At 71.3% G+C, this 112,956-nt stretch carries 102 protein-coding genes, 2 tRNA genes and 19 pseudogenes (1 of these 123 only partly in view); 48 read left to right on the top strand and 75 right to left on the bottom strand.

Going from position 1 to position 112,956, the window contains the following annotated elements; all coding sequences use genetic code 11:
- Positions 1-582, bottom strand: partial view of an adenosine deaminase gene (locus Prum_RS23050; protein ID WP_173078387.1) — the 5' portion only. Its footprint begins 483 nt before the window's first position; 582 of the gene's 1,065 nt are visible here — the first part of the coding sequence; the start codon lies at positions 580-582; the stop codon falls past the left edge of the window.
- 9 nt (positions 583-591) lie between these two features.
- On the opposite strand from Prum_RS23050, the gene Prum_RS23045 reads away from it, so the two are divergent.
- Positions 592-1,401, top strand: coding sequence for a putative RNA methyltransferase (locus Prum_RS23045; RefSeq protein WP_173078386.1), 810 nt, complete (start codon positions 592-594; stop codon positions 1,399-1,401).
- Here Prum_RS23045 and Prum_RS23040 read toward each other — a convergent pair whose 3' ends face one another.
- From Prum_RS23040 to Prum_RS23000, 9 genes and pseudogenes are all read right to left on the bottom strand, one after another.
- Positions 1,402-2,100 (bottom strand): DUF4272 domain-containing protein, encoded by a 699-nt coding sequence (locus Prum_RS23040; RefSeq protein ID WP_173078385.1) that lies wholly within the window; start codon positions 2,098-2,100, stop codon positions 1,402-1,404.
- Between the two features lie 638 nt (positions 2,101-2,738).
- The gene (locus tag Prum_RS23035) at positions 2,739-4,013 is read right to left on the bottom strand and encodes a thymidine phosphorylase (RefSeq protein WP_173078384.1); all 1,275 of its coding nucleotides are present in this window, start codon (positions 4,011-4,013) and stop codon (positions 2,739-2,741) included.
- Positions 4,010-4,698 (bottom strand): annotated as a pseudogene (locus tag Prum_RS23030) (cytidine deaminase). Before Prum_RS23030 ends, Prum_RS23035 begins: the two are co-directional and overlap by 4 nt.
- A 9-nt stretch (positions 4,699-4,707) precedes the next feature.
- Positions 4,708-5,988, bottom strand: coding sequence for an ABC transporter permease (locus Prum_RS23025; RefSeq protein ID WP_173078383.1), 1,281 nt, complete (start codon positions 5,986-5,988; stop codon positions 4,708-4,710).
- A 5-nt stretch (positions 5,989-5,993) separates the two neighbouring features.
- Entirely contained in the window at positions 5,994-7,271 is a 1,278-nt protein-coding gene (locus Prum_RS23020; RefSeq protein ID WP_173078382.1) for an ABC transporter permease, read from the bottom strand.
- Positions 7,268-8,782: an ABC transporter ATP-binding protein gene (locus Prum_RS23015; RefSeq protein WP_308785370.1), complete on the bottom strand. Its 1,515-nt coding sequence runs from the start codon at positions 8,780-8,782 to the stop codon at positions 7,268-7,270. The genes Prum_RS23020 and Prum_RS23015 overlap by 4 nt, the downstream gene beginning before the upstream one ends.
- 73 nt (positions 8,783-8,855) lie before the next feature.
- Positions 8,856-9,929, bottom strand: coding sequence for a BMP family lipoprotein (locus Prum_RS23010; protein ID WP_173084063.1), 1,074 nt, complete (start codon positions 9,927-9,929; stop codon positions 8,856-8,858).
- Between the two features lie 266 nt (positions 9,930-10,195).
- Complete coding sequence (locus tag Prum_RS23005) at positions 10,196-10,543, bottom strand: hypothetical protein (protein WP_173078380.1); 348 nt, start codon at positions 10,541-10,543, stop codon at positions 10,196-10,198.
- Positions 10,544-10,673: 130 nt separating this feature from the next.
- A complete protein-coding gene (locus tag Prum_RS23000; RefSeq protein ID WP_178132660.1) occupies positions 10,674-11,681 on the bottom strand; it encodes an ABC transporter permease in 1,008 nt (335 codons plus the stop codon).
- A 69-nt stretch (positions 11,682-11,750) separates the two neighbouring features.
- Here Prum_RS23000 and Prum_RS55130 point away from each other — a divergent pair.
- The 3 genes and pseudogenes from Prum_RS55130 to Prum_RS22990 all read left to right on the top strand — a co-directional run.
- Positions 11,751-11,903 (top strand): annotated as a pseudogene (locus Prum_RS55130) (helix-turn-helix domain-containing protein); the annotation flags it as partial.
- Positions 11,904-11,971: 68 nt separating this feature from the next.
- The gene (locus Prum_RS22995; protein WP_371871254.1) at positions 11,972-12,367 is read left to right on the top strand and encodes a TetR family transcriptional regulator C-terminal domain-containing protein; all 396 of its coding nucleotides are present in this window, start codon (positions 11,972-11,974) and stop codon (positions 12,365-12,367) included.
- Between the two features lie 34 nt (positions 12,368-12,401).
- Entirely contained in the window at positions 12,402-13,313 is a 912-nt protein-coding gene (locus tag Prum_RS22990) for a MerR family transcriptional regulator (RefSeq protein ID WP_173078379.1), read from the top strand.
- On the opposite strand, the gene Prum_RS22985 is transcribed toward Prum_RS22990, so the two are convergent.
- From Prum_RS22985 to Prum_RS22965, 6 genes and pseudogenes are all read right to left on the bottom strand, one after another.
- The gene (locus Prum_RS22985; protein WP_173078378.1) at positions 13,310-14,302 is read right to left on the bottom strand and encodes a hypothetical protein; all 993 of its coding nucleotides are present in this window, start codon (positions 14,300-14,302) and stop codon (positions 13,310-13,312) included. The genes Prum_RS22990 and Prum_RS22985 overlap by 4 nt on opposite strands.
- Before the next feature lie 93 nt (positions 14,303-14,395).
- Positions 14,396-14,935, bottom strand: a complete 540-nt coding sequence (locus Prum_RS55790; RefSeq protein WP_443094367.1) for an alpha-amylase family glycosyl hydrolase — start codon at positions 14,933-14,935, stop codon at positions 14,396-14,398.
- Positions 14,936-15,247: 312 nt separating this feature from the next.
- A pseudogene (locus Prum_RS55785) lies at positions 15,248-16,107 on the bottom strand (alpha-amylase family glycosyl hydrolase); the annotation flags it as partial.
- Positions 16,104-16,934: a sugar ABC transporter permease gene (locus Prum_RS22975; RefSeq protein ID WP_173078377.1), complete on the bottom strand. Its 831-nt coding sequence runs from the start codon at positions 16,932-16,934 to the stop codon at positions 16,104-16,106. The gene Prum_RS22975 and the pseudogene Prum_RS55785, both read right to left, overlap by 4 nt.
- The gene (locus Prum_RS22970; protein ID WP_173078376.1) at positions 16,931-18,397 is read right to left on the bottom strand and encodes an ABC transporter permease subunit; all 1,467 of its coding nucleotides are present in this window, start codon (positions 18,395-18,397) and stop codon (positions 16,931-16,933) included. Before Prum_RS22970 ends, Prum_RS22975 begins: the two co-directional genes overlap by 4 nt.
- Positions 18,397-19,643 (bottom strand): annotated as a pseudogene (locus Prum_RS22965) (sugar ABC transporter substrate-binding protein). Before Prum_RS22965 ends, Prum_RS22970 begins: the two are co-directional and overlap by 1 nt.
- Before the next feature lie 138 nt (positions 19,644-19,781).
- Between Prum_RS22965 and Prum_RS22960 the strand changes: the two are divergent.
- A complete protein-coding gene (locus Prum_RS22960) occupies positions 19,782-20,816 on the top strand; it encodes a LacI family DNA-binding transcriptional regulator (protein WP_173078375.1) in 1,035 nt (344 codons plus the stop codon).
- 56 nt (positions 20,817-20,872) lie between these two features.
- Positions 20,873-22,408, top strand: coding sequence for a glycoside hydrolase family 13 protein (locus Prum_RS22955; protein ID WP_371871253.1), 1,536 nt, complete (start codon positions 20,873-20,875; stop codon positions 22,406-22,408).
- Positions 22,409-22,637: 229 nt separating this feature from the next.
- On the opposite strand, the pseudogene Prum_RS22950 reads toward Prum_RS22955, so the two are convergent.
- Positions 22,638-23,059, bottom strand: a pseudogene (locus Prum_RS22950) (hypothetical protein).
- Positions 23,060-23,134: 75 nt separating this feature from the next.
- Here Prum_RS22950 and Prum_RS22945 point away from each other — a divergent pair.
- A complete protein-coding gene (locus Prum_RS22945; protein WP_173078374.1) occupies positions 23,135-24,187 on the top strand; it encodes a class I SAM-dependent methyltransferase in 1,053 nt (350 codons plus the stop codon).
- On the opposite strand, the gene Prum_RS22940 is transcribed toward Prum_RS22945, so the two are convergent.
- The 3 genes from Prum_RS22940 to trpS are packed head-to-tail and all read right to left on the bottom strand — an operon-like array spanning position 24,177 to position 26,657.
- A complete protein-coding gene (locus Prum_RS22940) occupies positions 24,177-25,046 on the bottom strand; it encodes a YihY/virulence factor BrkB family protein (protein WP_173078373.1) in 870 nt (289 codons plus the stop codon). The two genes, Prum_RS22945 and Prum_RS22940, sit on opposite strands and share 11 nt — an antisense overlap.
- A gap of 36 nt (positions 25,047-25,082) precedes the next feature.
- Positions 25,083-25,616, bottom strand: coding sequence for a 2'-5' RNA ligase family protein (locus Prum_RS22935; RefSeq protein WP_173078372.1), 534 nt, complete (start codon positions 25,614-25,616; stop codon positions 25,083-25,085).
- Between the two features lie 3 nt (positions 25,617-25,619).
- The gene (trpS, locus tag Prum_RS22930; protein ID WP_173078371.1) at positions 25,620-26,657 is read right to left on the bottom strand and encodes a tryptophan--tRNA ligase; all 1,038 of its coding nucleotides are present in this window, start codon (positions 26,655-26,657) and stop codon (positions 25,620-25,622) included.
- A 76-nt stretch (positions 26,658-26,733) separates the two neighbouring features.
- Between trpS and Prum_RS22925 the strand changes: the two genes are divergently transcribed.
- Both Prum_RS22925 and Prum_RS22920 read left to right on the top strand, forming a co-directional pair.
- Positions 26,734-27,270, top strand: coding sequence for an RNA polymerase sigma factor (locus Prum_RS22925; protein ID WP_246278038.1), 537 nt, complete (start codon positions 26,734-26,736; stop codon positions 27,268-27,270).
- A complete protein-coding gene (locus tag Prum_RS22920) occupies positions 27,257-28,441 on the top strand; it encodes a WD40/YVTN/BNR-like repeat-containing protein (RefSeq protein ID WP_173078369.1) in 1,185 nt (394 codons plus the stop codon). The genes Prum_RS22925 and Prum_RS22920 overlap by 14 nt, the downstream gene beginning before the upstream one ends.
- Before the next feature lie 68 nt (positions 28,442-28,509).
- Here Prum_RS22920 and Prum_RS22915 read toward each other — a convergent pair whose 3' ends face one another.
- On the bottom strand, positions 28,510-29,427 hold the full coding sequence (locus Prum_RS22915) for a hemolysin family protein (RefSeq protein ID WP_173078368.1): 918 nt from the start codon (positions 29,425-29,427) through the stop codon (positions 28,510-28,512).
- A gap of 121 nt (positions 29,428-29,548) precedes the next feature.
- On the opposite strand from Prum_RS22915, the pseudogene galE reads away from it, so the two are divergent.
- Both galE and galK read left to right on the top strand, forming a co-directional pair.
- Positions 29,549-30,522, top strand: a pseudogene (gene galE, locus Prum_RS22910) (UDP-glucose 4-epimerase GalE).
- Entirely contained in the window at positions 30,519-31,622 is a 1,104-nt protein-coding gene (gene galK, locus Prum_RS22905; RefSeq protein ID WP_173078367.1) for a galactokinase, read from the top strand. Before galE ends, galK begins: the two are co-directional and overlap by 4 nt.
- A gap of 655 nt (positions 31,623-32,277) precedes the next feature.
- On the opposite strand, the gene Prum_RS22900 is transcribed toward galK, so the two are convergent.
- From Prum_RS22900 to Prum_RS22860, 9 genes are all read right to left on the bottom strand, one after another.
- Positions 32,278-33,561, bottom strand: a complete 1,284-nt coding sequence (locus Prum_RS22900) for a sulfate adenylyltransferase subunit 1 (RefSeq protein ID WP_173078366.1) — start codon at positions 33,559-33,561, stop codon at positions 32,278-32,280.
- Positions 33,561-34,472, bottom strand: a complete 912-nt coding sequence (cysD, locus tag Prum_RS22895; RefSeq protein WP_173078365.1) for a sulfate adenylyltransferase subunit CysD — start codon at positions 34,470-34,472, stop codon at positions 33,561-33,563. The genes Prum_RS22900 and cysD overlap by 1 nt, the downstream gene beginning before the upstream one ends.
- Positions 34,473-34,505: 33 nt before the next feature.
- A complete protein-coding gene (locus Prum_RS22890) occupies positions 34,506-35,345 on the bottom strand; it encodes a 3'(2'),5'-bisphosphate nucleotidase CysQ (RefSeq protein WP_173078364.1) in 840 nt (279 codons plus the stop codon).
- Positions 35,345-36,766, bottom strand: coding sequence for a sugar transferase (locus Prum_RS22885; RefSeq protein ID WP_246278605.1), 1,422 nt, complete (start codon positions 36,764-36,766; stop codon positions 35,345-35,347). Before Prum_RS22885 ends, Prum_RS22890 begins: the two co-directional genes overlap by 1 nt.
- 136 nt (positions 36,767-36,902) lie before the next feature.
- Positions 36,903-37,484, bottom strand: a complete 582-nt coding sequence (gene pth, locus Prum_RS22880) for an aminoacyl-tRNA hydrolase (RefSeq protein ID WP_173078362.1) — start codon at positions 37,482-37,484, stop codon at positions 36,903-36,905.
- Between the two features lie 58 nt (positions 37,485-37,542).
- The gene (locus tag Prum_RS22875; protein WP_173078361.1) at positions 37,543-38,172 is read right to left on the bottom strand and encodes a 50S ribosomal protein L25/general stress protein Ctc; all 630 of its coding nucleotides are present in this window, start codon (positions 38,170-38,172) and stop codon (positions 37,543-37,545) included.
- A gap of 194 nt (positions 38,173-38,366) precedes the next feature.
- The gene (locus Prum_RS22870) at positions 38,367-39,341 is read right to left on the bottom strand and encodes a ribose-phosphate diphosphokinase (RefSeq protein ID WP_173078360.1); all 975 of its coding nucleotides are present in this window, start codon (positions 39,339-39,341) and stop codon (positions 38,367-38,369) included.
- A 107-nt stretch (positions 39,342-39,448) separates the two neighbouring features.
- The gene (gene glmU / locus Prum_RS22865; protein ID WP_308785369.1) at positions 39,449-40,879 is read right to left on the bottom strand and encodes a bifunctional UDP-N-acetylglucosamine diphosphorylase/glucosamine-1-phosphate N-acetyltransferase GlmU; all 1,431 of its coding nucleotides are present in this window, start codon (positions 40,877-40,879) and stop codon (positions 39,449-39,451) included.
- A gap of 101 nt (positions 40,880-40,980) precedes the next feature.
- A tRNA-Gln gene (locus Prum_RS22860) sits at positions 40,981-41,055 on the bottom strand.
- A gap of 706 nt (positions 41,056-41,761) precedes the next feature.
- On the opposite strand from Prum_RS22860, the gene Prum_RS22855 reads away from it, so the two are divergent.
- The 8 genes from Prum_RS22855 (at position 41,762) to Prum_RS22820 (ending at position 48,285) form a co-directional block, all read left to right on the top strand.
- Positions 41,762-42,043, top strand: a complete 282-nt coding sequence (locus tag Prum_RS22855) for an SDR family oxidoreductase (RefSeq protein ID WP_173078358.1) — start codon at positions 41,762-41,764, stop codon at positions 42,041-42,043.
- Positions 42,044-42,168: 125 nt separating this feature from the next.
- Positions 42,169-43,065, top strand: coding sequence for a hypothetical protein (locus tag Prum_RS22850; protein WP_173078357.1), 897 nt, complete (start codon positions 42,169-42,171; stop codon positions 43,063-43,065).
- Positions 43,065-44,426 (top strand): peptidoglycan-binding protein, encoded by a 1,362-nt coding sequence (locus Prum_RS22845; protein ID WP_173078356.1) that lies wholly within the window; start codon positions 43,065-43,067, stop codon positions 44,424-44,426. Before Prum_RS22850 ends, Prum_RS22845 begins: the two co-directional genes overlap by 1 nt.
- Entirely contained in the window at positions 44,423-45,112 is a 690-nt protein-coding gene (locus Prum_RS22840; RefSeq protein ID WP_246278037.1) for an ABC transporter ATP-binding protein, read from the top strand. The genes Prum_RS22845 and Prum_RS22840 overlap by 4 nt, the downstream gene beginning before the upstream one ends.
- Positions 45,106-46,341 carry an ABC transporter permease gene (locus Prum_RS22835; RefSeq protein WP_218577308.1) on the top strand — a complete coding sequence of 412 codons (1,236 nt, stop codon included), beginning with the start codon at positions 45,106-45,108 and terminating at the stop codon, positions 46,339-46,341. The genes Prum_RS22840 and Prum_RS22835 overlap by 7 nt, the downstream gene beginning before the upstream one ends.
- A 7-nt stretch (positions 46,342-46,348) precedes the next feature.
- The gene (locus tag Prum_RS22830) at positions 46,349-46,531 is read left to right on the top strand and encodes a hypothetical protein (protein WP_173078355.1); all 183 of its coding nucleotides are present in this window, start codon (positions 46,349-46,351) and stop codon (positions 46,529-46,531) included.
- A 219-nt stretch (positions 46,532-46,750) separates the two neighbouring features.
- Positions 46,751-47,626 (top strand): acyl-CoA desaturase, encoded by an 876-nt coding sequence (locus Prum_RS22825; RefSeq protein WP_308785368.1) that lies wholly within the window; start codon positions 46,751-46,753, stop codon positions 47,624-47,626.
- Positions 47,627-47,682: 56 nt separating this feature from the next.
- A complete protein-coding gene (locus Prum_RS22820; RefSeq protein WP_246278036.1) occupies positions 47,683-48,285 on the top strand; it encodes a TetR/AcrR family transcriptional regulator in 603 nt (200 codons plus the stop codon).
- Here Prum_RS22820 and Prum_RS22815 read toward each other — a convergent pair.
- The 7 genes and pseudogenes from Prum_RS22815 to Prum_RS22790 all read right to left on the bottom strand — a co-directional run bounded on the left by Prum_RS22815 (position 48,266) and on the right by Prum_RS22790 (position 53,844).
- The gene (locus Prum_RS22815; RefSeq protein WP_173078353.1) at positions 48,266-48,760 is read right to left on the bottom strand and encodes a DUF4383 domain-containing protein; all 495 of its coding nucleotides are present in this window, start codon (positions 48,758-48,760) and stop codon (positions 48,266-48,268) included. The genes Prum_RS22820 and Prum_RS22815 overlap by 20 nt on opposite strands.
- 39 nt (positions 48,761-48,799) lie before the next feature.
- Positions 48,800-49,267, bottom strand: coding sequence for a DUF4383 domain-containing protein (locus tag Prum_RS22810; RefSeq protein ID WP_173078352.1), 468 nt, complete (start codon positions 49,265-49,267; stop codon positions 48,800-48,802).
- Positions 49,268-49,318: 51 nt separating this feature from the next.
- Positions 49,319-49,528: pseudogene (locus Prum_RS55125) on the bottom strand (ABC transporter C-terminal domain-containing protein); the annotation flags it as partial.
- A gap of 80 nt (positions 49,529-49,608) precedes the next feature.
- Positions 49,609-51,109, bottom strand: a pseudogene (locus Prum_RS22805) (ABC-F family ATP-binding cassette domain-containing protein); the annotation flags it as partial.
- Entirely contained in the window at positions 51,109-52,089 is a 981-nt protein-coding gene (locus tag Prum_RS22800) for a 4-(cytidine 5'-diphospho)-2-C-methyl-D-erythritol kinase (protein WP_173078350.1), read from the bottom strand. The gene Prum_RS22800 and the pseudogene Prum_RS22805, both read right to left, overlap by 1 nt.
- 38 nt (positions 52,090-52,127) lie before the next feature.
- Positions 52,128-52,990, bottom strand: a pseudogene (gene rsmA, locus Prum_RS22795) (16S rRNA (adenine(1518)-N(6)/adenine(1519)-N(6))-dimethyltransferase RsmA).
- Positions 52,984-53,844: a TatD family hydrolase gene (locus Prum_RS22790; RefSeq protein ID WP_173078349.1), complete on the bottom strand. Its 861-nt coding sequence runs from the start codon at positions 53,842-53,844 to the stop codon at positions 52,984-52,986. Before Prum_RS22790 ends, rsmA begins: the two are co-directional and overlap by 7 nt.
- Before the next feature lie 97 nt (positions 53,845-53,941).
- Between Prum_RS22790 and Prum_RS22785 the strand changes: the two genes are divergently transcribed.
- The gene (locus Prum_RS22785; protein WP_173078348.1) at positions 53,942-55,195 is read left to right on the top strand and encodes a hypothetical protein; all 1,254 of its coding nucleotides are present in this window, start codon (positions 53,942-53,944) and stop codon (positions 55,193-55,195) included.
- Here Prum_RS22785 and Prum_RS22780 read toward each other — a convergent pair.
- A complete protein-coding gene (locus Prum_RS22780; protein WP_173078347.1) occupies positions 55,188-56,954 on the bottom strand; it encodes an MFS transporter in 1,767 nt (588 codons plus the stop codon). The genes Prum_RS22785 and Prum_RS22780 overlap by 8 nt on opposite strands.
- A 36-nt stretch (positions 56,955-56,990) precedes the next feature.
- Positions 56,991-58,781: a methionine--tRNA ligase gene (gene metG / locus Prum_RS22775; protein ID WP_173078346.1), complete on the bottom strand. Its 1,791-nt coding sequence runs from the start codon at positions 58,779-58,781 to the stop codon at positions 56,991-56,993.
- Positions 58,782-59,142: 361 nt separating this feature from the next.
- On the opposite strand from metG, the gene Prum_RS22770 reads away from it, so the two are divergent.
- Complete coding sequence (locus tag Prum_RS22770) at positions 59,143-60,075, top strand: hypothetical protein (protein ID WP_173078345.1); 933 nt, start codon at positions 59,143-59,145, stop codon at positions 60,073-60,075.
- A 109-nt stretch (positions 60,076-60,184) separates the two neighbouring features.
- On the opposite strand, the gene rsmI is transcribed toward Prum_RS22770, so the two are convergent.
- Entirely contained in the window at positions 60,185-61,039 is an 855-nt protein-coding gene (gene rsmI / locus Prum_RS22765; protein WP_173078344.1) for a 16S rRNA (cytidine(1402)-2'-O)-methyltransferase, read from the bottom strand.
- Between the two features lie 24 nt (positions 61,040-61,063).
- Between rsmI and Prum_RS22760 the strand changes: the two genes are divergently transcribed.
- Complete coding sequence (locus Prum_RS22760; protein ID WP_173078343.1) at positions 61,064-62,791, top strand: phospholipid carrier-dependent glycosyltransferase; 1,728 nt, start codon at positions 61,064-61,066, stop codon at positions 62,789-62,791.
- On the opposite strand, the gene Prum_RS22755 is transcribed toward Prum_RS22760, so the two are convergent.
- From Prum_RS22755 to Prum_RS22740, 4 genes are all read right to left on the bottom strand, one after another.
- A complete protein-coding gene (locus tag Prum_RS22755) occupies positions 62,788-63,867 on the bottom strand; it encodes a cytochrome P450 family protein (RefSeq protein WP_218577307.1) in 1,080 nt (359 codons plus the stop codon). The two genes, Prum_RS22760 and Prum_RS22755, sit on opposite strands and share 4 nt — an antisense overlap.
- A gap of 83 nt (positions 63,868-63,950) precedes the next feature.
- Positions 63,951-65,171: an MAB_1171c family putative transporter gene (locus Prum_RS22750; RefSeq protein WP_173078341.1), complete on the bottom strand. Its 1,221-nt coding sequence runs from the start codon at positions 65,169-65,171 to the stop codon at positions 63,951-63,953.
- A gap of 4 nt (positions 65,172-65,175) precedes the next feature.
- Positions 65,176-65,727 carry an ImmA/IrrE family metallo-endopeptidase gene (locus Prum_RS22745; protein WP_173078340.1) on the bottom strand — a complete coding sequence of 184 codons (552 nt, stop codon included), beginning with the start codon at positions 65,725-65,727 and terminating at the stop codon, positions 65,176-65,178.
- Positions 65,724-66,170, bottom strand: a complete 447-nt coding sequence (locus Prum_RS22740) for an XRE family transcriptional regulator (RefSeq protein ID WP_173078339.1) — start codon at positions 66,168-66,170, stop codon at positions 65,724-65,726. The genes Prum_RS22745 and Prum_RS22740 overlap by 4 nt, the downstream gene beginning before the upstream one ends.
- 694 nt (positions 66,171-66,864) lie before the next feature.
- Between Prum_RS22740 and Prum_RS22735 the strand changes: the two genes are divergently transcribed.
- The 3 genes from Prum_RS22735 to Prum_RS22725 are packed head-to-tail and all read left to right on the top strand — an operon-like array spanning position 66,865 to position 70,524.
- A complete protein-coding gene (locus Prum_RS22735) occupies positions 66,865-67,449 on the top strand; it encodes a hypothetical protein (protein WP_173078338.1) in 585 nt (194 codons plus the stop codon).
- The gene (locus tag Prum_RS22730; RefSeq protein ID WP_173078337.1) at positions 67,446-69,548 is read left to right on the top strand and encodes a bifunctional polysaccharide deacetylase/glycosyltransferase family 2 protein; all 2,103 of its coding nucleotides are present in this window, start codon (positions 67,446-67,448) and stop codon (positions 69,546-69,548) included. Before Prum_RS22735 ends, Prum_RS22730 begins: the two co-directional genes overlap by 4 nt.
- On the top strand, positions 69,541-70,524 hold the full coding sequence (locus tag Prum_RS22725) for an acyltransferase family protein (protein WP_173078336.1): 984 nt from the start codon (positions 69,541-69,543) through the stop codon (positions 70,522-70,524). Before Prum_RS22730 ends, Prum_RS22725 begins: the two co-directional genes overlap by 8 nt.
- A gap of 9 nt (positions 70,525-70,533) precedes the next feature.
- Here Prum_RS22725 and Prum_RS22720 read toward each other — a convergent pair whose 3' ends face one another.
- Together Prum_RS22720 and Prum_RS22715 are read right to left on the bottom strand one after the other, a co-directional pair.
- Positions 70,534-71,385, bottom strand: a complete 852-nt coding sequence (locus Prum_RS22720) for an NAD-dependent epimerase/dehydratase family protein (RefSeq protein ID WP_173078335.1) — start codon at positions 71,383-71,385, stop codon at positions 70,534-70,536.
- The gene (locus Prum_RS22715; RefSeq protein ID WP_173078334.1) at positions 71,382-72,020 is read right to left on the bottom strand and encodes a hemerythrin domain-containing protein; all 639 of its coding nucleotides are present in this window, start codon (positions 72,018-72,020) and stop codon (positions 71,382-71,384) included. The genes Prum_RS22720 and Prum_RS22715 overlap by 4 nt, the downstream gene beginning before the upstream one ends.
- Before the next feature lie 76 nt (positions 72,021-72,096).
- Between Prum_RS22715 and Prum_RS22710 the strand changes: the two genes are divergently transcribed.
- Positions 72,097-72,543 (top strand): MarR family winged helix-turn-helix transcriptional regulator, encoded by a 447-nt coding sequence (locus Prum_RS22710; protein ID WP_173078333.1) that lies wholly within the window; start codon positions 72,097-72,099, stop codon positions 72,541-72,543.
- Between the two features lie 23 nt (positions 72,544-72,566).
- Complete coding sequence (locus Prum_RS22705) at positions 72,567-74,117, top strand: GH25 family lysozyme (RefSeq protein ID WP_173078332.1); 1,551 nt, start codon at positions 72,567-72,569, stop codon at positions 74,115-74,117.
- A gap of 419 nt (positions 74,118-74,536) precedes the next feature.
- Here the strand turns inward: Prum_RS22705 and Prum_RS22695 are convergent.
- The 6 genes and pseudogenes from Prum_RS22695 to Prum_RS22670 form a co-directional block, all read right to left on the bottom strand.
- Positions 74,537-74,610, bottom strand: a tRNA-Ala gene (locus Prum_RS22695).
- Between the two features lie 361 nt (positions 74,611-74,971).
- Positions 74,972-75,726 (bottom strand): annotated as a pseudogene (gene sepX, locus Prum_RS22690) (divisome protein SepX/GlpR).
- An 84-nt stretch (positions 75,727-75,810) separates the two neighbouring features.
- Positions 75,811-76,440: a GNAT family N-acetyltransferase gene (locus Prum_RS22685; RefSeq protein WP_173078330.1), complete on the bottom strand. Its 630-nt coding sequence runs from the start codon at positions 76,438-76,440 to the stop codon at positions 75,811-75,813.
- Positions 76,437-77,720 (bottom strand): molybdopterin molybdotransferase MoeA, encoded by a 1,284-nt coding sequence (locus Prum_RS22680; RefSeq protein WP_173078329.1) that lies wholly within the window; start codon positions 77,718-77,720, stop codon positions 76,437-76,439. The genes Prum_RS22685 and Prum_RS22680 overlap by 4 nt, the downstream gene beginning before the upstream one ends.
- On the bottom strand, positions 77,717-78,631 hold the full coding sequence (locus Prum_RS22675; RefSeq protein WP_173078328.1) for a UTP--glucose-1-phosphate uridylyltransferase: 915 nt from the start codon (positions 78,629-78,631) through the stop codon (positions 77,717-77,719). Before Prum_RS22675 ends, Prum_RS22680 begins: the two co-directional genes overlap by 4 nt.
- Before the next feature lie 10 nt (positions 78,632-78,641).
- Positions 78,642-80,693: a diguanylate cyclase gene (locus tag Prum_RS22670; protein ID WP_173078327.1), complete on the bottom strand. Its 2,052-nt coding sequence runs from the start codon at positions 80,691-80,693 to the stop codon at positions 78,642-78,644.
- Positions 80,694-80,749: 56 nt separating this feature from the next.
- On the opposite strand from Prum_RS22670, the pseudogene Prum_RS22665 reads away from it, so the two are divergent.
- Both Prum_RS22665 and Prum_RS51755 read left to right on the top strand, forming a co-directional pair.
- Positions 80,750-81,351, top strand: a pseudogene (locus tag Prum_RS22665) (5-formyltetrahydrofolate cyclo-ligase).
- Positions 81,352-81,371: 20 nt separating this feature from the next.
- Positions 81,372-81,533, top strand: a pseudogene (locus tag Prum_RS51755) (FmdB family zinc ribbon protein); the annotation flags it as partial.
- 62 nt (positions 81,534-81,595) lie between these two features.
- Here Prum_RS51755 and Prum_RS51750 read toward each other — a convergent pair.
- A complete protein-coding gene (locus Prum_RS51750) occupies positions 81,596-81,850 on the bottom strand; it encodes a hypothetical protein (protein ID WP_246278719.1) in 255 nt (84 codons plus the stop codon).
- Between the two features lie 67 nt (positions 81,851-81,917).
- Between Prum_RS51750 and Prum_RS22655 the strand changes: the two genes are divergently transcribed.
- Positions 81,918-82,346 carry a flagellar biosynthesis protein FlgA gene (locus tag Prum_RS22655; protein ID WP_173078325.1) on the top strand — a complete coding sequence of 143 codons (429 nt, stop codon included), beginning with the start codon at positions 81,918-81,920 and terminating at the stop codon, positions 82,344-82,346.
- A gap of 172 nt (positions 82,347-82,518) precedes the next feature.
- Here Prum_RS22655 and Prum_RS22650 read toward each other — a convergent pair whose 3' ends face one another.
- Positions 82,519-82,692: a hypothetical protein gene (locus tag Prum_RS22650; RefSeq protein WP_173072758.1), complete on the bottom strand. Its 174-nt coding sequence runs from the start codon at positions 82,690-82,692 to the stop codon at positions 82,519-82,521.
- Between the two features lie 66 nt (positions 82,693-82,758).
- On the opposite strand from Prum_RS22650, the gene Prum_RS22645 reads away from it, so the two are divergent.
- Complete coding sequence (locus tag Prum_RS22645; RefSeq protein ID WP_173078324.1) at positions 82,759-83,124, top strand: translation initiation factor 2; 366 nt, start codon at positions 82,759-82,761, stop codon at positions 83,122-83,124.
- Between the two features lie 27 nt (positions 83,125-83,151).
- Here Prum_RS22645 and Prum_RS22640 read toward each other — a convergent pair whose 3' ends face one another.
- The gene (locus Prum_RS22640) at positions 83,152-83,643 is read right to left on the bottom strand and encodes a DUF2231 domain-containing protein (protein ID WP_173078323.1); all 492 of its coding nucleotides are present in this window, start codon (positions 83,641-83,643) and stop codon (positions 83,152-83,154) included.
- Positions 83,644-83,808: 165 nt separating this feature from the next.
- Between Prum_RS22640 and Prum_RS22635 the strand changes: the two genes are divergently transcribed.
- Both Prum_RS22635 and Prum_RS22630 read left to right on the top strand, forming a co-directional pair.
- The gene (locus Prum_RS22635; protein WP_173078322.1) at positions 83,809-84,234 is read left to right on the top strand and encodes a Fur family transcriptional regulator; all 426 of its coding nucleotides are present in this window, start codon (positions 83,809-83,811) and stop codon (positions 84,232-84,234) included.
- 5 nt (positions 84,235-84,239) lie between these two features.
- Positions 84,240-85,064 carry an oxygenase MpaB family protein gene (locus tag Prum_RS22630; protein WP_173078321.1) on the top strand — a complete coding sequence of 275 codons (825 nt, stop codon included), beginning with the start codon at positions 84,240-84,242 and terminating at the stop codon, positions 85,062-85,064.
- 1 nt (position 85,065) lies between these two features.
- Here Prum_RS22630 and Prum_RS22625 read toward each other — a convergent pair whose 3' ends face one another.
- From Prum_RS22625 to Prum_RS22615, 4 genes and pseudogenes are all read right to left on the bottom strand, one after another.
- Positions 85,066-85,422, bottom strand: a complete 357-nt coding sequence (locus Prum_RS22625) for a PIN-like domain-containing protein (RefSeq protein WP_173078320.1) — start codon at positions 85,420-85,422, stop codon at positions 85,066-85,068.
- A gap of 71 nt (positions 85,423-85,493) precedes the next feature.
- Positions 85,494-85,829, bottom strand: coding sequence for a DUF433 domain-containing protein (locus tag Prum_RS22620; RefSeq protein ID WP_173078319.1), 336 nt, complete (start codon positions 85,827-85,829; stop codon positions 85,494-85,496).
- A gap of 73 nt (positions 85,830-85,902) precedes the next feature.
- Positions 85,903-86,184, bottom strand: a pseudogene (locus Prum_RS55120) (MerR family transcriptional regulator); the annotation flags it as partial.
- Positions 86,185-86,227: 43 nt separating this feature from the next.
- On the bottom strand, positions 86,228-87,070 hold the full coding sequence (locus tag Prum_RS22615) for a RecB family exonuclease (RefSeq protein ID WP_173084054.1): 843 nt from the start codon (positions 87,068-87,070) through the stop codon (positions 86,228-86,230).
- Between the two features lie 411 nt (positions 87,071-87,481).
- On the opposite strand from Prum_RS22615, the gene Prum_RS22610 reads away from it, so the two are divergent.
- Together Prum_RS22610 and Prum_RS22605 are read left to right on the top strand one after the other, a co-directional pair.
- Positions 87,482-87,766 (top strand): SemiSWEET family sugar transporter, encoded by a 285-nt coding sequence (locus Prum_RS22610; protein ID WP_246278035.1) that lies wholly within the window; start codon positions 87,482-87,484, stop codon positions 87,764-87,766.
- A gap of 4 nt (positions 87,767-87,770) precedes the next feature.
- Positions 87,771-88,385, top strand: a complete 615-nt coding sequence (locus Prum_RS22605; RefSeq protein WP_173078318.1) for a MarC family protein — start codon at positions 87,771-87,773, stop codon at positions 88,383-88,385.
- 133 nt (positions 88,386-88,518) lie between these two features.
- Here the strand turns inward: Prum_RS22605 and Prum_RS22600 are convergent.
- The 9 genes and pseudogenes from Prum_RS22600 to Prum_RS22560 all read right to left on the bottom strand — a co-directional run bounded on the left by Prum_RS22600 (position 88,519) and on the right by Prum_RS22560 (position 95,048).
- Positions 88,519-89,375: pseudogene (locus tag Prum_RS22600) on the bottom strand (PHP domain-containing protein).
- Complete coding sequence (locus Prum_RS22595; protein WP_173078317.1) at positions 89,372-90,673, bottom strand: TolB-like translocation protein; 1,302 nt, start codon at positions 90,671-90,673, stop codon at positions 89,372-89,374. The pseudogene Prum_RS22600 and the gene Prum_RS22595 overlap by 4 nt, the downstream one beginning before the upstream one ends.
- A 2-nt stretch (positions 90,674-90,675) precedes the next feature.
- Positions 90,676-91,314 carry a SigE family RNA polymerase sigma factor gene (locus Prum_RS22590; protein WP_246278034.1) on the bottom strand — a complete coding sequence of 213 codons (639 nt, stop codon included), beginning with the start codon at positions 91,312-91,314 and terminating at the stop codon, positions 90,676-90,678.
- 100 nt (positions 91,315-91,414) lie between these two features.
- Positions 91,415-92,265 (bottom strand): annotated as a pseudogene (locus Prum_RS22585) (PH domain-containing protein).
- A gap of 6 nt (positions 92,266-92,271) precedes the next feature.
- Positions 92,272-92,430 carry a hypothetical protein gene (locus tag Prum_RS22580; protein ID WP_173078316.1) on the bottom strand — a complete coding sequence of 53 codons (159 nt, stop codon included), beginning with the start codon at positions 92,428-92,430 and terminating at the stop codon, positions 92,272-92,274.
- A gap of 88 nt (positions 92,431-92,518) precedes the next feature.
- The gene (locus tag Prum_RS22575) at positions 92,519-93,208 is read right to left on the bottom strand and encodes a DUF6758 family protein (RefSeq protein ID WP_371871252.1); all 690 of its coding nucleotides are present in this window, start codon (positions 93,206-93,208) and stop codon (positions 92,519-92,521) included.
- 17 nt (positions 93,209-93,225) lie between these two features.
- The gene (locus Prum_RS22570) at positions 93,226-93,882 is read right to left on the bottom strand and encodes a TrmH family RNA methyltransferase (RefSeq protein WP_173078315.1); all 657 of its coding nucleotides are present in this window, start codon (positions 93,880-93,882) and stop codon (positions 93,226-93,228) included.
- Positions 93,883-93,950: 68 nt separating this feature from the next.
- Positions 93,951-94,472 carry a hypothetical protein gene (locus Prum_RS22565; RefSeq protein ID WP_173078314.1) on the bottom strand — a complete coding sequence of 174 codons (522 nt, stop codon included), beginning with the start codon at positions 94,470-94,472 and terminating at the stop codon, positions 93,951-93,953.
- Between the two features lie 57 nt (positions 94,473-94,529).
- On the bottom strand, positions 94,530-95,048 hold the full coding sequence (locus Prum_RS22560; RefSeq protein ID WP_173078313.1) for a MaoC family dehydratase: 519 nt from the start codon (positions 95,046-95,048) through the stop codon (positions 94,530-94,532).
- A gap of 451 nt (positions 95,049-95,499) precedes the next feature.
- Here Prum_RS22560 and trxA point away from each other — a divergent pair, with 451 nt between their 5' ends.
- Positions 95,500-95,862 (top strand): thioredoxin, encoded by a 363-nt coding sequence (trxA, locus tag Prum_RS22555; protein ID WP_173078312.1) that lies wholly within the window; start codon positions 95,500-95,502, stop codon positions 95,860-95,862.
- A gap of 55 nt (positions 95,863-95,917) precedes the next feature.
- Here trxA and Prum_RS22550 read toward each other — a convergent pair whose 3' ends face one another.
- Both Prum_RS22550 and Prum_RS22545 read right to left on the bottom strand, forming a co-directional pair.
- Positions 95,918-96,676, bottom strand: coding sequence for a sugar phosphate isomerase/epimerase family protein (locus Prum_RS22550; RefSeq protein WP_308785436.1), 759 nt, complete (start codon positions 96,674-96,676; stop codon positions 95,918-95,920).
- Positions 96,677-96,717: 41 nt separating this feature from the next.
- Positions 96,718-97,862: pseudogene (locus Prum_RS22545) on the bottom strand (Gfo/Idh/MocA family protein).
- 269 nt (positions 97,863-98,131) lie between these two features.
- Between Prum_RS22545 and Prum_RS22540 the strand changes: the two are divergent.
- The 5 genes and pseudogenes from Prum_RS22540 to Prum_RS22520 all read left to right on the top strand — a co-directional run bounded on the left by Prum_RS22540 (position 98,132) and on the right by Prum_RS22520 (position 102,214).
- Positions 98,132-99,154, top strand: a complete 1,023-nt coding sequence (locus Prum_RS22540) for a LacI family DNA-binding transcriptional regulator (protein ID WP_173078310.1) — start codon at positions 98,132-98,134, stop codon at positions 99,152-99,154.
- A 39-nt stretch (positions 99,155-99,193) separates the two neighbouring features.
- Positions 99,194-100,234 (top strand): Rv2578c family radical SAM protein, encoded by a 1,041-nt coding sequence (locus Prum_RS22535; RefSeq protein WP_173078309.1) that lies wholly within the window; start codon positions 99,194-99,196, stop codon positions 100,232-100,234.
- Positions 100,235-100,265: 31 nt separating this feature from the next.
- Positions 100,266-100,664: pseudogene (locus tag Prum_RS22530) on the top strand (CoA-binding protein); the annotation flags it as partial.
- 185 nt (positions 100,665-100,849) lie between these two features.
- Complete coding sequence (locus Prum_RS22525) at positions 100,850-101,590, top strand: hypothetical protein (protein WP_173078307.1); 741 nt, start codon at positions 100,850-100,852, stop codon at positions 101,588-101,590.
- Positions 101,591-101,668: 78 nt separating this feature from the next.
- Positions 101,669-102,214, top strand: coding sequence for an excalibur calcium-binding domain-containing protein (locus Prum_RS22520; protein ID WP_218577306.1), 546 nt, complete (start codon positions 101,669-101,671; stop codon positions 102,212-102,214).
- Here Prum_RS22520 and Prum_RS22515 read toward each other — a convergent pair whose 3' ends face one another.
- Positions 102,215-103,411, bottom strand: coding sequence for an acyl-CoA dehydrogenase family protein (locus Prum_RS22515; protein ID WP_173078306.1), 1,197 nt, complete (start codon positions 103,409-103,411; stop codon positions 102,215-102,217).
- 191 nt (positions 103,412-103,602) lie between these two features.
- Between Prum_RS22515 and Prum_RS22510 the strand changes: the two genes are divergently transcribed.
- A complete protein-coding gene (locus Prum_RS22510; protein WP_173078305.1) occupies positions 103,603-104,106 on the top strand; it encodes a DUF4190 domain-containing protein in 504 nt (167 codons plus the stop codon).
- A gap of 30 nt (positions 104,107-104,136) precedes the next feature.
- Here Prum_RS22510 and Prum_RS22505 read toward each other — a convergent pair whose 3' ends face one another.
- The gene (locus Prum_RS22505) at positions 104,137-104,934 is read right to left on the bottom strand and encodes an SDR family NAD(P)-dependent oxidoreductase (RefSeq protein ID WP_173078304.1); all 798 of its coding nucleotides are present in this window, start codon (positions 104,932-104,934) and stop codon (positions 104,137-104,139) included.
- A gap of 107 nt (positions 104,935-105,041) precedes the next feature.
- Between Prum_RS22505 and Prum_RS22500 the strand changes: the two genes are divergently transcribed.
- Positions 105,042-105,425 (top strand): DUF4190 domain-containing protein, encoded by a 384-nt coding sequence (locus Prum_RS22500; RefSeq protein WP_173078303.1) that lies wholly within the window; start codon positions 105,042-105,044, stop codon positions 105,423-105,425.
- Positions 105,426-105,478: 53 nt separating this feature from the next.
- On the opposite strand, the gene Prum_RS22495 is transcribed toward Prum_RS22500, so the two are convergent.
- Both Prum_RS22495 and Prum_RS22490 read right to left on the bottom strand, forming a co-directional pair.
- Positions 105,479-106,432, bottom strand: a complete 954-nt coding sequence (locus tag Prum_RS22495) for an HpcH/HpaI aldolase/citrate lyase family protein (protein WP_173078302.1) — start codon at positions 106,430-106,432, stop codon at positions 105,479-105,481.
- A gap of 108 nt (positions 106,433-106,540) precedes the next feature.
- A complete protein-coding gene (locus tag Prum_RS22490) occupies positions 106,541-107,434 on the bottom strand; it encodes a DMT family transporter (protein WP_173078301.1) in 894 nt (297 codons plus the stop codon).
- Between the two features lie 139 nt (positions 107,435-107,573).
- Between Prum_RS22490 and Prum_RS22485 the strand changes: the two genes are divergently transcribed.
- Positions 107,574-108,275, top strand: coding sequence for an HAD family hydrolase (locus tag Prum_RS22485; protein ID WP_173078300.1), 702 nt, complete (start codon positions 107,574-107,576; stop codon positions 108,273-108,275).
- Between the two features lie 14 nt (positions 108,276-108,289).
- A pseudogene (locus tag Prum_RS22480) lies at positions 108,290-108,804 on the top strand (hypothetical protein).
- A 153-nt stretch (positions 108,805-108,957) separates the two neighbouring features.
- Here the strand turns inward: Prum_RS22480 and Prum_RS22475 are convergent.
- A pseudogene (locus tag Prum_RS22475) lies at positions 108,958-109,191 on the bottom strand (PhzF family phenazine biosynthesis protein); the annotation flags it as partial.
- 20 nt (positions 109,192-109,211) lie between these two features.
- Between Prum_RS22475 and Prum_RS22470 the strand changes: the two are divergent.
- The 3 genes from Prum_RS22470 (at position 109,212) to Prum_RS22460 (ending at position 112,905) form a co-directional block, all read left to right on the top strand.
- Complete coding sequence (locus tag Prum_RS22470) at positions 109,212-110,462, top strand: magnesium transporter MgtE N-terminal domain-containing protein (RefSeq protein ID WP_173078298.1); 1,251 nt, start codon at positions 109,212-109,214, stop codon at positions 110,460-110,462.
- Complete coding sequence (locus tag Prum_RS22465; protein WP_173078297.1) at positions 110,455-110,991, top strand: DUF1003 domain-containing protein; 537 nt, start codon at positions 110,455-110,457, stop codon at positions 110,989-110,991. Before Prum_RS22470 ends, Prum_RS22465 begins: the two co-directional genes overlap by 8 nt.
- Before the next feature lie 768 nt (positions 110,992-111,759).
- Positions 111,760-112,905: an Mrp/NBP35 family ATP-binding protein gene (locus Prum_RS22460; protein ID WP_173078296.1), complete on the top strand. Its 1,146-nt coding sequence runs from the start codon at positions 111,760-111,762 to the stop codon at positions 112,903-112,905.
- Positions 112,906-112,956: the final 51 nt, after the last annotated feature.

The following is a 112,956-nucleotide window of genomic DNA, read 5'->3' as shown; positions in this document are numbered from 1 at the left end:
CTCGAACGCGTCCAGGTGCCGGGTGGGCGGGAACCCGGCCTCGGCGCCGGCGATGTCGAACCCCACCACGCCGGTGTCCCGATAGCGCACGGCCAGCTCGGCGATCTCCTGCGAGCGGGCCGCGTGCCGCATCGCGGTGAGCAGCGTGCCGATCCGGACCGGCCGGCCCGTACCGGCCGCCAGCTCGGCGCCCTCGGCGAAGCCCTCCAGCACCGCCTCGACGACCTGCTCCAGGGTCAGCCCGCGGGACAGGTGCTGCTCGGGCGCGAAACGCACCTCGGCGTACACCACGCCGTCGGCGGCCAGGTCCAGCGCGCACTCCGCGGCGACACGGCGCAGCGCCGGCTCCGTCTGCATCACGGCCACGGTGTGCGCGAATGTCTCCAGGTAGCGTTCCAACGACCCCGAGTCAGCAGCCGCCACGAACCACCGGCCGAGCTCGTCCGGATCGGAATGCGGCAGCTCATGGCCCACCTCGGCCGCGAGCTCCACGATCGTCGCCGGGCGCAGGCCGCCGTCGAGGTGGTCGTGCAGCAGCGCCTTCGGGGCCTTGACGATGTCCTCGTAAGCGATTGGGACCATGAAGAGAGTATGGACCTTGATGTCGTCTCCACACTGCGTTGCCCGCTGTGCCGCGAGCCGCTGGCGGCCGCCGCGCAGGCCCTGCGCTGCCCGCGCGGGCACAGCTTCGACCTGGCCAAGCAGGGGTACGTCAACCTGAGCCCCGGCCGGGCCCCGCACTCCGGCGACACGCCCGAGATGGTGGCGGCGCGCGCCGAGTTCCTGGCCGCCGGGCACTACGACTTCATTTCCTCTGCGCTCGACCGGGTCGCGCGCACGGCGTACCAAAGCGGTTTGGTGGTGGACGCCGGAGCCGGCACCGGCCGGCACCTGGCCGCGGTGCTCGATGCTCTGCCCGGTGCCCACGGCCTGGCGCTGGATGTCTCGAAGCCCGCGCTGCGCCGCGCGGCGCGGGCCCACCCGCGCGCCGGCGCCGTGTTATGCGACACCTGGGGCCGGCTGCCGCTGGCCGATCGGGCGGCCGGGCTGCTGCTGAACGTGTTCGCGCCGCGCAACGGCGCGGAGTTTCGCCGCGTGCTGCGGCCCGGCGGGGCGCTGCTCGTCGTGACGCCCGCCGCCGACCACCTCGCCGAACTGGTCGACCGGCTCGGCCTGCTACACGTCGACCCGGACAAGGCCGACCGGGTCGCGGCGAGCCTCGGCGACCACTTCGCGCTCGCCGAGGAGCATCAGCTGCGCCGGACCCTGACCCTTAGCGGCGCGGCGGCGCGGACGGTGGTGGCCATGGGCCCGAGCGCGTGGCACACCGCCCCGGTGTCGCTCGACGGCCCGGTCACCGTGACCGCGTCCGTGCGGCTCGGCGTCTACGTCGTCCCGTGATCATGTAGAGAGGTCGACTTCTTCCCAGCCCGCCGGCGGGTCGTGATACGGCCCACGGAACATGACCGCCCACTCCAGCGCCCACCGCCGCTGCCCGATCGCGTTGGCGTCGATCAGGCCGGGCAGCGGCGCTCCGATCCGCTCCGCCTCCAGATATCCCCAGTCCAGGCAGTAATAGAAGTCCAGCACGGCCGCGGCCTCGACCGGCGAGCGCGGAGCCGCCAGCGAGCGCGAGCGCCACTGCAGGAACGTCTCGCCCGCGGGCAGGTTGGGCAGCAGCTCGATCAGGCGGTCGTCGGCGGGCTGCTCCGGATCGAGGTGCTTGGACAGCCCCAGCAGCCAGGCCAGCGCATACACCGCGTCGTGGTGCAGCACGAACGACCGATGGTCGCCGCGCCCACCCATCACGAACTGCCACTCCGGCGGTGTCACCAAATCAACCAGGTGCGAACCCAGCAACCAGCTCATCGCGGCCTGCGCCGGCATGCCGAAACACCGGGCCAGCACCACATGCAGGATCGCCGCGCGGGCCTCGATCTCCGCGGTCGGCCGGAGCTCCACCTCGTCGCCCGGCTCCCAGACCAGCGGAAAGTGTGACGGCGGCAGCGGCAACCGCAGCCGGCGCATCTCCTCGACGCTGGCCGTGCGCACTTCGCGGGGGTCGGGAGCCGAAACAGCCACTGGTCCTCGTCCTGCCATTCGATGCTGTGCCCCCTGGCCAGCGAGAATAACCCCTTCGCCCGCGCCGCACCACGCCCGCCGCCACACCCTCCCCACGCGTTCCCCCGCAAGCTCCTTCGCACACTTCTCCGCACGCTGCTCACGCTGTCTCCGCACGCTGCTCTGCGCGGTGTTCGCGCGGTGCGCGCGGTCGTCGCGCGGTGTGCGCGGTCGTCGCGCGGTGTGCGCGCGGATCAAGGCTTTCGCCGTCGATCAAGGGCAAACGGCCGTGCTTCGATCTCCAAACCACGACCATTCGCCCTTGATCGACGCACAATCCCTTGATCGACGCAGCGCCAAGCGCCGCGCGAAGCGGCGCGCAAGGCCACGCGACGCAGGGGCGCGAGGCCACGCGACGCGGCACGCGAAAGCGCGCGAAGCGGCACCGCCGCGCGGCACGCGCGGTCCCCGCGCCGATCAAGGCCCTCCCCGCCGATCAAGGGCAAACGGCCGCGCTTCGATCTCCAAACCACGACCATTCGCCCTTGATCGACGCACAATCCCTTGATCGACGCAGCGCCAGGCCCGCGACGCAGCGCCAAGCGCCGCGCGAAGCGGCGCGCGAGCACGCGAGGTCGCGCGAAAGCGCGAAGTCGCCGCCAAGAGGACTGCGACGGTCAGGCGATACGCTCGATCACCAGCTCGCGCTGCGCCGGCGCGGCGTCGGCCACTACGATCGCGCCGTCGGCCGCTGACAGCGCCGCGGGGATCCGGCTGGCTTCGTCGGTACGCAGTTCGAATAGTGTTTCTCCCGCGCGCACCGGGTCGCCCGGCTTCTTGTGCAGGATCACTCCGGCGGCCGCGCTGACCGGGTCTTCCTTGCGGGCCCGCCCGGCGCCGAGTCGCCATGCGGCCAGCCCGATCGCCAACGCATCCACTGTGGAGACGAAGCCGTCGCGGTCGGCGCGTACCGTTTCGGTCTCTGGTGCGACCGGCAGCGGGGCGTCCGGGTCGCCGCCCTGCGCGCGTACCATCGCGCGCCAGGAATCCATTGCGCGGCCGTCCTTCAGGGCGTCCGACGGGTCAATGTGGAGCCCGGCGGCGGCGACCATCTCGCGGGCCAGAGCCAGCGTCAATTCGACCACATCGGACGGTCCGCCGCCGGCCAGCACCTCGACGGACTCCGTCACCTCGACGGCGTTGCCCACCGCGAGGCCGAGCGGGGTCGACATGTCGGTGAGCAGAGCCACCGTCGTGACGCCGTGCGCCTTGCCCAGATCCACCATCGTGCCGGCCAGTTCGCGGGCGCTGGCGACGGTCTTCATGAACGCCCCGGAGCCGACCTTGACGTCCAGGACGAGCGCGCCGGTGCCCTCGGCGATCTTCTTGCTCATGATCGAACTGGCGATGAGCGGGATCGCCTCCACGGTTCCGGTGACGTCGCGCAGGGCGTACAGCTTGCGGTCGGCGGGGGCCAGGCCCGCACCGGCGGCGCACACCACCGCGCCCACGTCCCGGAGCTGGGCGATGAATTCGTCGTTGGTCAGCGCGGCCCGCCAGCCCGGGATGGACTCCAGCTTGTCCAGGGTGCCGCCGGTGTGGCCGAGGCCGCGCCCGGACAGTTGGGGCACGGCCGCCCCGCACGCCGCGACCAGGGGCGTGAGCGGCAGCGTGATCTTGTCGCCGACGCCCCCGGTGGAGTGCTTGTCGACGGTTGGCCGGGACACGCCCGACAGGTCAAGCCGCTCGCCGCTGGCGATCATCGCGGCGGTCCACCGGGCGATCTCGCCGGGCGTCATGCCGTTGAGCAGGATGGCCATGGCAAGCGCGGCCATCTGCTCGTCCGCCACCACGCCCTTGGTGTACGCGTCGACCACCCAGTCGATCTCGGCGTCGGACAGCGCACCCCGGTCCCGCTTGGTGCGGATCACGTCTACGGCAGCGAAGCTCATGGTGCCTCCGTACGTCCCGGCGGGTCGCCCTCGCCCACCCAGCGCATCTCGCCGTCCTCCTGGACCAGGATCACCCGGGATGTGCGGGCCCGCCCCCAGGCGATCGCGGCGTCGACGTCCGACCAGGTCGGCGCCTCCTCCAGGATGCCGGTCTCCTTGCCTTCCTCACCCGTGGAACGGTCCCAGTAGCCGGTCCAGACCTTCTGCCCGCCGGCCAGGTCACGGTGCACGAAGACGGTGCCGTGCCCGCGCCAGCGCAGCAGCCGGCTGGGCACCCGGGGCGCCGTCGAGGCGGCAGCGGCCACCAGGTCGTCCGGGCCGAACGCGTACGGCAGCAGCTCGGCCACCCGCAGCGGCCGCGGCACCGCCTCGACCAGGCAGTCCGGGCCGCCGTGCTCGTACAGCAGCTGGCGGCAGCGCCCGCACGGCATCAGCGGCTCGCCGTCTCCGCCGACGCACGAAATCGCGACCAGCCGCCCGCCGCCGGAGGCGTGCAGCGACGACACCAGCCCGCACTCGGCGCAGAGCGTCACGCCGTACGACGCGTTCTCCACGTTGCAGCCGACGACCACGCGGCCGTCGTCGACCAGTCCGGCCACCCCGACCGGAAAGTCCGAGTATGGGCGTACGCGCTGCGCATCGCCTCGACGGCCGCGTTCCGCAGCCGCTCCCAATCGATCTCCACGTGTCTTTCTTACCCCTTGATGTACGGCTTGCCATCGGCCGCGGGTGCCCGCACCCGGCCGACCAGCCCGGCCACGGCCAGGATCGTCGCCAGGTACGGCAGCATCGCCAGGAACTGGCTGGGAATGACGCTGTTGATCGCGCCCAGGTAGACGCCGAGTTGGTCGGCGAAGCCGAAGAAGAGCGCGGCCAGCAGCGCACCGGTGGGGCTCCACCGCCCGAAGATCAACGCGGCGAGCGCGATGAAGCCCTTGCCACCGATCATGTTCTTGGTGAACGAGTAGAGCAGCAGCGTGTACGACGCCCCGCCGATGCCGGCCACCACCCCGGCCAGCAGCACGTTGCGGTAGCGCAGCCCGAGCACCCGTACGCCCAGCGTGTCGGCGGCCGTGGGGTGCTCGCCGACCGACCGGGTACGCAGGCCCCAGCGGGTGCGGAAGAGCGCGATGTGGATCACGACCACCAGGATCAGCGCCAGGTACAGGAAGATGTTGCTCTCGAAGAGCGCCGGCCCGAGTACCGGGATCTCCTTGAGCAGCGGGATGTCCCAGTTGCCGAAGTGCGGCGGCTGGTTGTACTTGGCCTGGTCGGTCTGCATCAGCCGCTCGTAGAGGAAGCCGGTCAGGCCGACCGCGAGCAGGTTGAGCACGATGCCCATGACCACCTGGTCGACCAGGTAGCGGATGCTGAAGATGGCCAGCAGCAGCGAGATGAACGCGCCGCCCACCATGGCGGCGATCAGGCCGACCCAGACGCTGTCCGCCATCGTGCCGACCAGCGCGCCGGAGAACGCGCCCATCAACAACTGCCCCTCGATCGCGACGTTGACCACGCCGGACCGTTCGCACAGCACGCCCGCCAGCGCCCCGAAGATCAGCGGTACGGCCAGCAGGAACGTGCCGCGCACGATGTTGACCAGCGGCATGAAGTTCTGCCCGGCCGGGGCGTCGGAGATCTGCCAGCACAGGAACGACAGCACGAACCCGACGATGCCGACGCCGAGCAGCGCGGTGAACCAGCGCGCGCCGCGCTCCAGGAAGAGGGCAGCTCCGGCCGCGGCGGCGATGAGCCCGAAGAGGATCGCGCCGACCGTGCCGTCGATCTCCAGCGCGGCGCCCTGGGCGTCGTCGCTCAGCGTGAACCGTACGGTCTGCGAGGTGGCTATCGAGCCGAACAGGACGGCCGCGACCAGGCCGAACCCGACGAGGCCCGCGCCGACCTTGCGGGCCCGGGTCCAGTAGCCGGTCTCGACGGGCGCGACCACGGTCTCTTCCGTGGTAGTCGTGGACACCCGGCTCACCAGCCCTTCGCCAAGCTCGTCTGCAACCGCGCGGCCCGAGCGGCGCGCAGCCGGAAGATCGCCTTCACCAGCGCCGGCGCGGCGATGAAGATGACGATCAGCGCCTGGAGCACGGTCACCAGCTCCAGCGAGATGCCCGACACCGACTGCATCGTGTTGCCGCCCGCGCGCAGTGCCCCGAAGAGGAGCGCGGCCAGCGCGACCCCCCACGGTTTGACCCGGCCGAGCAGGGCCACCAGGATCCCGTCGAAGCCGATCTGTGCCACGACCAGCGGCGTCAGTGCGTTGGCCGTGGTGCCGACCACCATGTTGGCGCCGCCCAGGCCGGCCAGCGCACCGGAGATCACCATCACCGCCACGTATGTGCGGGTGACGCTGATGCCCGCCGTACGGGAGGCGTCCGGGTTGGCGCCCACCGCGCGCAGCTCGAAGCCGAGCGTTGACCGGTTGAGCAGCCAGGCCACGCCCCAGGTGGCCGCGACGGCGAGCAGGATCCCGCCGTGTACGCGCAGATCGCCGCCCAGCAGCCGGGGTAGCTGCGCCGACGAGTCGACCGGTTTGCTGATCGCGTCGGTGCGGTCCGGGTTCTGCACGCCGCTCTGGATGATGACCCAGCTCAGGAAGTAGATCGCGATGTAGTTGAGCATGATCGTGTTGATGACCTCATGGGCGCCGGTACGCGCCTTGAGGATGCCCGGGATGAACCCCCACAGCGCGCCGCCCAGCGCCCCGGCCAGCAGCGCCACGATCAGGTGGATGACCGGCGGCAGCGGGAGCACGAAGCCGGCCAGCGCGGCCAGGATCACGCCGATGATCGCCTGACCCTGCGCACCGATGTTGAAGAGGCCGCCGCGGAAGGCGAGCGCGACCGACAGGCCGGTGAAGACCAGCGGCGTCGTGTACGTCAGCGTCTCCGAGATCGGCGCGAACACGGGCTTCCAGGAGCCGTCGCCGCTGACCCACGCCTCGACCGCCGCCGGGTCCACGATGGCGCCCTTGAAGAGGTTCGAGTACGCCTCGCTGACCACGTCCCAGCTGCCACTGAGCGCGTCGCTCGGCCGCGAGGTGATGTAGCCGTACATCGCCAGGACGTCGGGGTCGGAGACGATGATCAGGATGCCGCCGACGACCAGCGCGAGGACCACCGCCAGGATGGTGACGGTGACCGTGTTGGCCGCCCAGAGCGACTGCACGAACGCCTGCCCGAACGACTCCCGGCGTTCCCCGGTCGTCGTTTCTGTCTTTTCGGCCTTCTCCTCGGTCGGGGAGCTCATGCTTCCTCCCGGAGGATGCCGGCCATCAGCAGGCCGATCTCTTCCCGCGGGGTGTCCGGCGGGACAACGGCCAGGATCCGGCCGCGGTAAATAACCGCGATCCGGTCGGCCAGGCCGATCACCTCGTCCAGCTCGCTCGAGACCAGGAGTACGGCGGTGCCGACGTCCCGCTCGTGCACGATCCGGCTGTGGATGAACTCGATCGAGCCGACGTCCACGCCCCGGGTGGGCTGGGACGCGATGAAGACCTTGAGCGGCCGGGACATCTCCCGCGCCACGATCACCTTCTGCTGGTTGCCGCCGGACAGCGTGCCGACCGTCGCCTCGTGTGACGACGTACGCACGTCGAACTGGGCGATGCGCTCCTTGGCCGATTCGGCGATCGCGTCCGGCTTGAGCACCATGCGGGACCCGAACGGCGGCTGGTCGTAGATGTCCAGCACCAGGTTCTCCGCGACGGTGAACTCCTTGACCAGCCCGTCGACGCTGCGGTCCTCCGGCACGTATCCGACGCCGGCGCGCAGCACCTTCTTGGCCGACCAGCCGTCGATCCGCTGGCCTTCGAGGGTGACCGTGCCGGCCAGCGCCGGGCGCAGGCCCATGATGGCCTCGACCAGCTCGGTCTGACCGTTGCCCTGGACGCCGGCGATGCCCAGCACCTCGCCCGCGTGGACGGTCAGGTCGACGCCCGCGACCGCCTGATATCCCCGCTCGTCGGCGACCACCAGGCCCTCGACCTGCAGCACCGGCGCGCCGGGCTCGGCGGCGCCCTTCTCCACGGTCAGGCTCACGCTGCGGCCCACCATCAGGGAGGCGAGCTCGTCGCGGCTCGCGTCCGGCGTGGCGGTGCCGACCGTACGGCCGCGGCGGATCACCGTGATCCGGTCGGCGATCGCCTTGACCTCACCGAGCTTGTGGGTGATGAACACGATCGACTTGCCGGACTCCTTCAGCGACCGCATGACCGTGAGCAGCTCGTCGGTCTCCTGCGGGGTCAGCACGGCGGTCGGCTCGTCGAGGATGAGCAGGTCGACCTCGCGGGTCAGGGCCTTGACGATCTCGACCCGCTGTTGGATGCCCACCGGCAGGTCCTCGATGACCGCGTCCGGGTCGACGCGCAGGCCGTACCGGGTGGAGACCTCTTCCACCTCGCGGCGGGCCCGGCGGTGGTCCAGGAAGCCGGCGATGCCGCCGCGCACCTTCTCCGCGCCCAGCATCACGTTTTCCGCCACGGTGAACACCGGGACGAGCATGAAGTGCTGGTGCACCATCCCGATGCCCGCACCGATCGCGTCGCGCGGGCTGCGGATCTGTACCGGCTTGTCGTCGACGAGGACCTCGCCCTCGTCCGGCTGGAGGAGCCCGTACAGCACGTTCATCAGCGTCGACTTGCCGGCGCCGTTCTCGCCCAGCAGGGCGTGGATCTCTCCCGGCTCCACCGTCAGGTCGATGTGGTCGTTGGCGACCAGGTCACCGAACCGCTTGGTGATGCCCCGCAGCTCCAGTTTCAAGCGGATTTCTCCCTGGTATGCCACCGTCCCCCGAGCCGCGATGGCGGCTCGGGGACGCCTGATCATGGGGACTTTACTTCGGCTGGGCCGCCGAGGTGACCTTGACGGTGCCCGCGATGATGTCCTGCTTCAGCTTGTCGACCTCGGCCTTCAGGTCGGCCGGGACCTTGCTGTCGAACTCGTGGTACGGCGCGATCGAGACACCGTTGTTCTCCAGGGTGCCGAGGAAGCCCGGCGTGCTGGCCAGAGTCTCGCCCTTGGAGCCCTTGAGCACGGCCTCCTTGACGGCGTCCGGGATGTTCTTGACGACGGTGGTCAGGAACTGCGCGCAGTACTGCTGAGCGCTCTCGCAACCGTCGACGTCGACCCAGATCACCGAGAACGCCCCGTTCGCCGCCTGCGCGGCCGCGGCCGTGCCGAGACCGGCGCCACCGGCGACCGGCATGATCACGTCAGCGCCCTGGGCGACCAGCGTGTCGCTGACCTTCTTGCCCTCGTCCTGCTTGACGAAGTCGTTGGTGAACGACCCCTTCTGGGTGCCCTTGTTCCACCCCAGCACCTGGACGTTCTTGCTCTTGGCCTGGTTGTAGTACGCCACGCCGTCCGCAAACCCGTCCATGAAGATCGTCACCGGCGGGATCGGCAGGCCACCGTACGTGCCGACCTTGCCCGACTTCGAGTAGCCCGCGGCCAGGTAGCCGGCGAGGAACGCCGCCTGAGCCGTGTCGAACTGCATCGGGTAGACGTTGGACTGGCCCGTGTTGGAGTCGACGATGCCGAACTGCTGGCTCGTGTTGGCCGTGGCCACCTTCTTCGTGGCGTCGGACATCAACCCGCCGACCGCCAGGATGAAGTTGCACTTCTGGGTCACGTACTGGGACAGGTTCGACTCGTAGTCGGCCTCGGCGCTCGACGCCACGTACTTCGGGTCAATGGCCTTATTTTCGGCGGCGGCGGCCTGCACGCCCTTCCATGCGGACGCGTTGAACGAACGGTCGTCGATGCCACCGACGTCGGTCACCATGCAAGCGGTGTACTTTTCGGCAGCGGTGGTGCTATCGCCACTGCCACTCTCCTCGGGCGCGTCTCCACAGGCGGCGGCGCTCAGCGCGAGCCCGCCCACCGCGAACAACGAGACGACCCGCATCCCACGCGCAGAGCGCAAGACGGTCTCCTTCCCAACGCACACCGCAGGTCCTGCGGTGCTTCACGGACCGGAGCGTACGCGCCCGTACGCCCGACGGCTGAGAATCGTGCACTGTTGTTGAGCCCCTGTTACCCGCCTGTGACCGGCGGGTACAGAAGATCAACGGTAGTAGAACAGCCGGCCGGGCGACCGGGTATGGCGCCGGAGTCCAAAGGAGAATGCCCGCCGGCGAGGCGGGCTTGTAGCTTCCTCCAACCCGCCGGCGCTCAGCGCCAGAAGACCGCCACCGCCGCGTTGGCGAGCGTGAGGCCGATGATCCCCATGAAGTGGCCCGGGTTGACCGCCTCGCGCTTGCGGGAGAAGAAGACCATCACGAAGATCATCAGGGCCACGACCAGCTTGACCGCGAGCTTGGCCGGGGCGGGCTCGTCGTCGTCATCGCCGCGCAGTGGCGCCGAAAGCGCGAGCCCGGTGACCACCTGGGTCACCGAGCCCCACAACATCGGTGCGTTGATCCGCACCTTCCCCGAGACGTACTGGACGACGGCGCCACCGAGCAGCAGCGCGAAACCGATCAGGTGTGCGTACAGCAGCACTAGCCGCAGAGCCTCCACGCCGGGAGACGATACCGCGCCAGCCGGCGCTCGCTCCGCTCGCGCGGGCCCAGGGGCCTTTGAGGCGACATCTTCCCTCGTCGCTTCGCTCCTCAGTCCAGACGCCGCCGCCCCAGGGGCGGCTTGGCGCTCAGCCGACGGGCACGGCTTCGCGCTCGACCGGCATGGGGGTCACGCGCTCGGGCCTACCGGTCCGGCTCAGGGCGACCAGCGCGAGGCCGACCACGGCGTACCCGGCGAGCACCCAGAGCGCCATGCCACCGCCGGCGCCGTCGAAGTAGGCCGTCGACCGCAGCAGCGTGCTGCCGGCACCGACGGGCAGCCACTGGCCGACCGCACCCCACGGCTCGGGCAGCAGCTCCGGAGCGGCGCTGACCGCCGATAGCGGGTTGCTGACCAGGAAGACCACCAGCGCGCCGAGGCCGACGCCGGCCTTGCCGAGGGCGCTGCCGAGCCCGGCCACCGTGGCGCTCGCGGCGAGCGCGAACAGGCTCATCGCGGCGGCGTTGAGCAGGTAGTTGTCCGGCAGGATGCCCAGCCAGAACTGGAGCACCGCGGACACCACCAGGCCGGCGAGCGTGGCGAACGTACCCAGCGCGAGCAGTCGCTGCCCGCGCGACCGCAGCACCAGGGCGGCCAGCGCGCCGGCGGCCAGCGCGGTCATCGCGAGCGGCAGGAAGCCGGCGGCGAAGCCCGCACCGCGCGGGTCGTCCACGTCGGTCGGCACCACGTCCACCACGCGGACCTGCTGGCCGCCGGAGAGCTGCTGGGTGGCCTGGGTGAGCAGGGTGGCGACGGTTGGGCTGGCCCCGGAGGCCGTGTGCAGGGTCACGCCGTCCGCCCCGACGACGAACGCGGCGTACGCCTCGTGGTCGCGCAGCGCGGCGTCGGCGCTGGCCGCGTCGGGCTCGGTGCTGATGTCGAAGGCGCCCGGCCGGGCGCGCTCCAGGTTTGCGGCGAGGCCGTCGGCCGCGGGCGCCGGGCCAGCGACGATCACCGGCAGGTCGCGCGGCTCCAGGTTCGCCGCGGGAGCGGCGAACAGGGGTACGAGCAGCGCCTGGAACGCCACCACGGCGAGGGCGATCAGCGCCGCGACAGCGAGGGCCGGCGGCTGACGACGGGTCTGCGGCTGGGCCATCTCGATCTCCTTAAAACGAACCTTCGTTCTCTTTACCGAGGATCCTCCGGACGGCGGACGGTGTCAAGAATGAGCATTCGTTTTAGGATGGGATGCATGCCCCGTGTCTCGGACGCCCACCTCGCCGCCCGCCGGCAGCAGATCCTCGACGCCGCGTTTCGCTGCTTCAGCCGGAACGGCTTCCACGCCACTTCGATGCAGGACGTGATCGCCGAGGCCAACCTCTCGGTCGGCGCGGTGTACCGCTACTTCAAGAGCAAGCAGGACCTGGTCACCGCGATCGCCGAGGGGTGCTCGGCAAGGCCAACGAGATGTTCGCGGAGATCGCGGAGGAGGAGCCCCCGCTGTCGGTCGCGGACGCGATGGAGCGCGCGTTCGAGTTCGTCGACGGCGAGAGCGGGCCGGACGGGGCGCTGCGCATCGCCCTGCAGGTGTGGGCCGAGTCACTGCGCGATCCCGTGCTGCACGAGTTCGTCAAGGAGAAGTACGTCCAGTTCCGCACGCACTTCGCGGCGATCGCACGCCGTGCCCAGCAGGCCGGTGACCTGCCCCCCGACGCGGACGTCGAGGCCATCGGCGCCGCCCTGTACGGCATGGTCCCCGGGTTCGCGCTCCAGCGCATGCTCGCCGACGGGCCGGACCACAAGGCGTACGCGGCCGCGGTCCGGTTGTTGATAACCCCTTGAACCTCCAGTGGCGGGAGAACCCACGATCGACCTCATGCACATCGGTGAGCTCGCTCGACGCACCGGTCTGTCGGTGAAGACCGTCCGGTACTACTCCGATCTCGGGTTGGTGCCCGAGGCGGCCCGTACGTACTCGGGACACCGGCGGTACGACGCGGAGAGCGCGCTGCGACTCGACTTCGTGCGGACGCTGCGCGAGCTCGGCCTCGACCTCGCGACGATCCGGCGGGTGCTCGACAGCGAGGCGGACCTGCGTGGCGTGGCCGCGCGGCACGCCGACGCGATCGGGGCGCAGATCCGAGTGCTGCGCGTGCAGCGAGCCGTGCTGCGCGCGCTGGCCCGACGTGAACCCACACCACAGGAGGTGGACCGGATGAACCGGATCGCACAAGCCACGGCCGGCGAGCGCCGCCGCATCATCGCCGAGTTCCTGGACAGCATCTTCGCCGGCATACCGGTGGACCCGGAGTTCGAGGCACGGATGCGGTCGGTCACGCCCGAACTGCCCGACGAACCCACGGACGAGCAGGTCGACGCCTGGCTCGAACTGTCCGAACTGGTCAGTGACCCGGACTTCCGGGCGCTGCTACGCCGCATGGGCGAAGGGTCCTTCGGCGAGGGGTCGGCGCCGGCGGTGGACGGGCGTACCCATGAACTGGTCAGCGAGAAGGCGGGAGCGGCGGTCGCCGCGGGCGTCGACCCGGCGTCCGCGGCGGCGGGCCCGATCCTCGACGAGTTGGTCGCCGGGATGGCAACGGCCACCGGACGCGCCGCCGACGCCGCCTACCGGGGCGAGGTGCTCGCCGCGCTGGAGGTCGGCACCGACCCGCGTCCGGAGCGGTACTGGCAGCTCATGGCGGTGATCAACGGCTGGCCGCCGATCCCGGCGCAGACGCCGAACTATGTGTGGCTGCGCGACGCCCTCCGGGCCCGGGGCACCGCCTAGTCGTGCTGTGCGGGGGCCGGGATCGGCTTGCCGTTGGCGGCGAAGACGTTGCCGGAGTTCGTGGTCAGCCGCGTCTGGGTGCTGATCAGGATCGGGCAGTCGAACCCCGAGCTGCCGAACCGGTTCCCCACCACGTGGATCCCCGTCATCGGGGTGGGACCGCCCTTGTGGGCGAAGTTCAACGTGCAGCCGCCGCCGTCGAGCCAGTTGTTCTCCACCCGCAGGTTGGTGGCGGTGCCTCCGTCGTCCTGGGTCACCTGCCAGGCGGCATTGCCCTGCGACCCGACGGACAGCGTGTTGTGTCGCAGGGTGATGTTGCGGTCCCCGAACGACTGCACCGCGTCGTTGTGCGTCTCGCCGCCGCCCTGGTTCGGATCGCTGGCGAAAAAGCTCAGGTCGTGGATGTACGAGTCCTGGATCAGCACGTTGGCGCCGGCCTTCACGCCGTCGACCACGCCGTGGATGTTGACGCCGACCATGGTGATGTTGCCGCCGCGGACGCCGTCCAGGCAGGCGTTGGGGTTGGTCGGCCGGATCTCGGTCCGCTCGATGCGGGCGGATCCGGAGACCGAGATCACCGAGGACGAGTTACACCGCTTGGCGCCGCCCCGCACGATCGAGTTGCGGAGCGTGACGTTCTTGCCGGTGATCCTGACGTAGCCGCGGATGTCCAGGCCGCTGATCACCTGGTTGCTCGTGGCGTACGTCTGGTCGCCGGTGACCACCTTCAGCTTGGTGCCGGCCGGTACGCCGGTGTTGCTGGCGCCGGGCTTGCCGCCGGTCGAACCAGACGTACCGGACTTGGGCGTCGGCGTCGCGGTCGCCGGCGCGCGGCCCATCTTGGCCGTCCCGCTCGGCTCGGCCGAGGGCGCCGCGCTGGTCGCGGTCGGCGCCGAGGGGCTCACTCCGGGGGCGGTGGTGCCGGTCGCTTCCGGTGGTGGGTCGGATCCGCCGCACCCGCCGGCCACCCCGAGGACGATGGCAAGCACGACCGCTCCGACGACCCTGACCTGCACCATCCTCCTCGTGACCGGCTCTGCGGCTCCCCAGGCAACCGCCGCAGCCTCGCAGCGATGCCCAGATCAAGTCAAGAGCCGCCAGACCTGGAAGGTGGGCCCGTCCGCGGGCAGGGCATCGCCCGAACGCAGGTCAGGGGCGCCGCCGTACACGTTCTCGCCGCCGGGCAGGCCGGCGAGCCGCACCGGTGCGCCGGACGCCCGGCGGGCCAGCACCAGCACCGCCTCGCCGGGTGTCTCCCGCGCGAAGACCAGCGCGTCGGCGTCCGCGTACAGCCAGCGCAGGCCGCCGTGGCGCAGCGCCGTGGTGCCTCGGCGCAGGGCGATCAGGTCCCGGTAGCGGCCGAACGTCGCTTCGTCCTGTTCGCCTGGTCGGTCCCAGGGCATGGGGGTACGGGAATCTTCGCCGTTCACGCCGCGTAGACCCCATTCGTCACCGGCGAAGACCATCGGCGTACCGGGCAGGGTCAGCAGCAACCCGGCGGCCACCTCCTGCCGGTCCGCGTCGCCCACGACGGTACGGATGCGGGCCGTGTCGTGCGAGCTCAGCAGCTGCCACGAGTGCACCAGCGTCCGCCAGGACAGGCGCGCCGCGAACTCCCGCATGGTGGCCAGCACCGCCCGCCCGTCCCGGCGCGGCACGCCGCCCGGCACGCCGAGGAAGTCCGGCAGGTCAAGCTCGTCGGCGCGCAACCAGCTCCAGAGTGGACGCAGGAAGCCGGCGTAGTTCATCGTGCCCTGCCAGCCGTCCCGGTCCAGTTCGCCGGTGAAGTCGTGCGCGTGCTCGGCCACGAAGAGGGCATCGCCGGCCGCCGCGCGCAACAGCGCCGCCACCTCATGGGTGTACGCGTCGGCGCCGCACCGGCCGGTCATGTTGGCCACGTCCACCCGCCAGCCGTCCAGCCCGTACGGCGGGCCCAGCCAGCGGCGTACCACAGTGGACATCCGGCGGCGCAGCTCCGCCGAGCCCCAGTTGAGCTTCGGCAGCGACTTGACGCCCTTCCACGACTCGTAGTCGCCGTCCGCGTCGAAGTAGTAGAGGTCCCGCTCCCCCGCCGTGAACCACTCGTGCCCGTCCCCGGTGTGGTTCGCCGTGATGTCGCCGATCAGCCGCCAACCCCGGGCGTGTACGGCGTCCGCCAGCCGGGCCAGCGCTTCGTCCCCGCCGAGCAACGGGTCGACCCGGTCGAACGAGGAGGCGTCGTACCGGTGGTTGGAGGGGCCGGGAAGATCGGCGTGAGGTAGACGGTGTTGACGCCGAGGCGTTCCAGGTGGTCGAGGCGGCCGGCGATGCCGTCCAGGTCGCCGCCGTAGAACTGCCGTGGCGTTTCCGGCCCGCGCCCGATCACCGGGGTGTCCCAGTCGCACGGGATGGCCCAGTCGGGGGCCGCACGCGGGATCGATCGCGCGAACCGGTCCGGGAAGATCTGGTACACCACCGCGTCGCGGGCCCACGCCGGCGGCGGGTCGTACGTCACGAGCCGGAAGTCGTACGCGTCCGGCACGTCGTGGTCGACCGTGCCGAGGGCGTTCACCCACCGCCCGTCCACCAGGAAGCGGTACGTGGTGACCGGGTTGCGGACCTCGACGCCGGCCCGCCACCAGGTGGTGTCACCGTCGACCCGGTCGACGACCGCCTCGGTGAAGTGCGGCTCACCGTCCGGTGTGGACCGCACGAAGACACGGTTGGCGCGGGCCCGCAGAAACACCGTCACGGTGTCGCCCAGAGCGGGGGTCTGCGTGGACACGAGCGTCCCGTCGTGATGATGCACGGTCATCCCTTCACTGCTCCCGAGGTCAGGCCGGACACGATGTAGCGCTGGAGAAACTGGAACACGAGCACGGTCGGCACGGCGGTGAGCAGGGTGCCGGCGCAGAAGACACCGAAGTTGTTGTTGCGCTCGCTGGCGATGAGGCCGAACATGCCGACCGCCAGCGTCTTGGACCCGCCGCCGGTGAGGAAGACGTTGGCCATCAGGAACTCGTTGATGGTGCCGATGAAGACCAGCAGCCCGGTGACGGCGAGGATCGGCGCCACGAGCGGCAGCATGATCTGGAAGAAGACCTGGGCGTGCGTGGCACCGTCCATTGTGGCCGATTCGTCCAGCTCCTTCGGCACGGTGTCCAGGAAGCCCTTCATGAGCCAGGTGTTCACACCGAGCGCCCCGCCGAGGTAGAGCAGGATCAGTCCCCACGGCGTGTTGAAGCCGATGGCCGGCCACAGGTCCGTGATGGTGCTGAACATCAGGAAGATCGTCACGATCGCCAGGAACTGCGGAAACATCTGGATCAGCAGCAGGGACAGCAGTCCGACCCGGCGGCCGCGAAAGCGCATCCGGCTGAACGCGTACGCGGCGAGCGCCCCGACCAGGACCGCGGCGGCCGCCGACAGCCCGGCGATCAGCAGGGAGTTGGCGAACCAGCGGGCGAACTGGGTGTCGCCGAAGAGCTTGCCGAAGTTCTCGCCGGACAGGCCGGTCGGCACCAACTCGGTCGACGACAGTGTGCCCTGCGGGTTGAGGGCCGCCGAGAGCACGAACAGGATCGGGAAGAGCGCGAACGCCACCGCCACCACGGCGACGGCGTGCCGCCAGGCGAGCCTCACGAGTACACCTCCTCCTGCCTGCGGGTCCGCCGGAAGCTGACCGCGGAGATGAGCGCGACGATGGCGAAGATGAGGAGCGAGACGGCCGCCGCGAAGCCGTACTGGGCGCCGGCCGCGCCGAACGCGAGCCGGAACGTGTACGTGATGAGCAGGTCGGTCGCGCCCACGGTTGGGTTGTCGGCCGGAAACGGCCCGCCCTCGGTGGTCAGGTACACGGCGTTGAAGTTGTTGAAGTTGTACGCGAACGACGAGATGAGCAACGGCGTCAACGCGACCAGCAGCAGCGGCAGGGTGATCCGCCGGAACGCCTGCCACGGCCGCGCCCCGTCCACACTGGACGCCTCGGTCAGTTCGCGCGGGATCGCCTGGAGCGCGCCGGTGGCGACCAGGAACATGTACGGGAAGCCGAGCCACATCTGCACCAGGATCACCGCCAGCCGGGCCGACCACACCTCGCCGAACCAGTCCACATCCAGCCCGAACATGCGGTTGACCAGGCCGAAGTCGGTGTTGAAGAGGTCCCGCCAGACCAGCAGCATCGCGAACGAGGGCATCGCGTACGGCAGGATCAGCAGCACCCGGTAGAGCGACCGGCCGCGCATCCGGGGCGAGTGCAGGGCGAGCGCGCACGCCAGGCCGAGCACGAACGTGGCCGCCACCGAGCCGACCGCGAACGTGACGTTCCACGCGAGCGTGCGCAGGAACGGTCCGGAGATGGTGCCGTCGGTGACCATCCGGGTGAAGTTCCGGAAGCCGACGTCGACCTTCCAGCCCTGCGCCAACCGCTCCCCGTCACCGGCCACAAAGGACCCCGTCGTGGCGTCGGCGACCCACGTCTTTCCCGTTTCCCTATCGCTGATGCAGTCGCACCCTTCGTCGTACCCGTGAAGGGCCTTGCCCTCGTAGGCGCGCGACAGGCCCGACGAGCGGATCGCACCCCCGGACGTCGGCACCGCGAAAGCGGTGATCTCCTGGCTGCGGGCGCTGGCCTGACCAATGGTGAGGACGGTGTAGCGGGCCGGCGGCTCGCGGAGGCCGGAGGCGTCGCCGGCGCGCACTGCGCCGGTCGCCGGGTCCGTGAGCAGGAAGATCAGCGGCCCGGTCGCCGGGTCGCCGGTGGTGGCGACCTTGAGGGCATACTCGGGTGAGCCGGGCACCTGGGTGACGGACGCGGTCTGGATGGCGGCGATCGCGTCCGCCTTGCTGCCCCGGTGGCCGTCGCCGAAGTTGGTGAACGCGGTGCTGGCCGTGTAGAGGACCGGAAAGACCTGGAACGCGATGAGCAGGAGCGTGCCCGGCACCAGGTACTTGGCCGGGATGTGCCGGCGGGTCAGGTACAGGTAGAAGACGCCGGCCGTGGTCGCGACGAGAATGGCGAGGCCCGCCCAGGAGCGGGCCTCGACGAGGGGGAACGCCGCCCAGATCGCGATCGCGGCGGCGAGCCCCAGGGATACGACCTTCATTACTTGATCTGGCTGGAGATCGTCTTGGCGGCGGCGTTGACGGTGGTGGTGACGTCGGCGCCCCCAATGATCGCGGCCTCGGCCTTGCCGAACGGGTCCCAGATCGCGGCCATCTCCGGGATCGCGGGCAGGACCGCGCCGCTCTTGCCGGCCTCCTGGAACTTGGCGAGGTCCGGGTCGGTGCCCTTGATCTGGTCGAGCGCGGCGGTCAGCGCCGGCGGCCGGGGCTCGGCCTGGTAGAGCGCGACGGCCAGGTCGGGCGTGGTCAGGTAGTTGGCGACGAACTCCTGGGCGAGCGCCTTGTTCTTGCCCTTGGCCGCGACGTAGAACGCCTGCACGCCGACGAACGGGGTGGCCGGCTGCCCGCCAGCGAACCCGGGCATGGGCGAGATGTCGTACTTCAGGCCGGCCTTCTTGATGTCGGTGATCGCCCACGGGCCGGAGACGAGGTAGGCGCACTTCTTGCCGGTGAACGTGGCGATCGAGTTCTCGCCGCCGATCGAGCGCTTCAGGGCGCCGGTGCCCTTCTCGCCCAGTGCCTTGATCTTGTTGAACGCGGCGATCGAGGCGGGCTTGCCGACGCCGAGGTCCTTGGGTCGTAGTCGCCGGTGGACGTGGTGCCGAAGAGGTAGCCGCCGGCCGAGGTGTAGAGCGGGTAGAGGTGGTACGCGTCGCCGTTCTGGCCGACCTGGAGGCAGAGGATCTCGGTGGCCTTCTTCTCCGCCTTCAGCCTCTTGCCGGTCGCGACGAGCTCTTCCACGCTGGCCGGCGCGGTCGGGGCCAGGTCGGTGTTGCGGATCAGGGCCAGGTTCTCCATCGCGTACGGCACGCCGTACACCTGGCCGTTGAACGTGACCGCCTTGAGCGCGATCTCGGCGAACGCGCCCTTCTGCGCGGCCGAGAGCTGCACGGGGTCGATGGCGCCGTTCTGGACCAGGTTGCCGATCCAGTCGTGCGCGCCGACCATCACGTCCGGGCCGCTGCCCTGCTGGGACGCCGTGACGAAGGTGGTCTGCTGCTCGTCGGCGATCTCCTGGACCTCGACCGTGACGCCGTTCTCCTGGCCGAACTTGTCGGCGAATGGCTTGAGGGCGACGGTGCGCTTGGGGTCGGCCCAGATGACGAGCTTGCCGCCGGTTTTCGCTGCTGGGGAGTCGGTCGCCGCCGGCTCATCTGCGCCGCCGCAGCCAGCGGCGGCAAGCGCGAGGGTCATGGCGACGACCACACCCGCGTTACGGATGCGCATGGGGATCTCCTGAAAGGTCTGCCGGGGTTTAGCAGGCGAATGGGGGGTTCGTTGCCGGGACGTTAGCAAGTCGTTGCAGTTTCTGGAAGACCTTGCAGCAAGATGCGCAAGATCTTGCCGGTGCGCTAGCGTGATGCCATGCGCGCACGACTGTCCGACATCGCTCAGCAGGCCGACGTCAGCGAGGCCACGGTGTCGCGCGTGCTCAACGACCGGCCCGGCGTGTCCGCCGAGACCCGGCAGGCCGTGCTGACCGCTCTCGACGTGCTCGGATACGAGCGCCCGGCGCGGTTGCGCAAGCGCAGCGCCGGCCTCGTCGGCCTGGTCGTGCCCGAGCTGGACAACCCGATCTTTCCGGCGTTCGCCCAGGTCATCGAGTCCAACCTGGCGCAGGGCGGCTACACGCCGGTGCTGTGCACGCAGACCGCCGGCGGCGTCACCGAGGACGAGTACGTCGAGATGCTGCTCGACCGGCAGGTGTCCGGCATCGTCTTCGTCTCCGGGCTGCACGCCGACACCGCCGCCGACCACGAGCGCTACCGCAAGCTGCTCGCCCGCCCGCTGCCGATCGTCCTGGTCAACGGGTACGTGGCGGGCATCGACGCGCCGTTCGTCTCGTGCGACGACCGGGAGGCCGGCGAGCTGGCCGTGGCCCACCTGGTCGCGCTGGGGCACCGGCGGATCGGCCTGATCTCCGGACCCAACCGGTTCATGCCGGTCCAACGCAAGATCGCCGGCTACCGAGCGGCGATGAAGCGCCTGGTCGGCCTGGCGGATGACGAGATCGACGAGCTGATCTCGCTGTCCCTCTTCGGCGTCGAGGGCGGCCAGGCCGCCGCCGGTCGCCTCCTCGACCGGGGCGTCACCGGCATCGCCTGCGGCTCCGACCTGATGGCGCTCGGCGCGATCCGGGCCGCCCGGCAGCGCGGCCTGTCGGTGCCGGGCGAGGTGTCGGTGGTCGGGTACGACGACTCGCCGCTGATCGCGTTCACCGACCCGCCGCTGACCACGCTGCGCCAGCCCGTGATCGCGATGGCCGTGGCCGCCGTCCGGGCGCTCATCGACGAGATCCACGGGCATGCGACACACCGATCCGAGTACGTATTCCGCCCCGAGCTGGTAGCGCGGTCCTCGACGGGCGTGGCGCCGCTTTCGGTGCCCGAGGCCGCGTGATCTTTGCGCAAGATTTGCTTGACTCTTTCAGGATCCGTCAGGGATCCTCGGAAACCATGAGCGACTCGTGGTGGCGATCGGCCGCCGTCTATCAGGTGTACGTCCGCAGCTTCGCCGACTCGGACGGCGACGGCATCGGAGACCTGCGGGGCGTGCGCAACCGGCTGCCGTACCTGCGGGACCTCGGCGTGGACGCGCTGTGGCTGACACCGTTCTACCGGTCCCCGATGATCGACGGCGGGTACGACGTGGCCGACTACCGCGACGTCGACCCGATGTTCGGCACGCTCGCCGACTTCGACGCGATGATCGCCGACGCGCACGCGCTGGGCCTGCGCGTGATCGTCGACATCGTGCCGAACCACACGTCCGATGCTCATCCGTGGTTCGTCAGCGCACTCGCGGGTGTCGACCGGGACCGCTACATCTTCCGCGACCGCCCCAACGACTGGGAGTCGATCTTCGGCGGCCCCGCCTGGACCCAGGTGGCCGACGGGCAGTGGTACCTGCACCTGTTCGACCCCAGCCAGCCCGACCTGAACTGGGAGCACCCCGACGTGCGGGCCGAGTTCGAGGACGTCCTGCGGTTCTGGCTGGACCGGGGCGTCGACGGGTTCCGCGTCGACGTGGCCCACGGGATGATCAAGGCGGCCGGGCTGCCCGACGTCGGCTTCATGCCCGGCCGGCAGGTGGAGTTGCTCGGGCGTGGCCGGCTGCCGTACTTCGACCAGGACGAGGTGCACGAGATCTACCGCGCGTGGCGGCCCATCCTGGACAGCTACCCGGGCGAGCGGATCGCCGTCGCCGAGGCGTGGGCCGAGACCCCGCAGCGCCTCGCCCGGTACGTCGGCCCCGACGAGCTGCACCAGGCGTTCAACTTCGACTTCCTCGACGCCACCTGGTCGGCCGACTCCTTCCGGAAGGTCATCGACAGCTCCCTGGCCGAGGCCGCGATCGTCGGGGCGCCCACCACCTGGGTGCTGTCCAACCACGACAAGCCTCGACACGTCACCCGGTACGGCGACGGCGACGTCGGGCTCCGCCGGGCCCGGGCGGCCACGCTGCTGATGCTCGCGCTGCCCGGCTCCGCGTACCTCTACCAGGGCGAGGAGCTGGGCCTGCCCGAGGTGCTCGACCTGCCCGACGAGGTACGCCAGGACCCGGCCTTCCTGCGTACCGGCCTGAGCCGGGACGGCTGCCGCGTGCCGCTGCCCTGGGACGGCACCGCCCCGCCGTACGGCTTCGGGCCGGGCGGCTCGTGGCTGCCCGCGCCGCCGTCCTGGGCCGGCCTGTCCGTGGCGGCCCAGACGGGTGCTCCCGGGTCTACTTTGGAGCTGTACCGGGCGGCCCTGCGCCTGCGCCGTACGACCGCCGGCGACCTCACCTGGCTGCAGACCGAACCCGACGTACTGGCCTTCCGCCGCGCGTCCGGCCTGGTGTGCGCCGTCAACCTGACCTCCTCCCCGTCCACGTCCCCGCCTGGGGCCCCGTCCTCCTGGCCTCCTCCCCCGCGCCCTTGCCGCCCCTTTCTGCCGTCGATCAAGGGCAAACGGCCGTGGATGGATCTCTTTTCCGCGACCGTATGCCCTTGATCGGCGAGGAAATCCTTGATCGGCGCGGCGGGGTCGTGCTTCCGGCGGACACCGCGATGTGGTTTGACGGCGCGGCGACGGGGTAGGAGCGAGGGAGCCCGGTCGTTCGTTGTGCCAAGCGCCGACGGGCGACTGGGAGGTGGCCCCGGGCTGTCACGGGCCCTCGGGGCCGCCGGTCCTCCCGCCCAGCGGGCCGGCCCTCGTTGGCCGGCCCGCCCTCACGCGCGGCTCAGGCGAGGCGGGAGGTTACGCGGACCATGCCGGCGCGGATCTCTTCCGGGCTCGGGGTGGGGTCGGCTCGACGACTGCATGGTCGTCGTGGCCGGCGACGTCGATGTCGTCGTCGTAGTCACCGAACTCGGCGGCGTCCGCGGCCTCGGCCTGCTCGTCCTCGGCCACGATCCGGGCCGCGGCTATCTCCCCCCGGATCTCCTCCACCGTGACGTGCGGGAGCAGCGGCTCCACCACCGCCATCAGGTCCTCGTCGGCGACCACCGACTCGGCGAGGGCGAGGGCGTGCGGGCGTTCGTACGGGCCGCACACCACCGGCTCCCACTCCTCTTCCTCGTCGAGCGGTCCGAACGTGACAATCCACGGAAGGTCGCGTGCCGGCGAGTCGTCCGGCAGCTCCAGAGTGACCAGTGCGCCCATTCCAGTCATCATGAGCCGTTCCGCCAGCCCATATGGGGTGAAAGCGACAAAAAGTTGCTGCCGTACCGTGGGGCCATGAGCCAGCAAACGGCTGAACAATTCGCGGAACGACTATTTCAGGCGTCGCTGGGCACCGTGGAGGTGCTCTCGGCGTACCTCGGAGATCGGTTGGGGTGGTATCGCGCGCTCGCCGACGGCGGGCCGGCGACCCCGGCGGAGCTCGTGGCCCGCGCCGGCGGGGCGGAGCGGTACGCGCGGGAGTGGCTGGAGCAGCAGGCGTCCTTCGGGATCCTGACCGTCGAGGATGGACGGTTCACGCTGCCGGCGGGGGCGGCCGAGGTGCTCACCGACGAGCGGAGCCTGTCGTACCTGGCGCCGCTGGCCCGGATGTTCGGCGCGGCGGCGATCCAGTTGCCGGGTCTGCTGGAGGCGTACCGCACCGGTGGCGGGGTCGGCTGGGCGGCGTACGGCACGGACATGCGCGAGTCGCAGGCGGACATGAACCGGCCCTGGTTCTCCACGATGCTGCCGGACGCCCTCGCCGGGGTCGCCGACCTGCACGCGATGCTGGGCCGGCCGGGTGCGCGCATCGCCGACATCGGCTGCGGGGGCGGCTGGTCGACGATCGCGCTGGCGAAGGCGTACCCGCTGGCTCGGCTCGAAGGGGTCGACATCGACGCGCCCTCGGTGGAGCTGGCCCGCCGCAACGCGGCGGAGGCCGGCGTGGCCGACCGGGTGACCTTCCACCACGGCGACGCCGCCGGGCTCGAAGCGGGCGGGTACGACGCGGGGTTCGCGTTCGAGTGCGTGCACGACATGCCGCGGCCGGTGGAGGTGCTCGCGGCGATCCGCCGGGCGGTGGCACCGGGCGCGCCGGTCGTCATCATGGACGAGGCCGTTCAGGACGCGTTCCAGGCGCCCGGCGACGAGGTGGAGCGGCTGATGTACGGGTTCAGTCTGCTGATCTGCCTGCCCGACGGGATGGCGCACCAGCCCTCGGCCGGCACCGGCACGGTGATGCGGCCCGCGACCCTCAAGGGGTACGCCCAGGACGCCGGCTTTGCCGACCTGGAGATCCTGCCGATCGAGGACTTCGGCTTCTGGCGCTTCTACCGGCTCACTCACTAGCGGCCAGGTCGGTCACCTTCCCGTGCGTGCTGGTGGCGGCCAGTGCGGCGCCGAAGAGGAGGAGCTGGTTGAGCAGGTACAGGTAGATCAGCAGGCCGACCGCGCCGGTCACCACGGTGTACGCCGGGTTGCGGTCGATCCGCACGATGTACTCCCGGCCGAGCGTGTTGAGCACGGTGATGCCGATCGCGACCACCAGCACGGCGGGCAGCAGGCGGCGTGGATGCATGCGCAGCCGGGGCACGGCGACCAGCAGGGCGGTCGCCAGCACCACGTTGAACGCCACCGCCAGCGCCCAGCTCACCACCGTCAGGAAGGTCGAGCCGCCGTCGCCGATGAGCCACCGCAGCAGCGCCTCCAGCCCGTCCACGGCGGCCACCGACAGCGCCAGCAGCAGAAACACGCCGAGCAGCACGGCCAGGTCGACCACCCGCCTGATGATCAGGTTGCCCGGCTGCTGCGGCACCCCGTAGATGGCCCGCTGCGACGAACGGATCGCCTCTACCCAGCCGATGCCGGTGAGCACCAGGGTGGCGAGGCCGACGATGCCGACCGTGCCGCTGCTCTCCTGGATCTGCTCCAGCTGCAGAAACGGCAGGTTCTGGTTGAGGAACTTGTCGACCGCCTCGCGCAGCGCCTCGTTGCGGTTCAGCACGAACCCGAACGCCCAGTACGCGACCAGGCCGAGCGCGAAGACCGCGAAGAACCCGTAGTACGCGATCGCCGCCGCGAGCCGGCCGGCCAGCACCTCGCCGTACCGGTCAAGGGCCCGCCACAGGTGGTCGAAGGCCGCGGAGCGCCGCCGAAACGCGGTGAGCCCACCGGAGATGCCGGTGACCGTCCGGGCGACGATATTCACGCCGACATCCTGACGGATGGCGGGCGGTCGCGCGCGTCAGCCGCCCAGATCGAAATCGCGGCGCGGCTGCCACCGGGCCTCGCCGGTGTGCGAGAACAGGGTGAACGCGGCCACCTCGAAGAGCGCCTCGAAGCCGGCCAGGTCGTCGTACACCTGGTCCAGCGCGTCCGACGGCACGTCCTGCGCGACCGTGACGTGCGGGTGGTACGGGAACCGGGTCTCCCGCCGCAGCTCCTCGGCCGTGCCGATGGCCGCCGCGAGCTGCTCGCACTCGCTGATCCCGGCCGCCACGACCACGAAGACCACCTCGGTGAGCGGCCGGAACGTGCCGGTGCCGCGCAGGTGCAGGGAGAACGGCGGCTGCCCCGCCGCCACCGCGGCCAGGTGCTTTTCGATGTCCGGCAGGCGCTCCGGGTCGATCTCCGTCGGGCCGAGGAGGGTCAGATGCGCGGGTACGTAGGCCGCCTGCGGATCGCCGGCCTCGGCGCGCCGGCGGGTCAGCGCGCTACCCCACGGCTCGGGGATGTCGATCGCCACCCCGATCCGGGTGAGCTGGTCGGTGCCGGCCACGTCCTACGCGTTCCGCGCCGGCGACAAGAACCCGACCCGGTCGTACGCGGTGCGCAGCGTCGCCGCCGCGACCGAGCGCGCCTTCTCCGCGCCGATCGCGAGCAGCTTGTCCAGCTGCGCCGGGTCGTCCAGGTACGCGCGGGTGCGCTCCTGGATCGGCCGCACGAACTCGACCACCACCTCGGCGAGGTCCTTCTTCAGGTCGCCGTACCCCTTGCCGTCGTACGCCGCGACCAGGTCGTCGATCGTGCGGCTGGACAGCGCGGAGTAGATGGTGAGCAGGTTGGACACGCCCGGCTTCTGCTCCGGATCGAAGATGATCTCGCGGCCGGTGTCGGTGACCGCCGAGCGGATCTTCTTCGCCGACTTGGCCGGGTCGTCCAGCAGCTCGATGATGCCGGCCGGCGACGAGGCCGACTTGGACATCTTCGCGTTCGGCTCCTGCAGGTCGGTGATCTTCGCGGTGTCCCGCACGATGTACGGCGCCGGCACCGTGAACGTCTTCCCGAAGAGCGTGTTGAACCGCTGCGCCAGGTCGCGGGTCAGCTCCAGGTGCTGGCGCTGGTCCTCACCCACCGGCACCGCGTCGGCCTGGTAGAGCAGGATGTCGGCGGCCTGCAGGATCGGGTACGTGAACAGGCCCACGCTGGACCGGTCTGCCCCCTGCTTCGCCGACTTGTCCTTGAACTGGGTCATCCGGCTCGCCTCGCCGAACCCGGTGATGCAGCTCAGCACCCAGGACAGCTGGGGGTGCTCGGGCACCTGCGACTGCACGAAGAGCGTGCACCGCTCCGGGTCCAGGCCGGCCGCGAGCAGTTGGGCGGCGGAGAGCCGGGTGCGCTGGCGCAGCTGGGCCGGATCGTGGCCGGCGGTGATCGCGTGCAGGTCGACCACGCAGTAGAAGGTGTCGTGCGTTTCCTGCATCGCCACCCAGTTGCGGACCGCTCCAAGGTAGTTGCCCAGATGGAACGAGTCGGCGGTCGGCTGGATACCGGACAGCACCCGGGGCGGGGGCGAGATCTGACACCGACATTCGGCCATTCTGACAGCACCGTTGGGAACCATGGACGCCGGCCGGGGCTCGTACGCTGAGAAATCTAGGCGAGGGCGGTGGTCGGTGCCGGGACGGGACACGCGGGCCGCGGCGGAGCAGGCGATCGGTGACCTTTACCAAGCCTGCTACCGGCGCTTGGTCGCGCAGGTCTACGCGTTCACGACTGACCTGACGGAGGCACAAGACGTGGTCCAGGAGGCGTTCGCGCGGGCCCTGGCCCGGCCGGGCGGGCTGGGCGACGTGGACAACCCGGAGGCGTGGCTGCGCACGGTCGCGGTCAACGTCGTACGCCGGCGCTGGCGGCGCCGCAAGCTGCTCGACACGATCCTGCTGCGGGACCGCCCGGTGACCCGTACGGTCGAGGCGCCGCCCGGCCCGGAGCGCGCCGACCTCCGCGACGCGCTCGCCGCGATCCCGGTGAACTACCGCGAGGTGATCGTCCTGCACTACTTCGCTGACCTGCCGGTCGAGGAGGTCGCGACCGTCCTCGACATACCGGTGGGCACGGTCAAGTCCCGGCTGGCGCGCGGCCGCGCGGCGCTGGCGGAGCGGCTCGGCGACTACCGTTCCGGGGAGGTGACGGCCCGTGCCGGATCTTGACTCTCGGCTGGCGCGGGAGCGGGCCGAACTGCTCGACACCATCGCGCAGCCACCGCTCGCCAAGATCGGCGAGCGGGCCGCGGCCCACCGCCGGCGCCGCCGCGCCCGCCGCACCGGGATCGCGCTCGCCGTGCTGGCGGTGACGGCCACCGTGGGCCTGCGACCGTGGGCGGACCACGAGCGGCCCCCGCCACCCGCCGAAGACCGCGATCCGCCCGGCGTCGTCTACACCGACGCCGGCATCACCATCAACGGCCTGACCGGCGACCGCGTCCTCGACCCGGTCGGTCACATCAGCGACGTCGAGTTCACCGACCCCGACCACGGGTACGTCGTGGTCCAGTGCCCCGTCCGCACCCCGTGCGCGCCGAGCCTGGCCCGCACCACCGACGGCGGCCTCACCTGGTCGCTGGCCACGATGCCGCCCGCGACGGACGACCTCGATCTGGTCGCATTCCCGGACGGCCGGCTGGTCCTTTCCGGATACGTCTCCGCCGACGAGGGGCAGACCTGGCAGGCCACGCCGCGCTCCGCCGGCCGCCCGGCCGCCGCCGAGCAAGGTCAACTACTCCGGTTGGGCGCCGGCGCCGTCGAGGTCTGGAGTCCCGAGTACGGCAACCGTGGTGAACTGCAAACCCAGCCTTCCGGGCTGGCGGTGTCCTGGGTGGCGGCCACCGCCACGGCGGACGGTGCCTGGTGGGCCGGGGGCCTGCTGGACGGCGCGCCCGCGGTGGCGGTCACCCGCGACCAGGGCCGGACCTGGACGGTCACCCCGCTCGGCGCCGCGGGCGCGCGGGTGCAGGTGGCCGTGCTCGGCGCGTACGCGTACGCGACGGTGCTCGGGGAGAACGGGTCGATCCAGGCCATCTTCCAGTCCACCGACTCCGGCCGGCACCTGCGCCGTACGACGACCGGGCGGGTCGGCACCCCCGCCGCGCTGTCCGGCGAGGCGGTGCCGCTGCTCGACGGCCGGCTGCTGGTGGCCGGCGACGATCACAAGTGGTACGTCAGCGCGGACGGCCGGACCTTCACCCAGGCGGTCGGCACCCTCCCCGCCGTCGGCCGCCTCGCCCGCACGCCGGCCGGCTACGTCGCGTACGACCTGTTCAACGCCGGGTGGGCGGCGTACTCGGCGGACGGCTCAACCTGGCGGAAGCTCCAAATCAACTAGCGCTCCCCAAGTGCAAGGAAGGGCACCTTGTTATCGCTTTTTGCATAACAAGGTGCCCTTCCTTGCACTCAGGCTCGCTCGGTTACGGGGGTGTCGACGGCGACCCGGGTGGCCGGTACCGCGGGGGCCGGCGGTGGGACGGCCGCGATGCCCACGCGGGCGACCCGGCGGCCGTCCAGCTCCAGGACGCGCAGCCGCCAGCTGCCCTCGGTCACCTCGTCGCCCACCCGTGGCAGCCGGCCCAGCCGGGCCATCACGAAGCCGCCCACCGTCTCGTACGGCCCGGTGGGCAGCGCGAACCCGGCGCGCTCAGCGAAGTCGGCGAGGTTGAGCCGGCCGTCCACCTCGGCCGGGACGCCGGCGTGCACCGGGTCGGGCGCCGCGTCGTACTCGTCGTGGATCTCGCCGACCAGCTCCTCGATGAGGTCTTCGAGGGTGACGATGCCGGCGGTGCCGCCGTACTCGTCGACGACGACCGCCAGGTGGTGCCGTTCGCGGCGCATCTCGGACAGCGCCGCCAGCACGCGTTTGCTGCCCGGCAGCCGCTTGACCTCGCGGGTCAGCTCGCGGATGGTGGCACGCCCGTCGCCGGGCGGCCGGATGAGCAGGTCACGCAGGTGCACGAAGCCCACCACGTCGTCGTGCGTACCGTCGATCACTGGATAGCGGGTGTGCGTCTCCGCCCGTACCATCTGGGCCGCCTCGTCAAGGGTGAGCCCGGCGTCGAGAAAGGTCACGTCGGTCCGCGGCATCATCACCTCGCGGACCAGGCTGGCGCCGGCGGTGAGCACCTCGTCGATGATCCTGCGTTCCACGGGATCGAGCAGCGTGTTGGCGGCGATCAGCTCGCGCAGCTCGGCCTCGCTGATGCGCTCGCGACCGGCGGTGCGGTCGGCGCCGAGCAGCGCCGCGATCGCGGCGGCCAGCCGTACCGTGAAACGGGCGATGGTATGTCGAACAGCTCCGGCATTGCCGGTTTCTGGCATGGGGAAATGGTAGTATGTGCGAACGTGTTGATTCCTGGTTGATAGTGTTGCATAGTTAGCCCACAGCCGGCGCCCGTAGGCTGTCCGCGAGTCGTCGCGCAGACCCGAGGAAGGTCACCACGTGAAATTGCTCGTCACCGGCGGGGCCGGATACATCGGCAGCGTCGTCACCCGCTTGCTGCTCGACGCCGGCCATGAGGTGGTCGTCCTGGACGACCTGCGCACCGGCCACGCGGAGGCGCTCGCCCCGGAGGCGACGTTCGTCCGGGCACCCATCCACGACGCGGCACAGGTGCTGACGCGCGGCGCCGGCTTCGACGGTGTGCTGCACTTCGCCAGCCTCATCGCGGCCGGCGAGTCGATGATCAGGCCCGAGCTGTACTGGGACAGCAACGTGGTCGGGTCGCTCGCGCTGCTCGACGCGGTCCGCGCCGCGGGGGTACGCACGTTCGTCTTCTCCTCCACCGCCGCGGTCTACGGCAACCCCACCGAGCTGCCCATCAGGGAGTCCGCGGTGAAGGCCCCCACCAGCACGTACGGGGCCACCAAGCTGTCGTTCGACATGGCGCTGACCTCGGAGGCGTTCGCGCACGAGCTGGCCCCGGTGTCGCTGCGCTACTTCAACGTGGCGGGGGCCCTGCTGCGCCCGCCGGTCGCGATCGGCGAGCGCCACGACCCGGAGACGCACCTGATCCCGATCGCCCTGCAGGTGGCCGCCGGCAAGCGCGACAAGCTGCAGCTCTTCGGCGACGACTACCCCACCGTCGACGGCACCTGCGTGCGCGACTACATCCACGTCGAAGATCTGGCCCGCGCCCACCTGCTGGCGCTGGACGCCGCCACCCCGGCGATCACCGGATTTACAACCTGGGCAACGGCAACGGGTTCTCCAACCGCCAGGTCGTCGAGGTGGTACGCGAGGTCACCGGCCACCCCGTACCGGTGGAGATGGCACCGCGGCGCTCGGGCGACCCGGCCGCGCTGGTCGCCTCGTCCGACCTGGCCCGCTCGGAACTGGGCTGGACCCCGGCCAAGCCGACGCTGCACGACATGGTCTCGGACGCGTGGGCGTTTTACCAGGAGCACGTCTCATGAAGCAGTTCGTCGCGGTTTACGGCGCCGAGCCCGATGGCGTCTGGGCGGCTCCCGGGCGGGTCAACCTGATCGGCGAGCACACCGACTACAACGACGGCTTCGTGCTGCCGTTCGCCCTGCCCCACCGCACGGTGGTCGGGGCCACCAGGCTGGACACCCCACAGTGGACGGTGTGGTCCGAGCAGGCCGACGAGCAGATCACCTTCGACCTGTCGACCCGCGTCCCCGGCTGGGGCGCGTACGTCGCCGGCGTCGTCTGGGTGCTCCGCGAGGCCGGCTTCGACGTCCCGGGCGCCAACCTGGCCATCACCTCCGACGTGCCCCTGGGCGCCGGCCTGTCCTCCTCGGCGGCCCTGGAGTCCGCGGTGCTCACCGCGCTGGTCGACCTCGGCGGGCTGGACCTGCCCGTCGACCAGCGGCCCCGGCTGGCCCAGCAGGCGGAGAACGAGTACGCCGGCATGCCCTGCGGCATCATGGACCAGTCGGCCTCGATCCGCTGCCGGGCCGGGCACGCGCTCTTCCTCGACTGCCGCACGCTGGAGGTCGAACACATCCCGTTCGACGTCGCCTCCGCCGGGCTCGCCGTCCTGGTCATCGACACGCGCGCGCCGCACCGGCACGTCACCGGCGAGTACGCCGCCCGCCGCGCCAGCTGCGAAGAGGCGGCCCGGGCGCTGGGCGTACCGGCCCTGCGCGACACGACACTCAGCGCGGTGGCCGACCTTCCCGACGAGGTCCTGCGGCGCCGGGCCCGGCACATCGTGACGGAAAACCAGCGCGTCCTCGACACCGTCGACCTGCTGCGCTCCGGCCAGGTACGCGAGATCGGCCCGCTGATGACCGCCTCGCACGGCTCCATGCGCGACGACTTCGAGATCACCGTGCCCGAGGTGGACACGGCGGTGGAGGCCGCCCTGTCCGCCGGGGCGTACGGCGCCCGGATGACCGGCGGTGGCTTCGGCGGCTGCGTCCTGGCGCTCGTCGACGCGACAGCCACCGACCAGGTGGCGGCCGCGGTGGCCGAGGCGTTCGCCGCGCGCGGCTACGCCCCACCCGAGCCCTTCGTGGCGGTCCCCAGCGCCGGCGCCACCCGCCTGTAGGGGTTGCCCACCCGCCACCGACCCGCCGCGGTGATCATGAAGTTATCGCCCGCAGGGAGCGCTCTCATGGGCGATAACTTCATGATCACCCGAGGGCGTTGAATGCTCTTGGCGTCGCTGAGGGCTTTGGGCGCTCGCACGGGAGTAGGGCGCCCCCGTTGGGGTTTGGGCGTGAGTAGGGCGCCCGGGACCTACCGGCCGCGAGGTTGCGGTCCGCTCGCCATGTCGGTGGTGGGTTCGACGGCTGAGCCGACGTGCGCCGTGATCGTGGCGAATGGTTTCCCCTGGGCGGGCAACTAGTCGACACGGTCGCCGGAACTGTGTGCGATGGCGACGGTGGGGCGCCAAGACCTGTCCGATCAGGCGTCGTCAGTGCTTGACATGGATCGGCTTTCCTTGAACTTCCCGGCCTTGGGGCGCCCCACTCCCGCCACAGTCACGCCAACGCCGCGACCACCAAGAAAAGACGCGCCAGTCCTCCGAACGCGCGTACACCGGACAGGCGCAGCGTGGACCGCGTCGATCAAGGGATTTCGCGTCGATCAAGGGCAAATGGCCGTGGTTTGGAGATCAAAGCACGACCGTTTGCCCTTGATCGACGGGGAAGCCCTTGATCGACGGGGAAGACGTTGATCGACGGGGAAGACGGGATCCGTTAGGAGGTTTCGATGATCATGGCGGCGCCTACGGTGCGGTTGGTGGACTCGTCGATCAGGATGAGGCCGCCCGTCGTGCGGTTTCTGCGGTACTCGTCGGCGAGGAGCGGGACGGTGGTACGCAGGCGGATGCGGCCGATCTCGTTCAGGCCGAGCCCCGTCGCGCTCTCGTCGCGGTGCAGGGTGTTGACGTCGAGGCGGTACTGCAGGCCGCGCACCACGGCTCGGGCGGCCCGGGTGGTGTGCTTCACGGCGTACTTGGCGCCGACCGTGAGCGGGCGGGTCTCGTCCATCCAGCAGACCATCGCCTCGATGTCCTGGGTGACCGCCGGCGCGTTGTGCGGGCGGCAGATCAGGTCGCCGCGCGAGATGTCGATCTCGTCTTCCAGCCGCACGGTCACCGACATCGGCGGGAACGCCTCGGTGACCGGCCCGTCCGCGGTCTCGATCGCCGAGATCCGGCTGGTGAAGCCGGACGGGAGCACCATCACCTCGTCGCCGGGCTTGAGCACGCCGGACGCGACCTGCCCGGCGTACCCCCGGTAGTCGGTCACGGTGGTGGACTGGGGGCGGATGACGTACTGCACGGGGAAGCGCACGTCGACCAGGTTGCGGTCGGAGGCGATGTGCACGCGCTCCAGGTGGTGCAGCAGCGACGGCCCCTCGTACCAGGGCGTCTTCTCCGACCGGGTGACGATGTTGTCGCCCTGCAGCGCGGAGATCGGGATGATCGTCAGGTCGGGCGCCTCAAGCTTGGCCGCGAACGAGGTGAACTCGTCGGCGATCCGCTCGAACACCTCCTGCGACCAGTCGACGAGGTCCATCTTGTTGACGCACAGGACGACGTGCGGCACCCGCAGCAGCGAGCACAGGAACGCGTGCCGGCGGGACTGCTCGACCAGGCCCTTGCGGGCGTCGACCAGGATCAGCGCGAGGTCGGCGGTGGAGGCGCCGGTGACCATGTTGCGCGTGTACTGGATGTGCCCCGGGGTGTCCGCGATGATGAACTTTCGCCGCGGGGTGGCGAAGTACCGGTACGCCACGTCGATCGTGATGCCCTGCTCCCGCTCGGCGCGCAGGCCGTCGGTGAGCAGCGCCAGGTTGGTGTACTCGTCGCCGCGCGCCGCGCTGACCGCCTCCACGGCGGCGAGCTGGTCGGTGAAAAGCGACTTGGTGTCGTAGAGTAGCCGCCCGATCAGCGTGGACTTACCGTCGTCGACCGAGCCGGCGGTGGCGAACCTGAGCAGGTCCATCGCGCGGGTCTCCAGCACGGGAGCGGTCATCAGAAGTATCCCTCCCGCTTGCGGTCTTCCATCGCGGCCTCGCTCACCCGGTCGTCGCCGCGGGTCGCGCCGCGCTCGGTGATCCGGGTGGCGCCGACCTCGTCGATCACCTTCTGGACGGTGTCCGCGTCGGAGCGGACCGCCGCGGTGCAGGAGGCGTCGCCGACCGTGCGGTAGCGCACAGTCTCGGTGAACGGGGTCTCGTCAGCGCGCGGGGTGAAGAACTCGTTCACCGCGTACAGCATGCCGTCGCGCTCGACCACCTCGCGCTGGTGCGCGTAGTAGATCTCCGGCAGCGACAGCCCTTCGCGGGCGATGTAGTGCCAGACGTCCAGCTCGGTCCAGTTGGACAGCGGGAAGATCCGGATCGACTCGCCCTGGTGGTGCCGTCCGTTGTAGAGCCCCCACAGTTCGGGACGCTGGTTTTTCGGGTCCCACTGGCCGAAGTCGTCGCGGAAGCTGAACACCCGCTCCTTGGCCCGGGCCTTTTCCTCGTCGCGGCGCGCGCCGCCGAAGAGCGCGTCAAACCGGTACTTTTCGACCGCAGCGAGCAGCACCGGGGTCTGGATCCGGTTGCGCGACCCGTCGGCCGGCTCGCGCACCAGGCCGGCCTGAAGCGCCTCGGGGACGCTGGCCACCAGGAGCTGCAGGCCCAACTCGGCCACCCGCCCGTCCCGGTATTCGAGAACCTCGGGGAAGTTGTGCCCGGTGTCGATGTGCATGACCGGGAACGGGATTCGCGCCGGCGCGAACGCCTTCTCCGCCAGGCGGAGCATCACGATCGAGTCCTTGCCACCGGAGAAGAGCAGCACGGGCCGCTCCAGCTCGGCGACGACCTCGCGCATGATGAAGACGCTCTCGGCTTCGAGAGCATCTAGATGGGAGACTCGATACGTCTGTGTCTGGCTCACGAATTCCAGACCTTTCCGGTTGGTTAAGCTCAGTCACTCTACCCGGAGCTGGCGCTGCAACGCTGCAAGCAACCGGGGAGCCAGGTCCTTCCGGCAGACCACGAGGTCGGGCAGGCGTGGATCGGCCTCATTGTATTTCAGCGCTGATCCGTCGATTCGGGAAGCGTGCAGGCCCGTGGCAGTCGCCACAGCCACCGGCGCGGCCGAGTCCCACTCGTACTGGCCGCCGGCGTGGATGTAGCCGTCGACCTCGCCGCCGATCACCGCGGCGATCTTCGCGCCGGCCGAGCCCATCGGGACCAGTTCGGCGCCCACCTCCTGCGCCACCGCCGTCAGGAACGCCGGTGGGCGGCTGCGGCTCGCGGCCAGCCGCAGCGGGCCACCGGTCGCGGCCGACAAGGTCATCGGGGGGTACGCCGGCGGGTAGTCCGTGCCGAGCACCCGGTGCTGGGCGGGCAGCGCCACCGCACCGGCGGCCAGCTTCAGCGGCCCACCCGCGTTGCGGGCCCACAGGGCGACGTGGACCGCCCAGTCGGACCGGCCCTCCTCGGCGAACTCCCGGGTGCCGTCCAGCGGATCGATGATCCACACGCGCTCGGCGTCCAGCCGGGCGGGCGGCGTCGGGCCGGCCCCCTCCACCCACGCCTTGCGGGCGTGGTCGTCCTCCTCGGACAGCACCGCGTCGGCCGGGCGCCACCGGGCCAGCTCGGTACGGATGAGGTCGTGCGACAGCTTGTCGCCGGCGGACTTGAGTGCGGCCGGGTCGTCGTGTCCCCGCTCGGCGCGTACCTCGAGCAGGAGCTGCCCGGCCCGCGCGGCGAGCCACCGGGCGAACGCGCCGTCGACCACGGGCGGGCTGACCGGGGGCGCCATCAGTAGGCCCCGGACGAGCGGGTGACCGCCGAAACGGTCCGCATCAAGATCACCAGGTCGAGCGAAAGCGACCAGTTCTCCACATATCGCAGATCCAACCGGATCGACTCCTCCCAGGGCAGGTCCGAACGGCCGGAAACCTGCCATAGCCCGGTCATTCCGGGCTTAACCGCCAGCCTGCGCCGGACGTCGTCCGGATAGGCCGCCACCTCTTCCGGCAATGGTGGGCGCGGGCCCACCAGCGACATCTGCCCCCGCAGCACGTTGAACAGCTGCGGCAGCTCGTCGAGCGACAACCGTCGCAGCCACCGACCGACAGGGGTCACCCGCGGGTCGTTTCGGACCTTGAACAACACCCCGTCGTGCTCGTTGAGGTGCCGGATCTCCGCGAGCCGCGCCTCGGCGTCGAGGTACATACTGCGGAACTTGAACATCAGGAACCGCCGGCCATCCCGCCCGACGCGAACCTGACGGAAGAATACCGGCCCGGACGAGTCCCGACGGATACAGACGGCGAGCGTCAGCAACAGCGGGGACAGCACCAGGAGCAGCAGTGCGGCCCCGACCCGATCGACGATCTCCTTGACCACCCTCGATCCACCGTCCAGCCGGGGATGGTCGACGTGCAGCATCGGCAGCCCGTCGACGGGACGGATCGTCGTGCGGTCGCCGGCCACGTCGACCAGCGCGCTGGCCACGATCAGGTCGATCTCGTCGCGTTCCAGCCGCCAGGCCAGCCGGCGCAACGCGTGCCCGTCCAGCTCCGGGCAGGACAGCACGATCGCGGTGTCGGCGGCCGCCGCGTCCACCGCCTCGGCCACGTCGTCGAACGTGCCGTACACCGGCAGCCCGACGTTGCCGTCGCCGCCGGGGGGCAGGCACGCGCCGACCACCTCCAGGCCGTGGTAGTGCTCGCGGCGCAGCTGCCGCGTGATGTGCACGACGGCGAGTTCGTGGCCGACGACGATCACCCGGCGCAGGCACTCGCCGCGCTCCCGCGCCCGGTGCAGGCGCTTGCGCGCCGCGAACCGGACCACCAGCGCCGTCGCGGTCGCCGCGGGCAGCGCGACCAGGACGTAGGAGCGGGCCAAGGGCAGATTCAGCGCGTACGACACGATGGCCGCCGCGGCGATCAGGCTGAGCCCGGACCGGATGACCCGCTGGTACTCCTCGGTGCCGACGAACAGGAACCGCGCCTCGTACGTCCGGTGCAGCGCGAGCATGCCGACCAGCGCCAGCGGCAGCAGCACCGACAGCACGAGGTAGATCCGGTTGTACGACGTGACCGTCTGCCCGAAGCGCAGCTCGAACGCCAGCGCACCGGCGCCCAACCCGACGAACAGGTCGCCGAGCAGGAGCGTGCCGACGTACCGGGATTCCCAGGCGGCGCGGCGGGAGCGCGCGGCGTGCCGGCCCGGCACCCGGCGCAGCGGCCAGCCCTCGGTACGGACCGGGCCGGTCGACCGGGCCCGCAGCGGGGTAGGGAAGAGCTCCAGCTCCTCCACGTCCCCGCTCAGCTCCGTCACATCGTGACCAACGCGCCGACCGGCCTAGGCGTTACACCCCGTTGTACGTATTTTGTGCAACTTCCACACCACGGGTGACAACCGTCTCCACCACGTCGGCCGCCCGGTCCACCAGGAACTCCAGTTCCTTGCGCTCGGTCGCGGAAAAGTCCGACAGCACGAAGTCGGCCGGGTCCTGCCGACCCGGCGGCCGCCCGATCCCGAAGCGCACCCGCACGTAGTCCTTGCCGCCCAACGACTTCGACATGGAACGCAGACCGTTGTGCCCGCCCTCGCCACCGCCGATTTTGGCGCGCACCTGGCCGTACCCGAGATCGAGCTCGTCGTGGACGGCGATGACCTGGCCGACGGAGATCTTGTAGAACTGAGCCAGCGCCGCCACCGGCCCGCCGGAGAGATTCATGTACGTCAACGGCTTCGCCAGCACGACCCTGGGCCCACCCGGCGACAGCCGGCCCTCGGCGACCTCAGCCACCGCGCGCTTGTGCCGGCCGAACTTGACCCCGATGCGGGCGGCCACCAGGTCGGCCACCATGAACCCGGCGTTGTGCCGGTTGCGCGCGTACTCCTTGCCGGGGTTGCCCAGCCCCACCACGAGCCAGGTCTCGTCCATCCCGCTGCCCCTTTACAAGCCAAAGGGGGCCCGCCCGGGCCCCTTTGTTAGCAGGTGATTAGCCCTGCGCGGCAGCCTCGGCCGGCTGCTCCTCGGCGCCCTCGGCCTCGGTCGGCGCCTCGGCGCCCTCGAGCTGCTCGGCGCTCGGCGAAACCGAGATCGCCACGATGACCAGCTCCGGGTCGGCGGCCAGCTCGGTGCCGCGCGGCAGCGTCACATCGGCGGCGGTCACCCGCGAGCCCGCCTCCAGGCCCTCGATGGAGACCTCGAGGTGGTCGGGCAGGTGCAGCGCCTCGGCGGTGATCGACAGGGTGTTGTTTTCGGTGACCACCAGCGTGCCGCGGGCGGCGTCGCCGATCAGCTGCACCCGAACGTCGACGGTCACCTTCTCGCCGCGCTTCACGATCAGCAGGTCGACGTGCTCGAAGGTGTCCTTGATCGGGTCCCGCTGGATCGCCTTCGCCAGCGCCAGCGTCGTGGCGCCGCCGACGATGTCGATCGCGAAGATCTGGTTGAGGCCGCCGTGCCGGATCGCGGCGGCGAACTCGCGCGCGGGCAGGGCGATGTGCTGGGGCTTCTCGCCATGGCCGTACAGCACGGCGGGCACCTTGCCGGCCCGACGGGTACGACGGGCACCACCCTTGCCGAACTCGGTACGGGTCTCGGCGCTGATCTTTACCTCGGACACGGGAGTACTCCTGATGTTTCGTCTTGCTGCATGAGGTCGGCGGCGGTGCCGGGCGAGGAGGCGCGCGGGGCAGGGCCCGGAGCACCGCGTCGATCACGGTGCTCATGCGGTAGGTGCTGTGTCAGCAGCGGCCCGCGGGGCACCCTCGCCGTGGCAACCGCTCCAGTCTACCCGAGTTCCTTACCCTCGCTAACTCAGGCCCCGAACAGCGTCGTCACCGACCCGTCGTCGAACACCTCGCGAATCGCCCGCGCCAGCAACGGCGCGATCGACAGCACGGTTATCTTGTCGAGCCGCTTCTCCGCCGGCAGCGGCAGCGTGTTCGTCACCACGAGTTCGCTGATCCGGCTGTTCTTCAGCTTCTCCGTCGCGGGGTCGGACAGCAGCGCGTGCGTGGACGCCACCACCACGTCGGCCGCCCCCGAGTCGTACAGGATGTCGGACGCCCGGGTGATCGTGCCACCGGTGTCGATCATGTCGTCGACGATCAGGCAGACGCGACCTTCCACGTCGCCGACCACCCTGTTCGCCACCACCTGGTTGGGCTTGAGCGGGTCGCGGGTCTTGTGGATGAACGCCAGCGGGCAGCCGCCCAGCCGGTCTGTCCACCGCTCGGCGACGCGCACCCGGCCGGAGTCCGGCGCGACCACCGAGAGCGGGCGGCCGGCGTACTTCCGCTCGACGTACCCGGCGAGCGTGTCCATCGCGAAGAGGTGGTCCACCGGGCCGTCGAAGAAGCCCTGGATCTGCGCGGTGTGCAGGTCGACCGTGAGGATCCGGTTGGCGCCCGCCGTCTTGAGCAGGTCGGCCACCAGGCGCGCGGAGATCGGCTCGCGTCCGCGGTGCTTCTTGTCCTGCCGGGAGTACGGGTAGAACGGCAGCACCACGGTGATCCGCTTGGCCGAGCCCCGCTTCAGCGCGTCGACCATGATGAGGGTCTCCATGACCCACTTGTTGACGCCCTGCGAGATCGACTGGACCACGAAGGCGTCCGAGCCGCGGACCGACTCCCGGTACCGCACGAAGATCTCGCCATTCGCGAATTCGTACGCGTCGGTGGGCGTCGGCGCCACACCCAGCGCCTCGCCGATCTCGTCAGCCAGCTCGGGGAACCCCCGGCCCGAGAAGAGCATCAGGCTCTTGCGGTTTTCCGCGACGATGCTGCCCATCGGCAATCCGCTCCCGTGGGTCGGTAGGTCGAAAGGATTCCTCGGTTGCAGTATCTCCCGAGGTCAGCCCCTGTCGACCCGCATCCCCCGGGCGTGCGCTGGCTCACTTAAGACTTTTCTCGCGCGCGCCGTGCCGCATCGGCCATCGGGGTGCCCGGCCGCTTACGCTCCGTCCACCCGTCGATCGTGCGCTGCGGGCCGCCGGACACCGCCAGGGCACCGGGCGGGACGTCCTCGCGGACCACCGCGCCCGCCCCGGTGGTGGCGCCGTCGCCCACCTCGACCGGCGCGACGTACATGGTGTCGACGCCGCCGCGCACGTAGCTGCCGATCACCGTGCGGTTCTTGTGTACGCCGTCGTAGTTGGCGAACACCGACGCCGCCCCGATGTTGGTCTGCTCGCCGATCGTCGCGTCCCCCACGTACGACAGGTGCGGCACCTTCGTACCCGCGCCGAGCTCGGAGTTCTTGACCTCCACGAACGTGCCGACCTTCGCCTTGCGGGCCAGCCGCGTGCCCGGCCGCAGATACGCGTACGGCCCGACGCTGGTCTCCGGCCCGATCTCGGCGCCGATCGCGTGCGCCCGCAGCACCGCCGCGCCGGTGCCCACCGTCGTGTCCACCAGCGTCACGTCCGGCCCCACCGTCGCGAACGACGCCACCGCCGTGCCGCCGCGCAGCTGCGTGTTCTGGTCGATCACGGCGTCCCGCTCCAGCACCACCGTGACGTCGATCCAGGTGGTCGCCGGGTCGAGGATCGTCACGCCGTCGCGCATCCACGCCCGGTTGACCCGGTCCCGCAGCAGCGCCCGCAGCCCCGCCAGCTCCGCCCGGTCGTTGCAGCCCAGCGTCTCCGTCGCGTCCGCGGCGACGTGCACGCCCACCGGCCGGCCGTCGGTCGCCAGCAGCGCGAAGACGTCCGTCAGGTACTCCTCGCCCTGGTCGTTGTCCGTCGACAGCTTGCTCAGCGCGGCCCGCAACAGCACCGCGTCGAACGCGTAGATGCCCGCGTTGATCTCGCGGATGGCCCGCTGCTCCGCGGTCGCGTCGCGCTCCTCGACGATCCGCTCCAACCCGCCCGACGCGTCCCGCACGATCCGCCCGAGCCCGGTCGGGTCGGCGACCTCGGCCGCGAGCACGGTCGCCGCCATGCCGCCCGCCTCGTGCGCGTCGACCAGCGCGGCCACGGTCTCGGGGCGCAGCAGCGGCACGTCGCCGTTGAGCACCACCACGCTGCCCCGCACGTCGCCGGCCGCCTCGATGGCGATCCGGACCGCGTGGCCGGTGCCGTTCTGCACCGCCTGCAGGACCGGCTGGGCGCCCGGCGCGATCTCGGCGAGGTGGGTGGAGACCTGGTCGGCGCCGTGGCCGACCACGACCAGCGTCCGCTCCGCCGCCAGCTCGCCGGCCGCGGCCAGCACGTGGCCGACGAGGGTACGGCCGAGCAGCGGGTGCAGGACCTTGGGTAACGCCGACTTCATCCGCTTGCCTTCGCCGGCGGCGAGGACGATGACGGTACGGGACTGGGAGGAAGTCACGGGAGCTCCCGTCGGGGGTGGCTGTCGGTTCGGCCTCATGCTAATCCCGGCCCGGCCGGGAAGGGCCGCTGACCCACTGTCCCAAATCGGACATTCACGGATGGCTCGGCCGCCAGGACTCGAACCTGGAAAACGGGGACCAAAACCCCGGGTGTTGCCAATTACACCACGGCCGACTGTTGCGCCTGCCAGCGTAGCGCCTGCCCGACCTCTCCCGCCCGCCTCCCGCCCCTCTCGCCCGCCTCTCCCCCGCCCCGATCAAGGCCGGCCGCGTCGATCAAGGTCCTGCGCGTCGATCAAGGGCATACGGCCGTGCTTTGATCTCCGATCCACGACCGTTTGCCCTTGATCGACGCGGAAACCCTTGATCGACGCGGAAAGCCTTGATCGACGCGGAAAGCCTTGATCGACGCGGCCGGCCTTGATCGACGGACCCCTCGGTTACCACGATCTGTCCACAAGGCGACCGTATCAAATTGCGCTCTCGATGATCACGACGTGTCGACAATCGCCATTTCCTGGGCTTTCATTGATCGATTCCACTAGATAGGATTGTTTCCTGAGACTTAACATTTTGGAATGCCATTGACGCGGACGGTAACCGCGTAAACACTTATCCGCATCGCACTGGTGCGGTATCCGCGGATAGCCGGGTACCCAGCGTACGGGGTTTCACTCGGCAGGCTCATCAGAGAGCCAACTCGGCGACGGCCGAGTATTGATCACTGCCCACGTTCTCACGGGGAGGAAAATCATGAGAACCAGGCGCGCGATCGCCGCTTTCGCAGCGGTTGCTGGCATTCTCACCGCTACGATGGCGACCGCGGCACCCGCTTCGGCGGCGTCCCGCAACGGCGTCATCGAGTCCGGCGAGTTCGTCCTGTGGCTCCACTCGAACTACACCGGGGCGCTCTTCGACGACTACGGCAACGAGGACAACTACTCGGGCACTACTTCATCAACTCGACGGCGGGGCTCAACGACAACGCGAGCAGCATCGCCAACTACGACTCGGGCTACAGCCTTCGCACCTACTACCACTCCAACTACACCTACCCGTACATCTCTGTTCTGCCGTACGGGCAGGCGAGCGGTGGTACGAGCTACGCGTACTACAGCCTCGGCAGCTTCAACGACGAACTCAGCTCGCATCTGTGGTTCTGACCCGGCGCTGACCAGCCGGCAGAAAATGCACAGATTCGAACCGTGAAAAGCGGGCCCGTCTGCGCCATGGCCAGGCCGGACGGGCCCGTCCGGGACGTATTCGAGTCCGAGGAGAAGCCACGGAAATGTCCAGATCACTACGCGCCGGAGCGATCGGCCTCGCGCTCGCCGCGACGCTGGCCGCCTGCACCGAGCCGGCGGCGGAGGCGAGCGAGCCCACCATCGGCGAGATCCGCGTCGTCCGCTCAGCGGCCGACGTGACCCTGCCGCTGGACAGCTACGCGCTCACCGCCGAGCAGCAGCGCATGGTCACCAACGCCATCATCATCCTGGGCCGTGAGTGCCTGCGCGGCTTCGGGCTGGACTGGCCCGCCAGCCAACCCGCCCCGCCGGCTGACACCGAGCCGAACGCGCAGCGGTATCCGCTCATGGATCCCCAGAAGGCGGCCACCGGCGGTTACCACGCCCTTGACCTGATCGAGGGCCAGAAGGAAATCGCGGAGCGGAAGAAGGACGCCGAGGCGCCGTCCCAGGACGCCATGAACGTCTGGGCCGGGCGGGGCCAGACGACGTACAACGGCAAGGCCGTGCCGCGTGGCGGCTGCGCCGGGGAGGCCCAGCGGCAGCTCTATGGCGGGAAGGACCCCGTCGACATCGAGGTGGTGCAGCGGCTGGGGCTCGACGCGCACGCCCGGATGCGTCAGGACAGCCGGGTGGTCAAGGTCTTCGCCGACTGGAGCGCCTGCGTGAAGGAGCAGGGCTTCGACTACCGCGACCCGTACGCCGCCAACGACGACCAGCGGTGGCAGACCGAGCAGGTCACCGAGACCGAGATCGCGACGGCCGTGGCCGACGTGGGCTGCAAGACCAAGCACAACGTGATCGGCACCCTGCTCACGGTGGAGACCGCGTACCAGAACACGGCGATCGAGGAGCACGCGCCCGAGCTCGCCGCCGTGAAGACCTACCTGGCGGATCAGCAGACGGCCGCCGCGCGCGTGGTCGCCGGCGGGGGAATTTGATGGTGCGGTCGGAACTGGCCCGCCGCCGGCGGGTGCTGGTGCTCGGCGCGGGGACCACCGCCGTGCTCTGCTCCGCCGTGCTGGCGCTCTCGTCCGCCGTGAAGTCCCCCGCTCAGGTGGCCGCCGAGACCGAGGCCCCGGGCCGTACGGTGCTCACCGCCCCGGTCGAGCGGCGGGTGCTCAACGACACCGTCGTCCTGCGCGGGACCGTGGTGCAGGCGCACACCATCGCGGTCGAGCCGGCCGCGGTGTTCGAGTCCGAGCGCATGGTCGTGACCGCCGTCCGGGTCAAGGCCCGGCAGGCGGTCAAGGCCGGCCAGATCCTCGTCGAGGTGTCGGGCCGTCCGGTCGTCGTGCTTCCGGGCGCGTTCCCGGCGTACCGGGACATCCGGCCCGGCGCCCGAGGCAAGGACGTCGCCCAGTTGCAGGCGGCACTGCGCAAGCTCGGCTACCGGGTGGCCCGCGAGTCGGTCTTCGGCCCGTCCACCAAGGCGGCGCTGACCCGCCTGTACGACTCGCTCGGCTACCCGGTGCCGCACACCGGCACCGCCGACCAGCAGGCCGTCGAGCAGGCCGAGTTGCGCGTACGCGACGCGCAGCGGGCGCTCGACGAGGCTCGGGACGCGGCCGGCGGCAGCGGACCGGCCGTGCCCGGTGCGCCGGACGTCGACGACATGCGGGCCGCGCTCGACCAGGCCCGCCGTGACCTCGCCGACCTGGTCGCCCGCACCGGCCCGATGCTGCCGATGGGTGAGGTCGTCTTCGTGCCGGCGTTCCCGGTACGCGTCGTGAAGGTCACCGCCGTCGTCGGGCGCGCGGCGCAGGGCGCCCTGCTCACCCTCGCCACCGGCGATGTCGTCGCCGCCGGAACGCTGCCCGGCTCGGACCCGCAGGGGATCGAGGTGGGCATGCCGGCGGAGATCCTGCACAGCGCCGATGGCCGCACCCAGCCGGGCCGGGTCACCGCAGTGGGCGAGGCCGCGACCGCGCTGCTGGCGACCGGCTCGGGCCAGACCTCCGGCGAGGAGGACACCGCGGGCCAGGGGCAGTCGTCAGGCGGCCTGCAACAGGGGTACCCCGTCGTGATCACCGCGACCAAGCCGCTCGATCCCAAGCTCGTCGGCCAGAGCGTGCGGCTGAGCGTGGTCGTTGCCAGCTCCGGCGAGCCGACACTCGTCGTACCGGTCGCCGCGGTGTCCGCCGGCGGCGACGGCGCGGTCTCCGTACGGGTCGTGGGCGCGGACGACGAACCCCGGACCGTGCGGGTGACGGTGGGCAGTTCCGGCGACGGGTACGTCGAGGTCATCCCCGTCGACGGCGCCCTGCGCGAAGGCGACCGGGTGGTGGTGGGCGTCTCGTGACGACAGCGACCATCTCGTTCGACGGGGTGGGGCGCACCTACCCCGGCCGGCCGCCGGTGCAGGCGCTGCACCCGGGCGACCTGACCATCACCAGCGGCCAGTACGTCGCGGTCGTCGGCCCGTCCGGCTCCGGCAAGTCGACCTTCCTGAACGTCGTGGGCTTGCTCGACACGCCGACGGCGGGACGGTACCTGCTCGACGACATCGACGTCGCGCAGCTGAACGAGCGGCAGCGGGGAGCGTTGCGGGGCCGCCGGATCGGCTTCGTCTTCCAGGCGTTCCACCTGCTGCCGCATCGCAGCGCGGTGGAGAACGTCGCGCTCGCGATGCTCTACAACGCCGTGCCGCCGGCGCAGCGCCGGGAGCGGGCGACCGAGGCGCTGCTGCGGGTCGGGCTCGGACCGCGGCTGCACGCCGCGCCGACCACCATGTCGGGCGGTGAACGCCAGCGCGTGGCCGTGGCTCGCGCGGTCGTGAACAAGCCCAGCCTCCTGCTGTGTGACGAGCCGACCGGAAACCTCGACTCGCGTACCGCCGAGTCGGTCCTGGACGTCTTCGACGAGCTGCACCGGGCCGGCATGACGATCATCGTGGTGACGCACAACGACCAGGTCGCCGAGCGGGCGGAGCGGGTGGTCACCATCCGCGACGGCGTGCTGGACGCCGGCCCGGAGCCGTCGTGTTGAGGCGCTGGCGCCGCCCGGCCGACCCGGTGCCGCGGGCCCGGCTGTCAACGCGCGACCTGCTGTCCGAGGCGCTGTCCGGGGTGCTGCAGCGACCGGGTCGATCGGCGCTGACCTCGCTGGGCACCGTCGTCGGGGTGGGCACGTTCGTCGCCGTACTCGGCCTGACGGCGACCGCCGGCAGCCAGATCGACCAGCGGTTCACCGCCCTGTCCGCGACCGAGGTGATCGTCGAGGACGCGGCCGCCGACGCCGAGCTGGCCGGCGCGCCGTTCCCGGCCGACGCCGAGTCCCGCGCCCTGGCCATCGACGGCGTGGTGCGCGCCGGCGTCTACTGGTCGGCGGCCCAGCGGCCGGTGAGCCGGCTCCCGGACGCCGACCGGGCGGCGGTCGACGAGTACCAGGTCACCGCGATAGGCCCGGAGGCGGTCCTGGCGATGCACCCGACCGTTGCCACCGGCCGCATCTACGACGACCTGCACGACTCTCGCCGCGAACGCGTCGCGGTGCTCGGCGCGGCCGTGGCCCAGCGCCTCGGCGTCACGAGCCTCGAACACGGGCCCGCGGTCTTCGTGGACGGCGTCCTGCTCACCGTCGTGGGCGTCATCTCCGACGTCGAACGCCACGCCGACCTCCTGCTGTCCGTGCTCGTGCCGCCGGGCACCGCCGAGGACCTGTGGGGGCCGCCCGCGAGTGGCGAGCCGATGCGCATGATCGTGGAGACCCGGCTCGGCGCGGCCCAGGTCGTGGCGGCGCAGCTTGCCGTCGCGCTGCGCCCGGACGACGTGGACCGGCTGCGGGTGGCCGGCCCACCAGACCCGCGCACACTGCGCGAAGGCGTCGCCGCCGACCTCAACGCGCTCTTCCTCGTGCTCGCCTTGATCTGTCTCGCGGTCGGCGCGGTCGGCATCGGCAACACCACCTTCGTGGCGGTGCTGGAACGCGTGCCCGAGATCGGCCTGCGCCGCTGCCTGGGCGCCCGCGGGCGGCACATCGCACTCCAGTTCCTCACCGAGAGCGCCGTACTCGGGACCCTCGGTGGCCTGCTCGGCACCTGCCTGGCCGCCGGCGCGGTGCTCGCCGTGGCGGTCCTCCGCGACTGGACCGCCGTCCTGGAGCCGTGGGCGGTGCTGCCGGCGCCGCTGCTCGGCACGCTCACCGGCGTGGTCGCCGGCCTCTATCCCGCGCTCCGCGCATCGCGGATCCAACCGATCCAAGCCCTGCAACGTTAGGAGTGACATGCTGCGTACCCCTGCGGCCCGGCTCCGGTCCGCGGCCCTGGCGGCTGCCGGCCTGGCGCTGGCCGCCGCCCTGACCGGCTGCCCCAACGGCGAGTCGAGCACGCCCGAGCCGTCCGTCTCCCCGCAACCGGCCGACAGCGAGCACCTGCCGCCACCACCGAGCCCAGCCTCACCTAGCTAGTCACAGGAAATTGGTGGATCCTTGCCCCTGTCAGTCTACGGTTGCGTAAGTTACGGTAACGTAGGCGTAACTACGCTCTGCGGAGACGCCCCGGAACCGCTCCCGAACTGCTCAGCGAGGTGCCATGACATCCGCCACCCTCGATGCCGCCACCAAGACCCCAAGCCGCTCACCGACGGCGCCCAGTCCAAGGGCATCCTGATCGGGCTGTGGGCGTTCGTGGTGATCCCGTTCCTCGCGGTCTTCGCCGCCGTGCCGATCGCCTGGGGTGGCTGGCTCTCCTGGACCGACGTGGCCATCTTCGCGGTCTGGTACTCGGTCGCCGGCGTCGGCATCACCGTTGGCTTCCACCGGTACTTCACGCACGGGTCGTTCAAGGCCAAGCGCTGGCTGCGGGTGACGCTGGCGGTGGCCGGGTCGTTCGCGGTGGAGGGCAACGTCACGCAGTGGGTGGCGGACCACCGCCGGCACCACATGTTCTCCGATCTGGAGGGCGACCCGCACTCGCCGTGGCGGTTCGGCACCGGGTTCTGGGCGTTGACCAAGGGGCTCTGGTTCGCGCACATGGGCTGGCTGTTCCACCGCGAGCTGTCCAACCGCGAGCGCTTCGCGCCCGACCTGATCGCGGACAAGGACGTCGACAAGGTCGACCGGCTCTTCCCGCTGCTCGTGGCGATCTCGCTGGTCGCTCCGGCGGCCGCCGGCGGGCTGGTGACCTGGTCGTGGCAGGGCGCGCTGACCGCGTTCTTCTGGGCGGGCCTGGTGCGGATCGGGCTGCTCCACCACGTGACCTGGTCGATCAACTCGATCTGCCACGTGTACGGCGAGCGCCCGTTCGAGATGCGCCAGGGTGACCGGGCCGCCAACTTCTGGCCGCTGGCTATCCTGTCGTTCGGCGAGAGCTGGCACAACCTGCACCACGCCGACCCCACCTGCGCCCGGCACGGCGTGCTGCGCGGCCAGGTCGACATCTCGGCCCGGACCATCTGGGTGTTCGAGAAGCTGGGGTGGGCGTACGACGTCCGCTGGCCGAAGCCGGAGCGCATCGCCGCGAAGCTGGTAAACCGCGGCGAAGGTGGTAAACCTACGTCGTGAATGACAGCCCGAGCGCCAACGGGGCGGCGCCGGCAAAACCAGCTTCCCGTGTCCGGATGTCCGCGGCGCAACGCCGCGAGCAGTTGATCACCATCGGCCGCCAACTCTTCGCCGAGCGTGGGTTCGACGCGACCTCCATCGAGGAGGTCGCGGCCCGCGCCAAGGTGTCAAAACCCGTCGTGTACGAGCATTTCGGCGGCAAGGAGGGCCTGTACGCCGTGGTGGTGGACCGCGAGGTCCGGTCGCTGCTGGACCGCATCACCAACGCGCTGACCGCGGGCCATCCGCGTGAGCTGCTGGAGCAGGCGGCGCTGGCGCTGCTGGACTACATCGAGGCCGAGACGGACGGGTTTCGCGTGCTGGTACGCGAGTCGCCGCTCATGTCGGCGACCGGCAACTTCAGCAGCGTGCTGAACGACGTGGCCCACCAGGTGGAGCACATCCTGGGCGCGGAGTTCAAGACCCGCGGGTACGACCCGAAGCTGGCCGAGCTCTACTCGCAGGCGCTGGTGGGCATGGTCGCGTTGACCGGCCGCTGGTGGTTGGAGGTGCGCAAGCCCCGCAAGGACACGGTGGCCGCGCACCTGGTCAACCTCGCCTGGAACGGCCTGTCACATCTGGAGGCCAAGCCGTCGCTGCTCACCCGCCGGATGAAGTAGCGCCGCTCGGCGCCGCCGTGGCATGCCGCCGCCGGAACGCTTCTTCGGCCGCGACGTCCTCCGGGCTGCCGACCTTGTCGTACAGGCCGGCGGTGAGGACGAGCAGCCCGAAGACGAACGAGACGACGACGTTCGACATCGAGAAGTTGAGGAAGTTGGCGTCGGTCTGCATCACCGTCATCATGGCCATCCCGACGACGATGAAGACCAGGCCGGCGCCCAGGTTGATCATGTGACCGAGGTTGCCGTCCACGATCGCGCCGCCCAGGAGCACGGCACCGTAGATGACCGACAGGACGGCGAACGCCAGGTTGGTACGCAGGCCGAGCACCCACACGTCGCCACGGTCGAAGAACGGGTCGCCTGCGGTCTGGATGACCCCGATGATGCCGAAGACCAGGACGTAGGCGCCGATCAGGCCGGCGAGCGTGCGGTACAGCGGTCGGAGCGGATGGTTGATCGGGATGTGCGCCATAGCTGGATTGTCACCCAGCTATGGCGCCGGCGCAGCCGCTCAGTGAGTCTCGAGCAGGAGCGTGGCCTCCCGGGCCGCCCGGGACTGCTCGTCGGTGCCCACCTTGCCGTACATGGCGGCCGTCGTGAGCACCAGCCCGACCACCATGGCCACGATGACCGTGGGGATGGTGAAGTTCAGGTAGTTGGCGTCGGTACGCAGCACGGCCAGCGCGGCCAGGCTGAGCGCCATGAACCCGTACCCGAAGAGCTTGTTGATCGCGATGTCGACGTTGCGGCCGATCGCGGCGCCGATCAGCAGGATCAGCCCGGCGACGACGGCGATGACCGAATAGCCCAGGTTGGTCCCCTGCCAGAGGGCGGTGGCGTCGTTCTGGGCGAAGAACTCCTGGCCGCTGGTGTCGGCGACGCCGAGGACGCCGAACGCGGTCAGGTAGATGCCGGTCAGCCCGCCGAGCGCCCGGTAGGTCGGCCGCAGCGGGTGATTGACGGGAAATGCGTGCGCCATGGGCGCTGATTCTGGACCATGCGGCCGGCCAGCCGGCCGCCGCCCCCTCGATCAGTGATCTGGCACCTGTTCGGCGAGCGTCAGCCACGCCTCCTCGGCCTCGGCCCGCTCCGCCTGAACCCCCTTGAGCTGCGCATCCAACTCGGCCACACGCGTGTAGTCGGTGGCGTGCCGGGCCATCTCGTCGTGCAGGGCCGCTTCGCGCTGCTCCAGCTTCGCGACCGCACGCTCCAGCCGCGCCAACTCCTTGCGCGCCGCCCGTGGATCAACCCGCTGATCAGGGATCCGCTCTCTCGACGCGCCGGCGACACGCCGAGTTACTCCCTGATCATCCGGGGAGACGGACGCCAGGTACTCCTCGACGCCGCCGACCAGGTGGCGCAGAGCGCCGTCGCCCACGGCGTAGACGGTGTCGGTGACGCGCTCTACCAGGTAGCGGTCGTGGCTTGCCACTATCAGGGTGCCGGGCCAGGAGTCCAGGAGGTCTTCCAGGCTGGCCAGGGTGTCGGTGTCCAGGTCGTTGGTGGGCTCGTCCAGGAGGAGGACGTTGGGCTCGGTGGCCAGGAGGCGGAGCAGTTGCAGGCGCCGCCGCTCGCCGCCGGACAGGTCGCCCACCGGTGTCCACACCCGACGGTCGGCGAAGCCGAACACCTCGGCGAGCTGGGCGGCGGACAGCTCGCGGTCGCCCAACTGGACGCGCTTGGCCACCTCTTCGACGGCTTCGAGCAGGCGCAGCTGGTTGGGCAGCTCGGCCAGCTCCTGGGACAGGAACGCGGTGCGCACGGTCGCACCGGTCCGGAACGTACCGGCGTCCGGCGCCAGGCGCCCGGCCAGCAGCCGCAGCAGCGTGGTCTTGCCGGCCCCGTTGGCGCCCAGGATCGCGATCCGGTCACCCGGCCCGACCTGCCACGTGACGTCGTCCAGGATCCGCTTCGGTCCAGCGTGGAGGGTGACCCGCTCAAGGTCGTACACCTGCTTGCCGAGGCGTGCGGTGGCGAGCCTGCGCAGCGAGACCGAGTCGCGCGGCGGCGGCACATCCGCGATCAGCGCGTTGGCGGCGTCGATGCGGAAGCGCGGCTTGGAGGTGCGGGCCGGCGGCCCGCGGCGCAGCCAGGCGATCTCCTTACGGAGCAGGTTCTGCCGGCGGGCCTCGGTGGCGGCGGCGATCCGCTCGCGCTCGACGCGGGCGAGCGTCCAGGCCGCGAAGCCGCCCTCGTACGCGCGGACCTGCTGGTCGCCGACCTCCCACGTGGCGGTGCAGACCGCGTCGAGGAACCAGCGGTCGTGGGTGACGACGACGAGCGCACCGCGCTTGGTCACCAGGTGCCTGGCCAGCCAGTCGATGCCGGCGACGTCGAGGTGGTTGGTGGGCTCGTCGAGGACGATCAGGTCGGCGGTGCGCACCAGCAGCGCGGCCAGCGCGACCCGACGGCGCTCGCCGCCGGACATCGGCCCGACCGGCTGGTCGAGGCCGAGGTGGGGCATGCCGAGACCGTCCAGGATGGACCGTACGCCGGCGTCGCCCGCCCACTCGTGCTCGGCGCCGAAACCCTCGTCCAGCCAGGCGGTGCCCAGCACGACGTCCTTGACGGTGGCGTCGGCGGCCAGTTCCAGCGACTGCGGCAGCCAGGCAATCCGCAGGTCCCGGCGGTGCGTGACGCGCCCGGAGTCCGGCTCTTCCAGCTTGGTGAGCAGGCGCAGCAGGGTGGACTTGCCGGCGCCGTTGAGCCCGACGACGCCGACCCGGTCGGCGTCGTCCAGGCCCAGGGACACGTCGGTGAGCAGTTGCCCGGCAGCGCCGTACCCCTTGGACACGCGGTCCAGGTTGACGATATTTGCCATTAGACGACTCGGGCTCCCGCCACCGGGCCGTGTGCGGTGCGGGCGACCCGGCAGACCTCGGCGGCGGTCAGCTCGTCGGCGATGCGGGTGGCGTGCTGGCCGTCGGCGGCGAGGAAGACGCAGGTCGGCCCGGACCCGGAGACCAGGCCGGCGAGGGCGCCCGCCGCCTGCCCGGCCTTGAGCACGTCGGCCAGCCCCGGCCGCAGCGACAGCGCCGCCGCCTGCAGGTCGTTGTCGAGCGCCGCGCCAAGGACGGCCGGGTCCCGCTGGCGCAGCGCGGCGAGCAGCCGGTCGGCGCCGCCGAGCAGCGGGTTGCTGGCGGGCCCGGCGTGCTGCGGCAGCTGGCCGGCGTACCGCAGCCGATCCAGCTCGCGGTAGACGTCGGGGGTGGACAGGCCGCCGTCGGCAATCGCCACCACCCAGTGCCAGGTGCTCGGCCGGGCCAGGACCGGGCTGACCGCCTCGCCGCGGCCGGTGCCGAGCGCGGTGCCGCCGTACACCAGGAAGGGCACGTCGGAGCCCACGTCGGCGGCGATCGACGCCAGGTCGTCCCGGGACAGCCCGATGCCCCAGAGCGCGTCGCAGGCGACGAGCGCGGCGGCCGCGTCGGCGCTGCCGCCCGCGAGGCCGGCGGAGAGCGGGATCTGCTTGCGCAGGTGCAGCCGGGCGTGGGCGGGCACCTTGGCGTGCGCGGCCAGCGTACGGGCGGCGCGGATCACCAGGTTGGACTCGTCGAGGGCCAGCTCACCCGCGCCCTCGCCCTCCATGGTCAACGTCAGCGTGTCGCCCCGGCGGGCGGTCAGCTCGTCGTACAGGGAGATCGCGTGGTAGACGGTGCTGAGCTCGTGATACCCGTCACCGCGCATCGGACCCACGCCGAGGTGGAGATTGATCTTCGCGGGCACGCGGACCTTGACCGGCCCGGACGCCGCGAGGCGCGGCCGGTCCAGATCCTCGTCCGGCCGCCAAGCCTCGGTCACGGAGTGATGTCCTGCGCTCGCGCTAGCACGCCGTCAGACTACTCGGGCGCGTGCGTTGGCACGGGCGCGGCAACGGCAATCGCGGCGAACTGGGCCACGGTCAGGGCCTCACCACGGGCGCCGGGGTCGACGCCAGCCGCCGCGACGGCCGCCGCGGCCCGGTCCGGACCCCCGCCCAGCCGGCCAGCGCCGCCCGCAGCGTCTTGCGCCGCTGGGCGAACGCCGCGTCCACCACCGCGAATACCCGCTCCCGGGGTACGTCGGCGCGGGGCGGCTCGCGGCGGGTGAAGGCGACCAGGCCGGAGTCGACGTTCGGCACCGGCCAGAACACGCTCGGCGGCACCCGCCCGGCGGTACGCGCCGAGGCGTACCAGGCGAGCTTGACGGACGGGATGCCGTACACCTTGGAGCCGGGACCGGCGACGAGCCGGTCGGCGACCTCCTTCTGCACCATGACCAGCCCGTGCCGCAGCGTGGGCAGGTTGGCGAGCAGCTGCAGGACGACCGGCACCGCGACGTTGTACGGCAGGTTCGCCACCAGGGCGGTCGGCGCCGGGTCGAGATCGCGGGCGGCGATCCGCAGCGCGTCGGCGTGGTGCACGGTGATCGCTCCGGGCGGACCGCCGTGCGCCGCCACCGTCGAAGCCAGCGCCCCGGCGAGCACCGGGTCGATCTCCACCGCGTGCACATGCCGGGCGGCCGGCAGCAGGCCGAGGGTGAGCGAGCCGAGACCGGGGCCGACCTCGACCACGACGTCGTCCGGGCGCAGGTCGGCGGCGGCGACGATGCGGCGCACGGTGTTGGGGTCGTGGACGAAGTTCTGCCCCAGCTTCTTCGTCGGCGCGACGCCCAGCCGGGCCGCCAGTTCGCGGATCTCGGCCGGGCCGAGCAGGCTCACCACGGCCCGAAGACGCGGTCGCCCGTCGCGGAGATCGCGGCGCAGAGTTCGTCCAGGTCGGCCCCCGTAGCCTCGGCCAGGCCGCGGACGGTCAGCGGGATCAGGTACGACGCGTTCGGCCGCCCCCGGTACGGCATGGGCGTCAGGTACGGCGCGTCGGTTTCGACCAGTATCTGCTTGATCGGGGTGATCTGGGCGGCCGCGCGCAACGCGGTCGCGCTGGTGAACGTCACCGTCCCGGCGAAGCTCAGCAGGTAGCCGCGCCGGACGCACTCGGCGGCGAACTCCGCGTCGCCGGAGAAGCAGTGCAGCACCACGGTCTGCGGGGCGCCCTCCTCGTCGAGGATCCGCAGGACGTCGGCGTGCGCGTCACGGTCGTGGATCACCAGCGGCTTGGCGTACCGCTTGGCGATCGCGATGTGCGCCCGGAAGCTCTCCTCCTGCGCGGCCCGGCCCGCGTCGCCGGTGCGGAACGTGTCCATCCCGGTCTCGCCGATGCCGCGTACCCGGTCCTGGCCGGCCAGCGCCTCGATCTCCCGCAGCGCCTCGTCCAGGTCGGCCAGCCTGGGCGCCTCGTTGGGGTGCAGCGCGACGGTGGCGACGACCGCGCCGTGCTCGGCGGCCAGCGCGGCGCTCCAGCGGGAGGACTCGACGTCGGTGCCGACCTGGACGAGCCGGTCCACGCCCGCTGCGGCGGCCAGCGCGACGAACTCGGCCACGTCGCCGGGCGCGCCCGGCTCGGTGACCGTGATGTCCAGGTGGGTGTGGCTGTCGACCACCGGAATCGGCAGCGGCTCCGCGGGTGGCGGAAACTCACCGGCCCGGCGGGCCGCGTGCTGGCGTCGCATCTCAGTCATCGCCGCCCAGCATCGCACGCGCGCCGTGCGAGGTGTCACAGCCAGGTGTAACCCTGCGTTCACCCGCGAGCACGCGGCGCGGCCTATTGTCAGGCGGGTGACGGTCACACCCTCGGCATCGGTGGCGCCCAGCGCCGCCGACACGGGGCTGCAGGTGACCCACGACGGCGTGGTGTACGCCGCCGAGGAGGTCGCCCACGGGGCCGCCTACGAGCTGTTCAGCACCGAAGAGGTGGACGGCTTCCAGCGCAACCCGCGGCCCGGCTCGGCCTTCGCGTGGCACCGGTTCGTCCACGTCACCGAGGTCACCGCGGTGCAGGGCGCGCGCGACTCGGCCGAGGTGCTCGAAGCGCCGCTGATGATCCCGCTCAACCGGGCCCGTGGCTGGCACGACATCCACGCGCTGAGCCAGACCCCGGCGTACGCGCACGACCCGACCGTCGCGGGGATCCGGCGCACCGCGGCGATCCGGCGTGGCACCCGCATGATCAAGGTGCTGTCGGCCCGCCAACTCTCCGGCTACCTGCGCGGCTGGCTGCCGTACGGCTTCTGCTATCGCGAGCACGACGTCGCCCACCTGCGTACGCCGGCCGACCTGGCGCTGCTGCGCACCGACGCCGACGCCGGTCGCGACAACCCGGATGTGATCTACGCGCTGCGCTGGCGGGCCGCCGACCTGTACGACTTCGAGATCCCGCTCGGCGACAACCACCGCGGGCTGGGCGGCATGCCGGCGCACGACCGCGTCGGGCCGCCGGTGCTGGGCACCGGGTTCACCCCGAGCGGGCGGCACATCATCCCCGAGTTCGTCACCACCGACCTCGCCGACCTGCCGCTGCCGGCCAACGCCACGCTGCTGGCGTACACGCCGGACGGCACCGAGGTGGTGCTGTACACGTACCAGCCGGAGCAGCGGGGCTGGCTGCGCATGGTCGGGCCGCAGTGGCGCCACCTGCTGGCCGGCGTGCCCGACATCGCCCCCGACCAGGAGTACGTGCCGAGCGACGAGAAGAACAAGTCGACCCGGTTGGTCGGCCGCTACCGGGGCCAGGAGTACGAGGCGGTCGCCGACCCGCCCGGCGAGTTCCGGGTGCTGGCGATGACCCGGGCGGCCCGCTACCCGGTCGAGGCGCTCAGCCGGCGCGGCGCGTACGCCCGCTGGCGCGGCGTCGACTGCATGGTGCTGCGGCAGGAGTCCGGCTGGACCCGGCTGCGGATGTGCCGCCCCGACTCCGACGGCGTGGCCGCGCTCGGCGCGCAGTGCTACGAGCGCGGCATCTACGAGGCGTGGGCCCCCGCCGCCGAGATCACCGACCACCGCATGGTCGACATCGAGTACGTCCTCACCTGAGCCCGACGAGCTTCAGGATCTCCTCCAGCGGCATCCGGCGCACCGCCTCGCGCACCAGGGTGATCGTCAAGGCCGGCGCGTCGCCGCGCTCCTCCACGTCGTCCAGCGCCCGGTCGATGCCGGCCCGCACGGCCTTCTCCACCTTGACCGGATCCCACTCCACGTCGTCGACGAACCCGGGCTGGCCGGTGAGCGCCAGCAGGAACCGCTCCCGGGACATGCCCAGGTCGCACGCGGCGCCGTGCAGCGCCCCGTACGCCACCCGCTGCACGAGCGCGTCCACGCCGTCGCCGGGGTACGGGTCGGCGGGCGCCGCGCACGGATCGGTCTCCGCGAACCGGCCGTAGTCGCGCGCGCCGGCGGCGGCTTCCGCGCCGAGGACCACCGGGCCGAGCAGCACCAACGCCGCGATCGCCGCGAACGGAGTGGCGCGCGCCCTGGCGTACCCCCGTGGGCGCCCCCGCACCGCGAAGGCGGCCAGGACCGTGAGGATGGCCAGGCCCGCGGCGGCCGCGAAGGCCGGGCGGAACGCCCGGGTGAGTACCGCGGTGAGCCGGCGCTCGACCTCCTCGACCACGGCGGTGGCCGCGGCGCTGCGGTCCGTCTGGCCGACCGCCGCGGCCAGGTCCGGCACGGAGCCGCGCGACGCGCTGTTGAACGTGTCCCGCACGCTCAGCGCGAGCCGCAGCTTGTCGTCCACCGGCATGCGCGCGTCGAGCAGCACGCCGGTGCCGGTGACCACCGCATCGCGCGAACTGTCGGTCAGCGAGCCGGCGAGCAGCGGCGCGATGACCACCAGGCCCAGCACCAGTCCGGCGTGCTTGGCCGCCACCACCGCGCCGCCCGCGCGCACGCTGGGCAGGGCCGCGGACGACAGCGCCCGCGCGACGACGCCCGACCCGGCGCCGCACAGGAAGAGCGCGACCGCCGCCCACGCGGCGCTGACCGCCGGCAGGAACGCCAGCCCGAGCAGCCCGGCGCTCAGCCCGACCGTCCCCGCGACGACGCGCAGGGCCGGGCCCGCGCCGGCGGTCAGCCGCCCGGCCAGCACCGTCCCGGCCGGCAGGGCCATCACCACCAGCGCGGCCACCACCGGGCTGTAGCGCCAGATCTCCACCAGCAGGAGTACGCCGAGGAAGAGCGCGCCGACCAGGCCGGCGAAGAGCGTCACGTACCCCGTGGTGGCCCAGATCGCCCGGCGGTCGACGGGCTTGTCCGGCTCGGCCTCGACCGCGGCCCGCGGGCGGCGGACCGCCAGCAGCGCGAGCACCACCAGCGCCACCGGCACCTGGGCCAGGAAGATGACCCGCCAGTCGAACGCCTGGGTCAGCACCCCGCCGAGGGCCGGCCCGACGGCGAGGCCCGCGGTCGCCGCGCCGCTCCACAGGGCTCGGCCGCGCTCGCCGCCCAGCTCGGCGCAGAGCAGCTCCAGCGCGCCGGCCAGCAGGGCCGCCGCCCCGATGCCCTGCGCCACCCGGCTGACCAGCAGCTCGGCCAGCGAGCCGGACAGGCCGCACCACGTGGAGCCGGCGGCGAAGAGCCCCAGGCCCGTCATGGTCAGCGGCACCGGCCGCAGCCACCGGCGGCCCGCCAAGACCGCCAGCGCCGCCACGGTGACCGCGATGGCGTACCCGGTCAGCACCCACGACACGCCGACGATGGTGGTGTCGAAACGCGCGTAGATCGCGGGCAGCGCCAGCGCGACGATGGAGGCGTCCGCGAACGCCAGAGCGACGATCCCCGTCAGCGGCACCTTCACGCGTGCCAGTCTCGGGCAGCGACGACGCGTTGGCTACTACTCCCCCGCGCCGAGACGGGCCAGTTCCTCATCAACGATCGACGGATCCAGCTTGCGAAACACCGGCTTCGGCGGTGCCAGCGGCCGTCCGGCCTCCACCGGCACCGACTCCCAGCGCGTTCCGGTCGCGTAGTCGCCGGTCAAGATGGGGTACGCCGGGCCGCCGTCCAGATCCTCGACGTCGACGATGGACGGCATCGGGGCGTGCACCCCGGTCCCGCCGAGCAGCTCGTGCACCTTCTGCGCGCTGTGCGGCAGGAACGGCGTAAGCAGCGTGTTGCAGTCGCTGACCGCCTGCAGCGCCACGTGCAGCACCGTGCCCATCCGCTCCAGGTCGTCCTTCATCTTCCAGGGCGCCTGGTCGGACAGGTACTTGTTGGCGTCGGCCACCACCCGCATCGCCTCGCCGATGGCCTGCTTCTGCCGGTGCCTTTCGATCAGGCCGCCCACGGTGGCGAAGCCGGCCCTGGCCGAGTCGAGCAGCGCTTGATCCGCCTCGGTCAGCTCGCCCGCCGCCGGGATCGCGCCGAAGTTCTTCGCCGCCATCGAAATCGACCGGTTGACCAGGTTGCCCCAGCCGGCGACCAACTCGTCGTTGTTGCGCCGCAGGAACTCCGCCCAGGTGAAGTCGGTGTCCTGGCTCTCCGGGCCGGCCACCGCGATGAAGTAGCGCAGCGCGTCCGCGTCGTACCGGGCCAGGAAGTCGCGCACGTAGATGACGACCTGCCGGGACGAGGAGAACTTGCGCCCCTCCATGGTCAGGAACTCGCTGGAGACCACCTCGGTCGGCAGGTTGAGCCGGCCCAGCCGCCCCGGCTCGCCGCCCCGGTCACCCTCGCCGGAGTACCCGAGCAGCAGCGCCGGCCAGATCACCGAGTGGAAGACAATGTTGTCCTTGCCCATGAAGTAGTAGGCGCGCTCGTCGGCGTCGTCCTGCGACCACCACTTGCGCCACGCCTCCGGGTCGCCGGACCGCCGGGCCCACTCGATCGAGGCGGACAGGTAGCCGATCACCGCGTCGAACCAGACGTAGATCCGCTTGTCGTTGCGGTCGCGCCAGCCGTCGAGCGGGATCGGCACGCCCCACTCCAGGTCCCGGGTGATCGCCCGGGGCTGCAGGTCGTCGAGCAGGTTCTTGGAGAAGCGCAGCACGTTGGGGCGCCAGCCGTCGCGGCTGTCCAGCCACTTGCCGAGCGCCTGCGCGAACGCCGGCAGGTCCAGGAAGAAGTGCTCGGTCTCGACGAACTTGGGCGTCTCGCCGTTGATCTTCGAACGCGGATTGATCAGGTCGACCGGGTCGAGCTGGTTGCCGCAGTTGTCGCACTGGTCGCCGCGCGCGCTGTCGTACCCGCAGATCGGGCAGGTGCCCTCGATGTAGCGGTCGGGCAGCGTACGGCCGGTCGACGGGGAGATCGCGCCCATGGTGACCTTCGGCACGATGTATCCGTTGTGGTGCAGCCCCTCGAAGAGCTCCTGCACCACCTGGTAGTGGTTGCCGGTCGTCGTACGCGTGAACAGGTCGTACGACAGGCCCAGCCCGTGCAGGTCCTCGACGATCACCCGGTTGTAGCGGTCGGCCAGCTCGCGCGGCGTCACGCCCTCCTTGTCCGCCTGCACCTGGATCGGCGTGCCATGCTCGTCGGTGCCCGACACCATGAGTACGTCGTGGCCCGCCATCCGCATGTACCGGCTGAAGACGTCGGAGGGCACCCCGAAACCGGAGACGTGGCCGATGTGGCGCGGGCCGTTGGCGTACGGCCAGGCGACCGCCGCGAGAACGTGACTCATGGTGGACAAGCGTAGTGACCGGTTAATGGGCCGACACGCGCGGAGCGCTACATGGTCATCACGCCTTTACGTTGTCCAATGAAGGTTGTGACCGGTTCAACGCCGCAACCAGGCGATATTCACGTGCCCGACGGCCCGCCGGCGGGTGGTCCGTGGGCCACGGACGGGCCCGACGGCGCCTGGTGGCGGGGTGACCCGGCAGCAGCCGCGGCCCGGTTCGCCGCAGTCAACCCCCTCGCCCCCGTCCCCGCACCCCCGCCGCGCCCCCCGCGCCCCCGCCGCGGGCGCGCCCGCGCCCGACTTCCCCGTCGATCAAGGGCAAACGGTCGTGGTTCGATCTCCAATCCACGACCCTTTGCCCTTGATCGACGCAGAAATCCTTGATCGACGCGACGACTCGCCGTCGTCCGAAGCCGAGCCCGAGCCCGAGACCGAGCCAGTGTCCGAGACCGAGCCAGTGTCCGAGACCGCGTCGGCGTCCGAGGCCGCACCCGCGCCGCCCACCCCCGAGTCCGAGACCGCCGTCGAGCCCGAGCCCGCCGTCGAGCCCACGCCCGAGGCGCCGGCCGAGCCCGTTGCCACCACGCCCGAGCCGGCGGCCGACGCCGAGCCCGTCGCCGAGCCCCACGCTGAGCCGGTTACCGCCGCGCTTGAGGTACGCGAGACGGTTCGGCTGGCCGTACCCGAGCGGGTCGTGGCGATCGTCGACGACGAGCGGCCGTTCTGGATGCCCGTCCAGGAGATGCCGCGCGGCTCCGCCCGACCGCCGCAGCGCGTACGGCCCGGCCGGCCGCCCAAGCCGCCCCGCCGGCCGGCGACGGGGTTGATAGCGCTGCTCGTGTTCGGCTTGCTGGCGACGTTCTTCGCGTGGGTGAGCGCCGAGCCGCTGTGGCTGGCCGTCGGGCACGGCAAGACCGGCACCGCCACGGTGACCGAGTGCACCGGTGCCGGCGTGGGTCAGCGGTGCCTGGGCGAGTTCACGGCGACGAGCGGGGCGTTCACCGCCGAGCGGGTGCGCCTGCTCGGCGTGGGCGAGCAGCGCGATGCCGGCACCACGGTGGCCGCCCGCATGGTCGCCGCCGACAGCGCTCGGGCGTACGTCGACGCGGCCACCAGCGTCCTGCACCTCCGCTGGGGCCTGGGCATGGCGCTGGTCCTCCTGTGCGGGGCCGGCATCGCCTGGTCCACCGGCGCCCTCCGGCTGGAAACCCGCCGAGCCCGCCGCCAGGCCGCCGCCCTCTCGGTAGCCGCCCCCGTTCTGGTGGCGGTCGCCTTCCTAGCCGCCACCTTCTAACCCGCTAACCCGCCCCGCCCCGCCCCGTCCCGCCCCGTTGATCAGGGAACCGCTCGGGCGTGTCGCGGCGCGCCGAGGGAGCTACTCCCTGATCACCGCGATCTTGGGGCTACTCCCCGCCTACCGCGAGCTTGTACACGTCGCGGCGGCGTAGGCCGTACTCGGTCGCCACCGCCGTGATGGCGTCGCGCCGTGACATGCCGGCGGCCTCGCGCTCGGCCACCGCGGACCGCAACTCGGCATCCGGCGGAGCCTCCCGCGGCACCGCCTGCGCGCCCGCCACCACCAGGGTGATCTCGCCGCGCGGTGGCTGGGCCGCCGCCCACGCCGCCAGCTCACCCAGCGGGCGGCGCACGATCTCCTCGTACGTCTTCGTCAGCTCGCGGCACAGCGCCGCCGGCCGGTCGAGGCCGAACGCGTCCGCCAGGTCGGCCAGGCTGTCCGCCACCCGGTGCGGCGCCTCGAAGAAGACCAGCGTGCGCTCCTCGGCGGCCAGCGCGCGCAGCCGGCCCCGGCGGGCGCCACCGGCCCGCGGCAGGAACCCCTCGAAGCAGAACCGGTCCGCCGGCAGCCCGGAGACCGCGAGCGCGGTGGTAACGGCGCTGGGTCCCGGAGCGGCGGTCACCGGTACGCCGGCGTCGAGCGCGGCCCGTACCAGCCGGTAGCCCGGGTCCGACACGCTCGGCATGCCGCCGTCGGTGATCAGCGCGACCGTGTCGCCGGCCAGGAGTGCGTCGACCAGATCCGGGGTACGCCGTTCCTCGTTGCCCTCGAAGTAGGAGACGATCCGACCGGCGACGGTGACGTCGAGGTCGCGGGCGAGCCGGGTCAGCCGGCGGGTGTCCTCGGCCGCCACCACGTCGGCGGTCGTCAGGATGTCACGCAAACGGAGGGAGGCATCAGCGATGTTGCCGAGCGGCGCGCCGACCAGCACTAGCATCCCTGTATCGGACTTTTCGCCCACCACACCGGCCTTTCATCGATACTCATGACACCACCAGATGGGCAGTGGGCGCCGGAACGCGCCTCCGCAGCCTACGATCGCGGGGTGACCCCCGCGGCGACAGCGCAGACAGCGAGCCCCGAGGCACCGGAGATCGCGCCCCAGCGGGCCGCTGATCAGGATGGTGCCGACCGTAACCCGGCCGACACGCCTGGCAGCGCGTCGAAACTTGGCGGCGTCGCGGACGTGGTGCGACGCCGGCTGCTGCCGTTCGAGGCGCGCCTCGACCCGTACTCGTGGCTGGCCACCGCCGTCATCGTCGCGATCGCCGGCATCCTGCGCCTGGTCAACCTCAACAAGCCCAAGGGCTTGATCTTCGACGAGGTTTACTACCCGACCGACGCCTGGGACCTGCTCCAGCACGGTGTCGAGTGGGACGAGAAAAGCAACGGCCCGGCGTACGTGGTGCATCCGCCCCTCGGCAAGTGGATGATCGCGCTCGGCGAGCAGGTGCTCGGGTACAACGAGTGGGGCTGGCGGATCTCCGGTGCCGTGATCGGCACGCTGTCCGTGCTGATCCTGGTGCGGGTCGCCCGCCGGATGTTCCACTCGACGGTGCTGGGCTGCGCGGCCGGCTTGTTGATGGCGCTGGACGGGTTCCACCTGGTGCTGTCCCGGATCGCGCTGCTCGACATCTTCCTGATGTTCTTCATCCTGGCCGCGTTCGGCGCGCTGGTCATGGACCGCGACCACCGCCGCAACCGCTGGCTGCAGGCCCTGGAGAACGGGCTCGATCCCAACGTGCCCGGCCGCGCCGGCCGCCTGCCGGTAGGCGTGCCGTGGTGGCGCCTGTTCGCGGCGGTGCTCCTCGGCTGCGCGCTCGCCGTCAAGTGGAGCGCGCTCTGGTTCGTCCCGGTGTTCGGCCTGCTGATCGTGCTGTGGGAGGTCGGCGCCCGGCGCTCGGCCGGCGTACGGCGCCCGTGGCGGGACACGTTCATCGGCGAGATCGGCTGGCTGGTGCTGTGCGGGGTCCTCGTCGTGGTCACCTACCTCGCGAGCTGGACCGGCTGGTTCGTCACCGACGACGGGTACTTCCGGCACTGGCTGGCCGACACCGGGCACAGCGAGCCGCCGTTCATCGGGGCGTTGCGAAACCTGTGGCACTACCACGTCGAGGCGTTCCGATTCCACGAAGGTTTGGACGACAAGCACCAGTACCAGTCCTGGCCTTGGCAGTGGCTGCTGCTCGGCCGGCCGATCGCCTTCTACTGGTCCACCGACGGCACCTGCGGGGCGTCGAGCTGCGCGTCGCACATCCTGCTGCTCGGTACGCCGCTGCTGTGGTGGTCGTTCATCCCGGCGCTGGGCGCGCTGGCCTGGTTCGGCATCGCCCGGCGCGACTGGCGGGCCGCCGCGATCCTGCTCAGCGTGGCGGCCGGGCTGCTGCCCTGGTTCTACTTCGCTACTCAGGGCCGCACGATGTTCGCGTTCTACGCACTGCCGGCCGAGCCGTTCCTGATACTCGCGGTGGTCTACGTGCTCGGCGCGATCATGACGCCGGCCCGGTCGGCGGTCACCTCGGACGAGGCGGTGGCCAGCGGTCCACCAGGCGACACGGCCGTCGACCGGCGGTTGATAGGTGCGGTGATCGCCGGGGCGTACGTGCTGCTCGTGGCCGTCTGCTTCGCGTACTTCTATCCGATCTACGTCGGCCAGGTCATCCCGTACGAGGACTGGTCCGCCCGGATGTGGCTCGGCGGCCGCTGGATCTAGAGGTTCACGGGCAGCTCGACCAGGCCGTGGGTGCGGAACGTCGGCCGCCAGCGCAGCTCGTCGTACGGCACGGCCAGCGCCAGGTCGGGACAGCGGCGCAGCAGCGTGCCGATCGCGACCTGCCCCTCCAGCCGGGCCAGCGGTGCACCGAGGCAGTAGTGCACCCCGTGCCCGAACGTCAGGTGCGGGTTGTCGGCGCGCGCGAGGTCGAGCGCGTCCGGGTCGGCGAACCGCTCCGGATCGCGGTTGGCTGCGGCCAGCTCCAGCAGCACGGTTTCGCCCTTCGGCACGGTGACCCCGTCGATCGTCAGGTCCTCGGTCGGGAAGCGCCGCATCGACACCGGCGCGGACGGGTCGTACCGGAGAAACTCGTCGATCGCGGACGGCAGCAGCCCCGGGTCGGCCCGGAGCGCGGCGAGCTGTTCGGGCGCGCGCAGCAGCGCGAGGACGCCGTTGCCGATCAGGTTGACCGTGTTCTCGTACCCGGCGAAGAGCACCAGGAACGCGAGCGACGTCAGCTCGTCCTCGGACAGCCGGTCGCCCTCGTCCCGGGCCGCGACCATCGCGGAGAGGAGGTCGTCGCCGGGCGCCGCGCGCCGGCGCGCGATCAGCTCGACGAAGAACGCCTGGATGGCCTGCACCGCCGCGCCGGCCTCCTCCCGGCCGCCCAGGAGCAGCGCGTTGGTCCAGCCGCGCAGCCGCACTCGGTCATCGGCCGGTACGTCGAACAGCTCCCCGATCACCGCGATGGGCAGCGGCTCGGCGAAGGTGGCGATCAGGTCCACCGGACCGCCCGGCGGAAGCGCGTCGAGCAGCCCGTCCGCGATCCGCTGCACCCGCGGCCGCATCGCCTGCACCCGCTTCGGCGTGAACGCCTGGCTGACCAGCGCCCGGATCCGGGTGTGCTCCGGCGGATCCATGTTGAGCAGGTTGGCGTCGAGCGCCGGCGGCAACCGGAACCCCACCCACCCGGTGGCGTACCGCTTGTCCAACGAGAGCCGCGGATCGGCGAGCGCGAGGCGCACGGAGCCGTACCCGCTGACAACCCACGCCGCCGCCCCGTCCGGCAAGATCACTTTCTCCGGCGATCTTGGACTTGTCAGGTCCGGTTGTCCGGAATGGAACATGACAACTCCAAGATCGACGGGGATGCCCTCGCTCACATTGCCACCTCGGTCTCTTCGGCGGGTAGGACCTCCCGGCCGGCCACCGCCGCGGCGACCACCGGCGAGCCGGCGTACGCGCGCGACACGCGTACCAGTCTCGCGACCTCTTCGGAGAGGTCGGCGCCCTCGTCGGGGCGGGCCGGCGTGGCCTCGTCGGCACCGGGGGCGACCGGCTCCCCGTGGGCGTAGGCGCGGACGGCGCCGCGCAGCCGGGCCGCCTCCATCACCGCGGACAACTCGTCGGGGCGCAGGCCGAGCCGCGCGCCGATCCGCTCGGCCCGCCCGGCCGCCGCCTCGTCCAGGTACGGGCGCAGCGCCAGCGAGCCGTCGTACAGCTCGATGACCCGGCGGTAGAGCCGGCGGTCCAGCGTGCGCAGGGGCGTGGCTACCGGCGGCTCCAGGGCGATCTGGGGCATCAGCCGGTGCAGGTCCGACCACAGTGGCTGGAGCTGGCGGTACTGCCTGCGGCGGCGCAACCAGCCGCGGATGTGGGACAGGCGCGGCCCCCACGCCGGCATGGTGAGCCCGAGGATGACCAGCAACGCGCCGAGGCTGGCCGCGATCGGGGCGAGCCACTCCCAGCGGCGGATGTCGACGTCGAGCTGCGCACCGATCACGTCGGCGACCCGTACGGCGCAGTACACCAACCCGACGACCGAACCGGCCGCGGTGGTGCGCAGCCCGCGGCGCAGCCACGAACGGCCCGCCATGTTGGCGTACGGCCAGCACAGGCGCACCACGTCGACCAGGCCGAGCCCGAACGCGGCGAGGTACACCAGCAGGTACGCGGCGAAGTGCGGCCGGTGGACGTACGTGGCGACGAAGTCGGTGGCGTGCGGTTCGGTCGGCCCGGCGGCGAGGAAGAGCACCACCATCGTCGCCGCGGCCACCGCGAGGAAGGCGAGCCGGGCCCGGGTACGCCGGCGGGCCAGGTCGGTGGGGTTGACCCACCACAGGACGAGGAGCTGTACGGTCGCCGAGAATCCCACCACGCTCAGGTGGGCCCAGAGCGCGGCCAGGTTGGCCACGCCGGTGGTCCGGTCCAGCCAGGACCACACCGCGGGCGTCGACACGGTGAACGTCGACCCGAGGAGCGCGAGCGCGCCGCACACCGCGTACCGGGCGGGGTTGGGGCCGCGCCGCAGATCGCGGAGCTTCACTGCGAAGCCCGCCCAGGCCACCGCCGCCAGCGCCGGATAGAGCACGTGGGTCACCGGTTCACCCCAGCGAACGCTCGATCCGCGCGACCACGTCCGCCGCGTCCACGGGCACGTGCCAGGTGCGCTCCGGCGACCACGAGTGGGCCCGGCGCAGCAACAGGTCCGCGATGATCTCCGCCTCGCACTCCTCACGACGGTCGTACCCGGCATCCCGGGCCAATGCCCGCCGCACCACCTCGGGGTCCAGTGTGGACAGCAGTCCAAACCCGGTGGGGTCGGCGTCCTCGGCCTGCCCGGAGGTGTGACCGGCGATCAGGTGCCCCAACTCGTGGGCGATGATGTGCTGCTGGTGCAGCGGCCGCGTGCCGCTGTCGTAACACAGGTAGTGCGCCCGCGTACCGCTGATCACCAGGCCGGACGGGCCGTCCGCCGGCATCGCGAGGGCCAGCAGGTGGATGGGATGGCCGATCCGGTCGCCGACCACCCGGCACAGGGCCTCGGCGTCGAACGGCACCGGCACCTTGATGTCGCGCACGAGCCGGGAGCAGCGGCGGCGCAGCCGCCGCAGGTCGGTGTCGCCGCCGGCGTCCCAGCCCAGCCGCGGGGTCACTGCCGGGCCTCCTGCTCGGCCTCCGCGCTCAGCCCTTCCAGCTCCAGGCATCGGTCCACGACCTGCTGCACGAGCCGCTGGCTGGCCTCGGAGAGCCCGGCGCTCTCCAGCACGGTACGCAGTGCGACCCGCTTGGCGCCCAGTTGCCGCAGGCTGGACAGCAACTCCAGGTCGCGGTCGGTCCGGCGGGTCACCGCGTCGTCGAAGAAGTACGCCGGCGCGACGCCGAAGAATCCGGCCAGCGCCTGCAGATGGCGCATCGTCGGATTGGTGCGCTCGCCGCGGCGCAGCATCCAGAGGTACGTCGCGGACATGCTCTCGCCACCGTCCCGGATGGCGGAGGCGACCTCCTCGTTGCTGTACGGCCCCCGGTCGCGCGGATGGACCGTGCGGAAGAGCTGGTTGAGCTTGTCAGCCAGGGTGCGCGGCTCGCCTGCGGTCATCACGGCGGATCCCCCTTGAGAACCTGCGGTGTCAACCGGTGTGGATCGGATGCGCGCCCCGATCCACACCGGCGACCGCCACCGACACGCGCCCTCGGCGCCCATGCGTGACGAGAGCGCCCCCCGTTTACGCCAGCGGTCGGGACAAGCCTCGCGACCAAGGGGGCGCAATGTCAACTCGCGTGAAAAAATGGCCTTGAGAACGTTCATGTTAGTTGACGCGGGGAATATTGGGCCTGGTGAGGCGCATTGTGATCTTGCGCCCGACTATGTCGGACATAGTCGGGCAGCAGAAGAGGGGTAGACACAAAGAGGCGCGCCCCGATCGCCTGCCACGGGGGAAGCGGGCGATAGGGGCGCGCACCGGTCAGCTTAGTCACCCAGGATCAACCGCACAACGGGTCGCGGCAGGTCAGATTTCTGACGCACGGCCCAGAGCATCGACCGCGGTCCCTTGAGATGATCGCCTTCCGTATCCTATACCGGACATATCCGACATGATGCTGCCATCCGCCGGCTGCGAACCTCGACGGCGCGTCGCCATCCGGACAGTAACCATTTCGAGAATGCGCCATCACGGCTGCTCAGGAACGCGACGTCGGTGTTTCGGGTAATTCTTTTGCGCAATTCCGCTGTCCCCTTTGGGAGGACCAAGAAAAGCGCCGGAGAACGCCCCGCTCTTTACGCTCCCCCGGTGACCCACACACAGGATTCCGCCCCGGTGTTCGTCGACGCCACCGGCCGGCGTCGCCGCCAGGTGCGCCGCATCGCGTACGCCGTTGGCGCGGCCTGCCTGACGTACACCGGCCTGGTCGGCGCCAGCGTGATCGGCGACCCGGTACGCCCGACCGCGCTCGCGCCATTTCCGATGCTCTCCAAGAGCCCGGTTCCGGATATCCGCCCGATTCAGACGCACGCCCCGGCGCACCCGCCAGCGGTGCTGGAGGCGCCCGAGGAAGACACGGATTTCGTCGCGCTCCCGGTGCGGCAACCCCGCGAGGCCCCGCGGAGCCGTACGGCCCCGAAGCCGCCCCGCCGTCACCCCGTACGGAGTCCACCCCCGCGCCGACCACGTCGCCCAAGCCCACCAGTCCGGCAGCATCTCCCGACCCGACCAAGTCCCCGAGCCGACCAAGTCTCCCGAGCCCCCGAGCCGACTGGGTCTCCAGAACCGCCCGAGCCGGAGCCGACGCCCTCCCCGACAGAGGCGCCGCGGCAGGCGCCCAGCGACTCGCCGTCCGTCATCGGTGGCATCCTCGACCTGCTGGCGGGCGGATGAGAGCGCGGCTGCCGCGTCCGCGCCGGGTCGTCACGGTGACCCTGCTCCTGGTCCTCCTCAGCGTGCTGTTCGTCGAGGCGTACACGAACGCGGAGTTCACGCCGGACGCCAAGGGCGTGGCCGGCGCGGGCGGCGTGGACGACGGCGACTCGGTGCCGGACTCGGTCAGCGAAGGCGGCCCGATCATCCACGCCCCCAACGGGCGGGCCCACTCGTACCGGCTCCCACCGAAGACGATCGCGCTGACCTTCGACGACGGCCCGGATCCGCGGTGGACCCCGCGGGTCAAGAGCGTGCTCGACCGGCACGGGGTGGACGCCACGTTCTTCGTCGTGGGCTCCCAGGTGGCCCGCCACCCCTACCTGGTGCGGGACCTCGTCGCCGATGGACACGAAGTGGGCGTGCACACGTTCACCCACCCGCATCTGTCCACACTGGCCGGTTGGCGCCGGCGCGCCGAGTACTCGCAGACCCAGCTCGCGATCGCCCAGGCGGCCGGCGTACGCACCTCGCTGCTGCGATTCCCGTACTCGTCACAGCCGGACGCCATCGACGACGGCGAGTGGGCGCTGATCCGCGAGGCAGGACGGCTCGGCTACCTCGTCGTGGTCAACGACCGGGACAGCCGCGACTGGGCCCGGCCCGGGGTGCCGGCCATCCTCCGCGACGCCACGCCGGCGGATGGCGCTGGGGCGATCGTGCTGATGCACGACTCAGGCGGCGACCGGTCCCAGACGGTGGCCGCGCTCGACGCCTTCATCCCGCAGATGAAGGCGCGGGGCTACCGCTTCACCACCGTGACGCGCGGGCTCAACCTCGCGCCGGATCACCGGGCGACGGCCGCCGACCGGTGGCGCGGCGCCGCCCTGGTGTGGGCGGTACGGATCGCGGACGGCATGCTGAGCGGCCTCGAATGGCTCTTCGTCGTGGTGGGCGTGCTCGCGATCGGGCGCACCGTCATGCTCCTCGCTCTCGCCGGCCGGCACGCCCGCCGGCGCCGTTCTCCCGAGTGGTCCTGGGGCCCGCCGGTCACCGAGCCGGTCTCCGTCGTCGTGCCGGCGTACAACGAGAAGGAGGGCATCGCCGCCGCGGTGCGCTCCCTGGCCGCCGGCGACCACCCGGGCATCGAGGTCATCGTGGTCGACGACGGCTCGACCGACGGCACCGCGGACATCGTCGACGCCCTGGCACTGTCCAATGTGCGCGTCATCCGCAAACCCAACGGCGGCAAGCCCGGCGCGCTCAACGCCGGCATCGCCGCCGCCCGCCACGACCTCGTCGTCATGGTCGACGGCGACACCGTCTTCGAGGCCGACTCGCTGCGCCGGCTGGTCCAGGCGTTCGCCGACCCGGGCGTCGGGGCGGTCGCCGGCAACGTCAAGGTCGGCAACCGGCACAGCCTCGTCGCCCGCTGGCAGCACATCGAGTACGTCATCGGCTTCAACCTCGACCGCCGCCTCTACGAGACCCTGCGCTGCATGCCCACCGTCCCCGGCGCGATCGGCGCCTTCCGCAAGCGGGCGCTGCTCGACGTGGGCGGCATGAGCGACGACACCCTCGCCGAGGACACGGACGTCACCATGGCCCTGTGTCGCGCCGGCTGGAAGGTCGTCTACGAGGAGAACGCCCGCGCCTGGACCGAAGCCCCGGCCACGCTGAGCCAGCTGTGGAAGCAGCGTTACCGGTGGAGCTACGGCACCATGCAGGCGATGTGGAAGCACCGGCGGGCGCTCTTCGAGAAGGGCCCCTTCGGCCGCGTCGGGCTTCCGTTCCTGGCCCTCTTCGGCGTGGCCCTGCCGCTGCTGGCGCCGGTCATCGACCTGCTCGCCGTGTACGGGCTCTTCTTCCTCGGCTGGACCGGTACGGCCGCGGCGTGGCTCGCGATGCTGGCCGTCCAGTTGCTCACCGCCGCCGTGGCGTTCCGGCTCGACCGGGAAAGCCATCGTCCACTGTGGGTACTGCCGCTGCAGCAGATCGCGTACCGGCAGCTGATGTATCTGGTGCTCTTCCAGTCGGCGGTGACCGCGCTGACCGGCGCCCGGCTGCGCTGGCACAAGCTGCACCGTACCGGTGAGGCGGCGGTGTCCGGCCATGCGTGACAGATACTTCGACGCCCTGCGCGCGGCCGCGATCGGGCGGGTGATGCTGTACCACATGTTCCCGGCCGCGTGGCTGGGCTTTGTGTTCCCCGCGATGGGCGTGATGTTCGCGCTGGGCGGGTCGCTGATGGCGCTTTCGCTGGACCGGTCCGGCGGGGCACCGGACCGCGTCCTGGTGCAGCGGCTGCGCCGGCTGCTGCCCGCGGTGTGGGCGTTCGGCGCGATCATGGTGCCGGCCATGTTCTGGTTCGGCTGGCCGGACCCGCCCACCTGGTCACGGCTTCTACTGTGGATAGTGCCGGTCGCCGAGCCGCCCGGCAGTGCGTGGGCCGCACCGGCGACCGAGGTGCTGTGGTACCTGGTGACGTACCTGTGGCTGGTGTTGCTCTCGCCGGTTCTCCTGTGGACGTACCGGCGCTGGCCGCTGCGGACGGCGCTGCTGCCGCTGGCGTTGGTCTTCGTCGTCGGCGACTCGAGCGTGCTGACCGACCTCGCGACCTTCGGCGCCTGCTGGATCGTGGGATTCGCGCACCGCGACGGCGCGTTGCGCCGCATGGCGGCGCCGCTTCTGTTCGCCATCGCCGCCGCGTGCCTGGTGTCCGGCGGCGGCTGGGCGCTGACCCACCCCGGCGACGACGGGTACGACCTGAGCACGATCCCGATCGCCCAGGCCCTGTACTCGCTCGGCTTCGTGCTCATCGCCTTGCGACTGTCCCCGCGGATGGACTGGCTGGCCCGGCTGCGGCCGCTGGACCGGCTAGTGTCCATCGTGAACGCCCGCGCGGTCACCATCTACCTGTGGCACAACCCGGCCATCGCCGCCTGTTTCGTGGTCGGCGACGTGTTCGGCGCGTGGCGGCTGGGCACCGTGGGCTACCTGTTGGTGGCCGTGGCGCTGGTGACCGCGCCGGTGGCGGTGCTGGGCTGGGTCGAGGATGTGGCCGCCCGGCGCCCGACGCGCCTGCGGCCGGGCTGAGGTACGCCGCTACCCGCGCCAGGAGTGGCGGGGCTCGTAGCCGAGCACCCGGCGGGCCTTGTCGATGGACAGCAGCGTCTCGTTGCCGGTCACCGGCCGGGTCAGCGGCACCTTGGGAAATACCTCCGCGACCAGTTCGGCCGACGGCTTGGTCATGACGGTGTCCGCGTTCGCGATGACGAAGACGTCCACGCCGGTGGCGTCGTATTCGAGCGCCAGGCGTACGGCCTGCGCGCCGTCGCGGGCGTCGATGTAGCCCCACGCGTTCCAGGCGCGCAGCATCGGGTCCGCGTCGAACGAACCGAAGCGCTCGTAGTCGGCGGGCTCCATCACGTTGGAGAAGCGCAGCCCGATCATCTTCAGCCCCGGCTCCCACCGGCAGAACTGCGCCGCCATCTGCTCTTCCAGGTGCTTCACCAGCGCGTACGTCGACTCGGGCCGGGCCGGATACTCCTCGTCCACCGGCAGGTACGGCGGCGGCGTGACGGTGAACGGCAGCCCGAGCAGCGTCTCGCTGGAAGCCCACACGACGTTCGTGATGCCGGCGACCCGGGCGGCCGAGAAGACGTTGTACGTCGCGGTCGCGTTGTTGGCGAACGTGGCCGAGTTGGCGGTCAGCCCGGGCGCCGGGATCGCCGCGAGGTGCACGACCGCGTCCACACCGCGATAGCGGTCGTCGATCGCGGTCAGCGCCTCCACCGTCTGCCCGAAGTCGGTCAGGTCGATCCTGGTGAACGGCGACCGCGGTTGCGGCGACGGGACCGTGTCCAGGTTGTGCACGTCGTACCCGTGCTCGACCAGATCGGCGACGACGGCGCGGCCGAGCTTGCCGCTTCCACCGGTGACCACTACCCGAGTCATGTGTGGCTCCTCGCCTTCCAGAGATCCAATTCGGCGTACGCCTTCCGCCACTCATTCTCGTACGCCGTCCGGATGGGCTCCGGCATCCGGCCGACGATGATCGCGATCCGCTCGGCGTTCATGCCGTCCAGCACCCACGGCAGGTACCGGGAAGCGTCGGCGCCGACCCGGGTCCCGTGTAGTTGACCGAAGCGCTGCCACTGCTGCTCGGTGAGCGTCGCGTCGATCAGCTTCAGCCCTTCGTCCTCCTCGTGCCGCAGATGCCCGGAGAGCCCGGTGTGCAGGGCGTCGACCAGGTCACCGAGCCGCTCCGGCCCGGACTCGCGGTCGGCGAGCGCCGCGTCGATGCCGGCGAGCAGCGGATCGATGGCCGCGTGCTCGGCCTCCATCGCGTCGAGCAGGGCCAGGTCGGCCGGACGGTCGGCCAGGGCCTGGTGCATCTCCGGCCACAGTGCGTCGTCCTCGGACGTGTGGTGCACCCGCAGGTACGTCTTGAACATCTCCCAGCCGGCGGCGGTGCGCAGGATCCGCCGGGGATCGTCGTTCGGGCGGGCGGTGATCCGGGCGATCCGCTGCAGCTCGCGCCGGAGGGCGTCGTGTATCGCGTACATCATCGTGGTGTCGAGCTTCGACATGGCTCCCCCTGGGTTCAATCGTTGGTGCCACTAACGTTAGGGCGACCAACGATTTTGCACAAGTTAGGCTGCTCACATGGAAGAGTCGGCGGCCCCAGCTCGGCTGCGCGCCCTACCCAGCTGGCTGATCACCCGGACCGCCATGCACGCCGGACGGCTGGTGAGCGAGGGACTGGCGGTGGCCGACGCGCGCGGCTACCACTACCGCCTGCTGGCGACCCTGGAGGACTTCGGGCCGGCGAGCCAGGCCACGCTCGGCCGCCGCACCGGCATCCACTTCAGCGACGTGGTGGCCACCCTCAACGAGCTCGCCGAGCGGGAGTACATCCAGCGCGAACCCGATCCCGCCGACCGGCGCCGCAACATCATCTCCCTGACGCCGGCCGGGCGGCGCCAGCTCCGCCGGCTCGACAAGCAGGTCGCCAAGATCCAGGACGAGCTGGTAGCCCCGCTCTCGGCGGAGGAGCGTAACGAACTCGTACGGCTGTTGACGCGGGTGCTTGAGCATCACAACCTGGCGTAGCACTCTGTACGTGGAGGCGCGCCATGGTACGCAAAGCTCTTTCGGCCCTGCTCGGTACGGCTTTGGCATCGGTGGGACTCGTCGGGGTCGCGGCCCCTGCCCAGGCGCTCCCGCCCCCGCCCGGCTACGCGATCCGCGGCGTGGACGTCTCCTACTTCCAGGGCCCGTCGCTTGACTGGGCCGCGCTGGCCCAGGGCGGAGCCAAGTTCGCGTACATCCGGGTCAGCGAGCAGGACGGCCGGACCGTGCCCAACAACAACCCGGACCCGTTCTACGCGGGCAACACCACCCGCGCCCGGGCCAACGGCCTGTACACCGGGGCGTACCACCGGGCCCGCCCCGACCAGAGCAGCGGCAAGCAGCAGGCGGAGACCCTGCTCAGGTTCGCTCCCTACGCCGCCGACGGGCGCACCCTGCCGCCGATGCTGGACATCGAGTGGCCCAGGGCCGACTGGGGCCTGAACGACTGCTACAACATGACCCCGGCCCAGATCGTGGCGTGGGTACGGGACTTCGTCACCGAGATCGCCGCCCGCACCGGCCGCCAAGCCATGATCTACACCAACACCAACTGGTGGAACCCCTGCACCGGCAGCAGCACCCGCTTCGCGGCCAACCCGCTCTTCATCGCCAACTACTCGCAAAACCCACCGCCGCTGCCGGCCGGCTGGCCGTCGTTCACGATGTGGCAGCACGCGGCGGGCACCCAGCTCCCCGACGGCTGGGCCTCGCCCGACCTGGACGTCTTCCGGGGCGACTACGCGGCCCTGGCCAGCCTGGTCGCCGGGCGGGCGACCAGCCTGCTGGCGACCGTCAACAACCGCTACGTGACCGCCGAACGCGCCGGGGCCGGCCCGCTCATCGCCAACCGCACCGCCATCGGCCCCTGGGAGCAGTTCGACCAGCTCGACGCCGGCGGCGGGCTGGTGGCCTTCCGCTCCCGCATCAACGGCCGCTACGTCACCGCCGAGGACCGGGGCGCATCACCCCTGATCGCCAACCGCACCGCCATCGGCACCTGGGAGAAGTTCCAGATCATCACCAACACCGACGGCACCAGCAGCCTCCGCGCCACCATCAACAACCGGTACGTCACCGCCGAGAACGCCGGCGCCGCGCCCCTGATCGCGAACCGCACCGCCATCGGCCGCTGGGAGAAGTTCCGCTTCGTCACGCCGCCGCCCCTGGTCAGCCTGCTGGCCGGCGCCAACCTCCGCTACGTGAGCGCGGCCAACGCGGGCGCCGACCCCTTGATCGCCAACCGCGCCGTGGTCACCTCGTGGGAGCAGTACGACCAGGTCAACGCCGGCGGCGGGCTGGTCGCGTTCCGGTCCCGGGTGAACGGCCTGTACGTCACCGCGGAGGACCGGGGCGCCTCGCCCTTGATCGCGAACCGCACCGCCATCGGCACCTGGGAGAGATTCCAGATCATCACCAACACCGACGGCACCATCAGCCTCCGCGCCACCATCAACAACCGGTACGTCACCGCCGAGAGTGGTGGCGCCGCACCCCTGATCGCCAACCGGACCGCGATCGGCCCCTGGGAGAAGTTCTACCGCCTGGTCACCTGACGCAAGTCGTCACTATTCAGTCCAGAACGGGACTATCCTGACGGCAGTAACCAAGATCGAAACGGGGGATCGCGATGCCGGTCGTACTTGTTCATGAGGGGCCAACTCTCACGCAGGAGCGATACGAGGAGGCTGTCCGCAGGCTCAATGGCGGCAGGAGCCGCATGGAGACGCCTGCCGACTGGCCCGTTGAGGGCCTGCTGGTACACGCCGCTGGCCAGGGTGCACATGGCTTCCGGGTGGTCGACGTGTGGGAATCCGAGGATGCTTGCCGCCGATTCGGCGACCAACTCCGGCCAGTCCTTGAGGAAGTCGGCATCAAGGAGGAGCCAGAGCTGTACGCGGCACACACGTTCGTATCGGCCTGAGCTCAAAATTGACCTGGGTCCGACTCGGGCCCAGGTCAATCCCTGTACGGGTGGAGCTGAGGGGATTTGAACCCCTGACCCCCTCGATGCGAACGAGGTGCGCTACCGGTCTGCGCCACAGCCCCGCCGCTGGGACGTGCCCAGCGAGCCGGCGCCAAGGCTAACAGGTGGCATACCCCGTTCGCGAATCAGATCCCGGCGCGCCGCCCCACATTCCACGGCCCCGCCCCGCCCGCCCCGCCCCGCCCCGGTGATCAGGGAGTAACTCTGGCGTGTTGCGGTGCGCCGAGGGAGCCAATCCCTGATCACCGCGATCTTGCCCGCCGCCGCCCGCCCCACGGGCCAGACGCGTCGATCAAGGCCTTTCCTGCCGATCAAGGGCATACGGTCGTGGATCGGAGATCAAAGCACGACCATTTGCCCTTGATCGACGGGAAAGCCCTTGATCGACGCGAGAGCGCGAGAGGGCCGCGCGGGGTGGGGTGGTTAGGCGGTGTGGGCGGCGGTGCCGGGGCGGCCGGCCTCGTAGGCGCGGCCGCGGAGGCCGCCCGCCCGGCGGTACGACACCGAGGCGGCCGGCAGGGAGCTGTCGACCCCCATCGCGGCCCGGCGTACGGCTTCGCGCTGTGCCGCCAGCCGGCGCTGCTGCTCCCGGCGCTGCGCGGCCCGGCGGGCCTGCTCACGGCGTACCTCCGCCTGGCGGGCGGCCAACCAGGCGGCCTCGCGGGCCTCCAGACGGCGGCGCCGGCGCTCCTGCAGGGCCCGGTTGCGCAGGTGGAAGACGTACACCACCAGCAGGGTGCCGGTGACCGAGACGCTGATCCAGAAGCCGGGGCCGACCACCACCACGCCGACCAGCTCGACCGTGTTCAGCAGGACCAGCGCGGCCAGCACCCGGCGCCGCCGGTACACCGCGGGGGTGTGCCGGCGCGTGGGGGACGCCGGCGCGCCCGGGGGAAGGATCGGGGAGCGCCGGAGACAGGAGCATCCGGCACGGAAGCCGCGGGCAGCGAGGGCCGCAGGCGGACGGACACCACGCGGGACGGCTTGACCGGCCGGCGTCCGGGCACGCTGCGGCGCCGGCGGCGGCGCTCCAGCACCCGAGCCGTCGACTGCGCCCGCTCCGCCACCAGCCGCTCGGTGGCGTCGTACCGACGGACGAGCGCCGGTGCCAGTGCAAGCAGACCAGCAGCGGCGAGGACGGCGAGGAGCACCGATGTCGGCACCCTCGTCCCTCCCATCACCCCAACCGCTGTCCCAGTTCACTGAGGTTACGGGCGGCTGACCAGGAAGATTGTGCGGCGCGCCGACCGAAAACGTAAAGATCATCCGGTAGCTGCACGAAGCCGGTGCCAGCGGGCCAGCAGCCCGCCGTCGGTGGCGACTTCCTCACTGGTCAGGGCGTATCCGATGTGATCACGCCAAGCTCCGTCGATATGCATGTACCGCGGGTGGTACGCCTCCTCGCGGAATCCCAGCTTTTCCACGACGCGGCGGGACGGCTTGTTTTCCGGCCGGATGTTGACCTCGACGCGATGCAGGCCGCCGGGGCCGAACGCGTGGTCGACGGCGAGCGCCAGCGCGGTCGGGATGACACCCTTCCCGGCGACGCGGGAGTCGACCCAGTAGCCGACGTACGCGGAGCAGAAGGCGCGCCGCACGATGTTGCCCAGGTTCAGGTGGCCGACGAGTTGCCCGTTCAGGCACACCGCGAACGGCATGCTCTCACCGCGCCGGGCGGAGCGCCGCTGGTCGCGGTGGACGTACCGGTAGGCGGCCGGCGAGTTGAGGTCGGCCCACGGGCCGGGCGGGGAGGACTCCCACGGGCCCAGCCATGCCTGGTTGGCGCGGCGCACCTCGGACCAGGCAGCGGCGTCGGAACGGCGGTACGGCCGCAGCAGCACGGGCCCGTCGACCAGGACGACAGGCCACCCCGGCGCGGCCCCCAGCATCATCGGCGCCGGTCCAGCAGCAAGACGTCCACAGTGGAGCCGGCGGCGGCGGAGGTGACCCGTTCGCCAAGGACCAGCAGGCCGTTGGCGTCGGCGAGCCCGGACATCGTGTACGGCCCGCCGGACAGCGGCTGCACCGTGTAGCCCCCGCCGCGCCGCTCCGCCACGTGCGCCGGGCGGAACTCGCGCAGCCCCACCGGCGACGACACGGTCTCCAGCAGGTGGGCGCGCACGCTCGGCCGGAAGACCGGCTCGGCTCCGGCGAGCAGCTGGATGGCGGGACGGGCCAGCACTTCGAAGCCGATCAGTGCGGCGGCGGGTTCACCGGGTAGACACACGATCGGCACCTCCTCACCACCGACCGTACCGAATCCGAGGGTGGTTCCGGGATACAGCGCAACGTCTTTAAAGGTCACCGCTCCGTCCCGGCGGGACAGCACCCGGCGGACCATGTCGCCCGGCCCGGTGCCGGTGCCGCCGGTGGTGACGATCAGATCGGCCCGCAGCGTCTGGTCTTCGAGGAGCCCGCGCAGCCCTTCCGGGTCGTCGTCGCAGATGCCCACCCGGTACGCCATCGCGCCCGCCTCCACCGCGGCGGCGGTCAACGCGTGCGAGTTGGCGTCGACCACCTGACCCGGCTGGCTGGCCCGCCCGACGTCGACGAGCTCGTCGCCGGTGGCCACGACGACCACGCGAGGGCTGGAGCGCACCACGACGTGGCCGATGCCGGTGGCCGCGAACACCGCGACGAGCGCCGGGTTGATCGCCGTACCGGCTCGGGCCAGCACCGTGCCGGCGGGCAGTTCCTCGCCGGCGCGGCGCAGGCCGTACCCGCGCTTGGGGGCCCGGAAGATCTCGACGGCGGCCATGCCCTGGTCGGTCCATTCGACCGGGACCACGACGTCGGCGGTGGCCGGAAGCGGCGCCCCGGCGGCGACGGAGAAGCACGTGCCGGGCGTGAGCCGCACCGGCCGCCAGCTCGCCGCGCCGAGGTCGCCGACCACATTGAGCCGTACGCCGCCGGCCGGCGCGGCCCCGTCCAGCGAGGCCGACGCCGCGGCGATGTCTTCCCAGCGGGCCGCGTAGCCGTCGATCGCGGCCTGGTCGAAGGCCGGGTACGCGTGCGGCGCGACGACGTCCTGGGCGAGGACGTTGCCGTACGCCTGGGTCAGGTCGAGGTCGAGCGGCGGCAGCGGCCGTAACCTGCGCAGCACGCTGCCCAGGTAGTCGGCGAGCGGCGTCAGCTCGTTGGCGGCCGCCTCGGCGTCGGCCGTCGAGGTCATGTACGCGACCCCACAAACGACGTGAGCCAGTCGCGGAACGCCGGGCCGAGGTCGTCACGCGCGCACGCGATCTGCACGACCGCCTGCAGGTAGCCCAGCGGCATGCCGGTGTCGTAGCGGGTGCCGCGGTAGACGATGCCGTGCACCGGGGTGCCCTCTTCGAGCAGCAGGGCCATCGCGTCGGTGAGCTGGATCTCGCCGCCGCTGCCCGGCTTGGTGCGCTTGATGGCGTCGAAGATGCTTCCGGGCAGCACGTACCGGCCGAGCACCGCGAGGTTGCTGGGCGCGTCCTCGGGGGACGGCTTTTCCACCAGCCCGGTCACGCCGACCACCTCGCCGAACTCGTCCAGGCCCTCCTCGGCGGTGGCGACGGAGGCGATGCCGTACCGCGTGGTCTCCTCGTCCGGCACCTCCATGAAGGCGAGGACGATGCCGCCGGTGCGCGCCTGCAGGTCCAGCATGGACGGCAGCAGCGGCTCGGCCAGGTCGACGAACTCGTCGCCCAGCATCACCGCGAACGGCTCGCCGCCGACGTGCGACTCGCCACACCCGACGGCGTGGCCGAGGCCGAGCGGCTCGTGCTGGCGGCAGGTGTAAATCTCGGCGAGCTCGCTGGGCCGGCGCACGGCGGCCAGCCGCGCGGCATCGCCCTTCTCCTCCAGCCGCGACTCCAGGTAGGGCTGGCGGTCGAAGTGGTCGACCATCGAGGTCTTGCCCCGCCCGGTGATGAGCAGGACGTCGCTGATCCCGGCGGCGGCGGCCTCCTCCACGATGTACTGCAGGACCGGGCGATCGACCACCGGCAGTAGTTCCTTGGGCACCGCCTTGGTCGCGGGCAGGAACCGGGTGGCCAGGCCGGCGGCGGGGATCACGGCCTTGACGGCCCGCGGCCCGGAAGAAAGGGTGGTCATGCCCGCGAGACTATCGGCCACGGCTCTGTCGCGGCGGGTGAGTCCCGGGTGACGCGCCGCCTGCCCGCGGCAGATCGTCGTCCGGCGGGACCGCACCGGCCGGCACCGGGATCTCCAGAGCCGGCGGAGGTTCGAGGGCGGTCGCTACCCGGTACGTGTCCCGCCCGGCCGCCTTCGCGGCGTACAGCGCGTCGTCGGCGGCGTCGAGCACCTGCTGGCCGGTGACCCCGTGGTCGGGGTAGACGGCGATGCCGATGGAGACGGTCACCGGCATGGATTCGCCGTCCGGACCGATCGGGATCGGCGTACCGCGCAGCGCCGCACCCAGGCGCTGCGCCACGATCATGCCGCCCCGGGCGTCGGTCTCCGGCAGCAGCACCACGAACTCCTCGCCGCCCTGCCGGAACGCCAGGTCGACCTCGCGCACCTCGGCGCGTACCCGCCGGGCGAACTCGACCAGCACCGCGTCGCCGGCCCCGTGCCCGTGGGTGTCGTTGACCTCCTTGAACCGGTCGAGGTCGAGCGCGAGCACCGCCAGCATCCGGCCGAACCGGCTGGCCCGCTCCACCTCCCGCCGCACCGACTCCTTCAGATAGCGGTAATTCCAGAGGCCGGTCAGCGGGTCGGTCAGCGACAGGCGCTGCGCCTCCTCGTGCACCCGGACGTTGTCCACGGCGACCGCCGCCTGCCCGGCGAAGGTGCGCAGCGTGACCAGGTCGGCGTCATCGAACTCGTCCGAGCCCAGCCGGTCGTACAGGGCGAGCACGCCGAGCGCCGGCGCCTCCACGTCACCGATCGGGGCCGGACCGGCGAACGGCACGGCGACGTACGTGCGGCAGGGCGGCTCGCCGTCGGCCAGCGCCGGCCCGTCCCGGTCCACCCGCCCGCGCAGCGGCTCGCCGGTCGCGGCCACCGTCCCGAGCAGCCCGCTGCCCAGCGGCACGCGCGGATCGGGTTCGTCGAGGCCCTCGGTGCTCTGCGCGACGAGCGTCCCGGTCGCCGGGTCCAGCAGCAGCACCACGCCGGCCCGCGCGCCGGTCGCGGCGAGCGCGGTCTGCAGGATCACCTGGAGGATGCGGTGCAGGTCGTGGGTGCTGGACAGGGTGTCGCCCAGCACGGCGAGATGCCCGCGGAGCTGGTCGCGGCTGGCGGTGAGCGCCTGGACGTAGGACTGCGTCTCCCGGGTCATCCGGTTGAACGTGGCGGCCAGCCGGCCCACCTCGTCCCGGGCCCGCACCGGCACCCGGGCGTCCAGGTCGCCGCCGGCCACCCGCTCGGCGGCGTGGCCCAATTCGGCGAGCGGCCGGGTCGTCGTGCGCGCCAGCCACCAGGCCGCCAGCACCGCGAGCAGCCCGGCGAGCACCACGGCCGCGACCAGGACGGCGTAGATTCCCTGCGGCTCGCTGCGTGGCACGGAGATCACGAGCGGCAGCGGCTGCCCGGGGGCCGGGTCGACGCGGCGCACGTAGCGTCCCTCTCGCGTCTCGGTGACGGCCTCCCCGCGTACCCCATCCGCAGCCTGGACCACCGCGTCGCGCGAGTGGATCGGCTCGGTGCTGAAGGTGGCGCCGCCGCGCAGCGTGACGGCCGTGCCCGCGGCGTCGGCGAGCCGGCGCACGAAGGCCGCGTCGACGGCCTGCGCCACCTCGACGGTGCCGAGGTCGGCGCCGGCGGCGTCGCGCAGCTCCACCCGCACGGCGAGCGCTTCGTAGGGGCCGGCGACGGTGCCGGCGCAGTCGGCCCAGGGCAGCGGCGGCGCCCCGGGCGTGGTGAAGTCGCCGACCCGCACGGCGGTCGCGAGCCCGCGCGCGACGACCTGGTTGGCGACGGCGAGGCGCTGCTCGGGCACGGACGGCAGCGCGACCGCGTCGGCCGTCGCCTGCAGCTGCTGGCAGAGCGCCCCCACCGACGTGCGCACGGTGGTCGCGGCGGCGTCGAGCCGCTCGACCGACCGGTCGCGGCTGACCGCGGCGACGGTGGCGCCGACGAAAAAAGCCCCCAGCAGCACGGGACCGAGCACGACCGCGAGGAAGGCGGTCGTCAACCGTCCACGCAGCGTCACAACTGGCATGCTGACACAGCGGGGATGAAGGGGACGGGGAATGGCAGGAGTGTTGCGTGCCGGATTTATCGGATCTTCCGCGTAAGGCGGCTCTGCGCGCCGCGTTGATCACCCACCGCCGGTCGCTGCCAGCGGCGTCGTTGGAGTCGGCGTCCGCGCTCGTCCTGGCCGAGCTTGTTTCTCTGGTACGCCGGGAGGGGCCCCGCTGCGTGGCCGGATACGTGCCGATCGGGGCGGAGCCGGGCGGTCCCGGGCTGCCCGAAGCGCTCGCCGGCGCGCTGGCCCCGGGCGCGCGGCTGCTGCTGCCGGTGCTCCGGCCCGACCTCGACCTGGAGTGGGGGCGTACCACGGGCCGTCCTCGCTCACCCCCGGCGCCCGCGGGCTGCGCGAGCCGAGTGGCCGCCGGCTCGGCGAGGAGGCGGTGGCCACCGCCGAGCTGATCGTGGTGCCCGCCGTGGCCGTGGACCGGCGCGGCGTACGCCTGGGCCGCGGCGGCGGGTCGTACGACCGCGCGCTGGCCCGGGTGGCCGAGGACGTGCTGACGGTGGCGCTGCTGCACGACGGCGAACTGATCGACGCGGTGCCCGACGAGCCGCACGACCGGCGGGTACGCGCGGTGATCACGCCCTCCGGCGGCCTGGTGATGTTGCCGGCGTGAACTGGACGCCACCCGGTCCGATGACGCACTATTGGCACTCGGAGAAGCGGAGTGCCAGTCAGTTCCGTTCGTCAGTTCCGGAGGAGATCTTGCCCACCTACCAGTACGCGTGCACCGCGTGCGGCCACCAGCTCGAGGCGGTGCAGTCCTTCGCCGACGAGCCGCTGACCGAGTGCCCGGCGTGCGAGGGCCGGCTGCGCAAGCTCTTCGGCTCGGTCGGGATCGTGTTCAAGGGCTCGGGCTTCTACCGGACCGATTCGCGGAAGTCCGCGGAGACCTCGTCGTCTTCGTCCTCGTCGTCCTCTTCGTCGGACTCGTCCTCGACGTCCTCCACGTCGACCTCCACGTCGTCTTCGGACGCGAAGCCGGCGGCCGCGAAGTCGGAGTCGTCCTCGTCCGCGAAGCCCGCGGCGGCCACCTCCTCCTCGTCCGCCGCCTGACCTGCGGCTGCTCCGCCGCTAGCAGATCCACTCGGGTCGCGGGAGTTATCCACAGGCACCCCGGTTATCCACAGGTGGCCCGTTGGCGGCCCCGAAGCGTCGGGGTGCGCGCCTAGCGTCCCGGTCATGCGGGACCCGAAGCTCGATCCGGTGCGCCGGCCACGCGGGCGCACGCTGTTTCGTTTGGCCCTGGTCGCGGCGCTGCTGCTCACCGCGGTCGGCGTGCTCTACGCCCGCGAGCCGGCGCGGTGCCTCCCGGCGGTCGCCCAGTCGACGCCGCCGCCCACCGTGGACGCCGGCGGGCGGCTCGCGGTGCCGGCGGACGCGGTCGGCGTGCCGGTACGGCTGGCGGAGCCGGCGCTGCTCGGCCTCGTCCGGGCCGGCGACCAGGTCGACCTGCTGGCGAGCTCGGCCCTGGTCGCACCGCGTGCCCTGGTGCTGGGCGTCGTCGGCGCGGACGGCGCGATCCTGCTCGCGCTCACCCCGGAGCGGGCACGCGCGGTCGTCGGCCTGCCCGAAGGCACCCGCTTCGGCATCCTGGTCCGCCCCGGCTAGGGCCCGTTTTATAAGGGTCGGTCGAGCCTAGGCGAGGCCGAGGCGGCGATCCGGCAAGCCGGGCGGAAGGTCGCATACCGGTGTTGTATGCGGCCTTTCGACCGGTGCCGCCGGTCGTCGTCTGGGTCCGCCGCAGGCCGGCCAGCCCTTATAAAACGGGCCCTAGGACGGGTCACCCCCAGTGCGGCGGGCGCTCTTCCAGCAGCCGGTCGTCGTTGGAGTACGACGACTCACCCCACCCGCGGTCGGTGTCGTCCCGAGTCTGGTCGGGCAACACCGGAAGGTCGTCCTCGCTGAGCTCGACCAAGCGGTCCGGATCCTGGCGCAGATCTTCCACCCCGTTCACGCCTCGAAGCGTACCCACGGGACGTGAACGGTGTGGAGCGCCCACACGTTGGTAGCGTCGGTGAGCGTGACGACGCGCAGCGGCGGCCTTGCCGACGACGAGTTCTGGCGGCATACGGCCAATGGGGCGGAGCCGACCCAGGCTGGCTCTGCCGAGCCGCCGAGCGCGGCTGGTTCCGCCGAGCCGGTACGGCCGGTGCCGCCTGCTCAGCCGGTCTATCCGGGCCCGCCGACGGCCACACCGCCGCCCCTGGGGTGGCGGCCACCGGTCGTCCTGCAGCCGCCCACGCCCCGGCGCCTGCCGGGGCAGGACATGGCCGGGGTGGAGGCCGAGGAGCGGAGCGCGCGCACGCTGACGTACGGCATCGGCATGATCGCCGCCGCCGTCCTCATGATCGTGGTCTGCCTGCTCTGCTCGCGGCTGCTCTTCTGAGAGCTGGCGTTCCTTGAGCGCTAGCTCTCAGACACCGGTCCAGACGGCGTCGGCGCCCGAGTCACCGGTAAGGAACACGTAGACCCCGGTGACGCCCGCCAGCACGATCACGGCCGCGCCCAGCACCCAGGTGAGCCACGTGGGCAGGCCCTTCGCGGTGGCCCTGCCGGTGGTCAGGCCGTTCGTCAGCAGCACCAGCAGGAGCGTGCCCACACCGAGCGCGAGGCTGAACCAGAACGTCAGGTCGCCGTACGCCTGGTGGTCGTTGACCTTGGCCAGGATGTCCGCGCCGTAGTTCTTGGCGATCAGGCGCTTCTCAAGCTCGGCGCCGGAGAGCTTGGCGAACAGCGCCGCCAGCGGCCCGCCGATGGCGAGCAACGCGGCGACCCAGCCGATCTTCGCCCGCAGCCGCGGCAGCAGCGCGTAGGCCACCGCCGACACCGCGAGCAGGGGAACGAACACGACCGCGAAATGCACCAACAACGGGTGCGCCGGCAAACCCATGATCTCCTCGAACACCGTGGCCTCCTTGCAGCTATGCGAATTCGCCCAGCCAGCCTACGGGTTTGGTTGAACTCGCAACTTGCTCCCGTCCTCAACCGGGGCTACGTCAACCGAGTCCGTCCGGTTCAGCGCGGTTCCGGCCACCTTGCTGGAGTTGGCCCTGCGTGCTGTTATTGCTACATGCACGGCGAGGAATTGCTAAGGTCGCGCGGCCTGCGGGTCACCCGACCTCGGCTCGCCGTGCTCGACGTGCTTTCCGGCGGTGGCCACCTGGAGGTGGACGAGATCGCCCGCCGGGTCCGCACCCGCCTCGATTCCGTCTCCACCCAGGCGGTCTACGACGTGCTGGGCGCCCTGTCGCGCGCCGGCCTGGCCCGGCGCCTGGAGCCGGCCGGCAGCCCGGCCCGCTACGAGGCCCGCGCCGGCGACAACCATCACCACGTGGTGTGCCGCGGCTGCGGCGAGGTGGGCGACATCGACTGTGCGGTTGGCCAGGCCCCCTGCCTCGACCCCAACGTCACACACGGCTTCGAGATCGACGAGGCGGAGGTCACGTTCTGGGGCCTGTGCCCCACGTGCCAGACCCGCCGCGCAACCGACGATTAGTCCAAATGGCCGCTGAAGACCTCGGCCTGTTCGGGCCCGACTCGGTGAGCTGGCGACTGCACGAAGAGCCCATCCTCCTGGTCGCCGGCCTGCGCTCGCTCTACCTGCAGGCCCTCCACCCCCTGGCGGTCGCCGCCGTCGTCCAGAACTCCGACTACAAGACCGACCCCTGGGGCCGGCTGGTCCGCACGTCGACGTACGTCGCCACCACCGTCTACGGCACCACCACCCAGGCGGAGGCGGCCGGGCGCCGGGTCCGCGCGATCCACGCCAGGCTGCGCGGCACCGACCCCCGCACGGGTACGGAGTTCCGCGTCGACGAGCCCGACCTGCTGCGCTGGGTGCACGTCGCCGAGGTCGAGTCGTTCATCACCACCGCCAAGCGGGCCGGGGTGGCGCTCAGCCCCGCCGACGTCGACGCGTACTACGCCGAGCAGCGACGGGTGGCCGCGCTGATCGGCCTCGACCCCGCGACCGTGCCAGGCACCGCCGCCGAGGTCGCCGACTACTATCGCCGCGTCCGACCCGAACTGGGCATGAGCAAGGCCGCCGCCCAGACGTTCCTGTTCCTGACGTACCCGCCGCTGCCCTGGCGGCTCGGGCTGACCCCGGTACGCCTGGCGTACTTCGGCCTGGCCGGCACCGCGTTCGGCCTGCTGCCGCCCTGGGCCCGCCGCATGTACGGCGCGCTCGGCCTGCCCATCGCCGACCTCGGCGCCAACCTGTCCGTACGCGGCCTCCGCCTGCTGGTAGGCGCCCTACCACGCCGGTACCGCACCGGCCCGATCTACAAGGGCGCCATGGAGCGAGCCGACCGCGCGCCGCACTGACCTAGTCACGCCCCAGGTTCAGGCGACATCGGCGGAGTCTGCCCGTACTGACCGAGACAACGTAGGGACCGGGAACACGTCGGGCCATCGACCAGATGGTGACCTCGTGCGCAAGGAAGCATTCTGCTGCGGCGATGCCGGTGATGTTGGCGTTGGCCAGGGCGAACACGCGCGCGTCGGCCCGGAACACCGCTTCCGCCTCCAACTGGTTGCGCGCGATCGCCAGGTCCTTGCACAGAAGTACCTCGCCGCGCGACGCCGCCTCCGCGATCCAGTCCTCGTCGCTCACCGACTGGCTCGCCGTCACGCCGTACCGCTCGTCCATGGTGACGAGGTCCCAGCCGGCTTGCCGGAGCAACCCAGGGATCGTGCGCGAGCCGAGCCCCTGTCGAGGAAGAACCTCAACGGAGCCTGCGGCGTCGGCATCGGTCAGGCCGCCGCCTGTAAGGCGCCAACCTCGGCGCCGGTCAAGTGATAGTCGGCCGCCACCGCGTCGCGCGGTTCGCCCGCCCGAAGACGGCTCAGCACCGCAGACACGGGGATGCCACGCCGGCCCACTGTAGGACGGCCGCCGTTGAAACGTGGGTCGACTATCACGTCCACCCTGTCGTATCGAGACAGGTGGATCAAACTGATCCAGCCATCCCGGTGGACCACCTTGGACAGGAAGTCGCGGACTACCGGCCGGACCAAGCCGTCGACGGCCTCCCGCGCCCCCTCGTCGTCTGTGTGCGAGGCGAAGTCGTAGAGGACCTCGGCCGCCATCGGTCATCAGCCGCTCGCTCGCCAGAGCCTGGGCGAGCCCCAAATGCTCTTCAAGCCAACGAATCGCAGGCCGTACACGCAGCACAGGCACGCCAGCGGCCTTGAACGCGAGCAGCGTGTATGCCTCCGCCAATCCGATGAACGGAACGCTGGCCTTTCCAGGCCGCGGCGGCTCGGACGTGATCAGCGGAAACGCCACTGTGGGCCGGCCGCCAACGCGCTTCACGTCGTAGCCGACGGCCCAGTTCCGGAGCGTGCTGGCGGACACGGCCAGAATTCGTGCCGCCTCCGCCACCGAGTAGAGCGGGGTGAGTAGATACCAGTCGGCCGGCGACGCGAGCTGCCTATCGGTCATCGCCACCTCCGCCCGTAGAACTCCGCTGACAGCGGCAGACTACCTACTCATCGTCGCGCGTAGGGGTGACCGAACGCTCGATGGCCGCCCATGGGTCCTTGGCTGGTGCGCTGACTCCCGCCGGGCAGCTCTTGCGGTAGTCGCACCAGGTGCAGATCGGCCCCGGTGCGGTCGGGAACGCCTCGTCCGGGTCGGCACCGTCGGCCACCGCCCGCTCGGCGGCGACGATGTCGCGGGCGGTGTCTTCCGCGCGGCTGACCTGGCGGGCGAGCGACTCGGCGGTGTGGTCGTGCGCGGCGACCGTGCCGGTGGGCAGGTGGTGCAGCTCGACGCGACGGCAGGGGCGGCGGAAGACCCGCTCGGCCGCGTACGCGTACAGCGCGAGGGCCTGCGATCCCCGGGCGTCGTCGGCATCGAGCCCGGTGCGCCCGGTCTTGTAGTCGACGATCGCCAGCTCGGGCCCGTCTGGGCCGGACCGCGAGTCGATCCGGTCGGCACGGCCGTTGAAGGCCAGCACCGCCGTCTTGACCGCGACCACCCGCTCGACGCCCATCGGCTCGACCGCCGGATCGAGGGTCTCCACATAGGACTCGAGCCACTGGAGAGACCGGCGGTACGCGGCGCGCTCCTGCTCCTCGTCGCGGTAGCCCTCGCGCACCCAGGTGCCCTTGAGCAGGGTGGGCAGCGCCTCGGGCTGCCGGCGCTCGGCGGGCAACGCGTACCAATTGCGCAGCGCGGTGTGGACGCTCGCGCCGAGCGAGTTATGCGCCCACGGCGGGCCCTTGGGAGGGGCGGGCCGGTCAACGTACGAATACCGGTAGCGGCGCGGGCAGTCGGCGTACGCCCCCAGCTTGCTGGGCGTGCACACGAACAGCCGCTCCGGCATGCCCTCGAAGCCGAGCTGCTCCGGCTCGCCGCCGCGCGCCCGCGGCGCCGACGACCGCCCATAAGAGAGTCCCCGTCCCACCCCTGAATCCTCCCACCGACGTACGACACCCCCACCCCCGCCGCGCCGCGTTCCGCCGCCGCGTTCCCGCCGCGGCGTGGCGTGGCGTGTATCGATCAAGGACTTTCCCGTCGATCAAGGGCATATGGTCGTGCTTGGATCTCTTTTCCGCGGCCGTTTGCCCTTGATCGACGGGAAAGTCCTTGATCGACGCGGCCCGGCGCGCGGACGCCGAGGGAGCGGCGCGGCGGGCGAGCTACTCTGGAGGTGGTTGCGTTTGCGCTCCCCATCGGCCTCGACGGCGGTGGACGTGACCCGCCCGACAGAGCGCCTCGATCGTGGAGGTGGCTCGTGCCGGCTTCGACTCTCGGCGTTCTCGCGGCCCTGTGGGGCCTGGTCATGGCCGTCGCACCGCTCCTGCAGATCCGGCAGATGTGGTTGCGCCGCTCCTCGCGGAACGTCTCGCTCGGCTACTTCGCCGTGCTCCTGCCCGGCTTCGCCCTCTGGATCGCGTACGGGCTGGCCCGCGCGGACTGGGCGCTCGTCGTACCCAACGCGGTCGCGCTGCTGGTCAGCACCACCACTGTGGTGATCGCCGCTTGCCTGCGGTCGAGGGAGCCCCGACCACTAGCGTGACCGTGTGGATCTCAAGCTGTTGGGCGAGGTGTTCGTCACCCTGCTCGTGATCATGGACCCACCGGGCATGGTGCCGATCTACCTGGCCCTCACCGGTACGCTCACCGCCCGCGATCGCAACCGGGCCGGTACGCAGGCGGTCGCGCTCGCGTTCGGCGTCATCGTGGTGTTCGCGGTGGCGGGCCAGACCCTGCTCGACTACCTGCACGTCGACCTGCCCGCACTGCAGGGCGCGGGCGGGCTCCTGCTGATCCTCATCGCGCTCGAACTGCTCACCGGCCGCACCGACAACCCCAACCAGCAGGTCACATCCAACATCGCCCTGGTACCCCTCGGCACGCCGCTGCTGGCCGGCCCGGGTGCGATCGTGGCGACGATGCTCTTCGTCCAGCGGGCGGACGGGATCGCGGACTACCTGGCGGTCGCCGTTGGCATCGTCGCCGCCATGGCTGCGGTGTGGGTGGCGTTGCGCTTCTCCGGCGGGATCGTGAAGGTACTGCGGCCGAGCGGCATCGAGGTGGTCACCCGGATCGCCGGCCTGCTGCTGGCCGCCATCGCGGTACAGCTCATCGCCGACGCGGTCGCCGCCTTCGTCGAGCAGTACGCCAACGGGCACTGACCCGGGCCGTCGATCAAGGACTTCCACGTCGATCAAGGGCAAACGGTCGTGGAAAAGAGATCGAACCACGACCATATGCCCTTGATCGACACACAAAAGGGGCACGCAAGGGCACGCAAGGAGGCGCAAGGGGTCAGAGCAGGGCGGGGACGCCGTGTGCGGAGTTCAGGATCTGCGTGTACGCCTCGATGGCCGTGGTGAAGGCGCCTAGGCGTACCGGTTTGTGGGTGCCGTGGAAGTCGGACGAACCGGTCACGACCAGCCCTAGCTCCCCGGCCAGGGCGCGCACGTGGGCCCGCTCCTCCGGCGCGTGCGCCTCGTGGTCCGCCTCCAGGCCGACGAGCCCGGCCGCGGCCAGCTCCACGATCAGCGAGTCGGGCACCACCGCGCCCCGCTTCGTCGCGCGCGGGTGGGCGAACACCGGCACCCCGCCCGCCTCCAGCACCAGCCGCAGCGCGGTGAAGACGTCGGTGTCCTCCTTGGGCAGCCGGTAGCGCTCGCCCAACCACCGTGCCTCGAACGCCTCCTGGGTGCTCCCGACCAGCCCGGCCCGCATCAGCGCCAGCGCCACGTGCGGCCGCCCGACGGTGCCGCCGTTGGCGTACCCGCGTACCTCGTCCCAAGTGACGTCGACCCCGTCGGAGCGGAGGCGTTCGACGATGCGCTGGCCGCGCTCCTCGCGGGCCCGCCGCACCCGGGCGAGCTCGGCCACGAGGGCCGGGTACGTGGGGTCGAAGAGGTACGCGAGCAGGTGGAGCGGGATCGGCGGCGTCTGCCCGTACCACCGGCAGGACAGCTCGGCGCCCCGGATGAGGGTGAGGCCGGCGGGGCGCGCCCGCTCGGCCGGCAGCCAGCCGGCGGTGGTGTCGTGGTCGGTGATGGCCAGTACGTCGAGCTCAGCCTCCGCCGCGGCGACTACCAGCTCGGCGGGGTCAGCGTGCCGTCGCTCGCGGTCGAGTGGGCGTGCAGGTCGATGCGCACAGGGTTCAGACCAGCTGCTTCTTCACGACGACGACGCCGGTGTTGTCGGACTCGCCAGGCAGCTCGACCCGCTGCACCTCGGGCTCCGCGGCCGCGCGCACCTGGACCAGATCGCCCTCGGCGCTGGCGTGCACGAGCGTGTTGTCGTCGACCCAGGTGGCCTCGCCGGTCGGTGCCGGGCCGGCGGCTACGCCCGTGGGCGCCTTGGCCGTGAAGGCGACGTTGAGGTCGACCAGCATGGCGGTGCCGGAGCCGGAACGGGCCACCAGCCAGTGCCCGTCCGGCGAGACCGTGCCCGCGCCGCCCTCTTTGAGCTGGAGCGCGCAGGCGGTCTTGAGCACGGACAGCGCGTTGACGGCGTCCAGCAGGGCGAGGCAGGGGCGGCCGCCGGTCTTCACCGAGGCGACCTGGCCGATGAGGGTACGGCCGTCGGGCAGCGGCCCGTAGATCCCGGCCGTCTCCTCTTTCCAGGCCGGCGTGTACGTCTTGCCCTGGCGGGGCCACCACACGTCGTACCCCTTGAGGCCGGCATCGGCCCGGCCGCGCGCCATCACGACGCCCTGCCCGACGAAGCTGACCGGCAGGCCCTGCTCCGGCGCGGACGCCTGGGTGGCGTCCTTGACCTGGCCCTCGTCGATGACCGCGCTGAACAGCCGGGCGCTGTCCCGCCAGGCCACGTGGCGGCCGTCCGGGGCCAGCGCGACGGCGTCGACGGGTGGCAGCACCTCGCGCGAGCCGCCATCGGACTGGACGTACCACAGCGTGGTGCCGCCGGCGGGCGGTACGCCGACGATGAGCCAGCCGTTCTTGGCCTCGTGCGCCTGGGTCACCAGGCCCACCGCGGTCAGGTCGACCGTGCGGCCGGACGCCATCCGCAGGCTCGTCGCGAGGACCAGGTCGACCCGCGTCACCGGGCTGGTGGAGAGCTGCTCGCGCTGGAGCTGCGCCGACGTGTCGGACGGGGGCCGGGTGGCGTCGAGGTAGTCCGGGGTGGGCTTGTCGACGAGCGGCGTCGGGTCGCCCACCCAGGCGGGCCCGGCCTCCAACTGGCCGCCGACGTTGAGCCGCGCCACGCCCGCGGCGGAGACCGCCGTGGCGACCACGACCAGGGCCACACCGGCGGCGGTGCGGCGGTGGCCGATCCGCCTGGCCTGCCGGATCGCGCGCCCGGCCGGGTCGGGACAGCCCACCGCGTGCGCCGGTTCGGCGGCGCGGACGAGCGTCTCACGCAGCGCGCGTTCCAGGTCGGCCGAGGTCACGCCCTTTGAACGCGCTGGCTGCTGCGGGAGGTTGTCGGGCCCGGACATGATCACCCCCGCTCCAGGCCGGCGGTGGGCAGGACCTGAGCCGGTACGGGCGGGGCGGGCAGCGGCAGCGCGGGCACGATGGGTGCCGGCCGGATCCGGGGAGACGGCAGTGCGGGCGCCGGCGCGGGTACGACAGCGCGGTCGATACCCTCGGCGGCGAGCCGCTGACGCAGGGTGTGCAGGGCCCGCGACGTCTGGCTCTTGACCGTGCCGGTGGAGATGTTGAGCAGGGTGGCCGTCTGCGCCTCGGTCATGTCCTCATAGAAGCGGAGCACCAGCACCGCCCGCTGCCGGGTGGGCAGCGCCTTGACGTGCCGCCACAGCACGTCGCGCTCGAGCTGCTCCTCGATCTGGTCCGGCGCGGCCCGCTCGGGCAGCACCTCGGTGGGGCGCTCGCCGTGCCAGCGCCGCCGCCACCAGCTCGTCGCGGTGTTGACCAGCACCCGCCGGGCGTACGGCTCGACCGCCTCGATCTCGCCGAGCCGCCGCCACGCCAGGTACGTCTTCGTGAGCGCCGTCTGGAGGAGGTCTTCGGCGGTGGCCCAGTCGCCGGCGAGCAGGTACGCGGTGCGCAGCAGGGCACCGGAGCGCGCCGCGACGAACTCGCGGAACTCCTCCTCCATCTGCTGTCTGGCCGCCACCAAATAGCCTCCCCGTGCGCGCACACCCTCATGCCTGCGGTGTGCCACCGGAAAGGTTGTCACAGCCTTTCCGGAAGAACCATGGCACGGACGGCCTTACTTAGGCTCCGTCGTCGGCCTTGGCGTCTTCGGCGTCCTTGCCCAGCCGTGCCTCGACGGCCTGCGGCTCGTACATCTCCTCGACCACGCGCAGGTAGAGCTCATTGGGGTTGGGCAGGTGTTTTACCTCGCGGAGCGCCTGGTCTTGACCGGCCGACTCCAGCACGAACGTGCCGTAGTTGAGCATCCGGCCGAGCGGGGACTGCTCGTATTTCATATCGGTAACGCGCAGCAAGGGCATCATGCCGACCTTGCGGGTGATGATGCCGTTGACCACCATCACGCGCTTGTTGGTCAGGATGAATCGGTCGAAATACCAGTCACCGATCTGCCACGCCACCCAGCCCATCACGCCCAGCCAGATGATGACGGCCACTGTGGTCAGCCCGCTGACCTCCTGCCGGGCTAGGAAGCCGGACAGGTAGCCGAGCGCGAACGTCGCGGCGGTGCCGATCAACAGCGGGGTGGTCAGGTGGATCCAGTGCCGCTTCCACTCCCCGCGGTAGCGCTCCGTAGGGAAGAGGTAGCGGGCGACGAGCGAACTGGGCTCGTCTTCGAGCGGGAGCACGCGGCGCGGGCCGAGTGGCATCCCAGCCGCGTCGGTGCGCAGCCCGGACAGCTCGTCCTCGGTGAACTCCGGCTGCACGAAGCGACCCTCGTCGTGGGCGTAGCTGGCGTTGTCCGAGTACGCCGGCCCGTCCGAGTAGGAGGGTCCAGATGAGAACGACGCGTCTCCGCTGTAGCCCGGCCCCTCGTCGCCGCGGGGCGTGCGCGGGATCGGCTCGGTGTCCCGCTGCCACTCGGATCGATCGGGCTCGTCGGGGTCGGGGGTCCGCCCGGTGTGCTGCCCATCGTCGGTTAGGCGAGGAGACCCGTGAAGAAGTCGCCGAAGCCTCGCGCGATGTCGCCGACGGTGCTGCCCAGAGACTGGAACACGTCAGCCGCGGAATCTGGCCGGTAGGCGATGAAGAAGACCAGGAACGCGATGCCGCCCCATGTAAGGACCTTTTTGACCATTTGCGGGCCGTCCCTCCGCACTGCGCCGAGCCGGTGCCCCGGCAGTACCCAGAGTATCAGTGGTGCGTCTCTACGTGTTGGTTCCGTCTCACGCTTTCCCATGCAGGTACGGCGATGGCGCACCGTACACGAGTTCGGGTGGCAACCACTCGGACAGGTCGTGCAACACGACATGCTCCGCGAGGAGGTAACCCGCACTTGCCGGCCAGGTTATCGCATACAGCCACATTCCCCGGGCTTCTCCGGCATAGGCGCTCCGATCCGTTGGCGACTTCACCGACCACAGTGGAGTCGGATGGCCTCCCACTTTGATCTTGGCGTGCGGTCCACCGTGGTCGGCCACGCGCGGGCCCGGATCGCTCATCGCGTCGGAGATCATCGCGCCCGGGTCGAGGCCGGGAATGCCGCCGAACCGGTTGCCGAGACCCACCCCCGGCTCCTCCGCGACCAGCACCAGGTCTGCCGGCCCGCCACGCAGCGGCGACGGCCCGCTGCAGGCCACAGCCGTGGCGCGCACGCCGGTCCGGTCATCGCCGGCCCACGCCACGCCGGTCATCACCCAACCCGGCGGCAGCGGCCAGGGACACCACACCGGCAGCCGGGGCCGCCCCTGGCTAACCTGCGCCTTCTCGATCGCGGCCAGGGCGCTCGCGAGGATGTCCGCGCCGATGTGCTCGGCGACATGGAACGGCGGCACCGGGCCGTCCTCGTCACAACGCCACTCGGTGTGCATGAGGTCCGGCGGTCGCATCGGACCGCCACATCGGGGGCAACTCACCGCCACACCCACATCCACTACGTTGGCTGCCCGGCGCCCGTTCCGTCAAGGTCTTCGGCCGGTAACCCGGCGTGCGCCCGGATCCAGGCGTGCATGGCGATCCCGCTGGCGACGCCGGCGTTGATGGACCTGGTCGAGCCGTACTGGGCGATGGAAAACACCTGGTCACACGCCGCCCGGGCCACCTCGGACAATCCCGGTCCCTCCTGGCCGAAGAGCAGCACGCAGCGGCGCGGCACGGTGACCGTCTCCAGCGGACGCGACCCGGGCAGATTGTCGATCCCGACCACCGGCAGCCCGGCGGCGTGCGCCCAGGCCACAAACTCCTCGATCGTGTCGTGGTGCCGCACGTGCTGGTAGCGGTCGGTCACCATGGCGCCACGCCTGTTCCACTTGCGCCGGCCCACGATGTGCACCTCGGCCGCCAGGAAGGCGTTCGCGTTCCGCACCACGGTCCCGATGTTCAGGTCGTGCTGCCAGTTCTCGATCGCCACGTGGAAGTCGTGCCGCCGCTCGTCCAGGTCGGCCACGACGGCCTCCCGCCGCCAGTACCGGTACCGGTCCACCACGTTGCGCCGGTCGCCGTGCGCGAGCAGGTCCGGGTCGTATCGGGGATCGGACGGCCACTCACCGGGCCAAGGCCCGACGCCGACCTCCAGCTCATCGCCACTCACGGTCAGATGTTAGGAAGGGACCCTTGCTATGCAAAATGCGATAACAAGGTGCCCTTCCTTGCAAGTGGTTAGCGGAGGGCGAGGGCGATGGCCAGGTCGTCGAGGAACCGGCGTTCGGCCGGGGTGACCTGCTCGCCGCCCATGCCGAGGAGCCCGCCCGTCCGGGATGCCCCGCACACCCGGGCGGCGATCAGCTGGACCCACTGCCGGTACGCCGCCGAGTCGGCCGGGTCGGCCCGGGCGGCCAGCACCCCGGCGACCTCCCGGCAGGCGCCGAGCACCTCGGCGAGCCCGGCCGCCCGGTCGGTGAACTCCTCGGCTACCGGCCGGTCGTCCTCGGACTCCGCGTAGATGGCGGCGACCACGGCGCGTACCAGGTCACTGTCGAACGCCCGCCCGGCGGCGATGGCCTCCAGGCCGGCGAGGCCCTCCGCGACGGTGCGGCGCGGGCCGTCCGGCTCGGCCGACGTGGCCGCCACGATGACCCGCGCGGGCAGCCGGGTGAGCAGCTCCCACTCGTACGGCGGGTACGCCGGCGCGGCGACCCGACCGCCAGAAGTCGGGTCTCCGGAAGCAAATTGGCTCGGCATAGCGACCTCCTAAGGTCAGCATATGCCCAGTTTTGCCGGTGATGCGCGCTTGAGCCGTTACCCTTGCGTGTCGGGGAAGCTCGGCCGCTCCGGGTCCGCCCCGGCGGGCACCGCGGCCGCCGCGTACTCCTTCTTCGGCACCATGACCCGGCGGCGGAAGACGCAGACCAGCGTGCCGTCCTGCTTGTAGCCCTTGGTCTCGACCGAGACCACGCCGCGGTCCGGCTTGGAGTTGGACTCGCGCTTGTCCAGGACGGTGGTCTCGCCGTAGATGGTGTCGCCATGGAACGTCGGCGCGACGTGCCGCAGCGACTCGACCTCGAGGTTGGCGATCGCCTTGCCGCTCACGTCCGCCACGGACATGCCCAGCAGCAGGGAGTAGATGTAGTTGCCGACCACCACGTTGCGCTTGAAGTGCGTGGACGTCTCGGCGTAGTGCGCGTCCATATGCAGCGGGTGGTGGTTCATGGTGAGCAGGCAGAAGAGGTGGTCGTCGTATTCGGTGACCGTCTTGCCGGGCCAGTGCCGGTAGACAGCCCCGACCTCGAACTCTTCGTAGTACCGGCCAAACTGCATGGGCAGAGCATGCCTTATCGATGGTTAAGCCGGAGGCGGGGGTACGGAAGTGTGAAAACTTACCCCGGACGCAATGAGCGGCGGGGCCCTCCCCGGCACCCGCCGCCCACGCTTTGTTGTTCATGATTCTGCCCTGCAAGTCGCCCGGAAGAAAGGTTTCACGGTGCGACCCAGGTCACAGTTACTCTTTTGTGACATTACTATCCGTAAGAGTCGACAACGTTGTGACCGACCGTCACTGGACATCGATGCCCAGCCAGGCCCGCTTGCCCGACATTCGCACTGGTGAGAGGCGGTCACGCGATGGAACCGCTCCCATCACGTACAGTAGCCGCCTCGTCATCGCTCTCCGTCGTTGCCCTGTGACGCGCGACGCCGGGTTCGCTGGGAATGCCGACAAGGGCCGTTAGGTTTTCGTATGCGTAGGCAATCCCGGTGATCGGAGAGATCAATGGCGACCGTTGAGCTGACCACGGCGAACTTCGACGAGGTGACCAGCCAGGACGGCATCGTGCTGGTGGACTTCTGGGCTAGCTGGTGTGGGCCCTGTGTCCGCTTCGCGCCGGTCTACGAGCGCTCGTCGCTGAAGCACGAAAGCATCGTGTTCGGCAAGGTCGACACCGAGGCTCAGCCGGCTCTGGCTGCCAAGTTCGACATCCGCTCGATCCCGACCATCATGGCGATCCGCGACGGCGTGATCGTGTTCGCCCAGCCCGGCGCCCTTCCCGAGACGGCGCTGGAGTCGCTGATCGAGCAGGTCGAGGCGCTCGACATGGACGACGTCCGCGAGAAGCTCGCCGCCCACAACCACTGACCACCATGATCAAGGCGTCCTTCAAGTCGCTGGAACGACTTGAAGGACGCCTTGATCATGCGACGTGTTGCTCGTACGCCGACATGGTCGCCGTGAGGATCTCCGCACCGGGGCGGGCCCACAGGTCGGCGTGGAACACCTCGACCTCGACCGGCCCGTCGTAGCCGGCGGCGTCCACCGCCTCCCGGAAGCGCCGCAGCTCCACGCAGCCCTCGCCGGGCAGCCCTCGGCCGAGCAGCACGCCCTCCGGCAGCGGGGTGATCCAGTCGGCGGCCTGGAAGCAGGCGATCCGCCCTTCCGCGCCGGCCCGCGCGATCTGCGCCCACACCTGGTCGTCCCACCACAGGTGGTACGTGTCGACGACCGCCCCGACGGCCGCCGACGGGTACGGCGCGGCCAGGTCCAGCGCCTGGCTCAGCGTCGACACCACGCAGCGGTCCGAGGCGAACATCGGGTGCAGCGGCTCGATGGCGAGCTGGACGCCGGCGTCGAGCGCGTACGGCACCAGCTGTCCGATGGCGTCGCCGACGTGCGCCCGTGCGCCGTCGATGTCGCGGCTGCCCTCGGGTAGGCCACCCGACACGAGCACCAGCACCGGCGCCCCCAGGACAGCCGCCTCATCGATGGCGCGACGATTTTCGTCGTACCAGTCGGGCTTGTTGAAGAAACCCCCGCGGCAGAGTGACGTGACCGCGAGCCCGGCGTCTTTCGCGAGCGCCGCGGTCTTTTCGAGGCCGAACTCGGCGACCTGCTCGCGCCAGAGGCCGACCTTGTCCACGCCGGCCTCGACGCAGCCGGCGATCAGGTCGGCCATCGGCCAGTAGTTGGCCGTGGCCTGGTTGAACGAGAAGCGGCTCATAGTTCCGGGATCTCGATGCGGCGGCCCTCGCGGGCGGACTGGAGGCCCAGTTCGGCGAGCTGTACGCCGCGGGCGCCGGCCCACAGGTCCCAGCTGTACGGGGCGTCCTCGACCACGTGGCGCAGGAAGAGCTCCCACTGCGCCTTGAAGCCGTTGTCGAACTCCTCGTTGTCCGGCACCACCTGCCACTGCGAGCGGAAGTCCTCGGTGGCCGGCAGGTCCGGGTTCCACACCGGCTTGGGGTGGACGCGCGGTGCTGGATGCGGCAGTTGCGCAGCCCGGCGACCGCGCTGCCCTCGGTGCCGTCGACCTGGAACTCGACCAGCTCGTCACGGTAGACCCGGACGGCCCACGAGGAGTTGATCTGGGCGACGATCCCGCCCTCGATCTCGAAGATCCCGTACGCGGCGTCGTCGGCGGTCGCGTCGTACGCCTCGCCGGCCTCGTCCCAGCGCTTGTCGATGTGGTTGCTCACGTGCGCGGTGACCGCGGTGACCTTGCCGAAGATCTGCTCCAGCACGTAGTGCCAGTGCGGGAACATGTCGACCGTGATCCCGCCGCCGTCGGCGGCCCGGTAGTTCCAGGAGGGGCGCTGGGCGGGCTGCCAGTCGCCCTCGAAGACCCAGTAGCCGAACTCGCCGCGTACGGACAGGATGCGGCCGAAGAAGCCGCCCTCGACGAGCCGGGCGAGCTTGCGCAGGCCGGGCAGGAAGAGCTTGTCCTGTACGACGCCGTGCTTGATGCCGGCCGCGTCGGCCAGCCGGGCCAGGTCGACCGCGGTGGTGACGTCCTCGGCGATCGGCTTCTCGGTGTAGATGTGCTTGCCTGCGTCGATAGCGGCGCGCAGCGCCTTCTCCCGCTGCGCGGTCACCTGGGAGTCGAAGTAGATGTCGACGTCCGGCCGGGCCAGCACCGCCGGCACGTCGGTGCTCCAGTCGGTCAGCCCGTGCCGCTCGGCGATCTCCCGTAGCTTGCTCTCGCTGCGGCCGACGAGCACCAGCTCAGGCCATAGCCGGGTGCCGTCGCGCAACGGCAGGCCACCCTGCTCCCGGATCGCGAGCAGCGAGCGCACGAGGTGCTGCCGGTATCCCATCCGGCCGGTCACGCCGTTGAGCGCGATGCCGATCGTCCTGCGGGCCATGCCGTCTCCGCTTCTTGAGTCGTGGATCTTTTGGTACACAGGTAAGCGCTTTCCTAGCCAACGTACTGGTGTACGGGCATATCCGGCAAGGGCTTTCCTTCAACTGGGCATCTGCACGGTATCCTCATCCGGAACTGGCCCCGGTTGGTGGCTGCGGACGGCCCCCGGCGCGGAGCGACGGGGACGGCCCGCAGCCGCCAACCGGGGCCGAACGAACGAAGTGAGCCAGCCGGCTCGGCCCCGGGCGGCCGGAAGAGAGGCAGGTCGGGATGGCGACGCTCGCCGATGTCGCACGGCGCGCGGGGGTATCGCCAGCCACCGCGTCCCGGATCATCAACGGCAGCTCCAAGCCGGTCACCGACGCGCTGCGCGAGCGGGTCCTGGCGGCCGTCGAAGAGTTGCAGTACGTCCCCAACGCACACGCCCAGCTGCTGGCGCGCTCCCACCGTACCGCCATAGGTGTGATCGTCCACGACGTGTCCGACCCGTACTTCGCCGAGATCACCCGCGGTCTCCAGCGGGTGGCGACCGCCCACGGGCGGCTGGTCATCATCTGCAACAGCTACCGCGACCCGGTCAAGGAGCTGGAGTACGTCGAGCTGCTGCGCGCCCACCAGGTCGCGGCGATCGTGCTGGCCGGCTCCGGCTACCACGACGAAGACTTCACCAAGGCCCTCGACGGCAAGCTGCGCGTGTACGAGAGCACGGGCGGCCGGGTGGCCGTCATCGGCCGGCACGAGCACGCCGGTGACGCCGTGGTGCCGGCCAACGAGATGGGTGGCTACCTGATGGCCACCGAGCTGTACGCGCTCGGCCACGACCGGATCGGCGTGATCGCCGGCCCGAAGCAGCTCACCACCACCACCGACCGGCTCTCCGGCCTGCGTCGCGCCGCCCGCGAGCACGGTCACAAGCTGCCCGCCCGGCGCATCGCGTACGCCGACTTCGACCGGGGCAGCGGCGCCGCTGCGGCCGCCGCCCTCCTCGACGCCGAGCCGGAGCTGACCGCGCTCGCGGCGCTCAACGACTCGATGGCGATCGGCGCCATGGCGCTGCTGCGCTCCCGCGGGATCGCCGTGCCGGACGAGATGAGCGTGGTCGGCTTCGACGACATGCCGATCGCCCGCGACGTGACCCCGGCGCTGACCACGGTGCGGCTGCCGCTGGCCGACATGGGCGCGCGGGCGATGACGCTGGCCCTGCAGGAGCCGGCCGACCACACCGGCCCGCGGATCGAAGAGGTCGGCGCCGAGCTCATCCGCCGCGACAGCGCCGGCGCGCCGCGCCCATAGTGCTTGCGATTTCTTAGTACGCATGTTCGACTAGACGGCATGCGCTGGGACAACCTGTCGGCTCCCCCCGACGGCGCGGTCCCGGACGGGCCGGCGCCAGCGGCTCCACCCCTGCCGCTGGCGCTGCCCGACGCTGTCGTGCGCACCTTCGACACGCCGGGCTTCGCCGGCATGACGTTCTACGAGGTGCGCGCCAAGAGCATCATCAACCGGGTGCCGGCCGTGTCCCGCGTCATGTTCGACTGGACCATCAATCCCTATCGTGGATGTAGCCATTCCTGCCGGTACTGCTTCGCCCGCAACACGCACACGTACCTCGACCTCGACGCGGGGCAGGACTTCGACAGCAAGGTGATCGTCAAGGTCAACGCGGGCGAGCTGGCCCGGCGGGAGCTGGCGGCGCCGAAGTGGCGGGGCGAGCACATCGCGATGGGCACGAACGTCGACTGCTACCAGCGCGCCGAGGGGCGCTACCGGCTGATGCCACGGATCATCGCGGCGTTGCGCGACTTCGCCAACCCGTTCTCGATCCTGACCAAGGGCACGCTGATCCTGCGCGACCTCCCCCTCCTCCGGCAGGCCGCCGAGGTGACCCGGGTCGGCGTCGCGTTCTCGGTGGGCTTCGTCGACGAGGCGATGTGGCGGTCGGTCGAGCCCGGCACGCCGAGCCCGCAACGCCGGCTGGACGCGGTGCGCGCGTTCACCGACGCCGGCTTCCGGGTCGGCGTGCTGATGGCGCCGATCCTGCCCGGCCTCACCGACACCGACGAGTCGATCGAGGCCACGGTCACGGCGATCGCGGCCGCCGGCGCGGTGAGCGTGACGCCGCTGCCACTGCACCTGCGACCCGGCGCCCGGGAGTGGTACGCGGCCTGGCTCACCCGCGAGTTCCCGGCGCTGGCCCCGACGTATCGCCGCCTCTACGGTCGAAGCTCCTATCTGCCCAAGGCGTACCAGCGCGAGGTCACCGCCCGCGTCCACCTGGCCGCCCGGCGCCACGGACTGAACCGGCAAGACCCGGCCGACACCCGCGCCATCCCCACCCCACCCCCACCTCCCGAGCAACTAACCCTGATCTAGGAGTGATCGAAAGCGAGCTATCGTCGGACGCGTGCGAAACGCTCAGCAGATCCTCGCCGACTCGGCCGTGATCGCCGTCGTCGGAGCCTCCCGAGACCCTGGCAAGCCGGCGCACACCGTACCGGCGCAGATGCAGCGGTACGGCTGGCGCATCATCCCGGTCAACCCGTACGCGGACGAGCTCTTCGGGGAAAAGGTCTACCGGTCGCTGGCCGACATTCCGGAGCCGGTGGATCTGGTCAACGTCTTCCGGCCGGCCGGCGACGCGGTCGATGTGGTCCGGGAGGCCGTCGCGGTCGGCGTGCCCGCGGTGTGGCTGCAGCTCGACATCGTGTCGGCGGAGGCGCGGCGGATCGCGACCGAGGCCGGTTTGGACTATGTCGAGGATCGCTGCATCGCCGTCGAACGGGCGGTGGGCCGCCTCTCCCGGCTCCCGGGGCCTAATCACGCGGTGGACTTTCTCTATCCACTGTGGATACAACCCGCTGTCGTGACGGCGTCGCACAAATCAGGACTCGCGCTCGGCGGTGGCTTTTCCTACTCTGCGAGTGATGACCATCCCCTGCGCTCGGAGGCTCTGTGACCCGCCACGTCAGGGAGGATCTCAGCACCAGCGTGAGCAACGTCCAGGCGACGGCGCTCCTGCTCGGCCTGGGCGCGTTCGCGCTGCGGGTGGTGGTCGAGTTCGGGATCGAGCCGACGTCGTGGCGGTTGAGCTTCGCGCCAGCCTTCATCGTGTACGCCGCTGGCGCCGCGACCGCGCTCGCGGTGCCGCTCCTCGCGTTCGCCCGGTTGTGCCCGCGCCCCCGACCTGCGCCGCGGACGCTGCTGGTCAGCCATGACCGGGCCCGGCCGGCGTTCGTCGCGGCGACGTCGCCGTGGATGGTCGGGCCGTTCGTCATCATGCTGATGTTCCTGGCCGGCAACGGGCTGGCGACCGAGCGCGCGCCGGACGGTGACGTGAGCATCCACGCGGCCGGCTGGGCGCAGACGGCCCTCACCGTGGCGGTCATCTTCTCGATCGCGGCATGGACGCTCTTCCGGGGCCCGCGGGTGGAGTTGCGCCCCGGCGGGCTTCTCATCCGAAATGTGCGTACCCACATGGTGCGCTGGGATTCGGTGCTCGCGAGCGGGCCGCCGGCGCCGGTGGAGAAGCCCCGCCAGATCTCCCTGCTGGTGCGCCGGCAGCCGCCGGAGTACGGCGCGTACGTCGTGCGGATCTTGCACCGATGGCTGGCCGTGGACGCCGGTTTCCTCGCGAACTCGATCCGGCACTACGTCGACCATCCGGAGCACCGCGCGGAGATCGGCTCGCGGCAGGAGCTCGATCGGCTCTGCGCCACGATGGAGATCTGACACCACCACGGGCGGCATTGTCGGTTTTCCGACAGACTTACGCCGGTCTCTCCGGACGGCCCGTGGAAAACTGCTGTCGTGACCTACCGGCCACTCGACGAATCGTGGCGAGAGCGGCGTGCGGTCATCTACGGACGGGCCAACCAGGCTTCTTCGCACTACGGGCAGCGCAAGCAGGCGAAGCCGATGCAGGAGCCCGTCGCGATGACCGGAAAGATGTCCAACCGCCGGCGCTTCTGGCTCTTCGCGATCGCGCTGCTCCTGGCGCTCGCGTTCGGCACGGCGATGTTTGGCGTCGTCTTCGCCGGCCCGGCGCCGGTCGCCGAGGCGCCCAAGCCGCCGGCGCGGGAGCGGACCGAGCCGGTGCAGCCGGCCGCGCCGCCGCTGACGAGCGCCCAGGGCACGCCGGTGACCAAGAAAAAGCCGGCGACCGACGGCGGCGACCCGGCCCCGCGTACGACCCCAGCGGCACCACCGTCCGAGGCGGTGACGACGGTGTCGTACAAGAACTGCGGCCAGGCTCGCAAGGCCGGCGCCGCCCCGCTCTACGCGAGCGACCCCGGGTACGCGCCGGCGCTGGACAAGGACGGCGACGGCGTGGCGTGCGAGACGGGAAAGCCCTAGCTAGGCGCGGTACTCCTTGAGCAGTCCCCGGGAGATGATCGTCTTCTGGATCTCCGAGGTGCCCTCGCCGATCAGCAGGAACGGCGCCTCGCGCATGAGCCGCTCGATCTCGTACTCCTTGGAGTAGCCGTATCCGCCGTGGATGCGGAACGCCTCCTGGACCACCTCGGCGCAGTACTCCGACGCGAGCAGCTTGGCCATGCCGGCCTCCACGTCGTTGCGGGCGCCGGAGTCCTTCAGCCGGGCCGCGTTGACCATGAGGGCGTGGGCCGCCTCGATCTTCGTACCCATCTCGGCGAGCTTGAACGCGACGGCCTGGTGCTGGGCGAGGTGCTTGCCGAAGGTCTGGCGCTGCTGGGCGTACGCGACGGCCAGCTCGAACGCGCGGATGGAGATGCCGCAGGCGCGCGCGGCGACGTTGACCCGGCCCACCTCGATGCCGTCCATCATCTGGTAGAAGCCCCGGCCGACGGCCGACTCCCCACCGAGCGCGGCGGACGCCGGCACCCGCACGCCGTCGAGGACCATCTCGGTGGTCTCGACGCCCTTGTAGCCCATCTTTTCAATCTTGCCGGGGATGGTCAGCCCCGGCGCCGTCTCGCCGAAACCGGGCTCCTTTTCCAGCAGGAACGTGGTCATGTTGCCGTACACCGACTCCGCGCCGGTGTCGGTCTTGACCAGGGTCGCCACCACCGACGAGTACGCCCCGTTGGTCAGCCACATCTTCTGCCCGTTGAGGACGAAGTCATCGCCGTCCCGGACCGCCTTGGAGCGGATCGCCGCCACGTCGGAGCCGCAGCCCGGCTCGGACATGGAGAACGCGCCGCGCACCTCGCCGGCCGCCATCCGCGGGAGCAGGGACGCCTTCTGCTCGGCCGAGCCGTGCTGGGTCACCAGGTACGCCACGATGAAGTGGGTGTTGACGATGCCGGAGATGGACATCCAGCCGCGCGACAGCTCCTCCACCACCAGGGCGTACGTGAGCAGCGACTCGCCGAGCCCGCCGTACTCCTCGGGGATGGTGAGACCGAACAGGCCCATCTCGCGCATGCCGTCGACGATGTCCGTCGGGTACTCGTCGGCGTGCTCGAGCCGCTGGGCGTTCGGGATGATCTCCTTGTCGGCGAACTCCCGTACGGTCTCCAGGATCGAGCGCTGGACGTCGGTCAGACCTGGGGTCTGGGCGAGGCGCGCCATGTTTGCCTCCGATTACCAGCCGGTAACTAAACGCTTGCTCAGTATCGTCCCATGGTGGATCCCTTCAACGTCTGTGAAAAGGTTCACCGGCGTTGCTGGCTGCAGCCGCCTCCCCGACGCCATCGCGCGCGGGCGCCGCGCAGGGGGACGCGGCCTAGTACCGTGCCGTATGACAAGGAGGAAATAGAGAAATGACCGACCCTTATCAGCCGCAGCAGCCGTACGACCCGAACGCGCAGCAGCCGCCGCAGCAGCCGTACTCCGACCCGTACGCCGCGCCGCAGCAGCCGGGGTCGCCGGCCGCCCCGTACGGCCAGCCCGGCTCTCCGGCCGCGCCGTACAGTGGCCAGCCCTACACCGGACAGCCATACACCGGCCAGGAGTACGGGGGGCAGCAGTACTACGGCCAGTACCCCGGGCAGCAGCAGTACCCGGCCGGCGGCTACGCCCAGACTCCTGGCACGAACGTCATGGCGATCCTGTCGCTCGTCTTCGCGTTCGTCTTCGCACCGGTCGGCATCGTGCTCGGCCACATCGCCAAGAAGCAGATCAAGGAGCGCGGCGAGCAGGGCGGCGGCCTCGCGACCGCCGGCCTCGTGCTGAGCTACATCTTCACCGGCCTCACGGCGGCCTTCTGCTGCATCGGGATCATCGCGGCCATCGCGAGCGGCGGCGACTCCGGCAGCACGTACTGACGGACACCCTGGCGAGGCGCAGGGACCGGCCTACCGGAACTGCGCCTCGCGCACGCTGTTGCCGCCGTCGACCACCAGCATCTGCCCGGTGATGTACGACGCGGCCGGCGAGCACAGGAACGTAATCGCCGCGGCGACCTCTTCCGGTGTGCCGGGCCGGCCCATCGGCGTACCCAGGCCCTGCTTGAGCTCGGCCACCGTGGAGGCCGCGGTGTAGATCGTGCCCGGCGCGACCGCGTTGACGGTCACCCCGTCGGCGACCATCTCCATCGCGAGCGCCCGGGTGAGACCCACCACGCCCGCCTTGGCGGCGGCGTACGCGGCCTCGGTCGGCAGCGCGTTGACCGGGCCGGCCGTGGCGGCGAGGTTGACGATCCGGCCCCAGCCCCGCTCAGCCATGCCGCCGATGAACGCCCGGCTGCACAGGAACGCGGTGGTCAGGTTGCGGTCGATCTCGCGCCGCCACTCGTCGAACGTGAGCTGCGCGACCGGCCGCAGCACCTCCGGGCTGGCCCGGCTGGCGAGGCCGGCGTTGTTGACCAGCACCTCCACGTCGCCGAGCTGCTCGGCGACCGCGTCGGCCAACGCGCCGACCTCGGACTCGTCGGTCAGGTCGGCGACGAAACCGGTGGCGCCCAGCTCCGACGCCCGCTCGTGGATGCGCCGGGTGGTGGACACGATCGCCACCCGCGCGCCCAGGTCAACGAGCCTCCGGGCGGTGGCGTAGCCGATGCCGTCCGGGCTGCCGGCGCCGGTCACGAGCGCCACCCGCCCGTCGAGGCGGAGCGTGCCGTAGTCGGGCGCGGGTGTGGAGGCGTCCTCATCCATGTCCGCGATCCTGCCCGGTCCGGGCAATCGGAGCAACGACCGGGGTCACGGCGAGTGGAGACCGACCGCTACCCTGGCGGGCACCCTCGCCAACGACGGAGATCACCATGACGTACCCCCAGCCCGGCAACTGGAGCGACCCGTCCTGGCCGCAGCAGCAGGCCGGCCAGCCGGAGGGTGGTTACGCGCCGCCCGCCTACCCGGGGTACGGGTATCCGCCGCCGATGGCCCGTCCCACGAACAGTCTGGCGATCGCGGCCCTGATCTGCTCGCTCGCGGGCATCGCGACCTGCATCAGCGCGCCGGTCGGCGCGATCCTCGGCCACGTCGCCCGCCGGCAGATCCGCGAGCGGGGCGAGGCCGGCGACGGCATGGCCCTGGCCGGCATCATCGTCGGCTGGATCATCACCGGGCTGATGGTGCTCCTGATCGCGTTCTACGTGGTGATCATCATCATCGCGATCAACTCGGAGACCTCGACGACGTACTAACCCGTGATCAAGGCGTCCTTCAAGTCGTTAGAACGACTTGAAGGACCCCTTGATCACTCGGGTGGGGTGAAGGTGCTGGTCCGGCGCATGCCGGCGGCCCGGCCCTTGGCGGCGACGACCAGCGCCATCTTCCGGGACGCCTCGTCGATCATCTCGTCGCCGAGCATGACCGCGCCCAGCTTGCCACCGGCCTCGGACGTGTAGAAGTCGTACGCGTCGAGGATCAGCTCGGCGTGGTCGTAGTCCTCCTGCGCCGGCGAGTACACCTCGTTCGCGGCGTCGATCTGGCCCGGATGCAGCACCCACTTGCCGTCGAAGCCCAGCGCCGCCGACCGCTTCGCCACCTCGCGGAACGCGTCCACGTCGCGGATCTGCAGGAACGGCCCGTCGATCGCCTGCTTGTCGTGCATGCGGGCGGCCATCAGGATGCGCATGAGGATGTAGTGGTACGGGTCGCCCGGGTAGTCGGGGATCAGCGCGCCGACCACCAGCGACTTCATGTTGATGCTCGCCATGAAGTCGGCCGGCCCGAAGATGATCGTCTCGACCCGGGGCGAGGCGGCGGCGATGGCGTCCACATTGACCAGACCCGCGGCGTTCTCGATCTGGGCCTCGATCCCGATGCGGCCGACCGGCAGGCCGAGCGTCTTCTCGATCTGGGTGAGGGTCAGGTCGAGCCACTCCACGTGGGCCGCGGTCTGCACCTTCGGCAGCATGATGCACTCCAGGTTGGCCCCGGCGCCCTCGACGACCTCCACCACGTCGCGGTACGTCCACGGCGTGGTCAGGTCGTTGACCCGTACCACCCGGGTCTTGCCGCCCCAGTCGCCCTCGTTGAGGGCAGCGACGATGTTCTTGCGGGCGTCCGGCTTGGCCAGCGGGGCGACCGCGTCCTCCAGGTCGAGAAAGACCTGGTCGGCCGGCAGGCCCCGGGCCTTGTCGAGCATCTTCAGGCTCGATCCGGGCACGGCCAGGCAGGAGCGGCGCGGGCGTCCGGCAGCGACCATCGGGCGGCTCCTTAATGAACGGTAAGGCGCGATGTGACCCAACGGTAACCTCGGTGCCCGCCACCCGAGAACCAACCTGTGGAAGATCTCACTGACCCTTCCATGCACTTAGAGCGGGGCCTCGGGCTCGCGGCGGGGGGCGCGTGCGCCGCCCAGGACGACGACCGCCACGCCGGCCACCACCAGCGCCAGACCGGGCACCGACGCGGCCCGCGGCAACTGGTCCAGCCAGGCCCACGCGATCAGCGCCGAGCCCGGCACCTCCAACAGGATCAGCAGGCTGACCGTGGTCGCGGAGACCTTTCGCAGCGCGTAGCTGAACATCGAGTGCCCGAGCAGCTGCGCGCCCGCCACCAGGCCGAGGATCGCCAGCCAGGTGGAGCGGTCGAAGCCGGCGAGCCGCACGCCGCCCACGAGACACACCGCCAGCAGCGCGGCGGCACAGACCGCATAACAGACCAACGTGTACGCGGTGGTGCTGATCGCCGCGCGGGCCCGCTCGCCGAGGGCCGTGTAGACCGCGCCCGCCAGGCCGCCGACCAGCGCCAGCAGGTCGCCCGCGAGAGCCCGACCGGAGGTCCCGAAGTCCGCGCCGGTCGCGAGCACCGCGCCGGCGACCGCGATGCCGATGCCGACCCAGGTGACGGGCCGCAACCGGCGGCCCTGCCCGAGCGCGATCAGCCCCTGCCAGACCGGCTGGGTGGCGACCAGCGCGGTCGCCGACGCCACCGAGGTGAGCTGGGCGCTGGGCACCCACGTACCGAAGTGGACCGCCAGCGCGGCGCCGGCCAGCACGCTGTACCGGCCCTCGGTGCGCTGGTCGCCCCGGACCAGGGCGCGCAACTCGTCCCGCCGGCGCGCCGCCGCGTACGGGCCCAGCACGCCGACGGCCAGCATGTTGCGCCAGAACGCGATCGCCAGGGCGGGAGCCGCCGCGTACGCGATCAGCGGGGCGGAAGACGAGACGGCGATCACCGCGATGCCGAGCGCCGCAACATGCACGGTGTTTTATCCTCACACGTCACTTGTTGCAGTTATCTCATTACTAACAGTTGCTGACTGTGCGCGTGCAGGCATCCCGCTAGGCTCGCCCGATCCGTGCCTCGGAACTCCTTAAACCCCCTTCGGAGGCTGATTCTTCATGCCCGCGTACCGTGCGGTGCTTTTCGACTTCTTCGGCACCTTGACCCGTTCGGTACGGCGTGGGCCGCAGCACGCCACCATCGCCCGGATGCTCGGCTGCGACCCGGCCGCGCTGGTCGCCGTACTCGATCGGTCCTTTTATGCCCGGGCCCGCGGCCTCTTCGGATCGGCGGAGGCCGCGCTGCACTGGGTCAGCGAGCAGGCCGGTGGCCAGCCGAACCGCGGCAGCCTGCGGGCGGCGCTCGTCGCGCGGGTCGAGGCCGTGCGCGCGGACACCGCGCTGCGCGGTGATGCCGTGGCCGCTCTCCTCGCGTTGCGCCGGCGCGGCCTGGGTACGGCGGTCGTGAGCGACTGCGCCTACGAGTTGCCGGCCTTCCTGCCCCGGCTGCCGGTGGCGCCCCTGCTCGACGCCTGCGTCTACTCCGTCGAACTCGGACGGTGCAAGCCCGAGCCGGGGATCTACCTGGCGGCGTGCGACCGCCTGGGCGTGGAGCCGCACGAGTGCCTGTACGTCGGCGACGGTGGCAGCCGGGAGCTGACCGGCGCCGCCGAACTGGGCATGACCGCGGTCCGGCTGGCCGCCCCCGACCTGGCCGGGCACCTGGTATTCAACGCGGACGTGGGGTGGACGGGCCCGAGCGTGGCGTCGCTGACCGACGTCGTCGGCCTGGTCGACCGGGCGCCCGCGGCCGTCGGGTGAGGCATGATGCTCCCATGCCGGATCCCCTGATCGCGGAGGCGATGAAGAAGGCGTCCGTGGCCTGGGTCGCGGTCGGCGACGGGCCGGCGCTGGCGCTGTGGTGCCTGCCCCTCGACGACGCCCTGTACGTGGTGAGCGGCCCCGGCGAGCAGTCGGCGCCGGGCCTGGCCATCGCGACCGCCGCCGAGGTGCGCCTGCGCGGCGACCACGGTGGACGGATCGTGACCTGGCCGGCCGAGGTGACCCGCGTCGACCCCCGCAGCGAGGAGTGGGCCACGGTGGCCCCCAACTGGCCACCAAGCGCCTCAACGCCACCGGCGCCGCGTCCGCCCTGGTGGACCGCTGGGCGGCGGAGTGCGCAATCGTCCGCCTGACCCCAGCAGGCGACCCGCTGAAGCCCGGCTCCGCCTCGGAGGCAGCCCCACCCCGCGACTCGGACGCCGCCCGCCCCGCGAAGCGCCCCTTCCGCCTCCACAAAGTCCGCGGCGCCGCTCCCCGCCCTCCCCGCCCTCCCCGCCCTCCCCGTTGATCAGGGAACGGCTCGGGCGGGTCGCGGCGTGTCAGCGGAGTAGATCCCTGATCAACAGGGTGCCCCGGGCGACCGGGACGACTTGGCCGGTCACCGTTGCCGACCCGGCGGCGCCGTGACCGTGCAGTCCAGTGTGGAGGGGCGGCCGATCTCGCCGTCCGCCGTCACGTCGATCGGCAGCAGCCCGGCGCCGCACTCCTGGATCACCCGGCCAGGGCCGCCGGACTGGACCACCGCCGCGCCCACGCTCGGGTGCCCCGCGAAGGGCAACTCGGCGGACGGCGTGAAGATCCGCGCCCGGTAGGTGGCCGCGGCCGGATCGGTCGGCGGCAGGATCAACACCGTCTCCACGATCTGGTAGTCCAAGGTCGACATGCCATGGCAGCCTATGGCACTACGCTGATCCCGTGACCACGGCGACCAGGGTGTACGTGGCTCGGCTCGCCGACCTGCCGGTGTTCGACCCCAATGGCGACCAGGTCGGCCGGGTCCGGGATGCGGTCGCGCGGCTGCGTACGACCAACCGCCCGCCACAGGTCGTCGGCCTCGTCGCCGAGATGCCGCTGCGCCGGCGGATCTTCCTGCCGATGGGCCGGATCACCTACATCGACTCGGACTCGGTCGTGCTCGGCACCGGCACGCTCAACCTGCGCCGCTTCGAGAAGCGCCCCAACGAGCTGCTGGTCCTGGAAGACATGCTCGACCGGCGCGTCACGATCGAGCCGGACGAGGTGCCGGGCATCGTGGTGGACGTGGCGATGGAAGCAAACCGAGCCGGCGAATGGTCGCTGACCAAGGTCGCTGTGCGCGAACACACCGGCCGCCTGACCCGCCGCGGCCACCTGCACCAGCTGGACTGGCACCGCGCGCGCGGCCTGATCGGCGTGCCGGACACGCAGGGTACGGCGAACCTGCTCGCCCTGCTGGAAGGCATGCGCCCCGCCGACCTGGCAAACGCCCTGCAGGACATGACCGACGGGCGGCGCAACGAGGTGGCCGCAGCGCTGGACGACGAGCGCCTCGCCGACGTGCTCGGTGAGCTGCCCGAGCACGACCAGGTCGAGATCCTCGTCGCGCTGGACCGGGAGCGGGCTGCCGACGTACTCGAAGAAATGGACCCGGACGACGCGGCCGACCTGCTCGCGGAGCTGCCGCGGGCCGAGCAGGAAGTGCTCTTCGACCTGATGGAGCCCGACGAGGCCGACCCGGTCCGCCAGCTCATGAAGTACCAGAAGGGCACGGCCGGCAGCATGATGACGTCCGAGCCGGTGATCCTCACCCCGGACAGCACGGTCGCCGAGGCGCTGGCCCGCATCCGGGAGCCGCAACTGCCGCCCGCGGTCGCGGCGCAGGTCTTCATCGCCCGCGCCCCGATGGCCACGCCGACCGGCCGCTACCTGGGCGTCGTGCACTTCCAGCGGCTGCTGCGCGAGCCGCCGGCCGAGATCCTGGGCGGCGTGCTCGACAACGGCATCGACCCGCTGGCCCCGGACACGCCGCTGGTCGAGGTCACCCGCCGGATGGCCACGTACGACCTGGTGGCGATGCCGGTCGTGGACCGCACCAACCGGCTCGTCGGTGCGGTCACCGTCGACGACGTACTGGACCACTCGCTGCCGCCGGACTGGCGCGACCGGGACACGGGCTCCGATGAGTGAGCACCGCGCGGGCGGGCGGCTGGACCAGCCGCGCGAGCCGCGCCGCATCCGTCTGCCGCGCTTCAACCCCGAGGCGTTCGGCCAGTGGTCCGAGGCCATCGCCCGCTACATGGGTACGGCGAAGTTCCTGGTCTACATGAGCGTGGTGATCCTGCTGTGGATCGCCTGGAACACGCTCGCCCCGGCGAGCCTGCGCTTCGACCCGTACACGTTCACGTTTCTGACCTTGGTGTTGTCGCTGCAAGCGTCGTACGCGGCTCCGCTGATCCTGCTCGCCCAGAACCGGCAGGCCGACCGGGACCGCCTCGGGTTGGAAGAGGACCGCCGGCGGGCCGAGATGCAGAAGGCCGACACCGAGTACCTGGCCCGCGAGATCGCCGCGCTCCGCATCGCGCTCGGCGAGGTAGCGACCCGCGACTTCATCCGCTCCGAACTGGCCCGCCTAGCGGACGAGTTGGTGGAGATGCAACGCCGCCGCACCCCCGTACGCACGTTGCGCGAGCCGTACGACGAGCGCGACTCGGACTGAGCGGCGCGGCCGCCTCCGTTGTGCGACGCGCTCACCGCGCCCCTGCTCAGCTCCGGGTAGTTAGGGGTTTGGGGGGCGCCGTCAAGCAGTGCCAGCACTGTCGTGATCATGGAGATGGCGGCACGGGAGACCGGGCGGGCGTACGGAATGGACCTTGGTATCTAAACGCCCCTGGGAGGGCGCCGGGATACCAAGGTCGCCATGCAGCGGACCGGCCGCTCGGACGTATCCGGCATACCCGACCGCGAGATCCCAGGCCATCCATGACCGTGGCGAATAGTCGCCCCGCGGCGGGCCGTTACTCGATACGGCGGGCTCCCTTAACTTCCCGGCCTCGCCCACAGGGACCCCTACTGGGGCGAGAAGCAGCAATGTCGGAGAAGTTGCTGGTTCCCGCGCTCGGGAAGCAGCAGTTTCCGAGACATTGCGCGGATCATGCGACCCAGTCCACGGTGATCATGGAGTTGGCGCCAGAAGAAGGGCGTTTCTTCGCGCGGAGGCCGGAAAGGGTGGCGCCGCGCGCCCCCTCGAAGGTGCTGTGGCCGGGCGCGCGGCGTTCTCTTGCCGCGGAGGCCCGAAAGGGTGGCGCCGCGCGCCCCAAGGGGCCAGGCGCGCGGCGTTCTTCAACGATCGTCGCACCTGAGGGGGTACGGCGTCCAGCCGGAAACCGACAATATCCAAAAAGACCACACATGCCCGACAGGCAGCGTAAAATGCCACACCTTGCCACTGCGGGTGGGCGATCCGACCCGACGTAGCATGGCGTACATGTCCGCACCGGTAAGCACCATCGAGGAAGCCATCCAGGCTGCCCTCGCCACCGTCGACGACCCGGAGATCCGCCGGCCCATCACCGACCTGGGCATGGTCCGCTCCGCGGTGATCGACGAGCGCGGTGTGGTGCGGGTCGACCTGCTGCTCACCGTCGCCGGTTGCCCGCTGCGTGACAAGCTCCGTTCGGACATCACGGCCGCGGTCGGCGCGGTGCCGGGCGTCACCGCCGTGGAGATCGAATTCGGCGTGATGAGCCCGGAGCAGCGGCAGGCCCTGCAGACGAAGCTGCGCGGCTCGGCGACCCCGGAGCCGGTGATCCCGTTCGCCCAGCCCGGCTCGCGCACCCGGGTGTACGCGGTGGCAAGCGGCAAGGGCGGCGTCGGAAAGTCCAGCGTGACGGTCAACTTGGCGGCCGCGCTGGCGGCTCGCGGGCTGTCCGTGGGCGTGGTCGACGCCGACATCTACGGCCACTCGGTGCCCCGCATGCTCGGCGTGGACGGGCGGCCGACCCGGGTCGAAGACATGATCATGCCGCCGCAGGCGTACGGGGTGAAGGTCATCTCGATCGGCATGTTCACCGACGGCAACGCGGCCGTGGTCTGGCGCGGCCCGATGCTGCACCGGGCGCTCCAGCAGTTCCTCGCCGACGTCTACTGGGGCGACCTGGACGTGCTCCTGCTCGACCTGCCCCCGGGTACGGGCGACGTGGCGATCTCGCTGGCCCAGCTGCTGCCGAACGCCGAAATCCTCGTGGTCACCACCCCGCAGACCGCCGCCGCCGAGGTTGCCGAACGCGCCGGCGCCATCGCCCTGCAGACCCACCAGCGGCTGGTCGGTGTGGTGGAGAACATGTCGTGGCTGGAACTGCCCACCGGCGAGCGCATGGAGATCTTCGGCGCGGGCGGTGGCGCCACGGTGGCCGAGTCGCTGACCAGGGTGGTGGGCTCCGCGGTGCCACTGCTCGGCCAGATCCCGCTCGACACCCGCGTACGCGAGGCGGGCGACGCCGGCAAGCCGATCGTGCTCGACGAGCCGGACGCGCCCGCGTCGGTCGCGCTGTCCGCGGTCGCCGACCGGCTGGCGGTCCGCCGCGAGTCCCTGGTCGGCAAGCCGCTGGGCCTACGCCCCTCCCGCGCCTAGCGCCGCCCTCGCGCCGTTCGCCGCCCCTCGCGCCGTTCGCCGCCCCTCGCG

This window comes from Phytohabitans rumicis (assembly GCF_011764445.1).
GTDB lineage: Bacteria > Actinomycetota > Actinomycetes > Mycobacteriales > Micromonosporaceae > Phytohabitans > Phytohabitans rumicis.
Note: the sequence above shows the minus strand (reverse complement) of the source record. Positions and strands in the feature narration are given on the sequence as shown.

Excerpts from the sequence above, each read along its gene's own strand:
- Prum_RS23045 (WP_173078386.1), top strand. The coding sequence starts at position 592 with ATGGACCTTGATGTCGTCTCCACACTGCGTTGCCCGCTGTGCCGCGAG.
- Prum_RS23040 (WP_173078385.1), bottom strand. The coding sequence starts at position 2,100 with ATGGCAGGACGAGGACCAGTGGCTGTTTCGGCTCCCGACCCCCGCGAA.
- Prum_RS23035 (WP_173078384.1), bottom strand. The coding sequence starts at position 4,013 with ATGAGCTTCGCTGCCGTAGACGTGATCCGCACCAAGCGGGACCGGGGT.
- Prum_RS23020 (WP_173078382.1), bottom strand. The coding sequence starts at position 7,271 with ATGAGCTCCCCGACCGAGGAGAAGGCCGAAAAGACAGAAACGACGACC.
- Prum_RS23010 (WP_173084063.1), bottom strand. The coding sequence starts at position 9,929 with ATGCGGGTCGTCTCGTTGTTCGCGGTGGGCGGGCTCGCGCTGAGCGCC.
- Prum_RS23000 (WP_178132660.1), bottom strand. The coding sequence starts at position 11,681 with ATGGCCCAGCCGCAGACCCGTCGTCAGCCGCCGGCCCTCGCTGTCGCG.
- Prum_RS22990 (WP_173078379.1), top strand. The coding sequence starts at position 12,402 with ATGCACATCGGTGAGCTCGCTCGACGCACCGGTCTGTCGGTGAAGACC.
- Prum_RS55790 (WP_443094367.1), bottom strand. The coding sequence starts at position 14,935 with ATGCGGGAGTTCGCGGCGCGCCTGTCCTGGCGGACGCTGGTGCACTCG.
- Prum_RS22970 (WP_173078376.1), bottom strand. The coding sequence starts at position 18,397 with ATGAAGGTCGTATCCCTGGGGCTCGCCGCCGCGATCGCGATCTGGGCG.
- Prum_RS22960 (WP_173078375.1), top strand. The coding sequence starts at position 19,782 with ATGCGCGCACGACTGTCCGACATCGCTCAGCAGGCCGACGTCAGCGAG.
- Prum_RS22955 (WP_371871253.1), top strand. The coding sequence starts at position 20,873 with ATGAGCGACTCGTGGTGGCGATCGGCCGCCGTCTATCAGGTGTACGTC.
- Prum_RS22945 (WP_173078374.1), top strand. The coding sequence starts at position 23,135 with ATGAGCCAGCAAACGGCTGAACAATTCGCGGAACGACTATTTCAGGCG.
- trpS (WP_173078371.1), bottom strand. The coding sequence starts at position 26,657 with ATGGCCGAATGTCGGTGTCAGATCTCGCCCCCGCCCCGGGTGCTGTCC.
- Prum_RS22915 (WP_173078368.1), bottom strand. The coding sequence starts at position 29,427 with ATGCCAGAAACCGGCAATGCCGGAGCTGTTCGACATACCATCGCCCGT.
- galK (WP_173078367.1), top strand. The coding sequence starts at position 30,519 with ATGAAGCAGTTCGTCGCGGTTTACGGCGCCGAGCCCGATGGCGTCTGG.
- Prum_RS22900 (WP_173078366.1), bottom strand. The coding sequence starts at position 33,561 with ATGACCGCTCCCGTGCTGGAGACCCGCGCGATGGACCTGCTCAGGTTC.
- Prum_RS22890 (WP_173078364.1), bottom strand. The coding sequence starts at position 35,345 with ATGGCGCCCCCGGTCAGCCCGCCCGTGGTCGACGGCGCGTTCGCCCGG.
- pth (WP_173078362.1), bottom strand. The coding sequence starts at position 37,484 with ATGGACGAGACCTGGCTCGTGGTGGGGCTGGGCAACCCCGGCAAGGAG.
- Prum_RS22870 (WP_173078360.1), bottom strand. The coding sequence starts at position 39,341 with ATGGGCAGCATCGTCGCGGAAAACCGCAAGAGCCTGATGCTCTTCTCG.
- Prum_RS22850 (WP_173078357.1), top strand. The coding sequence starts at position 42,169 with ATGTCCAGATCACTACGCGCCGGAGCGATCGGCCTCGCGCTCGCCGCG.
- Prum_RS22845 (WP_173078356.1), top strand. The coding sequence starts at position 43,065 with ATGGTGCGGTCGGAACTGGCCCGCCGCCGGCGGGTGCTGGTGCTCGGC.
- Prum_RS22830 (WP_173078355.1), top strand. The coding sequence starts at position 46,349 with ATGCTGCGTACCCCTGCGGCCCGGCTCCGGTCCGCGGCCCTGGCGGCT.
- Prum_RS22820 (WP_246278036.1), top strand. The coding sequence starts at position 47,683 with ATGTCCGCGGCGCAACGCCGCGAGCAGTTGATCACCATCGGCCGCCAA.
- Prum_RS22815 (WP_173078353.1), bottom strand. The coding sequence starts at position 48,760 with ATGGCGCACATCCCGATCAACCATCCGCTCCGACCGCTGTACCGCACG.
- Prum_RS22810 (WP_173078352.1), bottom strand. The coding sequence starts at position 49,267 with ATGGCGCACGCATTTCCCGTCAATCACCCGCTGCGGCCGACCTACCGG.
- Prum_RS22790 (WP_173078349.1), bottom strand. The coding sequence starts at position 53,844 with ATGACTGAGATGCGACGCCAGCACGCGGCCCGCCGGGCCGGTGAGTTT.
- metG (WP_173078346.1), bottom strand. The coding sequence starts at position 58,781 with ATGAGTCACGTTCTCGCGGCGGTCGCCTGGCCGTACGCCAACGGCCCG.
- Prum_RS22760 (WP_173078343.1), top strand. The coding sequence starts at position 61,064 with ATGACACCACCAGATGGGCAGTGGGCGCCGGAACGCGCCTCCGCAGCC.
- Prum_RS22740 (WP_173078339.1), bottom strand. The coding sequence starts at position 66,170 with ATGACCGCAGGCGAGCCGCGCACCCTGGCTGACAAGCTCAACCAGCTC.
- Prum_RS22730 (WP_173078337.1), top strand. The coding sequence starts at position 67,446 with ATGAGAGCGCGGCTGCCGCGTCCGCGCCGGGTCGTCACGGTGACCCTG.
- Prum_RS22725 (WP_173078336.1), top strand. The coding sequence starts at position 69,541 with ATGCGTGACAGATACTTCGACGCCCTGCGCGCGGCCGCGATCGGGCGG.
- Prum_RS22720 (WP_173078335.1), bottom strand. The coding sequence starts at position 71,385 with ATGACTCGGGTAGTGGTCACCGGTGGAAGCGGCAAGCTCGGCCGCGCC.
- Prum_RS22715 (WP_173078334.1), bottom strand. The coding sequence starts at position 72,020 with ATGTCGAAGCTCGACACCACGATGATGTACGCGATACACGACGCCCTC.
- Prum_RS22710 (WP_173078333.1), top strand. The coding sequence starts at position 72,097 with ATGGAAGAGTCGGCGGCCCCAGCTCGGCTGCGCGCCCTACCCAGCTGG.
- Prum_RS22705 (WP_173078332.1), top strand. The coding sequence starts at position 72,567 with ATGGTACGCAAAGCTCTTTCGGCCCTGCTCGGTACGGCTTTGGCATCG.
- Prum_RS22685 (WP_173078330.1), bottom strand. The coding sequence starts at position 76,440 with ATGATGCTGGGGGCCGCGCCGGGGTGGCCTGTCGTCCTGGTCGACGGG.
- Prum_RS22680 (WP_173078329.1), bottom strand. The coding sequence starts at position 77,720 with ATGACCTCGACGGCCGACGCCGAGGCGGCCGCCAACGAGCTGACGCCG.
- Prum_RS22675 (WP_173078328.1), bottom strand. The coding sequence starts at position 78,631 with ATGACCACCCTTTCTTCCGGGCCGCGGGCCGTCAAGGCCGTGATCCCC.
- Prum_RS22655 (WP_173078325.1), top strand. The coding sequence starts at position 81,918 with ATGCGGGACCCGAAGCTCGATCCGGTGCGCCGGCCACGCGGGCGCACG.
- Prum_RS22635 (WP_173078322.1), top strand. The coding sequence starts at position 83,809 with ATGCACGGCGAGGAATTGCTAAGGTCGCGCGGCCTGCGGGTCACCCGA.
- Prum_RS22630 (WP_173078321.1), top strand. The coding sequence starts at position 84,240 with ATGGCCGCTGAAGACCTCGGCCTGTTCGGGCCCGACTCGGTGAGCTGG.
- Prum_RS22620 (WP_173078319.1), bottom strand. The coding sequence starts at position 85,829 with ATGGCGGCCGAGGTCCTCTACGACTTCGCCTCGCACACAGACGACGAG.
- Prum_RS22615 (WP_173084054.1), bottom strand. The coding sequence starts at position 87,070 with ATGCCGGAGCGGCTGTTCGTGTGCACGCCCAGCAAGCTGGGGGCGTAC.
- Prum_RS22595 (WP_173078317.1), bottom strand. The coding sequence starts at position 90,673 with ATGTCCGGGCCCGACAACCTCCCGCAGCAGCCAGCGCGTTCAAAGGGC.
- Prum_RS22580 (WP_173078316.1), bottom strand. The coding sequence starts at position 92,430 with ATGGTCAAAAAGGTCCTTACATGGGGCGGCATCGCGTTCCTGGTCTTC.
- Prum_RS22565 (WP_173078314.1), bottom strand. The coding sequence starts at position 94,472 with ATGCCGAGCCAATTTGCTTCCGGAGACCCGACTTCTGGCGGTCGGGTC.
- Prum_RS22560 (WP_173078313.1), bottom strand. The coding sequence starts at position 95,048 with ATGCAGTTTGGCCGGTACTACGAAGAGTTCGAGGTCGGGGCTGTCTAC.
- trxA (WP_173078312.1), top strand. The coding sequence starts at position 95,500 with ATGGCGACCGTTGAGCTGACCACGGCGAACTTCGACGAGGTGACCAGC.
- Prum_RS22550 (WP_308785436.1), bottom strand. The coding sequence starts at position 96,676 with ATGGCCGACCTGATCGCCGGCTGCGTCGAGGCCGGCGTGGACAAGGTC.
- Prum_RS22540 (WP_173078310.1), top strand. The coding sequence starts at position 98,132 with ATGGCGACGCTCGCCGATGTCGCACGGCGCGCGGGGGTATCGCCAGCC.
- Prum_RS22535 (WP_173078309.1), top strand. The coding sequence starts at position 99,194 with ATGCGCTGGGACAACCTGTCGGCTCCCCCCGACGGCGCGGTCCCGGAC.
- Prum_RS22515 (WP_173078306.1), bottom strand. The coding sequence starts at position 103,411 with ATGGCGCGCCTCGCCCAGACCCCAGGTCTGACCGACGTCCAGCGCTCG.
- Prum_RS22510 (WP_173078305.1), top strand. The coding sequence starts at position 103,603 with ATGACCGACCCTTATCAGCCGCAGCAGCCGTACGACCCGAACGCGCAG.
- Prum_RS22505 (WP_173078304.1), bottom strand. The coding sequence starts at position 104,934 with ATGGATGAGGACGCCTCCACACCCGCGCCCGACTACGGCACGCTCCGC.
- Prum_RS22500 (WP_173078303.1), top strand. The coding sequence starts at position 105,042 with ATGACGTACCCCCAGCCCGGCAACTGGAGCGACCCGTCCTGGCCGCAG.
- Prum_RS22495 (WP_173078302.1), bottom strand. The coding sequence starts at position 106,432 with ATGGTCGCTGCCGGACGCCCGCGCCGCTCCTGCCTGGCCGTGCCCGGA.
- Prum_RS22485 (WP_173078300.1), top strand. The coding sequence starts at position 107,574 with ATGCCCGCGTACCGTGCGGTGCTTTTCGACTTCTTCGGCACCTTGACC.
- Prum_RS22465 (WP_173078297.1), top strand. The coding sequence starts at position 110,455 with ATGAGTGAGCACCGCGCGGGCGGGCGGCTGGACCAGCCGCGCGAGCCG.
- Prum_RS22460 (WP_173078296.1), top strand. The coding sequence starts at position 111,760 with ATGTCCGCACCGGTAAGCACCATCGAGGAAGCCATCCAGGCTGCCCTC.